This window comes from Roseococcus sp. GW821-FHT12F05 (assembly GCF_058806835.1).
In genome coordinates this window covers 330764-440373 of sequence record NZ_JBXAQB010000004.1, presented here as the reverse complement: position 1 = coordinate 440373, position 109610 = coordinate 330764, and the positions used below count along the sequence as shown (strand labels likewise).

The window sequence follows — 109610 nt, the reverse complement described above, 5'->3', positions numbered from 1 at the left end:
TCGATGCGGAAGGCCGGGTCGGGAGAGGCGAAATAGATGCCCTTCACGGGACCGTCGGCACCGCCGAGGCCGATGGATGCTTCGAAGCCTCCGGCCTGGCCAGAGACGAGGCAGTCCGCGAGGCGCGCGCGCGACAGCTCCCGGCCATCGGTTCCCATCGTCACGACGTCGATGCCCTCGAAGCCAGGGCCCTCGCAGGCACCGGAGAGGCGGGCGCTGCCCCCCCGGACGACGCCGGCCGAGAGGCGCAGGAGCGTCATGGCCTCAGGGCGCCTCGCCCCTCGCCTGCCGCGCCTCGATCTCCGTGATCGCTCGCGGCAGGTCGGCGACGGAATCCACCACGAGATGCGCGCCGGAAGCGAGAAGCTCTTGCGTCGCACGCTCGCGCAGCACGTCCCGCTCCACCGCCGAAGTCCGGCTCATCTCGTCCTCGGAGAGGCCGGCGATGTTGCCCGAGAGTGCGAAGCCAACGGCCCAGGCGCCAGCGTTGCGCGCCTCGCCGATGCCGGGCGGCGTGTCGTCGCACTTCACCACGTTGCTGGCCGGCCAGATGCCCATGGTCGCCATGGCCCACCACATCTGCAGCGGCGCGGGCCGGCCGGCGGGAAGGTCGCCGGCGCAGACCATCACCTCCGGGGAAAAGCCCTGCTGCGCGGCAAGCGGCGCGAGGCGCTCCATGATCGGCCGCGTGTAGCCGGTGGTGGAGCCGATGCGGATGCCGCGGCCGGCGCACCAGTCGAGCGTCTGTTTCGCGCCGGCGATGAGGGTGGAGTGCTCGGGCTTCTCGACGGCCGCGACGTTCAGCGGCTCGAAGATCTCGAAGACCGCGTCGATGTCGGCCTCGCCGAAATCATGGCCGTGGCGCGCACGCCAGGCGGCGTTGGTGTGCGGCGCCGTGCCGACGAGGCGGATGTGGTCGCGCTTGGCCATGCCCATGGGCCCACGCGCATCGTCGACGGTGATCGACACGCCGAGCCGCGAGAAGGCCTCCTGGAAGGCCGCCATGGGCGCACGGCTGCCGAAGTCGAGCACGGTGCCGGCCCAGTCGAAGATCACGGCGCGGATCATGTCGGCATCTCCAGACCCATGAGGTCAGCCAGGACTTCCTCGGCCAGCCCGAAGGCGGTGGACGCCCCGGTGCCCGAGGTGACGGAGACGAGGCGCACGCCGTCCAGCGGCGCCTCGAAGAAGGCGTCCTCGGCGGCCGAGGGATAGACGCCGATCCAGCGGTCGACGGTCGGCGGCGGCTTGCCCAGCACCTTCGCGAACTCGTCCAGGATGAGCGCGTCCACATGCTCCGGCTGGAAGGGGTCTGGCGTGTCGGCGTAGTGATGGCTGTCGCCGACGACGAGGCTGCCGTCCGCGCCCTGCACGACGATGAGGTGCACGCCATTCTCCAGCGCCTCCGGCTGCTCGTTCCGCAGTCGCTCGCGCAGCGCGGGCAGCGAGGGCGCGTCGTGATAGCCGCGGTAGCGGTGCAGGCCGAGGTCGCTCATGACGGGCGCGGGCAGGATCCAGCCGGGATCGGCGAGGCGCAGCATGTGCAGCTTGCAGAGCGTGGTGCCGCGCGCGGCGAAATGCTCCGGGAAGAGCGAGACGATGTCGGTGCCCGGGCAGACCACGATTCCAGGCGCGGTGAAGGTCGCGTGCGGCGTGACGACGCGGCCGCTCTCCACGGCAAGCGCCGCCACGCGCGGCAGCAGCGTGACGCCGTATCGCTCGGTAAGGAAATGGCGCAGCCGCGGCACGGCCTCGCGGCTCTCCACGCGAAGCTCGTGCGGCGAGTGCAGCGCGCCCAGCAGGTCGCGCGAGAGCGGCGCCGGAATGTCCCCTGGCCGTAGGATGCGGCAGCCCTCGCCCATCGGGCCGACCGCGAATTCCTCGATGACGGCGAGCGCCTCCGGACGACGCGCCGCCATCAGCAGCCCGCGTTGGAGCACCGGGATATGCGCCTCCTCGCAGACACCGGCCCAGACGTCGCGCGCGCGCCTTGCGCGGCGCCAGGTGTGCGGCGCCCCCTGCCCCGTCACCGTGACGAAGCCGAAGTTGCGGATCGACGCGCCGTTGGGCTGCGCATCGCGGTCGATCACCGCCACGCGATGCCCGGCGCGCGCGGCGGCCAGCGCATGCGCCAGCCCCACGATGCCATGGCCCACGACGAGAAGGTCGTAGGAGGTCTCCATCACACGCCGGGCGGACGCTTGGCGCGCGCGCCGTTCTCGCGCTCCAGCGCATGGCCGGCGGCGAGCACGAAGCCGTCCGTCCAGGGATGGCCCACGAGCTGCGCGGCCACCGGCAGCCCGCCCTCGCCGAATCCCGTGCAGACCGTCAGCGCGGGCCAGCCGGTGAGGTTGAACGGGATGGTGAAGTTGGGCTTTTCCAGGCTTGCCCATTTCGGCACCTCGCGGATCTTCGCGGCCTCGCCGGGCTGCGCCGCGGTGATCAGGAGGTCGAAGCCCGCGCTGGCAGCGAAGCTGCGCTCGATGAGCGAGCGGCGCTTGCGCTGCGCCTGGATATAGTCGCCGGCCGAGAGCAGCCCGCCCAGCGCGAGGCGGCCGCGCAGGAACTCGCCGTACTTCATGGGACGCTCGCGCATCCACTTCTCGTGGATCGCCCAGGCCTCGGCGGAGAGCGTCACCCAACCGGCCGCGTTGAACTCCTGCAGGCTCGGCAGCGTGACGTCGACCACCTCGGCGCCGAGCTTGCGAAAGATCGCGCAGCTTTCCTCGATGCCGCGGAGCGTGGCGTCGGAGACGCGGTGATCCACCTCATGGAAATGGTGGATGACGCCGATGCGGCGGCCGCGCATGTCCTGCTCGATCTCGAATTGCGGCGCGGGGCGATCGGCGCTGGCGGGATCGCTGGGGTCGTGGCCCGCCATCGCCTCCAGCAGGATGGCGCAATCCTCGCTGGTCCAGGCCAGCGGACCCGCATGGTCGAGCGACTGCGCGAGCGGCAGGATGCCGGTGCGCGAGCAGAGCCCGTAGGTCGGCTTGATGCCGGCGATGCCGCAGAGCGCCGCGGGCCCGCGGATGGAGCCGCCAGTGTCCGAGCCTGTACCGCCCAACGCCAGGCCGGCTGCGACCGCGGCTCCCGTTCCGGAGGAGGATCCAGCCGTGAAGCGCTCCGTGTCCCACGGATTGCGCGCCGGCGGCCAGGGCAGGTCGAAGCTCGGGCCCCCGAAGGCGAACTCGTGCGTCGCGAGCTTTCCCAGCAGCACGACGCCGGCGTCACGCCACTTCGCGACGGTGACGGCATCGGTGTCCGGGACGTGATCCTGCAACTGCGCGGAATGGCCCGTCGTGGGAATGCCGGCGGTCGAATAGATGTCCTTGTGGCCGATGGGGATGCCGTCGAGGCGCCCCTTCAGCGTGCCCGCCATCTGCCTCTCTTCGGCGGCCTTGGCATCCGCCATCGCGCGCTCCTCGGTGACGAGGATGAAGGCGTTGAGCTCGGCGTTGCGGGCGGCGATTCGGGCGAGGCACTCGCGCGTCAGCTCGACCGGCGAGATTTTCTTAGCCGCGATAAGGGATGCGGCCTCCGCAATGGTCGGGATCATGCCTCGCCTCCGGGAATGAAGATCAGCATGGGCTCGGCAGCAAGCGGCACCGGCGGGTCGCGCAACATCGCGAGCATCGTCATGAGCTTGGCGTGCGCGTGACGCAGATCCTCGGCCTCGGCGGGCGGCAGGGACACACCGGTTTGCGCGAGAAGCGTGGCGAAACTTTCGGGGGAAAGCGGTTCGGCCATGGAACGTCCTAAGCTGTTCGGGAAAAATAGTTTGCCATGCTTGCAGCCCATGCGAAGCGGAGGCTAGCTTCCCGACAACAAAATTTCACGGGGAGTTGAGTGCGGCCATGAAAGTCGGCGACGCCATTGCGGAGATCATGAAGCGGGAGGGGATCGAGGTCCTCACCGGCTATCCGGTGAACCACCTCATCGAGCATTGCGCGGCGATCGACATCCGCCCCGTGATGGTGCGGCAGGAGCGCATCGGCCTGCACATGGCGGACGCCATCAGCCGCGTGACTTCCGCGAAGAAGCTCGGCGCCTTCTGCATGCAGCACGGGCCGGGCGCTGAGAACGCCTATGGCGGCGTCGCGCAGTGCTTCGGCGAGAGCATCCCGGTGCTCGTGCTGCCGATGGGCTATCCGCGCCGCATCGCGCAGGTGCCGCCCAACTTCAACAGCACCGTGCAGATGCGCGGCATCACGAAGTCCGCCGAGGCGATCATGAGCGCGGCGGAGGTGCCGAACATCATGCGCCGCGCCTTCGCCCGCCTGCGCAACGGCCGCGGCGGCCCCGTCATCGTCGAGATCCCGACGGACATGTTCAACGAGGAGATGCCGGCGGACTGGAGCTACACGCCCGTCGTCGTCACGCGCTCCGGCCCCGACCCCGTCGACGTGAAGCGCGCGGCGGAGATGCTCGCCAAGGCGCGCCGTCCGGTGATCTATGCCGGCACCGGCGTGCATTGGGCGAAGGCATGGCCGCAGCTGAAGGAACTCGCGGAGCTGCTGGCCGCGGCCGTGACCTCGAGCCTCGGCGGCAAGTCCTCCTTCCCCGAGGACCACCCGCTCGCACTCGGCTCCGGCGGGCTCGCCATTCCGAAGCCGGTGCGCCACTTCCTCGACAATGCCGACGTGATCTTCGGCGTCGGCTGCTCCTTCACCGAGACGAACTTCGGCGTGAAGATGCCGAAAGGTCCCAAGATCATCCATTCGACGCTGGATCCGGATCACCTGGAGAAGGACCAGCGCTGCGACATCGGCCTCGTCGGCGACGCCGCGCTGGTGCTCGACGCGTTGCTCGCCGAGCTGAAGGGCATGATCAAGGAACCGCGCCCGCACAAGCCGGTGCAGGACGAGATCGAGACGATCCGCGCGACCTGGCTCGCCGAATGGGCGCCGAAGCGCGACAGCGACGCCGCGCCGCTCAACCCCTACCGCGTACTGCGTGACCTCTGGCGCACGGTGGACGTGGACAACACGATCATCACGCATGACGCGGGCTCGCCGCGCGACCAGCTCTCGCCCTTCTGGGTGTCGCGCACGCCGCTGTCCTATCTGGGCTGGGGCAAGACGACGCAGCTGGGCTACGGCCTCGGCCTTGCCATGGGCGCGAAGCTCGCCGCGCCGGACAAGCTCTGCATCAACGTCTGGGGCGATGCGGCCATCGGCTTCACGGGGATGGATTTCGAAACGGCGGTGCGCGAGCGCATCCCCATCATGTCCATCCTGCTGAACAACTTCTCCATGGCCATCGAGCTCAAGGTCATGCCGGTCAGCACGGAGAAGTACCGCAGCACCGACATCAGCGGCGACTATGCCGCCATGGCCCGCGCCTTCGGCGGCTACGGCGAGCGCGTGGAGAAGGTGGAGGACATCATCCCCGCCATCCGGCGCGGCATCGCCAAGACCAAGGAAGGCATCCCCGTTCTCCTGGAGTTCATCACCTCCAAGGAGACGCAGGTGTCGAGGCTCTGATGGCGACAGTCCAGATCAACAAGGTCCGCAAGGCTTTCGGCAGCACCGCGGTGCTGCACGGCGTCTCCGTCGACATCGAGGACGGCGAGTTCGTCGTGCTCGTCGGCCCCTCCGGCTGCGGCAAGTCCACACTGCTGCGCATGCTGGCCGGGCTCGAGAACATCACCGGCGGCGAGATCTCCATCGGTGGGCGCGTGGTGAACACCGTGCCGCCGAAGGATCGCGACATCGCGATGGTCTTCCAGAACTACGCGCTCTATCCGCACATGACCGTCTTCGACAACATGGCCTTCTCGATGAAGCTGGCCAAGGCGTCGAAGGAGGTCATGCAGGCCGAGGTCGGGCGCGCGGCGAAGATCCTCGGCCTGGAGATGCTGCTGGACCGCTATCCCCGCCAGCTCTCGGGTGGCCAGCGGCAGCGCGTCGCCATGGGTCGCGCCATCGTGCGCGACCCGCAGGTCTTCCTGTTCGACGAGCCGCTCTCGAACCTGGATGCGAAGCTGCGCGTGCAGATGCGCTCGGAGATCAAGGAGCTCCATCAACGCCTGCGCGTCACCACCGTCTACGTGACGCACGACCAGATCGAGGCCATGACCATGGCCGACAAGATCGTCGTGATGGAGCTCGGCCACATCCGCCAGGCCGGCCCGCCGCTGGAGCTCTACGACCGCCCCGCGAACGTCTTCGTCGCGGGCTTCATCGGCAGCCCCGCGATGAACCTGCTCGACGGCCGCATCGAGAACGGCGCCTTTCTCACGCCCGACGGCACGAGCTGGCCGCTGCCGCCAGTGCAGGAAGCGCGGCCCGGCCCCGCCATCTACGGCATCCGGCCCGAGCACTTCCGGCTCGCCGGCGACGGCATGCCCGCACGCGTCACGCTGGTCGAGCCGATGGGCAGCGAGACGCAGGTCATGATGCGCGTCGGCGACACCGCCGTGAACGGCGTCTTCCGCGAGCGCATCACGGCCAAGCCCGGCGACACCATGCCGGTGCTGCCCGCGGCCGCGCAGGCGCATCTCTTCGACAAGGGGACCGGGGAGCGCATGTAACCCGCCCACCGCTTTCATCCAGGGAGGACAAACAAGAAAATGGCATACCTCATCAAACGCCGTGACATCGCCGGGATCGGCGCCGCGACGGTGCTCGCCGGCGCCGCTTCCGCGCAGACCATCCCCACCCAGCCCGCCACGCCGCCGCGGCTGCCGATCGAGAACAGCGCCACGCTGCGCATGCTGCGCCCCGTGCGCTTCGTGCAGCCCGACGAGGAGGTTTTCCGCGCCAATTGCGCACGCTTCACCCAGAACACCGGCGTACAGGTGCGCGTGGACTTCGTGGGCTGGGAGGACATCAACCAGCAGACCGCCGTCACCGGCAACACGGGCGCCGGCCCCGACCTCATCATCGGCTTCGGCGACGCCCCGCACGTCTATGCCGACAAGCTGGTCGAGCTGACCGACGTCGCCGAGTACATCGGCACCAAGTACGGCGGCTGGAAGCGGCTGGCCCAGCGCTACGGCAAGCGGCACGGCACCAACAACTGGATCGGCCTGCCCTTCGGCGCCTCGGGCGGCCCGCTGGTCTGGCGGAAGTCGGCGCTGAACGAGGTGGGCTTCCAGGCGCCGCCGGACGACCACGCCAACTACCTCCGCCTCTGCCAGGCGCTGAAGCGCGCCAACAAGCCCGCGGGCTTCGCGCTCGGCAATGCCGTGGGCGACGGCAACGGCTTCGCCAACTGGCTCATCTGGTCCTTCGGCGGCAAGCTCGTGAACGAGGACGGCACGCCCGGCATCAACAGCCGCGAGACCATCGCCGCGCTGAACTACCTGAAGGAGCTCTACCCGACCTTCATCCCCGGCACGATCGCGTGGAACGACATCAGCAACAACCGCGCCTATTCGTCGAACGAGCTCTTCCTCACGGCGAACGGCGTGTCGCTCTACTTCTCGCTGAAGAACGATCCGGCGACGGCGCCCATCGCGGCCGACACCGAGCACACGCTGCTGCCGAAGGGGCTCGCCAGCACCTCACCGATGGCGGGGCTCACGCTCAACGCCATGGTGTTCAAGCACAGCCGCTACCCGAACGCGGCCAAGGCGCTGCTGCAGTTCCTGCTGGAGACGGAGCAGTACGACCCCTGGCTGCAGGCCAACCTGGGCTACTGGGCCCAGCCGCTCAACGCTTACGGCAACAGCGCCGTCTGGAGCAGCGACCCGAAGGTCTCGATCTTCCGCGACACGATGGATAGCGGCTTCTGGAACGGCTACGCGGGCCCGATCACCGAGGGCTCGGCGGCCGCCAACGCGGACTACGTCATGGTGCAGATGTGCGCCTCCGTCGCTTCCGGCCAGGCCACGCCGGAAGCCGCGGCGCGCGAAGCCGAACGCCGCGCGGCGCGGTTCTTCCGCCGGCGCTGATCCGACTTTTCATGCCTCCCGCGCGGCATGGCGCCGCGCGGGCACCGGAGCACCCGTCATGGACGCCACCACCCAACTGCATTGGTCCAAGATGCGCCAGGAGCCCGGCTGGCTCGTGCGCGTCATGGACAACAAGGCGGTGCTCATCATCGCCTGCCTGCTGCCGGCCCTCGGCCTGCTCGGCGTCTTCCTGACCTATCCGCTGGGGCTCGGCATCTACCTGGCCTTCACCGACACGACGATCGGCCGGAGCGGCTATTTCGTCGGCCTCGAGAATTTCGAGTTCCTCTTCACCGACCCGATCTTCTGGAACGCCGTCTTCTTCAGCGTCTTCTACACGACGCTCGCGACCATCGGAAAATTCGGGCTCGGCCTCTGGCTCGCGCTGCTGCTCAATCAGCACATGCCCTTCAAGTCGCTGCTGCGCGCCATCATCCTGCTGCCCTGGATCGTGCCGACCGTCCTCTCCGCCATCGCCTTCTGGTGGATCTACGATCCGCAGTTCTCGATCATCAGCTACGTCTTCGTGCAGGTGCTCGGCTGGCGCGAGACCAACATCAACTTCCTCGGCAGCGAATGGCCGGCGCGCTTCTCGCTCATCGCAGCCAACATCTGGCGCGGCATCCCCTTCGTCGCCATCTCCCTGCTCGCGGGGCTGCAGACCATCTCGCCCTCCCTCTACGAGGCCGCGCTGCTCGACGGTGCCTCCTCCTGGCAGCGCTTCCGCTTCATCACCTTCCCGATGCTGCTGCCCATCCTCGCCATCGTGATGACCTTCTCGATCATCTTCACCTTCACCGACTTCCAGCTCGTCTACGCCATCACCCGCGGCGGACCGGTGAACTCCACCCACCTGCTCGCCACCCTCGCCTTCCAGCGCGGCATCCCCGGCGGCCAGCTCGGCGAAGGCGCGGCCATCGCGGTCTCCATGATCCCCTTCCTGATCTTCGCGACGCTGTTCAGCTACTTCGCCCTCGCCCGCCGCAAGTGGCAGCAGGGAGAAGGCAATGACTGATGGCATGAGCCTTGCCGAGGTGGGGTGCGTGAGTGGGGAGGTGGGATGCGTGAGGGCTCTGCCCCCTCGCGCTCCCCCGCCAAGGGCCATTGAGCCCTTGGAACCCAATACTTATGGGAGTTTGGGAGAGGGCACGAAGCGACCGCCGGGCCCATCGGTTCCGCGCCGCCCTCTCCCAAACTCCCATGTGCCGGTTTCCAAAGGCCTCTCGGCCTTTGGTGGGGGTGCGGGGGCAAAGCCCCCCCGTTCCACCTTCCCCACTCGCGCGCCCCATTCAGCAAGGACCACGCCATGAGCAATGCTTCCACGGCTGCGCCGGAGACGATGCACTGGGACAGCCGCGCGCGGCGCATGGTGACCTTGTGGCTGCCGCTCTCCTGCTTCGTGCTGATCCTGCTGTTTCCGTTCTACTGGATGACGATCACGGCCTTCAAACCGGATGCGGAGCTCTACGACTTCGCCACGCACAATCCCTTCTGGATCACCTCGCCGACCCTGCAGCACATCCGCAAGCTGCTCTTCGAGACGGCCTATCCGCACTGGCTGATGACGACGATGCTCGTCTCCATCGGCGCGACGACGCTCTCGCTCTTCTCGAGCACGCTCGCGGCCTATGCGATCCAGCGGCTGCGGTTCACCGGCAGCCAGTATGTCGGCCTCGCGATCTATCTGGCCTATCTCGTGCCGCCCTCGATCCTGTTCATCCCGCTGGCGACGATGGTGGTGCAGCTAGGGCTCTTCGACTCGCCCTTCGCGCTGGTGCTGGTGTACCCGACCTTCCTCGTGCCCTTCTGCACCTGGCTGCTGATCGGCTACTTCAAATCCATTCCCTACGAGCTCGAGGAATGCGCGCTGATCGACGGCGCGACGCGCCTGCAGATCCTGCGGCGGATCACGCTGCCGCTGGCGGTGCCGGGGCTGATCAGCGCGGGCATCTTCTCCTTCACGCTGAGCTGGAACGAGTTCATCTACGCGCTCGCCTTCATCCAGAGCAGCGAGAACAAGACGGTGCCGGTCGCGATCCTGACCGAGCTCGTGACGGGCGACGTGTACCAGTGGGGCGCGCTGATGGCGGGCTCGCTGATGGGCTCGCTGCCGGTCGCGATCTTCTACTCCTTCTTCGTGGACTACTACGTGAGCAGCCTCACGGGCGCGGTGAAGGAGTGATGCTCACGGGTGCGGCGACGGTGTTCGTGGTCCAGGACATCGTCGCCAGCATCCATCACTACCGCTACGCGCTGGGCTTCGATGTTACCTTCGAGTACGGCAAGCCGATCTTCTATGCGGGGCTGTGCCGCGACGACGTGGAGCTGCATCTCATCGCCGCGAAGCAGACGAAGCGCGCGGCCGGACAGGGCGCCATCGCGATCTTCGTGGAGGATGTGGATACGCTGTACGGCGAGCTGAAGGCGCGCGGGGCGCGGGCGCCGAAGCCGCCGCAGGACTATCCCTACGGCATGCGGGACTTCAACGTCATCGATCCCGACGGGAACCAGCTCACCTTCGGCATGGGCACGGAGCCCGGCTGATCAGTCCGACAGCCGCTGGGCGATGGCGAGGTGGGCGGCGCCGTTGCGCCGCGTGCGCTCGGTGAGGGCGCCGTTGCAGGAATAATTGTCGAACAGCGTGCTGTCCGGATTGGTCACTTCCATCTTCGCGCGCACGCGGCAGACGAGGCGCTGGGTCGAGGCGGGGCTGCCGCCGTGCCAGCGCCGCAGCGCCTCCGACCAGCTGCCCGTCTCGGCGGCCCAGCGGGCCATGATGCCGCCGGCCCAGTCGGCCGAGCGCATGGGATCGAGCGGCCAGAAGGAGTTCCGCGCGTGGACGCGGGCGTTCACCTGCACGCAGCCGGCCATGATGCTCCGCCGCGGCGGCGCGCTGGCGTAGAGCGAGCGGGCCTGCTCCTCGGTCTGCGGGAAATAGGGGCGCCCTCCGATGGAGAGCGCATAGGCGTGCAGGCCGCTCTCGGCGAGCGCGATGGCGGTGAGCAGGCCGCGCGGCACGCCATGCACGTCCTCGGCGCGGCGCGTGGCCTCCAGGCAGGCTGCGCGGGGGTCCGTGGGGACGCCGGCGCGCATGTCAGGGCCGATGACCGGGATCAGCTCCTGCGGGGCGTCACGCATGCGGGTCGGCGCCTCGACCTGCGAGACGGAGGCGCGGGGATGGGTGCGGCTCGCGACGCGGGTGCGGGCCGTCGAGCCGCGGGCCGGGCGACTGGCCGCCTCGCGGCGCGGCTGCGGGGCGCTCGGCGCGGCGTGGGTCGGGTTGCGCGGGGCGCCCTGGGCACTGCGAGCCGTGGAGGTGCGATCGGCGGCCAGGGCAGCGGGCATGTTGAAGCCCATCGCGCCCATCAGGCAGGCCGCGAGGGTACCCAGGGCGAAAAGACGACGAAGGCTCCTCCGTCGGAGGGGCCGGCGCAGGCCGAGCGGTCTCGGTGCGCGTGGCGTGTGCCGGGGCGTCGGGAGGAGGTTTTCTCTCCCAGGCGGGCCAATCTCGGTCAACATGCAACACGCGGTAGCATGCCGTGAAGGCAAAGGGCAACCCTGCCCCCTCCGTAGGGTTCATGCCTCGGGCTAGATATGTCGCTCGACAGGGAGTGGGTGATGTTCACGCGCCGAAGCATGCTCACGGGTGCGGCGGGAATGTGGCCGTGCCTCGCATGGTCCCAGACGCAAACCTATGCGCCGACGCGCGCGGTCACGCTGGTGGCGCCCTTCACGCCGGGCGGCGCGGCCGACATCGCCGCGCGCACCTTCGCCGCGCATGCGGTGAAGCACATGGGCCCGGACCCGCAGACGATCCTGGTCGAGAACCGTGCGGGCGCGTCGGGGGCGATCGGCACGCAATATGTGGCGCGCGCGCGGCCGGACGGGCACACGCTGCTGCTCGCGCGCGTCGCGGCCTCGGCGATCCTGCCGGCGATCGACCCGCGCACGCCCTACCAGATCGGCGACTTCACCTGGCTCGGGCTGCTCGATCTCAATCCTTATGTGATCTGCGTGCGCGCGGATGCTCCATATGATGATCTGGCGTCACTGCTAACCGCCATCCGCACCGCGCCGGGGACGCTCAACTTCGCGACCAGCGGTCCCGCGACGATCCTCGATCTCGGCGTGCGCTACCTGCTGGCCTCGGCGGGCCTGCCGATCGACGCGGCGCAGGCCGTGCCCTATCGCGGCGGCGGCGAGGCGCTGGCCGCGCTGCTCGGCGGCCAGGCGCAGTTCGGTGGCAACAACCTCGGCGACATGATGGGCGCGATCCGCAACGGCCAGATCCGCGCGCTCGTCGTCACCGGCGACGAGCGCCTGCGCGCGCTGCCGGATGTGCCGACGGCGGCCGAGGTCGGCCTGCCCACGCTGTCGCAGATCGCGGGGTGGAACGCGCTCGCGGGCCCCGCGGGCATGTCGGCGGAGGCGGTGGAGTTCTGGGCACGCGTGGTGGCGGCGATCGGGCGCGATCCGGAATGGCTGGCGGCCACGGAGCGCATCGGCAGCGTGCCGCATGTGACGGACGGCGCTGCAGCGCGCGCCCATGTCGCGGCCCAGATCGAGCTGTACCGCGCGCTGGCCCGGCAGTTGAACCTGGGTTGATTCGCAAGCCTTTCCAGGCGCATGCCGATGCCGACCGACCGAGCGGTTGACTGTTCGGCTTGGCGCGGCGAGGCTGCCCCCGCCGCCTCATGAGATGGCGGCCCACTCATCCCGGGAGGATGCGATGATCGCCAGGAAAGGGCTGTGCCGCCCATGAAGAACCCCGCCTACATCGTGGGCGCTTTCGAGCACCCGACGCGCAAGGCCGAGGACAAGTCCACCGCGCAGCTGCACGCGGAGGTCGCCTACGGCGCGCTGCAGGATGCGGGCCTCTCCGCCTCCGACATCGACGGCTACTTCTGCGCGGGCGACGCCCCGGGCATGGGCGGCCTCTCCATGCTCGACTACATGGGCCTCACCAAGATCCGCCATTACGACACGACGGAAAGCGGCGGCTCCTCCTACGTCATCCATGTTGGCCATGCGGTCGAGGCGATCATCGCCGGCAAGTGCAACGTGGCGCTGATCACGCTCGCCGGCCGTCCGCGCGCCGAGGGCATGCAGACCGGCACCGCCGTGCGCAGCACGGGCGTGGGCGTCCCCGACGAGCCCTTCGAGCTCCCCTATGCGCGCACCATCGCGACGATGCACGCCAACGTCGCCTCGCGGCACATGTACGAGTTCGGCACGACGTCGGAGCAGCTGGCCTGGGTGAAGGTCGCGGCCTCCACGCACGCGCAGTACAACCCGCATGCGATGCTGCCCAAGGTCGTCACCGTCGAGGACGTCGTGAACTCGCCGATGGTGGCCGATCCGCTGCACCGGCTCGACTGCTGCGTCATCTCCGACGGCGGCGGCGCGCTGATCGTCGCGCGGCCCGAGATCGCCGCCACGCTGAAGCGCCCGAAGGTCGGCGTGAAGGGCTGGGGCGAGGCCTACAAGCACCAGACCGCCGGCGCGATCGACCTCACCTACTCCGCCGCGCGCTTCTCAGGCCCGATGGCCTTCGGCAAGGCGGGCGTGAAGCCGTCGGACATCAAGTACGCCTCGATCTACGACAGCTTCACCATCTCGGTGATCCTGCAGCTCGAGGATCTCGGCTTCTGCGAGAAGGGCAAGGCGGGCGCCTTCGTGCAGGATGGCGGGCTGATCTCCGGCGTGGGCAAGCTGCCCTTTAACACCGACGGCGGCGGGCTCTGCAACAACCACCCGGCCAATCGCGGCGGCATGACCAAGGTCATCGAGGCCGTGCGCCAGTCGCGCGGCGAGGCGCATCCGAAGGTGCAGGTCCCCAACCCCGACCTCGTGCTGGCCAACGGCAAGGGCGGCAGCCTCGGGACGCGGCATGGCTGCGGCACCGTCATCCTGGAGAGGGAGTGAACATCATGGCGACGCAAGCCTTCGACCGTACGCCCCAGGCCCCCGGCGAGACGCCGGACAACAAGCCCGTCCTTGACGGCTACAAGGCGGGGAAATTCCTGCTCGGCAAGTGCAAGGACACGGGCAAGCTCTTCCACTACCCGCGCCACATCTCGCCCTTCACGCTCTCCAGCAATGTGGAGTTCGTCGAGGCCAAAGGCACGGGCGAGATTTACAGCTACAGCGTGGCGCGCGGGAAGGAGCCCTTCTCGGTCGCCTATGTGAAGCTGGATGAGGGGCCTATCGTCCTCACCAACATCATCGAGTGCGACCTCGACAGCCTGAAGGTCGGGCTGAAGGTGAAGCTGAAGTTCAAGGACAGCGACGGCGGCGCCCCGGTGCCGATGTTCGTCCTGGCCTGATCCTTCCGAGCGCCCGGCGGCAGCCCGATGGGGCTGCCGCCGGGCTTTTTTGTGCCCGGAGCATGAATCCATGCATCCGACTATTTCTGGAGCGACGTCATGGCGCGTGCCGTCAACGAAGCCTATTTCCTCGACAGCCAGCTGCGCATGGAGGCCGAGGGCTACCAGCTCGGCCTCGACGGCAAGCCCGGGATGATCCCGGATCCCAATCCGGACCCGGCCAAGCGCAATCCGAAGGGGCTGTTCCACCGCAATGGCGGCCTGGTGGCGATGCGGCGCGTGGAGCTCGCGGAGGACAACCGCATGTTCCGCATCGCCAGCAGCAAGGACCTGAAGTACGGCGGTCTGCCGAACCTGCTGAACTCGCCCTGGTGGATGGAGGAGGACCGCATGCGCCTGCTGCTCGACCGCGCGCGCACGGCGGGCGTGCGGCTCAGCGAGATGGCGCGGCGGCAGCTCGCCCTGCCGATCGCGGATGGCTGGACGGATGCGGACATCATCGTCAGCGTGCATATCCGGCCGCGCCTCGTGATCGCCGCGCATGCCGGGCCCGGGCGCACGGCGGCCGCGGGCGACGACCTCCGCATCATCGCGCCCGAAGCCCCTCACCTCTTCATGGACCAGCTCTACGTACCCGGCCTCGGCAAGCCGGACGGCGATCGCGCCAAGGGCATGGCGAACGCGGGCGCCTGGTTCGATACTGGCACCGCGAAGAGCTTCGATCCGGCGGCGCAGGGCTTCAACCCGCGCTGAGAGATCGGCGGCGCTTCCCTTCGAAAGCGAGACCGAGATGAAGATTCCCGAACTGCCCTTTACCGTCACCGACTGGTCGCAGATGCCGCGCACCGAGCATCCCGGCGAGACGGGCATGGGCTATTGGCGCACGCTCAACATCGGCGATGTCCGCGTGCGGATGGTGGAGTACGGGCCGGGCTATCTGGCCGATCATTGGTGCGACCGCGGCCACATCATCTACGTGATCGAGGGCGAGTTGGATTCCGAGCTGAAGGACGGGCGGAAGAACAAGCTGACGGCAGGGATGAGCTACCAGGTCTCCGATTTCGGCGATTCCCCGCACCGTTCGTCGACGCAGACGGGCGTGAAGCTCTTCATCGTGGATTGATGGCCCAAGGGATGGCGCAGAACATCTACGACCGCGACGAGTTCTTCGCCGGCTACGCGCAGCTGCGGCGCTCGCAGGAGGGGCTGGCCGGCGCGCCGGAATGGCCGTCCCTGCGCGCGCTGCTGCCGGAACTGCACGAGGCGCGGGTGCTGGACCTGGGCTGCGGCTTCGGCTGGTTCTCCCGCTACGCGCGCGAGCGGGGCGCGGCGCAGGTTCTGGGGCTCGAGCTCTCGGAGAAGATGCTGGAGCGCGCGCTGTCGATGGGCTCGGATCCCGCGATCGAATACCGCCGCGCGGACCTGGAGACCGTGGAGCTTCCGGAGGCCGCGTTCGACCTCGCCTTCAGCTCGCTGGCGCTGCACTACATCGCCGATCTGGGCGCGCTGCTCGAAAAGGTCTCGCGCGCGCTGGTGCCGGGCGGATCGCTCGTGGTGTCGATGGAGCACCCGATCTTCATGGCGCCGTCGCGGCCTGGATGGGTGAGCGGCCATGTGTGGCCGATCGATGGCTATTGTCGCGAGGGCGAGCGCGTCACGGGCTGGTTCACGGATGGCGTGGTGAAGCAGCATCGCATGCTGGGGACGACGCTGAACCTGGTGATCGGCGCGGGCCTGCGGCTCACGCATGTCGAGGAGTGGAGCCCGACGCCGGCGCAGATCGCCGTCGAGCCGGCGCTGGAGAAGGAGCTCGAACGTCCGATGTTCGTGCTGATCGCCGCGCGCAAGGGGTGATGGCCCGGGACCGGCTTTCGATCTGCTGGATCCCTGCAGCTTCTCGGCTTCAGCTCATGAAGCTGAAATCCGCCCCGGATTTACTTTCAAGTCGCCTCGAACTCGGCGTAATTCTCCCTCAATAGAAAAATATCAAACGGGGGAAATACATCATGCTGAATGATCCTTCCTTTTACATCCTTGAAGGAACAGTCAAAAAACTGATCGCCTTCAGCGTGGCCGCCCGGTTCCTCCCCCTGGCCAACTCCATCCTCCGCGAGGACGACATCGTCTTCGACAAGAACCATCCCAAATCGGCGGGCCAGCTTGCCTCCTGGAAGGGCGCGACCTTCGGACATGTCCGGTCCGGCGGGACGCGCGTGCACCAGGGCTGGGACTTCTTCGCGATGAGCGGAACGCCCTGCTTCGCGGTCTCCGGCGGCATCGTCTCCAAGGTCTACACGTCGAAGGACTACGGCACCGTGCTCGTCATCCGCCTGCTGGGGCTGCGGAGCGCCTATTCGGAGATCTACGCGGCCTATGCGCATCTCGAGAGCGCGCTGGTCGTCGAGGGGCAGTGGGTGAAGGGCGGCGAGAAGGTGGCCCTGACCGGGCTGAGCGGGAATGCCGGCTCCTATCCCCGCTATCCGCATCTCCACTTCGAGTTCCGGACGATCCCGCGGCCCGGGCTCGGCCTCGCCGGCCGCGTCGACCCGAAGGAGATCTTCGGCGATCCGCAGAACTACCGCCCGGCCGGCTTCATCGAGGACTCGAAGATCGACGTGATCGCGCGGGCCGCCAAGACGGGGTGACCCGACGGGCGCGTCATTCCCCCTGGATGTTGCCGCGCCGGATCACCTCGCCCCACTTCTCGTTCTCGCTGCGCAGAAAGGCCCCGAATTCCTCGCGCGAGTTCCCGCCCGGCACCGCGCCCTGGTCATGCAGCACGCGCGCGATCTCCGGATCCCGTAGCGCGCCCGCGACGGCGCGGTGGAGCGCCACCAGGATCGGCTCCGGCACGCGGGCGGGGGCGACGAAGCCGTGCCAGTTGCTCGCATCCACGCTCGGCAGCCCGAGCTCCGCCATGGTCGGCACGTCGGGAATCCAGGAGAGGCGCTGCGCGGCGCCGACGGCCAGCGGCCGCAGCGTGCCGGCGCGGATATTGGGCAGCAGCACCGGCAGGTCGGCGAAGCCGAGCTGCACCTCGCCCTGGAGGATGGCCGTCGCGAGCAGGCCGCCGCTGCGATAGGAGATGTGCGTGAGGTCGATGCCGGCGGCCGCGCGAAGCTGCTCGGCGGCGAGGTGCGGCATGCTGCCGGGGCCGGTGCTGCCGAAGTTCAGGCGCCCCGGCTCCGCCTTGGCGGCCGCGATGAGCTCGGCCAGCGTGCGATAGGGCAGCGCCGCGGGCACGACGATCGGCTCGGGCACGGAGACGCCGAGGGTGATCGGCGAAAGGTCGCGCAGGGGATCGTAGGGCGTGCCGCGGCCGAGGCGCGGCGCGATGGCGAGGCCGCCCGCGCTGCCCAGGCCGAAGACATAGCCGTCCGGCGCGGCGCGCGCGACGACGTCCACGCCGGTGATGCCGCCGCCGCCGGCCCGGTTGTCCACCACGACCGGCTGGCCGAGCGTGGCGGTGAGGCGCGGCGACAGCACCCGCGCCACGATGTCGCTCGGGCCGCCGGCGGCGAAGGGCACGACCAGGCGGATGGGGCGTGTCGGCCAGGCCTCCTGCGCGGAGACCGCCGTCGCAAGGAGGGGGGCCGTCAGGCCGAGCAGGATCACAAGGGTGGCGCGCAGCTTCATGAATGTTCCTCCGCCGGCTTCAACGAGCCGATCGCTGGTGCGAGTATCGGACAGCGGCCGCGAGGCCGGAAGGGGGAACGCCCCGAGGGGAAAGCCATGAAGATCACGAAGGTCGAGAGCCACATCCACCGCAGCAGCTTCACCTACGGCGCGGGCGGGAACGGCGTCGGCGGCAACCTGCACCTGCGCGGCATGGACACGCTGCTGGTGCGCGTGGAGACCGAGGATGGCCGCCACGGCTGGGGCGAGGCCTTCGGCTTCAACCTCGTGGACACGACGCAGGACGCGCTGGACCGGCTGCTGGCCCCGGCCTGCATCGGGCAGGATGCGGAGGAGATTCCGGCGCTCGGGAAGATGCTGTCCAGGCGCTTCCACAACTTCGGCCGCAACGGGCCGGTGACCTTCGGCATCTCCGGCATCGACATCGCGCTGTGGGACCTGAAGGCGCAGCGCGCGGGACAGCCGCTGCATGCCCTACTCGGACCCGCCGCGCGCAAGCGCGTGCCGGCCTACGCCAGCCTGCTGCGCTACGGCGTCGCCGAGGATGTCGCGCGCAACGTGAAGGAAGCGGTGCGGCGCGGCTATCGCCACATCAAGCTGCACGAGGTGGACCTCGCCTGCATCCGCGCGGCGCGCGATGCCGCGCCGGCGGAGATCCCGCTGATGCTCGACATCAACTGCGTCTGGGACACGGTGGACCAGGCCGTCGCCTTCTGCCGCGCGGTGGAGGGCATGAACGTCCGCTGGGTCGAGGAGCCCACCTGGCCGCCCGAGGATTTCTCCGCTACCGCCGCCGTCCGCGAGGCCGCGAATTGCGGCATCTCGGCCGGCGAGAACGCCGGTGGCCCGCAGGACTTCCGGCATCTCTTCGACGCGCATGCGCTGGATGTCGCGCAGCCCTCCGTGACCAAGGTCGGCGGCATCAGCGCGATGATGGTGGTCGCTGCCATGGCGGAGGAGTCCGGCGTGGAACTCGTGCCGCACTGTCCCTATTTCGGGCCAGGGCTGCTGGCCTCGCTGCACTTTCTCGCGGCGTGCGAGGAGGAGCAGCCGATCGAGATCTACTTCGCCGACCTCGCCGCGCCGCCCTATGGCGACGCGCTGGAGGTGAAGGACGGCTTCATCACCGTGCCGGAGGGGCCGGGGCTGGGCCTTCAGCCAATGCCGGGCAGCCGGTAGAAGCTCGTCGCGGACTTCCAGAAGAGGTCCGCCTTCTCCTCCGCGCTGGCGCCGGACGCGATGCGCTTGAAGGCGTTCCAGCCGGCGGCGTAGCCATAGCCGCCCTTGTCCACGGGAAAATTGCTCTCGAACATGCAGCGGTCCGTGCCGAAGAGCTCGATGCAGCGCTCCATATAAGGCTTCCAGTGCCGCGCGAGGGTCTCGGAGGAGGGCGCCACCGGCTTCTCCTCCAGGCCGAAGCCCGGCAGCCGCATGCCAAGGCCGCCGACCTTCACCATCACGTTCGGGCAGGTCGCGAGCTCCTTCATCGCCTTCGACCACTCCTCAAAGACTTCCGCGCGCCGCCCCTCGAAGCGGCCGATGCCGAGCACGCCGCCACAATGGTCGAGCACGATCTGCGTGTCAGGAAAGGCCCGTGCCAGCGAGACGAGCCGCGGGATCTGCGGAAAATACAGCCAGGCGTCGTAGGAGAGGCCGAGCGGCGCGAGATGCGCGAAGCCCGCGCGGAATTCCGCGCTGTCCAGCATGTCCTCGGCGGGCTGGTAGGCGGGATTCATCAGGTGCGGATCGGGATCCCAGGTGGCGATGTGGCGGATGCCGCGGAAGCGGTCGCCGCCAGCGCGGATATGCGCTTCCAGCACCGCCTTCACCGCATCGCCCAGTCGCAGGTCGGCGAAGCCCACGATGCCCGCGCAGACGCGGATGTCGCCATAGATGCCGCTCGCGCACATCGCGGCGACGCCATTGGCGAACTCCGTCTCGCCGACCGGCTTCATCGCCTCCGGCCCGGCGGCGCGGTGCATGGCGCGGGCCTGCACCAGCACCGTCGCGCGCACGTCGTGGCCGGTGCGGATGTCGGCGAGGATGTCGTCCAGCAGGTAGCGCCAGCCCTCGCGATCCCAGAGGTGGTGATGCGGATCCACGATGAGCTGGCCGGGGTCGAGGATCTCCTCCCGGTTCGTGGCCAGCCAGTCCTCGCGGACGGGGATGTAGTGCTGATGCGTGGCGGTGCTCATGGACGCTCCAGGTGTTTTCTGAGTCGAAGGTTAGGCCCGTTGCCGGCCGCGGCGAAGCGGCCTATCGCTGAATGCGGACGGAAGCGTAAGGAATTCGCATGCGTGTCACGCGGCGACGAACGGCTGTGCTCGCGACGCTGCTCCCCATCGGCCTCGCGACCCCCGCGATCGCGCAGGGCCATTGGCCCGCGCGCCCCGTGCGCTTCCTGGTCCCCTTCCCGCCCGGCGGCAGCAACGATGCCCTCGCGCGGCCGCTCGCCGATGCGCTGGGCCGCATGCTGGGGCAGCCCTTCGTCATCGAGAACCGCGGCGGCGCCGGCAGCACCATCGGCACGGCGGAGCTCGTGCGCGCGCCGGCGGACGGCAGCACGGTGATGCTCACCTCCTCGACCTTCGCGACCTCGGCGGCGACGCAGCGCACGCCCTACGACGCCATCGGCGACATCGAGACGGTGGCGTTGGTCGCGACCTCGCCGCTCTGCATCCTGGCCTCGCCGGGCTTTACGCCGAACACGGCGGCGGAAGCGGTCGCCTATATCCGCGCGCATCCGGGCGAGGTGCATTACGGCTCCTCCGGACCAGGCAGCATCGGGCATCTGTCGGGCGCGCTCTTCGCGCTGCGCGCGGGGCGGCTCGACATGGTGCATGTGCCCTATCGCGGCACGGGCGCCGTGCTGAACGACATGGTGGCGGGCACCATCGCGCTCACCTTCACGACGGTGACGGCGGCCGCCGGGCTCATCGCCTCGGGCCGCATCAAGCTGATCGGCTGGACGATGGAGCAGGTGCCGGCAAGCGGCCCGCCGGCGCCGACCCCCGCGCAATCCGGCCTGCCGGACTACGAGGCCAGCATCTGGTGGGGCGTGCTGGCACGCCGCGGCCTCCCCGCGCCCATCGCCGCGCGGCTGCATGCCGCCGTGCAGGCGGCGCTCGGCGAGGGCCGTCTTGCCGCCAACATGGCGCAGGAGGGCGCGGAGCCTTCGCGCCTCTCGCAGGCCGACAGCGAAATATTCATCCAGGCCGACCTCGCGCGCTGGCGCGAGCTGGCCGTCAGCGAAAACATCCGGGTGGAGTGAGACCATGGGACCGAGATTCTCGGGAAAGATCGTGCTGATCACGGGCGCGGGCTCGGTGGGGCCCGGCTGGGGCAACGGCCGCGCCGCCGCCGTGGGCTTCGCGCGCGAGGGCGCCATCGTCATCGGCGCCGATCGCGAGCTGGGCCCGATGAACGAGACGGCCGAGCGCATCGGCGATTTCGGCGGCCAGTTCATCCCCGTCACCTGCAACGTCACCGACGGCGCGGCCGTGGCCGCGATGGTCGCCGAGGCGAAGGAACGCTTCGGCCGCATCGACATCCTCGTCAACAACGTCGGTGGCTCCGCGGCCGGCGGGCCGGTCGAGATGAGCGAGGAGGTGTGGGACGTGCAGATCGACACCAACCTCAAGAGCGTCTTCCTCACCTGCAAGCACGTGATCCCGATCATGGAGGCGCAGGGCGGCGGCGCGATCGTGAACATGGCCTCCACCTCCGGCATCCGCTTCACGGGCTCGGCGCAGGTGGCCTATGCGGCGTCCAAGGCGGCGGTGATCCAGTTCTCCAAGGTGGTTGCGGTGCAGTATGCGGCGCGCGGCATCCGCGTGAACACCGTGGTGCCGGGGCAGATGCACACGCCGATGGTGGAGGTGCGCCTCGCCGGCCAGCGCACCGGCGGCGACGTGGAGGCGCTGATCAAACAACGCGTCGCGCGCATTCCGATGGGCTGGGCGGGCGATGGGCGCGACACGGCGAATGCGGTGATGTTCCTCGCTTCCGACGAGGCGCGCTTCATCACGGGAACGGAGCTGGTGGTGGATGGCGGCATGTCCGTCCGCTGCGGGTGATGCGCCCCATGGCCGATACGTGACAGACACGACATAAACTTCCATTCCATGCGATAGAGCCGCGATCGCGGCTGGTCATGTTCCGCTCGCCCGCCGGGAAGGCCCCGGTAAGGAAAGCGAAGGGAATGCCCATGATCCGCAAGACTCTGATGGCCGCCGTGCTGCTCGCCGGAACCGCCGCCCTCGCCGCGCCGGCCCAGGCCGTGCTCAGCGGCAACGGCCCGGTGCTGCAGGGCATCAACCTGAACGGCATGCGCATGAATGGCCTGGAGCTCAACGGCCCCGTGCTCAATGGGCCCGTCCTGCAAGGCGTCGTCCTCAACGGCTCCGTTACCGAGGCGGCCCGGCCCGCGGCGATCGGCATCGTGCTGCCCTCCGGCGAGCATATCACCGACCGCTGAGGCGCCCGTCCGATGCTCCGCCTCCTGTTGCTGGCGCTACTGGCGTCGGGTCCCGCGCTCGGCCAGGTCCGGCTGCTCGGGCTGGCGGCCGAGGGCGGGGACTTCCGCGCGGAGCTCTCGGACGGCCGCGTCCTCCGCGGCGCCGACCTGGTCGGCGCCGTCCTGCAATTCGGCAGCGCCGAGATCCGCCTCGAGGCCGCCCGCCGCGACGAGGGCGTGCCCGGCGCGCGGCCTGACGCGCCCGTGGACGACGTCTGGCTCTTCCGCATGTCCGTCCGCGCGCCGGGCGGCGAATGGGGCGAGTTCTGCGGCGCCGACCCGCAGGGCGAGCATCTCGGCATGGTCTATCCCGGGGAGGATGGCACGCTGCGGCTGACCTGCTCGGGCGGCGCCATCGGCAAGTGCATCCGCTTCGGCTACCGGCCCTGGGCGCGAAGCGCCGGGGGCGTGCCGCTGGCCCCCTACCACGCCGCCTGCGTGAACCTGATCCGCGCCGCCTATGGCGGCCCGGACCGGGCCTGGACGCGCAACGGCATGCGCGTCGACGTCTACGACCATATCGGCATCCAGCATCCCGCCAACGAGCCGGACGCCGCCTTCGAGGCGGGATGGACGCCGGAGGGAGCGGTCTGCGTCGCGCATGTTCGCGTGCCCGAGAACGGCTCGCTCGCCGATGTCGCGGCCGCCGCCCCGTCGCTCGCCGGGCGCACGGGCGAGGGCTGCACGGAGGAGCGCGCGGTGACGCTCGGCGCGCTCGTCCTCAACCGCTCCGCGCCGCGGTGACGGAACAGTCCATATAAGGAATGAACGGGCGGGGCCTGTTCAACGAGACCGATCCATCCCAATCTGCGATAGCTTCGCAGCCGAGGGATTCCCGCATGACCCACCGACGCCTGGACGGCCGCGTCGCCATCGTCACCGGCGCCGGCTCGGTCGGTCCCGGCTGGGGCAACGGCCGCGCCACCGCGGTGCTCTTCGCGCGCGAGGGCGCGACCGTCATCGTCGCCGACCGCGACCTGGCCGCCGCCGAGGACACCGCTGTTCTCATCCGCGAGGAGGGCGGCGCCTGCCTTGTCGCCGAGCTCGACGTGCTGGACCTCGCCGCCACCGAGGCGCTGGCCGCGCGCTGCGAACAGAGCTACGGCGGCATCGACATCCTGCATTGCAATGTCGGCCAGGGCCTGCGCGGCGGGCCGCTGGAGATGAGCGTGGAGCAGTTCCGCGCGCAGCTCGACATCAACGTCACATCGGTGTTCATCGGCTGCAAGGCGGTGCTGCCGGCCATGCTCCGCCGCGGCAAGGGCGTGATCACCACCGTGGGCTCCATCGGCGGGCTGCGGCATCTCGGGCACGACCCTGTCGGCTACTCCGCCGGCAAGGCCGCGCTGGTGCAGTTCACGCGCCAGATCGCTGCGCAATACGGGCGCCAGGGCATCCGCGCCAACACCATCATCCCCGGCATGATCGACACGCCGCTGCTGCAGGAGCGCGTGGTGAAGTCCGGCCATCGCGGCGACCTCGCGGCGCTGCAGGAGGAGGCGCGCCAGCGCGTGCCGCTCGGCCATCGCGGCACCGCCTGGGACGTCGCCCACGCCGCGCTCTACCTCGCGTCCGACGACGCCGGCTACGTCACGGGAACCGAGCTGCTGGTCGATGGCGGCTTCATGACCCGCACCGTCTGATCGAAAGAATCCCCATGTCCAAGCCCCGCCTTCTGCTCATCCACGCCTTCAGCCTCGCCGAGGGCGCCGCCTATCACGTGCGGCCCTTCTCCGGCGAGAAGGAGAAGGTGCTGATGAACTACGACAAGCTTTCGCACCTGCTCGACACCGTGGAATGGGACCTGCATCCCGGCGCCCCCTCCACCCACGGCAACTGGCCCGTCGAGACGCGCGAGGAGTTCATGAGCGTCGGCTTCAACCGGCTGAAGATCGTCCGCGAGGCCTGCGAGAGCGGCAAGTACGATGCCATCGTCCTCCTCGGCGGCGGCGATCCCGGCTTCGACGAGGCGCGCGAGATCGGCGTGAAGCACGGCGTGGCCATTACCGCCTGCGCCCATGCGCAGATGGTCGCCGCCCTCTCGCTTGGGTCGAAGTTCTCCATCATCGACATCTCCGAGGCGCACAACATGCAGATGGCGGTGCTCGTCACGCGCTACGGCATGGCGAGCCGCTGCGCCTCCATCCGCAACATCGACTACCCCCTGCCCCGCCCGCCCTACACCCATCCCCACACCGTCTCCGGCGAGAAGGACAAGTGGGAGAAGGGCGAGACATCCGGCATGCTCGAGGAAGCCGTCGCCCACGCCGTCGAGGCCATCCAGGAGGACGGCGCGGAAGTCCTCATTATCGGCTGCTCCGGTGCCTACTGGCTCTGCGAGCCGCTGCGCGACCGGCTGGGGGAGATGGGGTGGAAGATCCCCGTGCTGGAAGGCTACCGCTGCGCGATCCAGGCGGCGCGGAACATGGCGGAACTGAAGGTCACGGCCAGTGCGCTTGCATTCCCGAGCGACAATCCGATCAAAATCCGCCGTAGAAAGCTCGTCGCAGCAGATTGAGAGGGCTTCGCCCCCTCAAACTCCCCCAGCAGGAAACTCAGTTTCCTGCACCTTCGATCACAGGGAACCACCATGAAGATCACGCGCCGCGCCATCCTGGGCACCACACTCGCCACGCCCGCCCTCGCGCAAAGCGACTGGCCCTCGCGCGTCATCCGCATCATCGTGCCGCGCGCCCCCGGCGGCGGCTCCGACATCACCGCACGCCTGCTCGCGCCCGGCGTCAGCGCGAAGCTCGGCCAGACCATCGTCGTCGAGAACCGGCCGGACGCCACCGCCATCGTCGGCGCCGAGCTCGTCGCGCAGTCGCGGCCCGACGGCTACACCATCTACGTCGCGGACAACTCCTTCTACTTCAACCCCTCCATCCAGCCGCGGCTGCCCTACGACACCATCCGCGACTTCTCCTGCGTCACCATGCTCGCCGACGCGCCCGTTGTGCTCCAGACCAAGGCCGACTACGCCGCGAAGACCCTGCCCGAGCTCATCGCCAAGGCGAAGGCCGAGCCCGGCCGCCTTGCCTACGCCTCCGGCGGCATCGGCGCCTCCACCCACTTCGCCGGCGTCCTCTTCGCGCTCCAGGCCGGCATCGACATCGTGCACGTGCCCTACCGCTCCTCCGGCCCGGCCATGACGGCGCTGCTCGGCGGCGAGGTGCAGATGAACTTCGGCGGCTTCGCCTCGGCCACGCAGCTCATCAACGCCGGCACGGTGCGCGGCCTCGCCAAGACGACCGAGGGCGGCATGGACTCCGTCCCGACCTTCGCCGCGGCCGGCCTCGATGGCGTGGACGTCGCGAGCGTCTGGGGCCTGCACATGGCCGCCGGCACGCCGCTCGCCATCCGCCGCCGCCTGCGCGACGCCTTCGCCGAGGTGATGGCCGAGCCCGCCATGGCGCGGCGCCTGGTGGAGATGGGCTACCGCACCATCGCCAGCACGCCCGAGGAACACGAGCGCCAGACCGCCGAGATCGTCAACAAGTGGATCGACATCAGCAAGCGGATCGACCTGAACAAGTAGATCAGTTGGCGGTCCCGAAGATCGGGTGGATCACGCGGTCACCCACGCGCAGGTTCAGCCGCTCCGCCGTGCCGCCCTGGATCTCGATGGTGGCCCGGACCGGGCCGCGGCTGTCGATCGTGGCGAGGCTCTGCGGCACCGCGCGCTCGTGGATGCGGTGGATGCGGCCGTCGGCCGCGACGAAGAGCATGTCGAGCGGGATGAGCGTGTTGCGCATCCACATGCTGCTCTCGCGCGGCGCGCCCCAGTCGAAGAGCATGGCATCGTCGGGCGCCATGCTGGTGCGGAACATCATCCCGACCATCTGCTCGTTCGGCCCGAGCGCCATCTCCGTGTGGAAGACGTGGCGCGTCCCGTCGCGGGTGACGACGACGAGGTCCTCGGTGCGCAGCTTCGGCTGCGGCTGGTTCACGCCGGGCTGCGCTTGAACCGCAGCCGGAGCCAGGAGGGTGCCGAGGAGGAGGAGGCGTCGCTTCATGGCGGCGATCATGCCACAGCTCCCAGGGCTTCGGGCAGGGTGCCCCGGATGAGATCGGCGACAGCTTTTCCGACCGGCCCCTCGCGCGGGGCGTCGGCCATGGTGGTGAACCAGTGCTCGGGCGGATTGCGGCCGGCGGCACGGTTGAAGGTGAGCCGGCGCAGCACCTCCTCGGCCTCCTGCGGCAGGCGGTCCGGGATATCAAGGCCGTTCATGACCGCCCAGTTCCGCGCCCAGCAGCGCGCGACCGTCCAGGGGTTGTAGCCCCCTCCCCCCAGCAGCAGGAATCGCGGCGCCGCCCGGCAGACGGCGCCGACGAAGCCCGCATGGGCGTTGTTGGAGAGGGAAAGCTTCGCCAGCGGATCCTCCTCCAGCGCGTCGGCGCCGCATTGCAGCATGATCGCCTCGGGGCGGAGGCGGTCGATCAGCGGGAGCACCACGCCCTCCAGCAGCGCCCGCATCTCCGTGTCGTTGAAGCCCTGCGGCACGGGCAGGTTCAGCGCGTGATCAGCCACATGCGCCCGGCCGGAGAAGGGCCAACGCCCAGCCTCGTGGATGGAGAGGGTGGTGACGCGAGGCTCGTCGGCGAAGGCGATCTCCACCCCGTCGCCGTGATGCGCGTCGATGTCGAGGTAGAGGATTCGCGTCAGCCCGGCATCGAGCCAGGTCAGCAGGCCCAGCACCGCGTCGTTCACGTAGCAGAAGCCGCTGGCTCGCGCCCGCTGGCCGTGATGCGTGCCGCCGCCGGGGACATGGATGATCCCCCCGTCATCGGTCGTGATCCGCGCCGCGAGCATCACCCCACCGGCGCTGGTGGCGGGTCGCCGGAACACCTCGCGATAGACCGGGTTGCCGTCGGCGCCGATGCGGTAGAGCTCGCGGTCCTCGGGCGCCACGGTTTGCGTGGCCTCGGCGCGGTGCAGGGCGGCGATATAGGCGGGGTCGTGGAAGCGGCAGAGCTCGTCCGGGCTTGCCATCGGGCTGTCGAGGTAGCGCGCGGGGTCGATCCAGCCCATGGCTCGGATCAGGTCCAGCGTGGTGGAGACGCGGGGGATGGCGAGCGGGTGCTTGGGCCCATAGGTGGAGCCCCGGTAGATCTCGGAACCGATCAGCAGGGGCTCGGGCAAGCGGCCTCCATGAACTAATTCACAGGCAGCAACCAAAGCGGCGCTGCGCACTTCTTCGCGATATGGAAATAAGCCACGTCTTCGCAAGAATAGCCCAGCGCTCCTCCTACGAATCGGGGCGCCCCTGGGCCTTCATGCTCGCCCTCGCCGTGGTCATCCTGTGGGCTGTGACCGGCCCACTCTTCGACTACAGCGACACCTGGCAGCTGGTGATCAACACCGGCACCACGGTGATCACCTTCCTGATGGTCTTCCTCATCCAGAACGCCCAGAACCGCGACACCCAGGCGATCCAGCTCAAGCTGGACGAGCTGATCCGCGCGACCGAGGGTGCCCACAACCGCCTGATGGCGCTGGAGAACCAGAGCGAGGAGACCCTCGCCGAGGTGAAGGCCGAGCTGGCCGACGCCTGCGACGAGGAGCCGCGCCGGCCGGAGCCGTCTCAGGCCCGCTGATCAGGCCCTTTGGGGCATCGCCGTCGGAATGATCGTCCGCACGAGGCTCGCATCCAGCTCCTCGTACTTGTGGTAGCCGATGGTCTCGTAGAGCTCGGCGCGGGTCTGCATGCGATCCACGGCGTTCTGGGCGCCGCCGTCCCTGGCGATCTGGCCGTAGAGCTGCTCCCAGGCCTTGGCCGCGACGCGCAGGTGCGAGACGGGCCAGATCACCATCGAGTAGCCGAAGGACTGGAACTCCTCCGCCGTCAGGAAGGGCGTGCGGCCGAACTCCGTCATGTTGGCGAGCAGCTTCACGCCGGGCATGCGCGCGGCGAATTCCTTGAACATCTCGGGCGTGTTCAGCGCCTCCGGGAAGATCGCGTCGGCGCCGGCCTCCATATAGGCCTTGCCGCGCGCCACGGCGCCCTCCATGCCCTCGCTGGCCGCCGCGTCGGTGCGGGCGATGATGTAGAGATGGCGCCGCGCCTTGCGGGCAGCCGCGACCTTGGCGCACATCTCGTCCACGCTCGCCAGCTTCTTGTCGTTGAGGTGGCCACACTTCTTGGGCAGCAGCTGGTCCTCCAGCTGCACCGCGGCGCCGCCCGCATCCTCGAAGGAGCGGACCATGTGCATGACGTTCAGCGCCTCGCCATAGCCCGTGTCACCGTCCACCAGCAGCGGCAGGTTGGTCGAGCGGGAGACCTGGCGGACGAAGAAGCAGACATCCTCGATGGTGATCATGCCGAGATCCGGCAGGCCCATCGTGGCGGACATGGCCGCGCCCGAGAGGTAGAGCGCCTCGAAGCCGTGCTTCTTGGCGACGAGGCCGGCGAGGCCAAGATGGGCGCCGGGCATCCGCAGAATCTCGGGGCGCTCGAGCAGGGCGCGGAAGCGCTCGCCGGCGGGGATGGTGGGGAGGTCGGCGCCGATCACGTAGGGCATGGGAAACTCCGGGGCATCAGGTGCGGGGACTGCGCGCCACGACCGCCCGGGCGTGGCCTATCGACCTCCATGTTTACGGCGTGGCGGCGGGATGGGAAAGGCCACGCGACCGGCCTGGTCGTCCGTCACCTGACGCTTGCGGTCAGGCTTCGGCTCAAGATGCGCGCCCGGCCGTTCGAGATGTGGAACTCGTAGGTGCCCGCTTGGTCCGCATCCAGGATGACGGCGGTCCGCGTCTGCAATTCCCGTTGTCCGCCGCCGGGCCACTCGATCCCGTCCCGGTCGTAGACGCGACCGTCTTCCCAGATCGAATGATGCGCCTCCGCGACAGCGTCGTTGACGTCGGTCACGTGCCGGCTATTGAGGAAAAAGACGACGTTCAGGCCGTTGCGTCCGGCTCTCAAGACGCATCGGAAGTGCATCGTCCCGCGCCCGGGCGTCGCGACGCAGTCGACACTGGTGCCGTCAGTCCTCTGAAAGACCTGCGCGGAGGGTCCTACGACGATCTGCGTCTCTTCCGCCTTCGCCGGCGTGGCCAGGAACAGGACCAGAATATTGGCCCAGACGGCCCAACGGAGACCGGCATGGCCGGGGGCACGGCGACGGGATGCTGCGGTCATATTGCTCGCTTTCTCGGCCGGGCGCGGCAACACTAGTTGTGTCCTTCTCGCAGGACAAGTCTTCACCGGGTTCAGCGGAAGAAGAGAAAGGTGCAGAGGACGAAGAGCGGGATCAGAATCATCATGGCCCAGGCGCAGTATCCGAAGAAGGAGGGCATGCGGAATCCGCTCTCCTCGACGATCGCCTTGACCATGAAGTTGGGCGCGTTGCCGATATAGGAGTTGGCGCCCATGAAGACCGAGCCGGCGGAAATGGCGGCCAGGGTAGCGGCCTCGGGGCCCATCAGATGCACGGCGTCGCCGCCGGCGAGGTTGAAGAAGACGAGGTAGGTCGGCGCGTTGTCGAGGAAGCTCGACAGCACGCCGGACATCCAGAAGAAGACCCAGGGGATCGTCTCGCCGGCGCCGTCGGTGGTGAGCGCCACCAGCGGCGCCGCGGAGCCGTCCGGCCCGGCCTTCAGGATCGCCAGCACCGGTGCCATGCAGACGAAGATGGCCGCGAAGAGCTTTGCGACCTCCGCCATGGCGCCCCAGGCGAAGCCGTTTTCCTCGCGCAGCGCGGCTGGTGTCATGCGGAGGGACACCACGGTGACCAGGACGAAGAGCGCGATTCCGGTAAGCCGCTCGATGCCGATGTGCTGGCCCAGCAGCACGATCTCGCCCGGCCGCCAGATGCCCTGCATGAGCACGCCGAAGACGACCACCGATATCAGGAAGATGTTGGAGCCACCCTCGATGCGCAGCTGCTCGCGGGGTGCGGTGTCGGGCTCGCGCGGCGCCTCGCGGGCGTAGAGGAGGCTGTCGAGCGTGTAGTAGAGGCCGAGCAGCACCGCCACGCAGAAGAGGAAGGGCGGGAAGAGGTGGACCGTCGGCCAGAAGAAGGACACGCCCTGGAGGAAGCCGAGATAGAGCGGCGGATCGCCGATCGGCGTCAGGCTGCCGCCGATATTGGCCACCAGGAAGATGAAGAAGACGAAGGTGTGCGTCTTGCGGCTGCGCTGCGCATTGGCGCGCAGCACGGGGCGGATCAGCAGCATGGAGGCGCCGGTCGTGCCCATCACGCTCGCCAGCAGCGTGCCGATGGCCAGCAGCACGGTGTTGGTCAGCGGCGTGCCGGTGAGCGTGCCGCGCAGCAGCACCCCGCCGCCCGTGGTGTAGAGGGCGGTGAGCAGCGCCAGGAAGGGCAGGTACTCCTGCAGCGCCACATGCGCGACCTCGTCCCCGGCCGCGCCGATCCCATGGGTCAGCGCGAAGGGCAACAGGAAGGCCAGGCCCCAGAAGGCGGCCACCTTGCCGTAATGGTGATGCCAGAGGGGCGGCGCCAGGATCGGCATCAGCGCGATGGAGAGCAGGATTCCGGCGAAGGGCAGGCCCCAGGCCAGGCCGAGCCCCGATCCGTCGAGGCCCTCGGCCGCCGCCGCGGGCCAGGCGAGGCAGGCCAGGAGCGAAACCAGGGCACCGCGCGAAAGGATCGTCCCCACCATCCCATGGCTTTTCCGGAATTCCGCCGCCCCGTCAACCGAGCGCCGGGGGGTTTGCAGGCGCGGGGTCCGACGCCTAATAACGGAGCATCTGGCGGAGTATCCTCATGGAAATGTCTGGCGAGCGGCTCATCGCCGCGCCGCGCGAGCAGGTCTGGCACGCGCTCAACGATCCCGAGGCCCTGAAGGCCGCGATTCCCGGCTGCGAGGCGCTCGACAAGGTCTCCGACACCGATCTGACGGCGCGCGTGGCCATCAAGATCGGCCCGATGGCGGCCAAGTTCTCGGCCAAGGTGAAGCTCGAGAACCTGAACCCGCCCGAGAGCTACACCATTTCCGGCGAGGGCAATGGCGGCGCCATGGGCTTCGCCAAGGGCGGCGCGGACGTGGCGCTCACAGCCACGAGCCCCACCGAGACGCTGCTGAAATACGAGGTGAAGGCCCAGGTCGGCGGCAAGATGGCGCAGCTCGGCGCGCGGCTGATCGACAGCACCGCCAAGCAGATGGCCGATCAGTTCTTCGACCGCTTCGCCGCGGCCCTGGCGCCCGCCCCCGCGGCGGCCGCCGCCGAGCCCGGCGCGCCCGCGGCCCGTGCCCCGGCCCCTGCGCCGGCCCCGGCCGCCATCTCGGTCTTCTCCCTCATCCCCACGGAGTATGCGGGCATGCCCATCATCGCCTGGCTCGGCTTCGGCGCCATGGCTGTGGTGCTGTATCTGCTGTTCCTGTCCTCGTGAGCGGCCTGCCGGCTGCCGCGGCGAAAGCCGCGCCAGCGGACGTCGCGGCCACCGCCGCGATGCTGGCCGCGGGCGGCTACGTGGCGGACACGGCGCTCGCGACCACGGTCCACCTGGCGCTGCGCATGGGCCGGCCGCTCTTCCTCGAGGGCGAGCCGGGCACCGGCAAGACCGAGATCGCCAAGGTGCTGGCGGCGCAGCTGCCGCGGCACCTCGTGCGGCTGCAATGCTATGACGGGATGGACCTCTCGGCCGCGGCCTATGAGTGGAACCACGCGCGGCAGCTGATGGCGATCCGGCTGGCCGAGGCCTCGGGCGCGGTGGCCGACATCGAAAGCTCCATCTACGACCGGCGCTACCTGGAGGCGCGGCCGCTGCTCCAGGCGCTGGAGGGCGAGCCGGCGGTGCTGCTCATCGACGAGCTGGACCGGGCCGATGAACCTTTCGAGGCGTTTCTTCTCGAGGTCCTGGCGGATTTCCAGATCACCGTGCCGGAGCTGGGCACGCTGAAGGCGGCCACGCCGCCGGTGGTGATCATCACCTCCAACCGTACGCGCGAGGTGCATGACGCCATCCGCCGGCGCTGCCTCTACCATTGGGTGGACTACCCCGACGCTAGCAGGGAGAAGGCCATCCTGGCCTTGCGGGCCCCGCATGTCGGCGCGCAGCTCTCCGCGCAGGTCGTGGCCTTCGTGCAGCGGCTGCGCACGGGCGACTACTTCAAGCTGCCGGGGGTCGCCGAGACCATCGACTGGGCCAATGCCCTGGCCGCGCTCGACGCGCGCGAGCTGGAGACGGGCGCGGTGGATGCCACGCTCGGCGTGCTGCTGAAGTACCAGGACGACATCGCCAAGCTGAAGGGCGAGGAGGCGGCGCGCCTGGTCGCGGAAGCCCGCGATGTCGCCCAGCGCGCGGAACCGCGCGACGCGGCGTGATCCCGCCGAAGGAGGCCCTCAGCGAGGCCGCGCAGCGCACCTTCGGCAGCCCGCTCCTGCCGCGCGACCGCCCCTCTGCCGAGGCCTTCGCCCCCAACCTGCTCGCCTTCATCCGTCTGCTGCGTCGCGTCGGGCTCCAGGTCGGGCCGGGTGACGCGCTGGCCGCGGCCGAGGCGCTGACCCTCACCGGCATCGAGACCCGCGCCACCGTCCGCGCCGCGCTCGCCGCCACGCTGCTGCGCAAGCGCGAGCAGGCGGAGCTCTTCGACGCCGCCTTCGCGCTCTTCTGGCGCGATCCCGAGAAGGGCGCGACCGAAGCCGCCTTCGCCATGCTGGAGGAGCAGAAGACTCCCCCGAAGCCCAAGGCCGGCGACCGTCGCATGGCCGAGGCCATGGCCGGCGACCGGCCCCGCCCGCCGGCCCCGCCGTCGGAGCAGCAGCCTCCCCAGCTCGACGCGGCCATGACCGTCTCCGAGCGCGAGCGCCTCCAGCAGATGGATTTCGAGGCGATGGGGGCCGTGGAGATCGCCCAGGCCAAGCAGGAGATCCGCCGCCTCGTCCTGCCGCTCGACGAGAGGCCGACGCGGCGCTTCCGCACCGACCCGCTGGGGCCGCGGGTGGACCTCAAGGCGACCATCCGTGCCGGCTCACGAAGCGGGGGGGAACTGGTGAAGATCCTGCGCCGGCGGCGGGTGGTGCGGCCGCCGCCGCTGGTGGCCATCTGCGACATCTCCGGCAGCATGGCGCGCTACGCGCAGGTGCTGCTGCACTTCCTCCACGCCGTCACCAACGACCGCGAGCGCGTGCACAGCTTCCTTTTCGGCACGCGGCTCTCCAACATCACGCGCCAGCTCAAGCACCGCGACCCCGAGATCGCCTTCGAGATGGTGGCGCATATGGTGCCGGACTGGTCGGGCGGCACGCGCATCGGCGAGGCGCTGGAGCGCTTCAACCAGGACTGGGCGCGGCGGGTGCTGGGCCAGGGCGCGGTGGTGCTGCTCATCACCGACGGGCTGGACCGCGAGGGCGGGCGCGGCCTCGCCGAGGCGACCGATCGCCTGAAACGCTCCTGCCGGAGACTGATCTGGCTGAACCCCCTGTTGCGCTATGCGGGGTTCCAACCCAAATCCCAGGGCATCCGCGCGATGCTGCCGCATGTGCACGAGTTCCGCCCCGTGCATAATCTGGCCAGCCTGCGACAATTGATCGACGCGCTGGGGGAAAGGACACGCCGATGAGCGAGGACATTCTGGGCACCGCCGCCGCCTGGGCCGCCGAGGGCGAGCAGGTCGCGCTGGCGACCGTGGTCGAGACCTGGGGCAGCAGCCCCCGCCCCGCCGGCTCCATGCTGGCCGTCACCGCCTCGGGGCGGATGGCCGGCTCGGTGTCGGGCGGCTGCATCGAGGGCGCGGTGGCCGACGTCGCGAAGCAGACCATGCAGGACGGCAAGCCGCAGCTGCTGGACTTCGGCATCAGCGACGAGCGCGCCTGGGAGGTCGGGCTGGCCTGCGGCGGCAAGCTGAAGGTCTTCGTGGAGAAGCTCGGTTGACGCCCGAGCATCTGGCGCGGCTGCGCAAGGCACAGGCGGCGCTGACGCCGATCGCGCTGCTGACCAAGCTGAGCGACGGCACGCAGTTTCTGTTCCCGGAAGACGCCGTGCCCGGCGCTCTGGCCGAGGCTGCGGAAAAGGTGCTGTTCGACGACAAGGCCGCCAACGTCACGCTGGACGGCGAGGCCTGGTTCATCCAGCCGCACAACCCGCCGCTGCGCATGATCGTGGTCGGCGCCGTGCATGTGGCGCAGACGCTAGCGCCCATGGCGGCCGAGTGCGGCTTCGCCGTCACCGTGGTGGATCCGCGGCGCGCCTTCGCCTCAGAGGAGCGCTTCAGCAACGTCACGCTCAACCACGAATGGCCTGACGAGGCGATGGAAGCCCTGGCGCCGGACACGCGCACGGCCGTCATCACCCTCACCCACGACCCGAAGCTGGACGACCCCGCGCTCGACGTCGCGCTGAAGAGCAAGGCCTTCTACATCGGCGCACTGGGCAGCCGGCGCACGCATGCGAAGCGCGCGGACCGGCTCAAGGCGCTCGGCCATGACGATGCCGATATCGCGCGCATCGCGGCCCCCATCGGCCTCGACATCGGCGCCATCACCGCGCCGGAGATCGCGCTCTCCATCCTGGGCCAGGTCGTCGCCCGCCGGCGCGGCAAGTGAATTTCGGGCCGACGCCGCTGGACGAGGCGGAGGGCGCGATCCTCGCGCATTCCATCCGCCTCAGGGAGCGCGCGTTGAAGAAGGGCACGGTGCTCGACCATGCCGCCATCGCCGCGCTGCGCGCCGAAGGCCACGCCCAGGTCATCGCCGCCCGGCTCGACCGCGACGACGTGCCCGAGGACGAGGCCGCCCGCCGCGTGGGCGAGGCGATGGAGACGCCGTTCGTCGCGCGCACGCGTGCCTCGACGGGCCGCGTGAACCTGATCGCGGAATCGTCAGGGCTGCTGGTGCTCGACGCGCCGACGATCGACCGGCTGAACGCGCTGGACGAGAGCCTCACCATCGCGACGCTGCCGAACTACAGCATGGTCCAGCCGAAGGAGATGCTGGCCACCATCAAGGTCATCCCCTTCGCCGTGCCCGGCACCGCGCTATCAGTGGCCGAGGCGCTGCTGAAGAAGCAGCGCGTGCTCTCCGTGCATCCCTTCCGCCCGCTCAAGGTCGGCCTCGTGCTGACGGAGCTCCAGGGCATGAAGGAGAGCGTGATGACGAGCGCGATCGAGATCACCGCCGCGCGCGTCGAGGCGCTGATGGGCGCGCTGCTCCCGGTCGAGCGCGCGCGCCACGAGGCCGCCGCGACCGCCGAGGCGCTGAAGCGCCTGCTGCGCCAGGGCGCGGAGATGCTGCTGATCATGGGCGCCTCGGCCACCATCGACCGGCGCGACGTGGGCCCCGCCGCCATCGTGCGCGCGGGCGGACGGATCGAGCATTTCGGGATGCCGGTGGATCCGGGCAACCTCATCTGCCTGGGCGCGGTCGGCGACGTTCCCGCCCTGGTGCTGCCGGGCTGCGCGCGCAGCCCCAAGGTGAACGGCTTCGACTGGGTGCTGCAGCGGCTCTTCGCCGGCGTGCCCGTGACCTCGCGCGACGTGATGGCGATGGGCGTGGGGGGCCTCCTCAAGGAGATCGAGACGCGCCCCCTGCCCCGCGCCAAGGCCCCCGCCACGCCGCCGCCCGTCCGCGTGCCGCGCCGGCCGCGGCAGGTCGCGGGCCTCGTCATGGCGGCCGGACGCTCCAGCCGGATGGCGCCGCTCAACAAGCTGCTGGTCACCGACGGCGAGGGCGTCGCCATGGTCGCGCGCGTCGCGGAAAAGGTGCTGGCGAGCGGCGTGAAGCCCGTGCTCGTCGTGACCGGCCACGACCGCGAGCGCGTGCAGGAAGCCCTGGCCGGCAAGCCTGTGATCTTCGTCCACGCCGAGGACTACGCCGAAGGCCTCTCCGCCAGTCTCAAGGCTGGGCTATCAGCGCTGCCGCCGGATGCCGAGGGCGTGCTGGTGGCGCTCGGCGACATGCCGCTGGTGGAGCCCGCTGTCATCGCGCGCCTCCTCGCCGGCTTCGACCCGGAGGAGGGCCGCGCCATCGTGCAGCCCACCTTCCGGGGCAAGCACGGCAATCCCATGGTCTGGGGCCGCGAGTTTTTCGCCGAGATGATGCAGCTCACCGGCGACATGGGTGCGCGGCAGCTTGTCGCGAAGCATGCGGACCGGCTGGTCGAGGTCGAGGTGCCCGACGACGGCGTGCTGCGCGACTTCGACACGGCCGAGGCGCTGAAATCCGCGCCGGGCTTCGGCTCCAAGGTGCCGGCGTGAGCGATTCGCGGGTCCCGCGCGACTGGACGATGCTCGAAAGCCCCGAGAACGCGCAGCACGACCGCTGCGTCGACATCTTCCAGCGCCCGGACGGCACCTACGGCTTCGAGGAGTTCCGCCGGGATGTCGAGGATCGCGGGCGCTGGACTCCCGTGAGCTACTTCCTGGGCCTCGTCTTCCCCACGCGGGAGGCGGCCCGGGAGGCCGCGCTCCAGGCCGTGCCGTGGCTCGCCGAGGTCAGCGCGTCTCGATCGTGACGTGGGCGAGCTCGTGCACGGGCACGAGCCTCCGGCGGATCGTCTCGGCATCGGCGTCGCCCGTCACGCTGACGATCGCCGCATGCGCGCCCGGCCCCACGCGCCAGATATGCAGGTCGGTGATGCTGATATCGCCGGGCGCCTCGACCTGCTCGCGCACCTCGGCCTCCAGATGCGGATCCGTGATGTCCAGCAGCACGCCCGCGGTGTCGCGGATCAGGCCGCGGGCCCAGAGCGCGATCACCACGGCGCCGACGATCCCCATCGCCGGATCGAGCCAGAGCCAGTCCAGGTAGCGCCCCGCCAGCAGCGCCACGATCGCCAGCACCGAGGTCAGTGCATCCGCCATCACATGCGCGAAGGCGGCACGGCGGTTGTTGTCGTGGTCGTGAGGATGATCGTGGTCGTGATGGTGGTGCCCATGACCTTCCGAGAGCAGCAGCGCGCTCGCGAGGTTCACGGCGAGGCCGATCACCGCCACCACCGTCGCCTCCAGGAAGGCCACCGGCCGCGGATCGAAGAGCCGGCCGAGCGATTCCACGCCGATGCCGAGCGCGATCACCGCCAGCACCAACGCCGAGGCGAAGCCCGCGAGGTCGCCCACCTTGCCGGTGCCGAAGGTGAAGCGCCGGTCCTCCGCGTGCCGCCGCGCGAAGGCGTAGGCGGCGGCGGCCACGGCCAGGGCGCCGGCATGCGTCGCCATGTGGAAGCCGTCGGCGAGCAGCGCCATCGAGTTGAAGACGTGGCCCGCGACGATCTCGGCGACCATCATCCCGGCGGTGAGGCCCACCACCCAGAGCGTGCGGCGGGCATTGGCGTCATGGCGCTCGCCCAGGAAGACGTGGCTGTGGCTCATTTCGCGTAGCGCCGAATGGCCGCGATCAGCTCCTCGGCGCCGGCCGCGCGCTCGGCCTGGGCGAGGCCGGGATGGGCCACGTGCTCGCGCACATGCTCCTCGATGAGCTGATCCATCAGCCCGTTGATGGCGCCGCGCGCGCCGGCGACCTGGTGCAGCACGGCGGAGCAGCCGGCGTCGCCGTCGATCGCGCGCTCGATCGCGGCGACCTGGCCGGCGATGCGCCGGATGCGGGCGAGGAGCTGGTCCTTCTGGGCAGAGAGATGGGACATGGGATACCCCCCTACCCTATTTTCGCTGCCGGCGAAAGCGGGTGCGAGGGGCTCTGTCCCTCGGTTGCCTCTCCTTCGGGGCCAACCCCCGCAGGGTTTGTGGCCCTGGACCCTCTCACTTTAAGTGATCGAAGATCCAAGAAACTGAGTTTCTTGGTGGGGGAGTTTGAGGGGGCAAAGCCCCCTCAAGGCTACCTCGCCGCGACCAGCACCGGCGCCGCGCGATAGCGAGCCGGGAAGAGGCGCCGCAGCTCCGCGATCTTCGGCAGGTCGTTGTAGACGATGTAGGGATGCGTCGGGTTCCGGGCCAGAAAGTCCTGGTGGTAGCCCTCGGCCGGGTAGAAGGGCCGGTCCGTCTCCAGCCGCGTCACGATCGCCGCCTCGAAGACCCGGGCCTGGTCGAGCTGCGCGATATAGGCCCGCGCCACCCGGGCCTGCTCCGGGTTCTGCGGGAAGATCGCCGAGCGGTATTGCGTGCCGACATCCGGCCCCTGCCTGTTCAGCTGCGTCGGGTCATGCGCCACCGAGAAGAAGACCTGCAGGATCCGCCCGTAGCTGATCACCCGCGGATCGAAGGTCACGCGCACCGCTTCCGCATGGCCCGTGTCACCGCGCGTCACGCGGTTGTAGCTCGCGGTGGAGGCCTCGCCGCCGGCATAGCCGGAGACGGCGCGCGAGACACCATCGAGGTGCTGGAACACGCCCTGCACGCCCCAGAAGCAGCCGCCGGCCAGCACCGCCGTCTCCGAGACGGCCATGGCCGGGGCCGAGTTCTCCTCCGCCGGCGCGGGGATCTCGCGGGTCTCGGCGCCGGGGCGGTTGGTGGCCCAGCCGGTGCCGACCGCGGCCAAGGTCAGCGCGCCACCTGGCAGCAGGAGAGAGCGTCGCCGCATCGCGGTCTTCGTCACATCGTCCATGGGCCTGACCCTTTCAGCGGGAGATGCATGCATAGGCCTGCGATATGGGGCCGCGGAAGGGAAACCCGAAGGGATCAGGCCTCCGTCTGGACCTTTGCCTTCAGGAAGGCCGCGAAGGCGTCCTTGTGGTCCGGATGCCAGCGCGACAGCGGCGGGCGGCCCTCGGTGATGTCCTGGGCGGCCCAGAGGATGCGGCGGTTGTCGATCTCGCGCGTCACCTCGTTGTCCGGGCAGAGGATGTAGAAGTCGCCGCGCTCCATGCCCTCGACCAGCATGTCCACCACCTGCACGGGCTCCCAGGCGCCTGGCGGCTTTTCCACCCGGCCGCGGCGGGTCATGCCGGTGAAGGTCGAGCCGGGGATGAGGAGATGCGCGGTGATGCGGTCGCCCGCCGCCTCGCGCAGGCTGTGGCCCAGCGCCTCGGTCAGCACCTTCACCCCGGCCTTGCTGACATTGTAGGCCGTGTCGCCCGGCGGGCAGGTGATGCCCTGCTTGGAGCCCGTGCTGATCATGGCGCAGCCGGTCCTCTGCTCCAGCATGGCGGGCGTGAAGACCTGCAGGCCGTTGATCACGCCCCAGAGGTTCACCTCCAGCACGCGGCGCCAGGCCTCGATGTTCTCCCAGGGGCCGCCGCCGGGCGCGGTGCCGGCATTGTTCATGAGGATCGCCACCTCGCCGAAGCGGGCATAGGCGGCGTCCTTCAGCGCCTGGACCTGGTCCAGCCGGCTCACATCGGTCGGCACCGTGATCACCGCGCCGTCGCCTTGCGTCGAAGCGGCCGCGACCCGCGAGGCCGCCGTCGCCAGCGCCCCCGCCGACAGGTCGGCCAGGACGAGGTTGAGACCCATCGCGGCGAAGCGCTCGGCGGCCGCGAGGCCGATGCCGCTGGCCGCCCCGGTAATCACGGCGGTGCGGCCGGGCTGCAAGGCGGGGTGCTGGGGCATGGGGCGGGTCCTCGAAGGGATGGTGGAGCAAGCGCTATATTTAAAATATTATAACGTATGTCCAGCGGCGGGCATTCGGCACCCGGAGGTCTCCCCATGCAAAATGGTCCGATGCCTCGCGAATGCCTCGGCTGCATGAACTTCGGCATCTCCGACCGCGGCAACCACGCCTGGGCGATCGGCGAGGCCGAGAGCCGGCCCGATGCCAGCCGGCGACCGGTTTCCGCCGTGCGAAGCATGGCCTAGCCTCGTGCGCCTCGGGCGCTCCGAGACAGCCTCCCCTTGCTGACGGAGAAGACACCTTGAGCTTTTCAAGCCTCTTCGCGCGCTTTGTCGCGCTGGTCGGCGGCACCGCACTGCGCCTGCGGCACCTGCGGGACGGCGACCCGACGCCGGCCTGGGGCGGCGCCCCCGTCATTCCCGAGGCCAAGCCGCAGGGCGCGATCCCGACGCTCAAGATGCCCACGGCCCAGGGCTGGAGCGAGGGGCAGACGCCTGTCGCCGCGCCCGGCCTCAAGGTCAACGCCTTCGCGCGCGGCCTGAAGCATCCCCGCTGGATCTACACGATGCCCAATGGCGACGTGCTGGTCTCCGAGGCGAACAGCGTTCCGCGCGCGGTCATGCGCAACGCCTTCGACTACGCGATGGTCAGCACCATGCGCCGGGCCCGCGCCGTCGGCGAAAGCGCGAACCGCATCACCCTGCTGCGCGACCGCGACGGGGATGGCGTCGCCGAGGTGCAGGACGTGTTCATGGAGGGGCTGAACCAGCCCTTCGGCATGGCCCTGCTCGGCGACAAATTCTATGTCGGCAACACCGACGGCGTCGTCGTCTTCCCCTACGAGCCGGGCGCGGACCGCATCACCGCGCCGGGCCGCAAGATCGTCGACTTCAAGCCCGGCGGCCACTGGACGCGCAGCCTGCTGCCCAGCCCGGACGGCAGGAAGCTCTATGCCGGTGTCGGCTCGCTCACCAACATCGCCGACGAGGGCATGGAGACGGAGGAAGGCCGTGCCGCCGTCTGGGAGCTCGACCTGGAAACGGGGGCCAACCGCATCTTCGCGGGTGGGCTGCGCAACGCGGTCGGGCTGGCCTGGGAGCCGCAGACGGGCGTGCTCTGGACCGTGGTGAACGAGCGGGACGGCCTCGGCGACGAGACGCCGCCCGACTATCTCACCTCCGTCCGCGACGGCGCCTTCTACGGCTGGCCCTATTGCTACTGGGACCGGGTGGTGGATGACCGCGTGCCACAGGATCCGGAGATGGTCGCGAAGGCGCTCACGCCGGACTACGCGCTCGGCGGCCATACCGCGTCGCTCGGCCTGTGCTGGGTGCCCGCCGGGACGCTCCCGGGATTTCCGGAGGGCATGGCGATCGGCCAGCACGGATCGTGGAACCGGAGCAAGCTCAGCGGCTACAAGCTCGCCTTCATTCCCTTCGAGAACGGCCGCCCCTCCGGCCCGGCGCGCGACATCCTGACAGGCTTCCTGGCGCCGGACGAGAAGGTCTCCTACGGGCGGCCGGTCGGCGTGACGCTGGGGCCGGACGGCTCGCTGCTGATGGCAGACGACGTGGGCGACGTGATCTGGCGCGTGACGGGCGCCTGACGGCGAGGGAGGCGGCTGCATCGAAGCTGCCGCCTCCAGGCGCGTCCTGCGGGATCCCGGCCGGAACAAGCGCCTCCCGAACGATCGGCCGCGCGCATCCTGCGCTGTCCCGGGCTTCATTCGGCTACAGGCCGGATGGCCCCTCCTACACGAAGGTATGCCCCCGACAGACGCGCGTTCAATGGCGCGTCGGGCGGCCGGCGCCGCATCCTCCGGGGCATGACGAGCGGCCCGTGCCGCCCGATCCCGCACCGAGGAGAACGCGATGCCACGTTCCAGCCTTCTGGCCACCGCCCTGATCGCGTTCGGCCTCCTCGGTGCCGGTGGCGCCGAGGCCCGGTCCTCGGCAACGCCGTCCCATGCGGTGTCCGCACAGGCGCGCGGCCAGCAGCACCCCGGCCGTGCAACGAGCCGCGAGGCGGCCCGCCGGCCAGACACCCGACGCGGCAATCCTGCACCGGAAAGCCGGCCCTGCCGCAGCGGCGCCACCGTGTCGATGTTCTATTCCACGGAGCGGGGGCGCACCGTCCGTCGCGCGAGCTGGAACACCCAGCCGGCGCTGCCCCTCGGCGTCCTGGGCCCGGCCTGCACGATGCGCGGGACCGTCACCTGGACCTGACAGGCGGCGCCCTGCCCTACTCCAGCTCGATGCCGGTCCGCTCCACGATGGCACGCGTCGCGTCCAGTTCCTGCCGGAAGAAGCGCGCCAGCTCCGCCGGCGAGGAGGCCTTCGGCTCGACGCCGAGATCCGCCAGCCGGGCGGCCAGCGCCGGCTCGCGCACGGCCGCGCCGATGGCCGCCGCCTGGCGCTCGGCGATGGCGGGCGGCAGCCCCGCCGGTCCGAACAGCCCGGCCCAGAAGGAGAAGTCGTAATCGGGCAGCCCGCTCTCGGCGAGCGTCGGCACATCGGGCAGCAGGGGCGAGCGGGTGCGGCCGAGCACCGCCATCGGCCGCGAGCGCCCCGCCTGCATATAGCCGCGCTGCGCCGCGATGCTGTCCACGAGCAGCGCGATCTCGCCGCTCAGCAGCGCCTGCGCCGCCGGGCCAGTGCCGCGATAGGCGACGTGCTCGATCTGCACGCCCGCCTGCAGGCGGAAGAGCTCGGCGGCCAGATGCGGCGCGGTGCGCGGGCCCGAGGAGCCGTAGTGGTAGCGCCCGGGATTGGCCTTCAGCAGCGCGATGAGCTCGCCGATGTTTCGGGCCGGCACCTGCGGATTGGCCACGATCAGCATGGGCATGACCGCCACCAGCGAGACGGGCGTGAAGGCCGCGACGGGGTCGTAGGGCAGGTTGCGCATGACGGTGGGGTTCACCACCGCGCTGGAGGAGGTGGACAGGAGCAGGCTGTAGCCGTCCGGCTCGGCCCGGGCCACCGCGGAGGAGCCGACCACGCCCGAGCCGCCGACGATGTTCTCGACGACGAAGGGCCGGCCCAGGCTCTCGCCCAGCCGCGCGGCGATGAGGCGGCCGACCACGTCGATGCCGCCGCCCGGCGGAAAGGGCACGACCCAGCGCACGGGCCGGGAGGGCCAGGGGTCCTGGGCCGGTGCGGCGGCGGCCGGCAGCAGCGCGGCGCCGGTCAGCGCGGCGCGGCGGGAGAGCATGTCAGCTCACCGCCAGCGCCATGACGCCCTGGCAGCCCGCCGGCAGCGGGACGTCCTGCCAGATGGCGCCGCCGTCGAGCGTGCCGAAGACCTGGCCCTTGCGCGCAGCGGCATAGACGACATCGGCGCTGCGCGGCGAGGGCACCACGGCCATCATCGTGCTGCGCGCCTGTGTCGGCGTGTCGAAGCGCGCCCAGCTGCGCCCGAGGTCGGGGCTGCGCCAGACGGTGCCGGTCTCGCCGTTCGCCGCGGTCGACATGGTCGCGTAGAGCATGTTCGGGTCGTGCGGGCTGACGCGGATGTCGCGGCCGTAGAAGATCGGCGTGCGCTTGCGCATCTCCAGGTCCTGCCAGTGCCCGCCGTGGTCGTCGCTGTGGAAGAGCCCCATGCGCAGCGCGAGAAAGGGCTTTTCCGGCTCGGCGGCGCTGATCGCGACGGCGTGCACGTCCAGCATGCCCTCCGAGGTGCTTTTGGTGAGGATGGCGCTCTTGAGGTGCGGCTGCTCGGAGAGACGGACGAGGTGGTCGCTGCAATCCTGCCAGCTCGCGCCGCCGTCGGTGCTGCGCATGACGCCGCGGACTTCCAGGGCCGCATACATCTCGTCCGGCTTCGCGGGGTTGAAGGCCATGCGCATCACGCGGTTGACGAAGCTGCCCATCTCCATGTGATCGGGCATGGCGGCGCTGGCGGAGCGGCGCCAGGTGCCGCCGCCGTCCTCGCTGGTGAAAAGGCCGAGCGGGGAGGTGCCGACGTAGAGCTTCTGCGGGTCCTTCGGATGCACGGCGATGGACCAGACCTGGAGGTCGCGGTGCGGGAAGTCGAGCCGGCGCCAGGTGGAGCCGGAATCAGTGCTGACGTAGGGGCCTTCCTGGGTGCCGGCGTAGATGCGGGCGGAATCATGCGGGTCGACGGTGAGGCAGGGCACGTGGCACTCGTCGGGCAGGCCCTGGGTCATGTGCTCCCACTGGTCGCTGCCGACGCCGAGGCGGAAGACCCCGCCGAGGCTGCCCGGCGGGGCGGTCATGGCGCCGCCGCCCGGCCATTTCACGACTCCCGCGAAGACATGTCCTTGAGACATTATACCCTCCCCGTGTTTGTTGAGGGTATCTAAGTCCCGCTTTGTCCCGGGGTCCAGGGGCTCAATGGCCCCTGGCGGGGTGAGTATGAGAGGGGCAGCGCCCCTCTCAAGAGCAGCGCGCGCAGGTCCCTTCGATCTCGACCGTCATCTTCTGCGGCGTGAAGCCGGCCTTTTCCGCGGCGTGCTCCAGCGCATGGGCGACGGCGTGGTCGGTCAGTTCGATGGTCGTGCCGCAGGTCTTGCAGATGAGGAACTGGTGCGGGTGCCCGTGCGTGCCGTGGTCGTGGCCGGCCTCGATGCAGGGCGTGAAGGCGTTGAGCCGCTCCAGCTTGTGGACCAGCCCCTGCTCCAGCAGGAAGTCCAGCGCACGGTACACGGTCGGCGGCGCGGCGGGGCCGCGGTCGTCGCGCAGCTTGTCGAGCAGCGCATAGGCGCCGACGGGCTGGCCGGCCTCCAGCACCAGGCGCATCACCTTGCGCCGCAGGGGCGTGAGCTGTGCGCCGCGCGCGGCGCATTGCTCGGCCGCGCGGTCGAGCGTCGCTTCCAGATCCATGGGGTTCTCACCGGGCATCATAGAACCCCATATAGTGTCTCGCCATGCCAGACACCCCCTCCCCTGTCCCCGTTACGTCAGCCGAGGCGCGCGCCGCCGTGCTGGCGGCCGTGCATTTCGACGCGAAGGGGCTCGTCCCGGCCATCGCCCAGCAGCACGACACGGGCGAGGTGCTGATGATGGCTTGGATGAGTGCTGAGTCGCTGACCGAAACGATGGAGACCGGGCGCGCCTGCTACTACAGCCGCAGCCGCGGCGGGCTGTGGCGCAAGGGCGAGAGCTCGGGCCAGATCCAGACGGTCGTGGACCTGCGGGTGGACTGCGACGGCGACACGCTGCTGCTGCTGGTCGACCAGAAGGGCGTCGCCTGCCATACGGGCCGGCGGAGCTGCTTCTTCCTCGCGCCGCGCGAAGACGGGCTGGTGGAGCTGACGGCGCCGCTGGTCAGCCCGGAAAGCCTCTACGGCGCATGAGCCAGATCGCCGTCACGCTGCTGACCGGCTTCCTCGGAGCCGGCAAGACCACCCTGCTGAACCGGCTGCTGAAGCAGCCGGCAATGGCGCAGACGGCCGTACTCATCAACGAGTTCGGCGAGATCGGGCTGGACCACCTGCTGGTGGAGCGGCTGGACGAGGACGCCGTGCTGCTGGCCGCGGGCTGCCTCTGCTGCACCATCCGCGGCGATCTGTCCCGCGCGCTGCGGGACCTTGCCGATCGGCCCCAAGATATCAGCCGCGTGGTGGTCGAGACCACGGGCCTCGCCGACCCCGCGCCGATCCTGCAGACGCTGATGTCCGACCCCTGGCTGCTGCGGCAGTACCGGCTGGACGGCGTGGTGACGCTGGTCGACGCCGTCAACGGCATGGCCACGCTGGACGCCCAGCCCGAGGCGCTGCGCCAGGCGGCCGTGGCGGACCGGATCGTGCTGACCAAGACCGACCTCGCCGCGCCCAAGGACGTGGCGGCGCTGCGCGACCGGCTCTCGGCGATCAATCCCATCGCGCCCGTCCTGACCGCGGTGGCGGGCGAGATCGACGCCGCCGCGCTGGTCGATGCCGGCCCCTTCTCCGCGGACGGCAAGCTTCCGGACATCGACGGCTGGATCGAGGCCGCGGGGCATCACCACCACCATCACCACCACGACGTGAACCGGCACGACGCGCGCATCCGCGCGACCTGCCTGCGCTTCACGGAGCCGCTGCCCTGGGAGGGGCTGGCCTCCTACCTGGAGATGCTCGCCGTCACCCAGGGCCAGCACGTGCTGCGCATGAAGGCCATCCTGAACCTGAAGGACCAGCCCGGCCCGGTGGTGATGCACGGTGTGCAGCACAGCTTCCACCCGCCGCAGCTGCTGGAATCCTGGCCGGAGGGCGACGACCGCTCCAGCCGCCTCGTCTTCATCCTCCGCGACCTGGATCCCCGCGTGGTGGAGGACGGGCTGCGCGCCTTCCTCGAGGCCGCGCACGCATGAGCCTGCGCCCATGAGCCTCGATATCGAGACCGTCACCGGGGAGGCCGCGCTGGCGCATGTGCCCGCGCTCGCGCATCTGCGCACCGTGGTCTTCGCCGAATGGCCCTACCTCTACCGCGGCGAGGCCGAGGACGAGGCGCGCTACCTGCGCCACTACACCGAGGACGAGGCCTCCGCGATCATCCTCGCATGGGACGGCGACACCATCGTCGGCGCCGCCACCGCCCAGCCCATGACGGCGACGCACGGCCCCGTGCGCACGGCCTTCGAGGCGGCGGGCCGCAACCCGGCCGACCACTGCTACTTCGGGGAATCCGTGCTGCTGAAGGCCTATCGTGGCCAGGGCGCCGGCGTCGCCTTTTTCGCCGCGCGCGAGGCACATGCGCGCAGCCTGGAGCTGCCCTTCGCCACCTTCTGCGCCGTGGTCCGCAACGGCAACGATCCCCGCAGACCCGCCGACTACACGCCGCTCGATGGCTTCTGGACAAAGCGCGGCTACACGCACCATCCGGAGCTCTCCTGCGTGTTCAACTGGCGCGAGGTCGGCGATACCAGCGAGACGCCGCACGCGCTCTCCTTCTGGATCAAGGCGCTTTGACCCCGCTGACGCTGGCCGTGCTGGCCTGGCCGGTGGAGCCGACGGCCGATGTCGCCGCCTATGCCGCGAAGCTGGACCATTGGGTGGGCGCGGCGAAGGCGGGCGGGGCCGATCTCGTCCTCATGCCCGAGTATGCCTGCGTCGAGCTGGGGGCCGCGCTGGCCGGCCGCGACGCGCCGGACGCGGCGACGGAGCTGCGGGCGATGGTGGCCGTGGCGGATGATATCCTCGCCGCCATGCGCGGGGCCGCGATACGGCATGGCGTCTGGCTCCAGCCCGGCACGCTGCCCATGCGCGAGGGCGATTCCGTCGTGAACCGCGCGCCACTCATCGCGCCGGACGGACGCATGGCGATGCAGGAGAAGTGCCGCATGACGCGCTTCGAGACCGAGCATTGGGGCGTCTCTTCCGGCGCCCCGCCCAAGGTCTTCGAGACGCCCTGGGGCACGATCGGCATCGCCGTCTGCTACGACGCCGAATTCCCTGACCTGGTGCGCGCGCAGGTCGAGGCCGGTGCCTGGCTGATCCTGGTCCCCACCTGCACGGACACCGACCATGGCTTCAACCGGGTCCGTATCGGCGCCCAGGCCCGCGCGATGGAGAACCAGTGCTTCGTGGCCGTCGCGCCCACGCTGGGGGGCTTCGAGGGCTCGGTGGCGCTGGATGAGAACCACGGCGCAGCCGGCGTCTACGGCCCGGTGGACCGCGGTTTTTCCGCTGACGGCGTCATCGCCGAGCTCGCCTACGACACGCCCGGCCTGCTCTTCGCCACGCTCGACCCCGCACGGCTCGAGGCCGTGCGCGCCGACGGCGCCGTGCGCAACCACCGCGACTGGCCTTCCGTGCCCGCACCGCGCAGCCCGCCGGCCGCCTTCGCGTGACGCTCATCTACATCGCCGCCGGCGAGGCCTCGGGCGACATCCTGGGCGCCCGGCTGATCGCCGCGCTCCGCGCCCGCGACGCCACGCTGGAATTCGCCGGCCTCGGCGGCGAGCGCATGGCCGAGCAGGGCTTTCGCTCGCTCTTCGACATCCGGCAGCTCGCGCTGATGGGGATCATGGAGGTGCTGCCCAGCCTGCGCCGCCTCTCGCAGCGCATGGACGAGGCGGTGGCCGACATCACCGCCCGCCGCCCGCGCCTCATCGTCACCATCGACAGTCCCGGCTTCACGCTGCGCCTCGCCGCACGGGTGAAGCCCCTGGGCATCCCGATCCTCCACTACGTCGCCCCGCAGGTCTGGGCCTGGCGCCCGGGGCGCGTGAAGAAGATCGCGAAGCGCGTGGACCGCATCCTCGCGCTGCTGCCCTTCGAGGCGCCCATCTTCGAGGCGGCCGGCATCCCCGTCGACTTCGTCGGCCATCCCATCCTGGAGAGCGAGGCCGCGCATGGCGACGCCTCGCGCGTTCCCTGGTCCGGCCGCTCCCTCGTCGTCATGCCCGGCAGCCGCCGCGGCGAGGTCTCGCGCATGCTGCCCCCCTTCGCCGAGACCGTGCGCCGCCTGCCCGAGGACATCCTGCCCGTCATCGGCCTCGCCGGCACGGTGGAGGAGATCGTCCGCCAGCAGGAATCCGCCTGGGGCCGCCCGATCCGGACCGTGCGCGCGCCCGGCGAGAAGGCCGACGCCTTCGCCGCCGCCCGCGCCGGGCTGATCAAATCCGGCACCTCCTCGCTGGAGGCGGCGGTCGCGGGCCTGCCGCACGTCATCGGCTACACCTTCAACCCCGTCTCCAACGCCATCATCCGGCGGCTGTTCCGGGTGAAGTACGCGAGCCTCGTGAACCTGCTGGCCGACGAGCTGGTGGTCCCCGAGCTCCTGCTGGAGAAATGCGAGCCGGACGGCCTCACCGCCGCGCTCCGGCCGCTGATCGAGGACGACGCGGCCGTGGCCCGCCAGCGCGAGGGCTTCGCCCGCGCCCTCGCCCGGCTCCATCCGGCAAAGGGCCTGCCCAGCGAGGCCGCGGCCGAGGCCGTCCTGCGGATGCTTTGACGCGGCTCCGCACGCAGCCCTAGCTTCACCCCATGCTCGAGCTGCGCGGGATCAAGAGAAGCTTCAGGATCGGCCCCACCGAGCGGACCGTGCTGCACGACCTGGACCTGGATCTCGCAGCGGGCGAGCTGGTCTCCATCATGGGCGGCTCGGGCTCGGGCAAGACGACCTTCATGAACATCGTGGGCCTGCTCGACAAACCCACCGCCGGCACCTACCGCATCCGCGGCGAGGACGTGCTGGCGGCCGGCGTCGACCAGCAGTCGGCGATGCGCAACAGGATGATCGGCTTCGTCTTCCAGTCCTTCTTCCTGATGCCGCGGCTCAATGCCTGGCGGAACGTGGCCCTGCCGCTGATGTACCGGGGCACGCCGGAAAGCGAGGCCCGGAAGCGCGCGGAGCACATGCTGACGCGCGTCGGCCTCGGCCAGCATCTCACGCACATGCCCAACATGCTCTCCGGCGGCCAGAAGCAGCGCGTGGCGATCGCCCGCGCCCTGGTGGGCGACCCCGCCGTCCTGCTCGCCGACGAGCCCACCGGCGCGCTGGACCCGGTCGTCAGCCGCGAGATCATGAGCCTCTTCGAGGAGGTGAACCGCGAGATGGGCGTGCTGGTGCTCATCATTACGCATGATCCTGGCGTGGCCGCACGCTGCCGCAGGCGCCTCGTCCTGACCCAGGGCCACCTCGCCGACCAGACCCACGCGCCCCTGCCCAAGGCGCATGCGGCGTGAACGCCACCGATTCACGCCTCCGCACATCCGCGCTCCGGCCATCGGAGGAGCATCGGCCTGCCGATTCACGCTTTCGTGCGGTCGCGTTCCGGCGATCGGAGGCGGCATGATCCGCCAGACCCTGATGGAGGCCGCGGGCAACCTGATGGCCGCCTGGCAGCGCAGCCTGCTCGCGCTGCTCGGCATCGTCGTCGGCGCCGGCGCGGTCATCTCCATGCTGCATGCCGGCGCCATGGCCCGGCAGGAGACCGTGCGCCAGTTCCGCCAGATGGGCACCGACACCCTCATCCTGCGCGCCGACAGCCCCAACGGCCTCGGCAACTTCCGGCTCGGCGACATCGAATCCGTCCCCACCATGGTGCCGACCGTGCGCGAGATCGCGCCCTTCATGATCGGCGGCGGTCCCGTCGCCTTCGAGGGGCAGAACCGCAACGCCGGCTTCCTCGGCGTGACCGACAGCTTCGACGACGTGGCCCGCCTGCCCATGGCGCAGGGCCGCTTCCTCTCCGCCTTCGACCGCTTCGAGCTGCACACGGTGCTGGGCTCCGACCTCGCGCAGCAGCTCTCGCAGCCCTTCTCGCCGATCCGCGTGGGCTCGCAGCTCCGCGTCGGGCGCTACGTCTTCACGGTGATCGGCATCGTCGAGCCGGTGCTGATGAACCCCATGCTGCCGGTGGACATCAACGGCACGCTCTTCCTCTCCCTGCCCAATGCGCGGCGCGTGATGGCGATCCCGCAGCTCTCCATGGCCGTGGCGCGGCTGGCCCCCGAGGCCGATCCCGAGATCGCCACGACGCAGCTTCAGCAGCATCTCGGCCCCGGGCTGCGCGATTCCACGCTGAACGTGATGTCGGCCCGCCAGCTCATTGCCGGCATGAACAGCCAGGTCCGGCTGGTGGCGCTGCTGCTGGGCGCGGTCGGCAGCATCGCCCTCGTGCTGGGCGGCGTCGGCGTCATGAACATCATGCTGATGTCGGTCTCCGAGCGGAAGCGCGAGATCGGCATCCGCCTCGCCATCGGCGCGCGCCGGCGCGACGTGCGGCGGCTCTTCCTCTCTGAGGCGCTGATCCTCTCGGTGCTGGGCGCGGTCCTCGGCGTGGCGCTGGGCTTCCTCGGCGGCTTCGGCTTCGCCTGGATGTCCGGCTGGCAGGTGAGCTTCTCGCCCATGGCGGCGCCGCTGGGCGCCGGCGTCTCGCTGGCCGTCGGCGTCTTCTTCGGCTTCTACCCGGCCGTCATGGCCGCGCGGCTGGATCCCATCGAGGCGTTGCGATCGGAGTGAAGGTCGTGGGGTCGGGCAGCGCGATCGGGGGGTCGCCGGTCAGCTCCATCACCGCGGGCAGCGGCGGCAGCGCCGCTTCCACCGGCACGTAGCTGGCGCCGCGGACGGGCTCGCCCAGGACACGCGGCGGCGCGCAGCCAGCCAGCGCCAGAAGCGCCGCCCCGGCCAGCCAGCCCCATCGCCCCGCGAGACACGCCATGGGTGCAGGAAACCACGAACCCCCGCGCCGGTCGAGGGCATGCGCCGATGCCACGGATCGGAACTGTCGATGGGACAAGGGCTTAGGGCAGCTTGCGGTGCCGTCCCCGAGGGTGAGATAGTGAGGATTGTCGAATTCCGGAGACAAAAGCATGGGAGGCTGGAGCGCGTCCTGCCTGCTGGCGGCAGCCATCGGGGCAGCTCTGGCCGCGCCCGGCGCCGTTGCGCAGCCGCGCGAGCGCGCTCCCCGCACCGCTGCGCCGCAGGCCTCGCGCCCCGTCCCAGCCCCCGCCGCCACGCGCAGCATGCCCGAGGGCAGCGTGCCGCTGACCCTGCCCGAGGCCGTCTTCCTCGCGATCCGCAGCAACCGCTCCATCCGCAGCCAGTATCTCCAACGCGTGGCCGACCGCTTCTCGCTGCGCGTCGCCGAGGCCCGCTTCGACCCGCAATACAACATCGGCGCCAGCGTGAACCGCACGAGGCTGAGCGGCGTCACCACCACCACCACGCTGCTCAACCCCACGGCGAGCATCCTGCTGCCGACGGGCGCGCAGTTCAGCTTCGGCTGGCAGGGCTCGCAGAGCAACATCCGCAACCAGCGTCCCGCCGCGATCGGCCAGGCCACCTTCCAGGTGATCCAGCCGCTGCTGGCGGGCGCGGGCATCGACTACAACATGGCGCCGACCCGCATCGCCCGGCTGCAGGAGATCGGCAGCCAGCTCCAGCTGAAATCGCTGGTGATCGACCAGATCAGCCAGACCATCCTCGCCTATCGCGCGCTGCTGCAGGCGCAGGAGCAGCTGCGCATCTCCGACGAGGCGCTGCGCCGCGCGCGCGAGCTCGCCAGCGTGAACGTGGCGCTGGCCGCCGCCGGCCGCATCGCGCAGGTCGAGCTGATCCAGGCCGAGACAAGCATCGCGCAGCAGGAGCTGGCCCTCGTCGGCGCGCGCAACGCGCAGCAGCAGGCGCGCCTCGCCCTGCTCACGCTCCTCGCGGTGAACCAGGCGCAGCAGATCTGGGCGGTGGAGCGGCCGGCCGCGGATTCCGCGCGCGTGCCCATGGAGCGCGCGCTGAACACGGCTGCCGACAACCAGCCCGACTACCTCCGGAGCATCCTTGGCATCGAGGTCTCGCGCATCAACCTCGACGTCGCGCGCAACCAGCGCCTCTGGGACCTCTCCCTGGTCGCGGGATCGGCCGCCGGCGGCACGCAGACCGCCGACATCGCCCGCACGCTGGAGCAGCTGAGCTCCGCGCGGAACGATTTCAACATCGGGCTGCGCCTGAACATCCCCCTCGGCCAGATCGCGCGCCAGCAGCCGGAGGTGCAGGCGACCGTCGCGCTGCGCCAGGCCGAAATCGCGCGCGACGCCGCGCGCGACCGGCTGCGCCAGCAGGTCGAGGACACCGTGCGCAACATCGACGCGCTGCGCCGCCAGGCCGAGCTCGCCAAGCGCGCACGTGAGCTCGCGGGCATGCAGCTTGAGATCGAGCTGGTGAAGCTCCAGGCCGGCCGCTCCTCCAACTTCCAGGTGGTCTCCTTCCAGGGCTTCCTGCAATCGGCCGAGAGCGCGGAGCTCGCGGCCGTCATCGCCTATTCCAATTCGCTCACGCAGCTCGACCAGGTGCTGGGGACCACGCTCGACACGTGGCGCATCTCGCTGAATGACTGAGTATCCATGACCCATCTGGGCAGCTTCACCTCGGGCCTCACCGCGGCGCCCGCCTTCGACGATCTGGCCCGCCTCGCCGCCATCGTCTGCGAGGCACCCATCGGCTACGTCGCCCTGCTCGACAGCACGCAGCAATGGATCCTCGGCGCCGAGGGCATGCAGGCCAGCGCACTCAACTGCCCGCGCGAGCACGCTTTCTGCGGCGAGACGCTCGCCCACGACGCGCTCACCGAGATCGAGGACCTCTCCCTCCATCCGCGCTTCAGGGACCACCCGCTGGTCGAGGGCGAGCCGGCGCTGCGCTTCTACGCCGGCATGCCGGTGCGGAGCGACCAGGGCGAGGCGCTGGGCACGATCTGCGTGCTGGATCGCGTGCCGCGCCGGCTGACCGCCGCGCAGCGCGACGGGCTCGCGCGGCTGGCGGCGCGCACGACGGCCGAGCTCGAGCTGCGCCGCCAGGGGACGGAGTTGCGCGCGGCGACCATGAAGCTCGCCGAGAGCGAGGCCACGCTGCGCGGGCTGAACGAGACGCTGGCCGCCGATTATCGGCGGGCGCTGGATTCCATGGCCGACGGCGTGCTCACCATCGGCCCCGGCGCCGGCATCATGACCGTGAACCCGGCGGCCGCGCGCATGCTGGATATCGACCCGCAGGAGGCGGTCGGCCGGAGCCTCGCGGTGGTGCTGCACCATCGCGAGGGGACCGACGAGTTCATCGACGCCGTGCTGGCGCCCATGCATGGCGAGAGCGGCCAGCGGCGCGCCGTCTCCTTCCCCGGCGACCGGCGGCTCTCCGTCGAGGCCACGCTCTGGCGCGTCCAGCAGGGGCCGGATGCGGGCAAGCCCGCGATCACGGCGGTGTTCTCCGACGTGACGGAGACCGAGCGCCTGCAGGCCGAGATCGCCGAGCAGTACAAGCGGCTGCAGGACGCCTATTTGAAGCTGGAGGAATCCGCGGTGCGCGCGGCGCGCACCAGCCGGCGCATCGCGCTGATGCGCACGGGCGCGATCGCCCTCGCCTTCCTCGCGGTCTTCGGCGTCGCGGCCTGGACCTGGCGCTCCTCGGGCAACGGGCCGGGATTCTCGCAGGAGATGCCGGGCGGCGTGCTCACCCTCACCGCCGCGGCGCAGCCGGTCAGCGCCCGCATCGCCGTGGTGGGCGTGCTGGAGCCCGGGGCCAATGTCAGCGTGGTCGCGCCCTTCGACGGCACGGTGCGCGAGCGGCTGTTCCGCTACGGCGGCGCCGTGACGCGCGGCGACGTGCTGCTGCGCATGGACCGCGGCGAGGTGGAGACGCGGCTGCGCGAGGCCCGCGCCGCCGAGATCCGCGCGCGGCAGAAAGTGGACGAGCTGAAGACCTGGGCGGACGGCTTCGAGGTGGCGCGCGCCCGCCGCACGCTGGCCGGCGCGGAGCTGGAGACTTCCAACCTGCGCTCGCGCGTCTCGCAGAGCGCCATGCTGCTCGGCCGCGGCATCATCCCCGCCGAGGAGCATCGTAACCTCCTGCAGCAGCAGCGGAACCAGGAGCTGCAGCTCCAGGCCGCGCAGCAGGACGTCGCGGCCACGCTCGCGCGCGGCGACGAGCTGAACCTGCGCACCGCCGAGCTCGAGCTCGCCAATGCCGAGACGAAGCTGCAGGAGGTCGAGGCCGACCTGCGCAATGCCGAGGTGCTGGCGCCGGTCTCGGGCGTGGTGCTCACACCGCCGGACCAGCCGGGCGCCGGCCAGCGGGCGCCGACGATCGAGGTGGGCAGCCGCGTCAGCCGCGGCCAGGCCATGTTCAGCCTCGGCGACCTCGCGAGCTTCCTGGTGCGCGGCCAGGTGGACGAGATCGACGTGAACTCGGTGCGGCCGGGCCAGGCGGTGACCGTCACGGGCGACGCCTTCGGGGGCGAGGTGCTGACCGGACGCGTGGCCTCGGTGGCGGCGCAGGCCAGCTCCGAGCAGGGCGGGATGGGGCGGGGCATGCCGAGCTTCGCCGTCTCCATCGCCATCACCGACCTCACCGAGGTGCAGCGCTCGCGGCTCGCGGTCGGCATGTCGGCGAGCCTGTCCATCATCACCCACCAGCGCGACGACGCGGTCGTGCTGCCGCCGCAGGCGGTGCGCGACGAGGACGGGACGCGGGTGGTGCGGGTGCGCGAGGGCGCGCGCATCGTGTCGCGGCCGGTGACGCTGGGGATCTCCACGCCGGAAGGGGTGGAGATCAGGTCGGGCGTCGAGCCGGGGGATGTCGTGGTGCTGCGCGAGTAGTTCCGGGGGTCCAGGGCCGGAAGTCTTGCCGCACGGCACACGTGGCGGGCGTGCCGCCGTCAGCTTCCCGGTCTTCCCGGGGATTCGCAAAAAACGACAACTCCCGCTGGCAAGGTGGACAGGACGCGTTCCCGGCCGAGCGGTGGGGATTCCTGCATGTCCCAGCAGACCTGCAGGAGGCTACCATGCCATTGATTTTCTTCCCTGAACACGCGGGAGCCGGCCCATGATCGGCACAGCTTCCGCCTTGCAGATGGGCTGCGCCCTCGGGGTCGCCACGATCCTGTCGGTCGGTCCCACCAATCTCACCGTCATGCGCGAAGGCCTGCTGCGCGGGCGCATCTGGCTCGTGGTCCTGCTGTTCAGCATGGTCAACATCGCCATGATGCTCGCGGCCCATCTGGTCTCGGACGTCGTGAAGCAGCTGGATCCGGACCTGCAGAGCCTCCTGTCGTGGATGGCCGTCGCGGTCATGCTCTACTTCGCCTACCAGTCGTTCCGGGCGGCCTCCCGATACAAGCCGCCGGTGACCGGCGAGGAGCACGGCGAGACCCGATGGGCCTGCGCCTGCCGGGTCCTGCCGGTCATGCTGCTCAACCCGCTGGCCTATCTGGAGCTCTTCTTCCTGCCGGTCGCCATCTTCCAGACCATCGGCGAGCCGCGGGCCGAGTTCGAATTCATGGCCGGCGTGGTCGTCGTCTCGTTCTTCGGCTTCTGCGCCTATGGCTTCGGCGGCCGCATCGTCAGCGACGTCATCCGCCGCGACGGCGCATTGCGCGTCTTCGACCGGACCTGCGGCGTCATCATGTCCGGCGTGGCCGCCGCGCTGGCAGTGAGCCTCGTCACCTCGACGTGACGGGGCTCACGCCCCGACGATCAATCCCGGAAGCTCGGATCGATCCGGTCTAGCTTCCGCAGCAGGCCCGGCCATTCCATCACGCCATAGGGGCGGCGGGTCTGCGGCTGGTAGTTCATGTAGGTTTCGTCCAGCACCTTCTGCGGCACCGGATGGATCGCCGCGTTGCAGGCCAGCGCGGCCAGCTGCGCGCGGCAGCTCAGCTCGAGGCGGTGCATGGCGTTGAAGGCCTCGGCAATGGTCTTGCCCACCGTCAGCAGGCCGTGGTTGCGCAGGATCAGCGCGTTGTTCTCGCCGAGGTCGCGGACCAGCCGCTCCTGCATCGACATGTCGAGCACCACGCCCTCGTATTCGTGGTAGCCGATCTTCAGGAAGCGCATCGCCGTCTGGTTCATCGGCAGCAGGCCGCATTCCAGCGAGGAGACGGCCATGCCGGGCCAGGTGTGCGTGTGGATCACGCAGTCGATCTCGTGGCTGTGCTCGTGGATCGCGCCGTGGATCACGAAGCCCGCGCGGTTCACGCCGTAATTCAGGTCGCCGAAATCGGGCTTGAGCAGGATGTTGCCCTTTACGTCGATCTTGATGAGCGAGGAGGCCGTGATCTCGTCGTAGCCCATGCCATAGGCGTTGATGAGGAAGGCGCCCTCCTCGCCCGGCACGCGGCAGGAGATATGGTTCGCCATCATGTCGCTCATGTCGTAGAGGGCGACGAGGCGGTAGCAGGCGGCGAGGTTCACGCGCGCCTGCCACTCGGCGGGCGTCACCTTGTCGCGCATCGAGGGGATGCTGAGCACGGGGCTTGGCGAGAGTTCGAGCATGATACGTCCTCCTTGGGTTGGGGCGAGCCTAGCGCGATCGTCGCCGGAACGAAACGGGATGATTCCTGTGCCGTTATCCATCCGACAGGCATAGGATGGCGGCATCGGGTGGATGCGCTTCCCGTGATTCAGTCCCCTTGGGGCCATCCTCCTGTCGCCGCGAGCGGCCTCGGCTCACTGGGCCGCGGAGGAAACGAACAATGGCACATACGGCATGGGCGGCGGATCGCGTCGCCGGGCATCCGCAGATCAACCGCATCGACGCGGGGGACCTCGCGCTCTCGCTGAAGCGCGGCTGGAACGACTTCCTGGCGGCGCCGACGCAGCTCTTCTTCCTCTGCCTCGTCTATCCGGTCTTCGGCTTCGTGGTCGGCCGGGCCGCGGCGGGGAACGCGCTGCTGCCGCTGGTCTGGCCGCTGCTGGCGGGCTTCGCGCTGGTCGGGCCGATCCTGGCGCTCGGCCTCTACGAGCTGAGCCGCCGGCGGGAGCTGGGCTTCGCCGTGACCTGGCGGGACATGTTCGGCGTGCTGCGGTCGCCGGCGATCTGGGGGATCTTCCTGCTCGGGCTCTCGCTGGTCGCGACCTTCGTGGTCTGGATCGGCGTGGCCCGCTGGCTCTACCACGCCTTCATGGGCCCCGAGGCGCCGCTGGCCTTCGGCGGCATGATGAGCGAGATCTTCCACACGCGGCAGGGCTGGATGCTGATCCTGGTTGGCAATCTCGTGGGCGCCTGCTTCGCGCTCTGGGTGCTGGCGGTGAGCGTGGTGTCCTTCCCGATGATGCTGGACCGCGACGTGACGCCCGGCCAGGCGGTGCAGACCTCGCTGGCGGCCTTCCGGGCCAATCCGGTGGTGCTGATGGGCTGGGGCGTGATCGTCGGCGTGCTGCTCTTCGCCGGCATGGCGCTGCTGGGCGTGGGACTCGCCGTAGCGCTGCCGGTACTGGGCCATGCGACGTGGCACCTTTACCGGCGGCTGGTGCTCTGAGCCGGAACACGGCGGCGTCAGCGGCCGGCAAGAGCTATGCGCCAGGAAGGTCCGGGCCACTGCCTTCGGTGCCGGCCCGATGCCGATCCTCCGGCGAAGCGGCTCCCCGGGCGGCCTGTGGCCGAATGACGGTCCTACCTAGCCCTGGCCGCCGGCTCGCGCCTCCGAGACGCATTCCCGGATCAGGTGGAGAATGAGTTCCCGGTCGGAACCCGGAAGCTGACGGGACAGGAGCTCGGTCAACTCGAGTTCCAGCTCGCCGAGGCTCGCATCGCGGTCGCCGCGCGTGGCTTCAAGCGACGCCAAGGCACCTCGGACAATGTGCTTGAGCTCACTTTGCGTCATACTCTTTCTGCATCCCGCGCTGCGATCCGCACCATGCTGCACCGCATCAAGTCAGCAAACCCCTTAGTTCGGCTCAATTTAATACGGCATGATAATTCAAATTATATTCATCATTATACGTTCGCCCGCCTGAGAGCGACTTTTATGCAACAGTTTTCGGGGCAATTCGGCCACGACTCTTCGCTCTTTTATATTAAAATTCATGGGAAATTATCGGATAAACTGTTGACAAACAACGATATTTTTCAGTTTCCTCTCGAAGTTCCGGCGTTCTATTGATGAGAATGCAACTTTTCCGAGAAAGACCAGCCGCCCGATTCGCTTGCGCTCGCGCCTCCGAATGGCTGCAATGCGGCCATCGCAATGCTTTCTAACATAGGTTTCCATATGGACGAATCTTCGCTCACGGACGGAGTATTCTCATCCCCCGCCGGCGAGCATCCCCTTCCGGACTGGGCGCCCTATGCCGTGCCTTCGGACGAGGCATGGCGCGAGCTGCAACGCCGGCGGAACATCATCCGCATCCTCCGGGAGCTCACCAACCTCGCGCGCGACGAGGGCTATTCCATCACGGCCGCGCTGCTTGCCGAGACCACCGCCCGCGCCCAGGCAACGCTGATCCGCAGCCATGCCGAGCGCGAGGAGCAGGAGGTCAGCCTCCAGGCCGGGGCGCTCCAGTCCCTTGAGGAACTGGCCGCAAAGAGCGGACCGACCCGGCGGCGCCGCGTGCAGATCAAGCCCTTCCAGCTGCGCGTCCCTCCCACCGAATAGAAGCACCCCCTGGCCTCAGGCCGGCTTCGGCCGCAGCGGCAGCACGAGCGTCGCCGCGGCCAGCCCCAGCAGGCCGCCCAGCGCCGTCTCCCAGACCCGCGCGGCCAGATGCGCGATGGAGTGCTCGCCCGCGGCCGCCAGGGTCACGATGAGCGTGAAGGCGAAGGCGCCGCTGGCGATGTCGTAGCGCTCCGGCGTCGCCATGGCGAAGATCACCATGGCCAGCGCGGCCGCCAGCCAGATCAGCAGCGGCGCATGGAAGGCGATGGGCAGGCAGGCGAGGCCCAGCGGCACGCCGACGAAGGTGCCCATCACCCGGTGCCGGACCCGGGTGATGGTGGCCGAGGCCGTGCTCGCCACGACATAGGTGCTGGCGGTGATCGCCCAGTAGGACTGCTCCAGCCCGAAGCGCCCGGTCAGGGCCACGATCGCCACGGCGGAGAGCGCGCCCTGCAGCCCCATCACCAGCTCCGGCGAGAGGCCGAGCCGTGGCGCGGCCACCGCCGAGGGCCGCGGCGGCGGCGGCACGGGGCGCTCGGCCGGGCCGCTCAGCATGCGGGGCACGACGGCGGCGAGCGCGGCGATCAGCCCGGCCGCGCCAATCATCGGCAGGTCGGCGGGGCCGAGCACGAGCCCATAGGCGAGGAGCTGCCCGATATAGGCCAGCGAGCCCATCCCGCCGCCGAGCGGCCCGAAGCGGCGCAGGTAGCCGACCAGGAAGGCGCCCACCACCAGCGCCGCCTCCGGCATCGTGGGCCCCAGCCTCGCGAGCAGCGGCGAAAGTCCTGCCGTGAAGGCGGCGCCGGCCGCCGCCGCGGCGGCAAGCAGCACGAGATCCCTCGCCGAATCCCGCCGCGTCACCCGTCCCTCGGAGACGCTGGCCCAGAGCGCGATGCCGCCGGCGAGCGGGGTCAGCGCGCCCGCCTGCGGGAAGTCGTCCGCGATCGCCGGCAGCGCGCCCAGCAGCGCGGCGATGCCGAAGGCGGTGACGAGGCGCAGGCCCTTCACCCGGCGGTGCGCGCCGGGGTCGATGCGGTCCAGCCAGACCGTCACCCTGTTCAGCAGCACGGGTGAGTGCCTTCAGGCCGCGCGCTTGAGGCTGAATTCCGCCCAGACCTCGGCCAGCGCGCCCATCAGCTGGTCGATGTCGGCGTCGCTGTGCATCGGCGAGGGCGTGAAGCGCAGCCGCTCGGTGCCGCGCGGCACGGTCGGGAAGTTGATCGGCTGCACGTAGACGCCGTGGCGCTCCAGCAGCAGGTCGCTGATGCGCTTGCAGAGCACGGGGTCGCAGACCATCACCGGCACGATGTGGCTGGGATTGGGCAGATGCGGGATGTGCAGCGCGTCCAGCCGCGCACGCACCGTGGCCACCCGCTCGTGCATGCGCTCGCGCTCGGCGGAGCTCCGCTTGAGGTGGCGGATGCTGGCCGTGGCGCCGGCGGCGATGGCCGGCGGCAGCGAGGTCGAGAAGATGAAGCCCGAGGCGAAGCTGCGCACGAAGTCGATCAGGTTGGCCGAGCCGGCGATATAGCCGCCGATCACCCCGAAGGCCTTGGCCAGCGTGCCCTCGATCACCGTCAGCCGATGCCGCACCCCGTCCCGCTCCGAGACGCCGCCGCCGCGCGGGCCGTAGAGGCCCACGGCATGCACCTCGTCCAGGTAGGTCATGGCGCCGAATTCATCCGCGAGGTCGCAGATCTCGGCGATGGGGGCGATGTCGCCGTCCATCGAATAGACGCTCTCGAAGGCGATGAGCTTCGGCACGCCGCGCGGCAGCGCCTCCAGCCGCGCGCGCAGGTCGGCGAGGTCGTTGTGCTTCCAGATCTCGCAGCGGGCCCGGCTGTGGCGGATGCCCTCGATCATCGAGGCGTGATTCAGCTCGTCGGAGAGCACCACGCAGCCCGGCAGCCGCCCGGCGATGGTCGTCAGCGTCGCCCAGTTGGACATGTAGCCGGAGTTGAAAAGGAGCGCCGCCTCCTTGCCGTGGAGGTCGGCCAGCTCGCGCTCCAGCAGCACATGCTCGTGATTCGTGCCGGCGATGTTGCGGGTGCCGCCCGATCCGGCGCCCGTCCGGTCCAGCGCCTCGTGCATGGCTGCCAGGACCTCCGGGTGCTGCCCCATGCCGAGATAGTCGTTGGAGCACCAGACCGTGACCTCTCCCGTGCCATCGGAATGGTGGTGTGTCGCGCGCGGAAAGGCGCCCGCCTGCCGCTCGAGGTCGGCGAAGACGCGGTATCGGCCCTCGCGGCGCAGGCCGTCGAGCTGGTTGCGGAAGAGGTTCTCGTAGTCCATGGCTGGCCTTTCCCGGGCCGAAGCCCGTCCGCTGCAAATCTAGCGGCCTTCGGACACGAAATCAGCCCCCGCGGCGTATGGTCGGAAATTCCGCGGCACGAATTGACAAGGATCAAGGCCGGATACACTCGCCTCCTGCACCCGTTGTGCTATGCAGCGCGCGAATTTTCCGGAGGCTCTCCATCCCGTGTTCGGATCTGGCACCCGAGGCCTGACGTCGGGGACATTCGGCGCATGAGGCATCCCGATCCGAGGCACGCGCCCTCGCGCGCCACGCGGCCCCACGCACCCGCCATCCCGATGCGGGTCGGCACCCGCGGCTCGCCACTGGCGCTGCTCCAGACGCGCATGTTTCTGGACCGCATCCGCGCGATCTGCCCCGTGCTGCGCGACCTCGATGCCTTCGAGGAGTGCGAGATCGCGACCTCGGGCGACCGGGCGCAGGAGAAGCGGCTGGCCGAGATCGGCGGCAAGGGCCTCTTCGCCAAGGAGATTCACGAGGCGCTGCTCGACGGCCGGGTGGACTTCGCCGTCCATTCGCTGAAGGACCTGGAGACGGAGCTGCCGGCCGGCATCGCGCTGGCCTGCACCCTCCGCCGCGAGGACGCCCGCGACGCCATCGTCCTGGGCGAGGCCTGCCGGCGCGGCGGCTTCTCCAGCCCAGCCTGGGACCTCTTCTCCGCCCTGCCCCAGGGCGCCCTGGTGGGGACGGCCTCGGTCCGCCGGCAGGCCCAGCTCCTGCACGCACGGCCGGACCTGCGCTGCGAGGTGATCCGCGGCAATGTCCAGACGCGCCTCTCCCGGGTCGCGAGCGGCGAGTTCGACGCGACGCTGCTGGCGCTGGCCGGGCTGAAGCGGCTCGGGCTCGAGGCGCATGCCGACGTGGTCCTGGACGAGGAGGAGATGGTGCCGGCGGCCTGCCAGGGCATCATCGGCGTGACGGTGCGGTCCGACGACGTGGCGCTGCACGAGCTGCTGACCGCCATCTGGGACCCGGCCTCCAAGGCGGTGAGCCTGGCGGAACGGGCGCTGCTATCAGCGCTGGACGGCTCCTGCCGGACGCCGATCGGCGCGCATGCCACGCTGCTGCCGGAAGGGCAGCTCCGGCTGACCGGGTTGATCGCGCGGAGCGACGGGAGCTTCCTGATCCGCCGGACGGTCGAGGGCGCCGCGGCGGACGCCACGCGGATCGGCCGGGCGCTGGGGGAGGAGCTCTTCGCGGAGACGCCGGCGGACGTCTTCGCCTGACGGCGCCGCCCCCTTCCAGACAGCTTGCGCCTGACGGCGCCGCAGGAAATCCTGGGCCATGGACCTCCTGCGCGCTCAATGGCCGGCCGTCGCCCCCTTCCGGGAGCTGAGCGTCTTCGAGGGCCGGAACGGCTTTCTTTTCATGGGCAACGACCGGAACGGCTTTCTCGAATGGCAGTTCGGGCGCTGCTGGACCGCGGAGGAGCGGAAGCTCGCGCGCGACCGCGTCGCCCGCCGCCAGCACCTGTCCCGCCGGCACGGCGCGGAGTTCCACTTCTTCATCATCCCGGAAAAGAGCGTCGCCTACCGGGAGTGCCTGCCGGAGGCCCTGTCGGAGCTCCTGCCGAATCCGGCGCGGCCGGTCCTGCAGATCCAGGGCCGCTACCTCCTGCCGGAGATTCTCGACGCCAAGCCCCTCAGCCAGACCCATGAGACGGGCGGGACCCATCTGACCCACTGGGGCGGCCACGTGGCCTATCGCGCGATCGCCCATTCCCTGGGGCTGGACCCGCTCCCGCTCGACGCCTTCGACCTCGTCGCGACGGCGGAGCGCGGGGACCTGGCCGGCAAGATCCGCGCGCAGCTTCCCGACCGTCACTGGACCTACCACCTCAGATCCCCCGCGGCCCGGCCGGCGCCGGTCCCGGCGGAGTGGCTGGCGCAGGTGACCCGGCCGATCTTCGTCTTCGAGGGGCCCGCGGCCGGGCCGCGCGCCGTGATCTTCCGGGATTCGATGAGCACCAGCTTCGTGGAGACGCTGGCCCAGCACTTCTCCCGCTCCGTCTTCCTCTGGCGCCGGGGGGAGTTCCTGCTGGACGTGATCGCCAGCGAGAGGCCCGACTTCGTGATCCACATCTCGACGGAACGCTTCGTCTCGGGCCTGTGCACGCAGCTGTCGCGGCAGAACCTGATCCCCGGCGCCCTGAGCGCGGCGGCAGCGGACTGACGCGCCCGCCCGGGCGTCAGAGGGCCGCGACGCGGCCCGGCCGGTGCACCTTCACCGCGCTCTGCTCGGCCAGGATTTCCCCGATCGTCTGCCGCAGCAGCCGGATGTCGCGGATGCGGCCGAAGCTGGGACGGTGGAACAGCGCCACGTCGCGCATGTGCTGGCCGCCCGCGATGCGGCGATAGGCCACCATGTCGTCCAGCAGCGCGCCCACCTGGACCGCGAGTTGCGGCATGAAGGAGACGCCCGAGCCCGCCGCGATCATCTGGCGCATGGTCTCCAGGCTCGCGGCCTGAAGCTCCGTCGCGCCCTCGCGCAGGCGGGAGGGGCAGAGCTGCAGCGCCTGCTCGCGCAGGCAATGGCCCTCGGTGAGCAGGATCAGCTCGGCGATGGGGATGTCCCCGGGATTGACCTGCTCGGTCTGGGCCAGCGGGTGGTCGCGCGGGACGGCCAGCGCCAGCTCCTCGCGGAAGAGCGGCAGCTCCGTGAGCTCGGCCTCGGCGACCGGGCTGGTGGCCAGCAGGGCATCGAGCTCCCCCTCCTCAAGCTGGCGGACCAGGACGCGGGTGTAGCCCTCGGTCAGCATCAGCTTGAGCTCGGGATAGCGCGAGCGCAGCGGTTTCAGCAGGAAGGGCACCAGGTACGGCCCGAGCGTGGAGATGACGCCGAGGCGCAGCGAACCGGTCAGCGGCTCGGCGCCGATCCGCACCACCTCGAAAAGGCGCCGCGCCTCGGCGATGATCCGCTTGGTCTGGGCGATGACCTCCTCGCCGCGCCGCGTGACGAGGACGCCGCGCGGGCTGCGCTCGAAGATCTCGACGCCTAGGAACTCCTCCAGCTTGCGGAGCTGGCCGGAGAGCGTCGGCTGGCTGACGCCGCAGGCCAGCGCAGCCCGGCCGAAATGCAGGTGCTCGGCCACGGCGGCGATGTATTCGAGGTCTCGAAGGCTCAATCCGGCGAGGTTCATCCCGGCACCCAATTCCGATTCTTGACGTGGAAGAAACGCCTGCGCACTCTGCGCCGCAAGGGGCATTCGGCGATCGCCCCGTGAGGCTTCGGCTCAAGCATCGCATCCCAACGGATTTGGATGCCCAGTCATGCCCTCACCCCATCTCATCACCCCCGCCCAGCTCGCGCGGCGCGTCGGCCTGGCGGATGCGCCGGCGCTGATCGACGTCCGCATCCCCGAGGATGCCGCGGCCGATCCGCGCTTCCTGCCCGGCAGCCGCCGTGCCGCACATGACGACGTGGCAGGTTGGGCCGAGGCCTGGCGCGGCCGCGAGGCGGTCGTCGTCTGCCGGAGGGGCCAGAAGCTCAGCCAGGGCGTCGCCGCCTGGCTGCGGCATCACGGCGCGGAGGCGGAGACGCTGGAAGGCGGCTTCGAGGCCTGGGCCGAGGCCGGCCTGCCGCTGGTCTCGCCCGCCCGGCTGCCGCCGCGCGACGCGAAGGGCCGCACGCTCTGGGTCACGCGGGCGCGGCCCAAGGTGGACCGCATCGCCTGTCCCTGGCTGATCCGGCGCTTCGTGGATCCGGAGGCGGTGTTCCTCTTCGTGTCGCCCTCCGAGGTCGTCGCGGTGGCCGAGCGCTTCGGCGCCACGCCCCTCGATGTGGAGGGCGTCTTCTGGTCGCATCGCGGCCCGCTCTGCACCTTCGACGTGATGCTGAAGGAGTTCGGCCTGAAGCTGCCCGCGCTGGATCACCTCGCCCGCATCGTGCGCGGCGCGGACACCGCCGAGCCCGGGCTGGCGCCGGAGGCAGCGGGGCTGCTCGCGGCCTCGCTCGGCCTGTCACGCATGCACCGCGACGACCTCGCGCAGCTCGAGGCCGGCATGACGCTCTACGACGCCTTCTTCCGCTGGTGCCGCGACGCGGTGCAGGAAACCCACAACTGGCCGGCAGGGCGCCCCGCATGAACCCGACCCTCCCCTCCTTTGCCGAGGCGCTGCGCGTCTGGGCCCGGATCGGCTGCCTCTCCTTCGGCGGGCCGGCGGCGCAGATCGCCATGATGCAGCGCGAGGTGGTGGATCGCCGGCACTGGGTCTCGGACGCGCGGTTCCTGCACGCCCTCAACTTCTGCATGCTGCTGCCGGGGCCGGAGGCGATGCAGCTCGCCACCTATCTCGGCTGGCTGATGCATGGGGTGCGCGGCGGGGTGGCGGCAGGGCTGCTCTTCATCCTGCCAGGCGCGCTGGTGATGCTGGCGCTGTCCGCGATCTCCGCGGCGTTCGGCGGCGTGCCCTTCGTGGCGGCGCTGTTCTTCGGGCTGAAATGCGCCGTGCTGGTCCTGGTGGTGGAGGCGCTGCTGCGGGTGGCGCGGCGGGCGCTGCGCGGCGCGCTTCCCTGGGCGCTCGCGGCCGCAGCCTTCCTGGCGCTCTTCGTCTTCGCGGTGCCCTTCCCGCTCGTGGTGCTGGGCGCGGGCGTCATCGGCCTCCTCGCGCCGGACGGCTTCGCGAAGGGCGGGCATGGCGCCGCCGGCTCGGGGCATGAATCCGCACTGGACGCCCTGCTCGCGGCCGATCCCGGGCGGATCGCCGCCATGTCGGGCGCGGCGCGGCGGGCGGGGCTGATCGCCGTCGCGCTCTGGCTCTGGCCGGTCGCGCTGCTGATGCCGGTGGGTGGCGTCTTCGCCGACATCGCCTGGTTCTTCTCGAAGATGGCCGTCGTCACCTTCGGCGGCGCCTATGCGGTGCTGGCCTATGTCACGCAGGAGGCGGTGGAGCACTACCGCTGGCTCACCGCGTCCGAGATGCTGGCCGGGCTCGGCCTCGCAGAGACGACGCCGGGGCCGCTGATCCTGGTGCTGCAGTTCGTGGGCTTTCTGGCCGGCCTTCGCGAGGGCGGCGGCTGGGCGGGCGCGGTCGCCGGCGCCGGGCTGACGCTCTGGGTGACCTTCCTGCCCTGCTTCGCCTGGATCTTTCTGGGCGCGCCCTATGTCGAGCGGCTGCACGACGTGGAGCGGCTGCGCGGCGCGCTGGCGGGCGTGACGGCGGCGGTGGTGGGCGTGATCGCGAACCTCGCGCTGTGGTTCGGGCTGCGCGTGCTCTTCGCGCGCATGGTGGACGGGCCCTTCGCGCTGCACTGGCCCGATCCGGCGAGCCTCCAGTGGCAGGCCCTGATCCTCGCGGTGCTGGCGGCTTTCGGCGTCTTCCGGCTGAAGCTCGGCGTGGTGCCGCTGCTGGCCCTCACGGCCCTTGCAGGCCTGGTGCTCACGCTCGCCGCGCCATAGGCGCGCTTACGCCCCCTTGGCCGTGATCGCCCGCCAGACCTGCCGCAGCCCCACCACCTGCTGCGCGAGCCAGCCGCCGCGCACATAGGCCGTAGGCGCGTCCGGATCGCCCGTGCGGGGGTAGTGGTCGCGCCGGAAGTCGGCCGTGCCGAAGATCCAGTCCCAGACCGGTAGCAGCACGCCGTAGTTCTTGCCCGAGTTCCCCACGCTCAGCACGCCGTGATGCAGCCGGTGGAAGCGCGGGCTGACCAGCAGCCGCTCGCCGACCTTGCCGAAGTCGAGGCGGACATTGGCGTGGCTCAGGCTCTCCGCCAGCCGCAGCACCAGCAGGATGACGGGGAACTGGCCCGGCGGCACGCCGATCGCCACCGCGATGATGCCGAACCAGGCGGCGGCGATGATGTCGTCCAGGATATGGTTCCGGTCGTCGGTCCAGAAGGTCATCTGGGTCTGGGCGTGATGGATCGAGTGCAGCGCCCACCACCAGGGAAACATGTGCTGCAGCCGGTGCCGCCAGTATTCCGCGAAGTCGAGGATGACGATGTAGCAGGCGAAGGCCGCGAGCGGCTGGTCGCGCAGCCAGGGGACGAGGTTCTCGAGCGTCGGCGGGATGAAGCCGCTGTCGGCGATCATCCCCTCGATGCGGGACGAGGCGGCGTAGAACAGGAAAAAGCCCAGCAGCGGCAGGATGCCGAGCCGCGACAGCAGCGTGTAGAGCACGTCCGTGCGCACCACCCGCTGGCTCTCCCAGCGCTCAACGGGGCGCCAATGCTCCAGCGGCAGGCAGACCAGCGCGACGACGATCACCTGGATCACGCCGAAGACGAAGAAATCCATCCACTGGAAGGCCTCGTCCGCCCAGTTCATCAGGCCGAGCTGGTACATCGCCGGCTGCAGCAGCACCTCGAAGAGCCAGCCGGTCAGGCGGTCGTAATGGTCCTGGATGAAATCGGTCATCTCTTCCCCTCGGGCGGGAGGGTGGCGAAGCAGAAACCCCGGTCGAGCAGGCCCGTCACCAGCGCCTCGAAGATAAGGCCGAAGGGCTCGCGGCGCGAGCGCACGCCCCAATGCATGACGAGAACCTCACCATCGCGGATCTGCGCGAGGTTGCGGCGCAGCAGCGCGGCGTTGGGGCTGGACGCGGAATCCAGCTCGTCGCCGAGGAAGCCGTGCGCGCTCCAGCCCTGGTGGCGCAGCCCGCAGGCCGCGGCCATGCGCAGCGCGCCAGGGGTGACGATGCCGCCGGGCGCGCGCCAGAGCGGCAGGATCCGCGCCTGGGGCGCCAGCGCGCGCAGGGCCTCGACCGGCCGGGCGAGCTCGGCGCAGAGGGTGGCCTGGTCCAGCACCTCCCGCCCCTCGCCCCGGTTGGAAACGTAGGAGGTCCGCCCCGGGCCAGCGTCGCCGCGAAAATACCAGTGCCGCCAGGTGTGGCTGGCGAAGGCATGACCCTCCGCCGCGCGGGCCTGCCAGAACGGCGCCCAGGAGGGATCGAGCGAGCGGTCGCCGCGGTGGGTCGGCTCCTGCGCCACGAAGAGGGTGGCACGGATGCCGTGCCGCGCCATGGCGGCGGCGATCGTCTCCGCCTCGCGCGCCCAGCCGGTGTCGATGGTGAGATAGAGCGTACCGGTGCAGGCGCGCGCCAAGCGCGGGCTCGCCGGCTGCGCGGCGGCCGACGCCGGCCATGCCAGCGCGGCGAGGCCGAGGGCGCGGCGCGTCGGCATCTCAGCGCCCCGTCTTAGCGCAGGGTGGCGCGGGCGGGGTAGCTGCCGGGCGTGCCGGCATTCACGCGGACCGCGACGTCGGTCGCGGCGGGCGCCACCGGCGTGGGCGCCGCTGCGGCCCGGGCGATCGCGCCGCCGCCCACCACGGGCTGCGTCATGGGCCGGCTGCCGCTGATGGCGCCCGGCGCGGCGAAGGCGAAGTCGGCGCCGAGACCCTGGCGCTGCGGCACCACGAAGATTCCATGCGGGCTGCGCCCCACGCGGACCTGCGCGTTCTCGCCCGTGCGTGGGTCGAAGGCGAGGATGCGGCCCGTCCAGCGCAGGGTCGCGAAGATGCGGCCCTCGGGGTCGAAGGCGAGGCAGTCCGGCCCGCCGGGGATGTCGAAGACGCGGCGGACCTCATAGGTCTCGGCGTCCACCTCGGCGATGCGGCTGTCCACGCGCGACGTGGCGTAGAGGGTGCGCCCGTCCGGCGCCGGGAAGGCCGTGTGCGCGCCGCGGCCGACCTGGAAGACCGGGCGGACCTCGCGCGTCGCGGGGTCCAGCGTCACGAAATCCTGCCGGCCCATCAGGCCGATCAGCAGCTTGCCGCGGTTCCAGATGATGCCGGCGGGCTCGGGCCCGACATCCTGCACCCAGGCCACGGCGCCGGAATACATGTCCACCGCCGAGACCTGGCCGGTGCCCTGGAGCGTCACATAGACCCAGCGGCTGTCGGGGCTGAAGGCGACATGGCTCGGCTTGTCGCGCTGGCGGAAGCGCTGGAGCAGCGTCAGCGAGGCGGCGTCGTAGATGTCGATCTGATCGCGCCGGAGGGAGGCCACCACGAGGAAGCGGCCGTTCGGGCTGTATTCCAGGTGGTAGGGGTTGCTGATCCGCTCGCGCCGGCGGATCTCGCCGGTCTGCGGATCGAGGAAGATCAGTTCGTTGGCAGCGCTGTCGCCCAGCACCAGCTCCCGGCCGTCCGGCGAGAGGACGATGTGGTGCGCCTCCCGCAGCAGCGGGATGCGGCGGACCTCCTGGAAGGTCGTGACGTCGACCACCGAGATGGAGGCGTCGCCAGAATTGAGGACGTAGACCGTGTCGGCCCGTGCCGACGCCGTGGCGATGCAAAGGAACAGCAAGGCGGCGCGCCACATGGCAGTCAGGGCCTTCACGGCAATTCGACGATTGCAATCAAACGCATAACTCCGGCGGTTTCAAGGCGATCGGCATGGAAATGTCCGATCCTGCTCCTGAACACACCAAGAATTGATAAAGTTGCAAGGCCAGGGACAGCCGGGCCGGTCCCCGGCCATGGGCCAATGGCCGGCCGGAGCCGGCCGCCGTCTCAGTACATGACCATGCCGCCGTCGGCGACCAGCGTGGCGCCATGGACGTAGGAGGCCTCCGGCGAGAGCAGCCAGGCGATGGCGGGCGCGATCTCCTCGGCGGTGCCGAGCCGGTTGAAGGAGGTCATGCCCTCCACCCTCGCGCGGATCGCCGGGTCGCCCAGCGGCCCGGCGGCGAAGGGCGTGTCGATCATGCCGGGCGCGATGGTGTTCACCGCGATCCCCTGCGGCCCGAGCACGCGGGCGGCATTCTTGGTCATCGCCAGCACCGCGCCCTTGCTGGTGGCATAGGCGACGGTGCCGGCCAGCCCGCCGCCGCGCAGCCCCGCGACACTGGCGACCGTGCAGATGCGGCCGCCCGCCTGCATCATCGCCGCCGCCTCGCGCAGGCAGAGGAAGGTGCCGATGACGTTGACGTCGTGGATGCGGCGGAAGATCTCGACCGTCGTCTCCGCGAAGGGCGCGGTGGTGTAGATGCCGGCGCAGGTGGCCAGGGCGTCGAGCCCGCCGAAGGCGGCCTTCACCTCGGCGAAGGCGCGTACGACCGCATCCTCATCCGACACGTCCACGGCGATGGCGGGATCATCGGGCCCGGCGACGGACTGCGCCGCCTCCAGGTTCCGGTCGAGGCACGCGACCCGGTGGCCGCGCGCCCGAAGCAGCCGCGCGGTGGCGGCGCCGATGCCGCTGCCGGCCCCGGTGATGGCGACGCGCATGCTCAGCGCCGCAGCCAGAAGATCTCCGCGGTGGCCGAATCCGACGGGTAGACGGTCACCGGGCGGTTGTTCTGCCACTGCACCACCATCGGCCCCGCCTCCTGGCGCAGTCCGTTCGCGTCGAACCGGATGCGCCGCCCCGGGAAGTACAGCGCGGCACCGTCGGTGATGTCGATGGTGCGGAGCGCCTCGGCCACCGCGCGGCGGTCGGCGCGGCCGGCCTTCTGCAGGGCGTCGCGCATGATCCACATGTCGCCGTAGGTCGCGATGCCGTTCTGGCCCATCCAGGGCTCGCCGGTCGCCTGCTTGAACTCCTCGATGATCGCGTCCTGGCCGCGCGAATCCCAGTTGCCGACCACGGTGGTGAAGCCCTCCATCTGCTCCGGCCGCAGGTTGCGCAGCAAGTCGGACTGCGCCATGGCGATGCCGCTGCCGATGGTCGGCACCCGGCCGCGGCCCAGGCCGAACTCGTTCATCTTCTCGATCAGCAGCTTCACGTCGGAGATCACGGTGATCGGCATGATCAGCAGGTCCGGCCGCGCCTGGCGCACCTTCTGGATCAGCGGCGTCGCGTCCGAGAGCGGGGGCGTGAAGGTCTCGTCCATCACGATGCGCAGGCCGAAGCGCGAGGCCGCCTCCTGCCGCACCGGCTCGACGAAGGAGACGGAGGAGGCGGTGTTGTCGGTCAGGATCGCCACCGTCTGCGGCCGCCGCCCCGTCGCCTGCTGGCCGAGGTTCATCATGATCGGCAGCGCCTCCTTGGCCTGGTCGCCCGCCTTGGCCGAGGTCTGGAAGACGTAGCGGAAGCCGCGGGTGGTGATCAGGTCGGAGTAGCTGAGCGTCAGCATCGGCAGCTCCGCCCGCTCCGTCACCTCGGTCGCCGAGAGGGTGAAGGAGGAGAGGTAGGCGCCGGAGCAGGCGACGAGGTCCGGGCTGTCGGCCACCATGCGCTGGGCGGCGTTCTTCGCCTTCTCTGTGGTGTCGCCGCAGTCGAAGGCCAGCAGCTCCAGCCGCGCGCCGCCGAGCGCGGGCACGCCGCCCTGCGCGTTGATGTGCCGCACGGCAAGCTCGGCGCCCATGCGCATGAGCTGGCCGAAGCGGGAGTAGATGCCGGAGAGCGGCACCAGCAGCCCCACCTTCACCGAGGAGGGCGCCGTCTGCGCCTGCGCCGCCCCGAGGCTGGCCGCCGTGAGCGTGGCGCCGGCCATCAGTTCCCGGCGCGTGGTCCTGAGAATGGTCATCGTTCTGTCTCCCGTTGTCTCGGCCCGGTTGATCCGGCGCCGGCTGAAATCTTGCTCACATGCCCAGATAGGCCTGGCGGACGCGGTCGTCGGCGCTGAGCACGGCATGGGTGCCCTCCAGCGCGATGCGCCCAGCCTCCAGTACATAGCCGCGATCGGCGAATTCGAGCGCCTCGGCGACACGCTGCTCCACCAGCAGGATGGTCATGCCGGCCTGCCGGTGGATCTCCACCAGACGCTCGAAGATGAACTCCGCCATCGCCGGCGAGAGGCCCATCGACGGCTCGTCCAGCATGAGCAGCTTGGGCGCCGAGGTCAGTCCGCGGGCCACCGCCACCATCTGCTGCTGCCCGCCGGAGAGCGTGCCCGCGAGCTGGCCGCGCCGCTCGGCCAGGATCGGGAACCACTCCAGCACCTGCGCCAGGTTGCGCGCCCAATCGCGCCGGCCGGCCGCGGTGCTGGCGCCCATCTCCAGATTCTCCATCACCGTGAGCGAGGGGAAGAGCTGGCGGCCCTCCGGCACATGCGCGATGCCGAGATGCGCGCGCTGCGCCGCCGGCACCTCGGCGAGGTCGGTGCCGCCGAAGCGGATGCGCCCGGCGCTGGGCCGCACGATACCGGAGATCGCCTTGAACAGCGTCGTCTTGCCCGCGCCGTTGGGCCCGACCACCGCGACGAACTCGCCCGCCTCCACGCGGAGGCCGACGCCCTTCAGCACGGGGGAGCCGCCATAGCCGGCATGCAGGTCCTCAATCTCGAGCACGGGCGCCCCACTTCGTTCCGAGATAGGCCTCGATCACCTTCGGGTTGCCGGTGATCTCGGCCGGCAGGCCCTCCGCCAGCACCGCGCCGTGGTCGAGCACCACGAAGCGGTCGACCAGCCGCACCATGGCATGCAGCGTGTGCTCGATGATGACGACCGTGGTGCCCTCCGCGGCGACGCGGCGGATGACGCCGAGCAGCCTTTCCACCTCCGGCGCGCCGAGCCCGGCGAAGGTCTCGTCCAGCAGCAGCAGGCGCGGGCGGCCGGCCAGGGCGCGGGCCAGCTCCGTCAGCCGGAGGTCGAGGTTGCTCAGCGTGCCCGCGAGCTCGTCGAGGCGGGCGCCGAGGCCGACGCGGTCGATCGCCGCCCGCGTCAGGGCGCGCGCTTGCTCGATGCCCTCGGCATGCGCCTGCGCGCCGCTCATGACGTTGTCGGCGACCGACATGCGGGCAAAGGGGCGCACCACCTGGAAGGTGCGGCCGACGCCCAGGCGGCAGAAGCGGTTGGGCTGCAGGTTGGTGACGTCGCGCCCGTCCAGCAGCACGCGGCCGGCATCGGGGCGGACGAAGCCGTTGAGCAGGTTGAACAGCGTCGTCTTGCCGGCGCCGTTCGGGCCGATCAGGCCGAGGATCTCGCCCTCGCGCACGTCGAAGCTGACATCCTGCACGGCGCGCACGCCGCCGAAGCTGCGCGACAGGCCCTCCACCCGCAGGATCACCGGCGCATCGGCCGGCGGCGGCACGTGAGGCGGCGAGGGCTCCTCGGGCGGGGCAACGGCTTCCATGACCGGGGCCTCGGCGGCACGCCGGCGGCGGCGGATATCGGCGATCTTCCAGTAGATGCCCTCCGGCGCCAGCAGGATCACGGTGATGATGGCGATGCCGAAGACCACGCCCTGGATGCCGGGGATAACAGCGCCGAACTGCGCGTGCAGCGTCTCCCCCAGCGGGATCAGGATGAGCGCGCCGATGACCGGCCCCCAGACCGTGCCGACGCCGCCGAACATCGCGACCGTCAGCGCCTGGGCCGAGATCAGCATGCCGAAGACCGCCTCGGGCGTGACCACCAGCAGGATCACCGCATGAAAGCCGCCGATGGTGCCGGCCAGCGCACCGCTCAAGGTGATGGTGATGAGCTTCAGCCGCCGCGTGTCGATGCCGATCGCCTCGGCCGCCGCCTCGTTCTGCTTGATGGCGGTCAGCGCCAACCCGTAGCGGGAGCGCTCGACCAGCCGCATCGCCACCATGGTGAGCAGCAGCAGGCCCAGGGCGAGGTAGATGTAGATTCGGTAATCGGCGAACTGGAGAAAGACCCAGCCGCGCTCGCGGATCAGCGGGAGCGAGACCTCCTGGTGGCCGAGCCAGAGGAAGATGTTCAGCAGCGCCAGGGGATAGGCGAGCATGGCCAGCGCGAAGTAATGCCCGCGCAGCCGGAAGGTCGGCAGGCCGATGAGCAGACCGGAAATCGCACCGACCAGCCCCGCCAGGGGGATGCCGAGCCAGGGCGTCAGGCCGAACTTCACGAAGCACAGCGCAACGGTATAGGCGCCGAGGCCGAAGAAGGCGGCGTGGCCGAAGGAGATCAGCCCCGTCATGCCGCTGAGCAGGTTCCAGGACAGGCCGAAGATCGCCCAGACCGGCACCAGCACCAGGGTCAGCTGGTGGTAGCTGTTGGAGACGAAGAGGCTCAGCACGGCGTAGCCCGCGCAGAAGACGAGGATCGGCCACAGCATGCGGGCCGGGGGGAGCGTGCGGAACATCGGGCCTAGGTCCTCTCCGCCGAGCGGCCGAGCAGGCCCTGCGGACGCAGGAAGACCACCAGCAGGAAGACCACGAAGATCGCCGTGTTCTGCAGCTGCGTGGGCAGCAGCAGGGCCGAGCACTGCTGGATCACCCCGATCAGCAACCCGCCCCAGAAGGCGCCGAGCGTCGAGCCCAGCCCGCCCAGCACCACGCCGGCATACATGATGATGACGTATTCCAGCCCGACATAGGGGGTGAAGCTGTAGCTCGAGGCCAGCAGCCCGCCCGCGATGGCGGTGACGCCGATGCCCAGGCCGAAGGTGATGCGGTGCGCGCCATCGACGTCGATGCCCACGTAGAGCGCCGCCTGCACGTTGTCCGCCGCCGCGCGCAGCGATTTGCCCAGCCGCGAGCGCGTGACGAAGGCGACCAGCGCCGCCACCACGGCGATGGCGATCAGCGCGCCGACGGCGCGCGCCTGGTTGATGAAGACCACCACGTCGCCGCCCGCGAATTCGAGCTCCCAGGCCGTCGAGGAGATGTCGCTGGGGATGGAGACCGGCGCGCTGCCGAAGAGGATCTGCCCGCCGCTCTGCAGGATCAGCGACAGGCCGAGCGTCAGGATCAGCTGAGCGTAATGGCCCTCGCCCTCCAGCCCTCCGATGCGCGTGCCGGTGACGCGGGACAGTAGGAAGCGCTGCGCGAGATAGCCGAGCAGGAAGAGCACCGGCCCGGCCAGCAGTGCCGCGACGAAGGGCCCGGCGCCGGCGCCGAAGATCGCCTGCAGCCCCAGCAGGGTGAAGAGATGCAGCGCCACGTACATGCCGAGCATCATGAAGTCGCCCTGGGCGAAGTTGATCACGCGCATGACGCCGAAGATCAGGCTCAGCCCGACGCACATCAGCCCGTAATGCGCGCCCAGCAGCAGCCCCGCATTGAGGGCCTGCAGGATGCCTTCCAACTGCATCATCGCCGCGAGCGTCCGACGAGCCACGATTCTTCCGGCGGGTGCGGCGCGACCTTCTCGGGTGCAATCCAATCGGACAATGACGTCTCCTCGCACCCTTGTTGCCGGGTTGCGGCCGCACCGTCGCAGCGGCGGTGGCGGGATGTCAACGATCTTCAGATTGTCCTACAGAATTAATAGGCCCCAGCGACCTAACCGAGCAGACACGAAGCCGCGGCGGGCTACTCCGCGGCCGTTCCGACGCGCGACTGACTGGCCGCGGCCTGCTCGTTGAGGATCCGCAGCGCGACCTCGGCGGCCTTCATCACGTGCTCGCGGCACGCCTTCCAGGCGCCCTCGCGGTCGCGGCGCTCGATCGCCTCGACGATGCGGCGGATCTCGACGACGGTCTGCGGCAGGCGGTTCGGGTCCGAGAGGGTCGTGGCGCGCAGCTGGGAATTGCGGTTCAGCAGCTGGTCCAGCATGCGCGCGACATAGGCGTTGCGGCAGCCGCGCAGCATCACGTCGTAGAAGCGCCGCTTCAGCCTCAGCACGGCCATGCGGTCGGTGGAGCCCGGCCTGACCGCGGCGATCTCCTCGAAGACCGTGCGGAGCTCGGCGATCTCCTCGATCGACGCACGCTCGGCGAAGCCCTGGCCGGCCAGGGCCTCCAGCACGGCGCGGACCTCGTAGACCTGCGTCGCCTCGGCGGCGGAGAGATAGGCGACGAAGGGCCCGCGATTCGGTACCACCGTGACCAGACCCTCGGCCTCCAGGAGCCGCACCGCCTCGCGGATCACGCCGCGGCTGACGCCGAACACCTCGCAGAGCAGCCGGTCCGACAGATGCTCGCCGGGCAGGAAGCGGCTGGTGATGATGGCCTCGCGCAAGCGCTCCTCGACCTGGCGCCGCACAGGCTGGGGCGTGACCCGAAGCGAAGGATTGTCCGGCATTCTTTCCTGTATTTCCGGTTAGGAGAGATTGTCTCCCCTATCACACAATCTGGCCTCCCGCGGGTAGGCCGTCCAGAAAAAGAGGCCGGCGACGCTCGTGCCGCCTCAGATTGACGGACAATCTGGCAGGGTAGTAGCGTCGCCCATACCCAAGGGAGGTACCCAGAATGTCCGACGCCACATTGTTCGCCAAAGGGCTCGAGGTCCGCCGCGCGGTCCTGGGCGCTGAGTATGTCGATGGCGGAATCGCCAAGGCCGACGATTTCATGATGGCCTTCCAGAACATCACCACCGAATGGTGCTGGGGCTATGCCTGGACCCGCCCCGGCCTGACGCATCGCGAGCGCTCGATGCTCAACCTCGCGATGCTGACGGCGCTGGGCCGCACGCCGGAGATCAAGCTGCACACCAGGGGCGCCCTGACCAACGGCCTGACGGTCGACGAGATCAAGGAGGTCCTGCTCCACGCCACCGTCTATTGCGGCATTCCCGCCGGGCTGGACGCCTTCAAGGCGGCGCATGAGGTCCTGGTGAAGGAGGGCGCGCTGGCCGGCGAGCCGGCCAGCAAGTGAGCGCCGCCGAGCTGCGCCGCATCGCCTTCATCGGCATCGGCAACATGGGCTGGCCGATGGCCGCCAATCTGGTCAAGGCCGGCTTCGACGTCGTGGTCTGCGACAGGCTGCCCGATCTCACCGCACGCTTCGCCACGGAGGTCGGCGGCGAGGCCGCCGCCGATGCGGCTGCGGCGGCGCGCGGCGCGGATGCCGTGGTCACGATCCTGCCGACCTCCAAGCATGTCGTGCAGGCGGTGGAGGCGATGGGCGACGCGCTGGCGTCCGGCATGCTGCTGATCGACATGACCTCAGGCGTGCCGACCACGACGCGCAACCTGGCCGAAAGCCTCGCCCCGCGCGGGGTGAAGGTGATCGACGCCCCCGTCTCCGGCGGCGTGCCGAAGGCGAAGACGGGCGAGCTGGCGATCATGCTGGGCGGCGATGCGGCGGAGGTGGCGCGGGCCGATGCGGTGCTGCGCGCCATGGGCACGGCGCTGACCCATGTGGGCGATGTCGGCGCGGGACAGGCGATGAAGGCGCTGAACAACCTGATGGGTGCGGCGGGCTTCCTGATCGGCGTGGAGGCGCTGCTGATCGGCCAGCGCTTCGGGCTGGATCCGGCGCAGATGGTCGATGTGCTGAACGCCTCGACGGGCATGAACAGCAGCACGCAGCGGAAGTTCAAGCAGTTCGTCCTGTCACGCCGTTTCGATGCCGGCTTCGGGCTGGAGCTGATGGCCAAGGACTGCTCGGTGGCGATGGAGGTCGCGCGCGACACCGCGACGCCGGCGCCCTTCGCGGCGCTGTGCCGGGAGATGTGGGTCAGCGCCGTCGCGATGCTCGGCCCCGGCCAGGACCACACGGCCATGGCGCAGTTCTCCGAGCGCCTGGTGGGCGAGACGCTGGGCGGCGGAAACCGGCCGGACTGAAAGGCTCGGGGGAGAATTCCTTCTCCCCCGACCTCCTACTTCTTCGGCGCGACATCCAGCCGCACGGCGATGCCCTCAAGCTCCGGGCTGACGGCGGGGTAGCGCTGCATCACGAGCGGATCGTGGCCCGGTATGATGTGGTCCTCGCTGTCCGCGGCGGCGCGCAGCCGGTCGAAGCCTTCCAGCATCTCGCCGATGTGGAAGGCGGTGGTGAAGGGCCGGCCGCTCTCCATGTTCTCGTAGAAATGCGTGACGTCCGAGGCGAGCACGACAGTGCCGCGCGCGGTCGCCACGGAGACGAACTGCAGCCCCGCCGAATGCCCGCCGGTCGGGTGCAGCCGGACGCCCGGCCAGGGCTCGACCACGCCCTCGTCGAAGATGACGCGCTCGGCGTAGTTCATGCGGATGATGCCGGTGACATCCTCCACCTCGAAGGAATGGCGCAGCTGCTTATGCCGCATGTAGTGGCCGCAGGCGTAGTGCAGTTCGGCCTCCCGCAGATGAAACTTCGCCCTCGGGAAGCGGTCGAAGTTGCCGACGTGGTCGTAGTGCAGGTGCGTCAGCACGACGTCCGTCACCTCGGCGGGATCGACGCCGAGCAGCGCCAGGCTCTCGACCGGGCAGCGCAGGTGCTCGCGGCCGCGCTTGGCAGCGACCGCGGCGGTGAAGCCGGTGTCGACGACGATCGTGCGCTCGTCGTTGCGGATCACCCAGACGAAGTAGTCCATGGGCATCGGCCCGTCATGCGGGTCGCCGCCGATGAAGTGCTGGTGGCGCCGCGCGTCCCGCCGGGCGTAGCGGAGGGCGAAGATCTCGTAGGTCATCCGGGTCACGCGCCCCGCTTCTCCAGAATCTCGGTCAGCACCGTCGCCGCCGTCATCGAGGCCGGCCAGCCGGAATAGAAGGCGAGGTGCGTGATCAGCCCGGCGATCTCCTCCACGGTCACGCCATTGTCCAGCGCGCGGCCGATATGGGTGTTGAGCTGCTCGGGGCGATAGGTCGCAACCAGGGCGGCCACAGTGATCAGGCTGCGGTCGCGCTTGGACAGGTCCTCGCGCTCCCAGATCTCGGCGTAGACGACGCGCTCGGTGAGCTCGACGAGGGCGGGAACGGTCTTGCGGACGCGGTCGCGCTGGGCGGATTGCGGGATCGGCTTGCTCATGGGTGGTTCCTCCGGTTGGAGGGTCGCGGCCGGTCCCGGCGACCGTGCCACAGGCTCCGGGCCGGCGCTGCGATGCCGCCGCTTCCCGCCTGATCCTGGCCGCTCGATCGGTCCTGCATGGTGCCTTCCGATGTTTCCGATCCGCGCGGCCTTCGCCGCGCCGACCAGCCGCTCCCCTGGGGGAAGCCTATGGCCCGGCGCCGGGCGCGGCAAGCTTCGTCGGATTGTTCTACAAAATTATTGCCGGCGGCCAGGCGTCGTGGTTGCCTGATACCGAACGGGCAGCCCACGCGGCCCGACGATCCAAGGGAAGGAAATCATCTCATGCGGGCAAGGCTCTGGCTCGGCTGTCTCCTGGCGTTCTGCGGCGGCGCCGCGACGGCGCAGGACTACCCCACGCGAACCGTCACCATGATCGTGCCCTCCGCGCCGGGCGGCACACTCGATGCGCTGGGGCGGCTGATGGCCCAGGCGATGAGCCCGGACCTCGGCCGCACCGTGGTGATCGAGAACGTCACCGGCGCCGGCAGCCTGGTCGGCATGCAGCGCCTCGTCCGCTCCGATCCGGAAGGCTATGTGATCGGCTTCGGCAATGTCGGCTCCATGGCGGCCAATGTCGCGACCACGCGGGACCTGGGCTTCGATCCCCGGACGGACCTGACGCCGATCAGCATCGTCGCCAACGTGCCCATGGTGCTCGCGGCCAGCCCGCGCTCCGGCCTGCGCGACCTCGCCAGCCTGGTGTCGCGGATCCGCGAGCGCGGCGAGGGCGTCACCTTCGGCACCGGGGGCGCCGGCACCACCGGCCATCTCGCCCCGGCCTTTCTGTTCACGCTCATCGGCGCGAAGGGCATGCTCGTGCCCTATCGCGGCGCCGGGCCGGCGATGAGCGACCTGGCGGCCGGCACGGTCGATGTGGTGATCGACCAGACCGTGACGATGATCCCGGCGCATCTGGGCCATACGGCGGTGGCGCTCGCCGTCACCGGCAGCGCCCGCGCCGCCCAGCTGCCGGACGTGCCGACCTTCGCGGAGGCCGGCGTGCCCGGCTTCGACATGGTGATCTGGAACGCCATCGCCGGGCCGAAGGGCATGCCGCCTGCAGTGACGCAGCGCCTCCTGCGCTCGATCGAGGCGGCGCTGGCCAGCCCCACCGTCGCCTCCCGCTTCGCCGATCTGGCGACCACGATGCCGCCGCCGGCGCAGCGCGGGCCGGAGGCGATGCAGCGGCAGATCGTCGCGGACGTGGACCGCTGGCAGCAGGTGGTGCGCAGCTCGGGAATGGCGCTCCAGTAGGGGGCTATTCCTTGGGCTCGAAGTCGAGCGCGGCGCCGTTGATGCAGTAGCGCAGCCCGGCCGGTCCCGGCCCGTCCGGGAAGACGTGGCCCTGGTGGCCGCCGCAGACGGCGCAATGCACCTCGACGCGCCGCATGCCGTGGCTGTCGTCCAGGCTCTCGCCGATCGCGCCCTCGACGGGCGCGGTGAAGGAGGGCCAGCCGCAGCCGCTGTCGAACTTCGCGTCGCTCTCGAAGAGCGGCGTGCCGCAGCCCTTACAGAGGAAGACCCCTTCCCGCTTCTCCCAGTTCAGCGGCGAGGTGCCCGGGCGCTCGGTGGCCTGATGGCGCAGCACGCGATAGGCGACCGGGTCGAGCTCGGCCTGCCACTCGGCGTCGCTGCGCCGGACGGGGAACTCCTCGTCCATGGCTCAGGCCCCCACGCGGCTGAGGCGCGAGGCGAAGCTCTTGCGGAACTTGCTCACCTTCGGCGCGATGACGGCACGGCAATAGCCGGACCAGGGGTTGCGGTTGAAGTAGTCCTGGTGCTCCGGCTCGGCGGTGTAGAAGGCGCCCGCGGGCGCGAGCTCGGTGACGAAGCGGCCGTTCCAGATGTTCAGGCCTTCGACCTCGGCGATGACCTGGCGGGCCGTCTCCATCTGCTCCGGCGTCTCCGTGAGGATGATCGAGCGGTATTGCGGGCCGACATCGGCGCCCTGGCGGTCCTTGGTGGTGGGGTCGTGCAGGGTGAAGAACATGCGCAGCAGGTCGGTATAGCTGACGACATCAGGGTCGAAGGCGATGCGGACCACCTCGGCATGGCCCGTCTGCTTGCCGCAGACCTGCTCGTAGGTGGGGTTGGGCAGGTGTCCGCCGGCATAGCCGGAGACGACGTCGGAAACGCCGGCGACGTCACGAAAGGCCGCGTCGAGGCACCAGAAGCACCCGCCGCCCAGGGTTGCGTGTTCCATCTCGGTTTCTTCTCCTTTGTTGGGCCAGGAGATGGGGTCCCCGCGCCGGCCGGAAAAGGCCCCAAGGGGGCTCCAGAGAGGGGCCCTTCCGGCCGCCGGTCAGGCGGCCTTGGAGACGGCTCCCATCTCGGCCCAGGCGGCGTCGAGGCCCTGGCCGAAGCGCGCGCACATCTCGCCGATCTCGGCCTCGGTGATGATGAGCGGCGGGGTGAAGGCGATGCGGTCGCCGATGGCGCGGACCACGAGGCCGGCCTCGCGGCACTTCTCCTGCACGAGGACGCCGACCTTCTGCGCCGGCGCGAAGGGCTCCTTCGTGGCCTTGTCGGCGACCAGCTCCACGCCGGCGATCAGCCCCACGCCTCTGACGTCGCCGACCAGCGGGTGGTCGCGGAACTTTTCCAGCCCGGCCAGGAACACCGGCGAGACCTTCTTCACATGCCCGATCATGTCGCGCTCGGCATAGATGTTCAGCGTCTCGATGCCGACCGCGCAGGCCACGGGATGGCCGCCATAGGTGTAGCCATGGCCGAAGCTGCCGTTCTTCTTCGAGCCGGCCAGCAGCGCCTCGTGGATCGGCTTGGAGATCAGCGTCGCCGAGAGCGGCTGGTAGGCGGCCGTCAGCTGCTTCGCGCAGACCAGCAGATCCGGCTTCATGCCGTAGGTGGTGCTGCCCCACATCTCGCCGGTGCGCCCGAAGCCGCAGATCACCTCGTCGGCGACCAGGAGGATGTCGTGCTTCTTCAGGATGGGCTGGATCAGATCGAAATAGCCCCGGGGCGGCGTGAGCGCGCCGCCGCCGCCCTGCACCGGCTCCGCGAAGAAGGCGGCGATGGTGTCGGCGCCCTCCTTCTCGATCAGGGCCTCCAGCTCGGCGGCCATGCGGGCGGAGAACTGCTCCTCCGTCTCGCCGGGCTCGCCGAAGCGGTAGTAGTTGGGGTTGCTGACCTTCAGGAAACGGTCGCCCAGCGGCAGGTCGAAATCCGCCTGCATGTGCGGCTGGCCCGAGAGCGACGCCGTCGCGATGGTGTTGCCGTGGTAGCCGCGCACGCGGGCGATGAGCTTCTTCTTGTTGGGACGGCCGATCAGGTTGTTGTAGTACCAGATCATCTTGATGGCGGCGTCGTTCGCCTCGGAGCCCGAGCACTGGAAGGCGACATGCGTCAGCCCCTCCGGCGCGAGGTCGACCAGCTTCTCGGCCAGGATCACGCCGGGCTCATGCCCCTTGGCGAAGAAGGTGTGGTAGTAGGGCAGCTGCAGCAGCTGCTTGTAGGCGGCATCCGCCAGCCGCTTCTCGGAGAAGCCGAGCGAGGTGCACCAGAGGCCGGCCATGGCCTCGATGTACTCGCGCCCCTCCGTGTCCCAGACCCGCACGCCCTCACCCTTGGCCATAAGGATGGCGCCCTGCTCGCCGTGCTCGGCGAGGTCGGTCTGCTGGTGGATGAAGTGCGCGATGTCGGCTTCGTGGAGGTTGTTCGGGCGCATGGAGGATCTCCGCGGGATGTCTGGCGGGAGCATCGCGCCAAGCACCCGCCGGACGCAACCTCAGACCGGGAACCAGCCCCCCTCTCCTTGCTCGAAGCGCGGCGTCTCGCAGACGCTCACCGCGGGAATGTCGGACGGCCATTCCGGCACCCAGCGCCGCGTCTGGATCATCGCCACGCAGAGCCCGACCGGCCGCAGCCCCGCCGCCGCGAGCAGGCCGAGCCCGGCCAGCGCGGAGCTGCCCGTCGAGACCACGTCGTCCACCAGCAGCACGCGCTTCCCTTCCAGCCGCGGCAACATGCGCGGGTCCAGCCAGACCCGGCGCTCGGCGGTGGTGGTGATGGAGCGCATCGGCACGCTCAGCGCAGCGTCGTACCAGAGCTTCTGCGAATAGCCGGCCGCGACCCAGTTGGGATGGCCCAGCCGCTCGGCCAGCAGTGGCGCGAAGACATGGCCGAGGGTGGGAAGGCCAAGGACGATCTCGGGTTCCAGCGCCCGTGCCGCGTCGGCCATCCAGCCGACGAGGGCGTGGATCACGGGGAAGCTGGCCTGGGTGGCGATCAGCCCGGCGACGCCGATCGGGCGGATCGGCATGTGCAGCCAGGACCCGTCGGGCATGCGGACGGGGTAGCGCTCGCCAAAGGGCGGCCCGGGATCGGGCTCGGCGTCGAAATGCTGCCAGGGGTCCTGCAAGATGGGATGGCTCCGGAGGAAGGATCGTCCGCCGTCACTGTCATGTCTGGGGACGGGAGCCAATCCGGAGGGTTGCGAGAGGGGCTCCGCCCCTTCTCGCGCTCTCCCCGCCAGGGACTCAGGTCCCTGGACCCTTCCGACCTCAGAAGGCGAAGCGCATCCGCGCCGTCCCGTTCGCCGCATAGCCGCTGCCGGAGAACTCGCCGTCCACCCGCGCCGTCAGCGTCGCCTGCGGGCTGATCCGCCAGTCCACGCCGGCCGAGACCAGCGCCACATGCTCGTCCGGCCGCGCCCCGTTGACCGTGAAGCCCGAGCCCGGCAGGCCCACGAAGCTGGCGCTCATCCGCGCGTCGCGCTGGAGGTAGGCACCCCAGCCCAGCCGCCCGAAGGCCGAGATCCGCGCGTTCACCACCGCATCGGCCCGCACGCCCAGCTCGATCCGCGAGTTGCCGGAGTTGCGGCCCTGCACCGCCAGCGCCGCCGGCGCCAGGCCCACGATCGTGGTCTCGGTGAAGTCCGGGCTGTCGAACCAGCTGCCCTGGAAGGCGATGCCAGGCGTCAGCGTCACGCCCGGCACCAGGCCCGTCACCCGGTAGCCCGCCTCGAGGCGCGTCGAGGCGCCGGAGGTCGTGTAGCGGCCGTTGATGGTGCCCAGGCCCATGAAGCCGGCCGAGCGGCGCGTCGTCACGTCGTTGCCGCCATAGGTCACGGCGCCCGCGAGGCGCAGCGCCCCGTAGCCGCCCGAGGCATAGACACCGCCCTGGATCTGCGCCGTCTCGGCCCGGCCGAGGCCGCCGCCCAGGCTGACCTGCGTGCCGGCGCCGGCCAGCGCGAAGCCGGCCAGCCAGTCCGCGTTCAGGCGCATGTCGGCGCCGACAGCAACGCCGCCGCCGCCGGTCGTTGCCGAATGACTCCCGACATTGGCCTCGCCGCCCCAGCGCGAGCCGCCACCGAAGCCGGCCGCCCAGACCGAGTACTTGCCCGTCGGAATGCCGTTGGCGCCATCGCCCTGGCCGAGGCGCCCCCCTTCAAGACGCCACGGGTCCAGCATCGTGGCCAGGACCTGGCCGCTGGTCTCGACCTGCGAGCGCATCCCCGCCACGTGGAGCTCGCCGGAAAGCTGGCTCAGCCCCTGCGGCAGCGAGCCGACCGGCAGGTTGTAGAGCGGGAAGAAGGCGGAGACGTCGGCATTGGAACCGGAGACGGCTCGGTCGAAGGCGGCGGCCATCGCGAGCTGGTTTCCACCCGCGCCGACGCGGTCGGCGATCGGTGCGAGCGCGTTGGGCTGCAGCGTCAGCGCCAGCCCGTTCCCGGTCTGGGCAAAGAAGCTGTTCACGCCCGCACCGAACGCGCCCTGGGTGTTGATGGCGGCGAAGCTGCCGGTGACGTTGCCGGCCTGCAGGAAGCTGTAGGTCTGGTTGAAGCCGAAGCCGTTGCCCACGGCGACCAGCCGCAGGGTGCCGCCCAGCGCCGCCGTGCCGCTGACGACGATACGGTCGGAGGTCGTGCCCTGGACCTCCATCACCGTGGTCGAGCCGCTCTGCAGCGTCAGGTTGCCGGCCACGTTGATGGTGCCCGGCGAATTGCCCGGCGAGAGCGTGCCGCCGCTGCCGATCACGGTGGAGGGCAGCGTGCCCGTGCCGCCGACCAGGCCGCCCGCGCCGACCGTCAGGCCGGAGGAGGCGGCGATGGAGCCGTTCACGATCAGCGAGCCGCCGCTCACCTGGGTCGTGCCCGTGTAGCTACTGGTGCCGCCGAGCGTCATGGTGCCGCCGGTCACGGCGAAGGAGCCGCCCGCGCCCGAGATCGCGCCGGAGAAGCTGCCGCCCGAGGTGACCGTCAGCCCCTTGGCGCCGAGCGCGACGCTGCCCGCACCGTTCAGCGTGGGCAGCGAAAGGCCCGCGGCATTCATCCCCGAGGCGTCGAAGGTGCCGCCCTGCGCCACGCTCAGCCCGCCCGTGCCGATCGAGCCGGCGCCCGAGAGGCGCAGCGCGCCGGCATTCACCGCCGTGCCGCCCGTGTAGGTATTGGCCGAAGTCAGCGTGGTGCTGCCCGTGCCGATCTGCTGCAGCGCGCCGCTGCCGGAGATGGCGGCGCCCACCTCCAGCGCGGCGTCAGAGCGGCTGAAGGCCAGCACGCCGTTGTTGACGATGCTCGCCGAGACGATGGCGCCGCTGGTCCCGCCATTGCCCACCTGCACCGTGCCGGACTGGATGGTCGCCGTGCCGAAGCCGGTATAGGCGCCGGCCACCACGAAGCGGCCCGTCGAGCCCAGCGCGAAGGTGAGCGTGTTGCTCCCCGTCCCCGCGGTCACGTTGCCCGAGATGCTGCCGCCCTGGATGGTGAGCTGGTTGCTGCCGTTGCCGAAGAGGATCGCCGTCGCGCCGCCGGTCGAGATGGTGCCCGAGGTCGTCAGCACGTTGTTGCCGTTGCCGAAGGACACGGCCGGGCCGGCGCCGCTGGTCGTGATCGTGCCCGTGTTGGTCACGGTGTTCGGGCCGTTGCCGAGGAAGCCCAGTGCCGCCTCGCTGCCCGCGCCCGAGATGGTGCCGGAGTTGGTCACGATATTGGCGAAGTCGCCCGTCACCAGGATGGCCGCGCCCGCCAGGCCCCGGATGGTGCCGGCATTGATGATGGTGATGGCGCCGTAGGGCGAGCCCAGCGCGCCGTCGTCAATCAGGATGCCGCGCGAGGCGCCCGAGATCAGCGCGCCCGCAGCGTTCTCGACCAGCCCGCCGCCCATGGCGATGCCCTCGGAGCCGTTGGGCTGCCCGCCCGAATCCACGCCGCCCGCGCCGGTGCCCTGGATGGTGCCGAAGTTGCGGACCGTGCCGATCAGGTCGAAGTCCACGCCGTCGCCGTCGCCGTTGACCTGCGCGTTGCCGTTGGAATCGAAGATGTTGCCCACGCCGGCATAGGCGCCGGTGATGGTGCCGTAGTTCGTCACCGTGCCGTTGCCGTCCGAGCCGATGCCCGAGCCGTTGCGGCCGAGGATCACGCCGCCCGCCTGGTTCACCACCATCACGTCGTCGTCGGCCGTGATGCCGTGCCGGGCGCCCGAGATCAGGCCGCCCGCGAGGTTGTTGATCGTGGTCCCCGTGCGGCCGCCCATGTCGATGCCGTCGGAGGTGCCGTTGTCGCCGCCCGAGGTGTTGGCGCCGTAGCTGCGGATCGTGCCGGCATTGTTCAGCACCATATTCTGGCCGAGGCGGACCGCGTCGTCCGTCATGGCCTCGATCACGCCGCCGGCGCGGTTGTTCACCGTGAAGCTGTTGCCCGTGCCTGCGGCGACGCCGCGCAGGTCGAGCGCCTGGCCGAGCGCGATCACGCCCGTCCCGCCCGACTGGATCAGGCCGGAATTGTTGATGGTGACCGTGCTGCCCGTGAGATCCGTGTTGATGCGGACCGTGTCGTTGGCCGTGGAGCGGATGGTCGCGCCGGCATTGTTGTCCAGCGTGAGATTGCGCGGCGTGGTAGCGCCGCCACTCGAATCGATGGCGCGGCCGGTGCCAGTCTGCTCGATGAGGCCGGAATTGCCGATGACCACGGCCGTCGAGCTGTTGTTCCAGTTGATGGCCTGCCCGCTGCCGACGCTGAGCGTGCCGCCCGCCTCGACCGTGCCGGTCTGCGTGCCGTTCAGCGTGTGGCCGGAATTGTCGGTGGTGCCGGTGGTGACGGTGAAGGTCTGCGCCATGGCAGGCGCGACGAGGCTGGCGGGAAGAATGGCGGCCGAGGCCAGCAGAGTCCGGCGAAAATCCAAGGTGCAGCTCCCGTGCATGACGGGGCGCGAAGCTCAATCCGCGCCCGTAATGGCGCGGACCATGTGAGAAGTCTCAGGATTGCAATAGGTTCGGTTTGATGACAGTTGAAACCGGCACCGGGGAACGGAAGGCGCTGTGGCTTTCCGGTCCTACTCCGCTGCCGTCGCGGGCGCCGCTGTGTCGCCGTGCTTCGCGCCCCGCTTCGGCTCGTGCTTCATCTCGCCCATGGCCTTCTGCACATGGGCGGAGAAGACGTATTCGGCCGGGCGCTGCTTCGTCAGGTCGATCTCCTCGGCCATCGGGCCTTCCGTGCGCGGACCGCGCAACTGGGCGGCGACCGCCTTCCAGGGCTTGGTGATGGCATCGATCGCCGCAGTCGCCTCGAAGCCGGAATGGACCATGCAGTCGGCGCATTTCTCGTAGTTGCCGACGCCGTACTTGTCCCAGTCCGTGTCCTCCATCAGCTCCTTGAAGGTCTTCGCGTAGCCCTCGCCGAGCAGGTAGCAGGGGCGCTGCCAGCCGAAGATGTTGCGCGTCGGGTTGCCCCAGGGCGTGCAATGGTACTTCTGGTTGCCGGCGAGGAAGTCCAGGAAGAGCGGCGAATTGCCCATCCGCCACTTCGTCTTGCCTTTGTTCCGCGAGAACACGTCGCGGAACAGGTCCTTGGTCGCCTGGCGGTTGAGGAAATGCTTCTGGTCCGGCGCGCGCTCGTAGGAATAGCCGGGGCTGAGCATGATGTTGTCCACGCCCAGCGCCGTCACGTCGTCGAAGAACTTGGCCGTGCGCTCGGCATGGGCGTTGTTGAACAGCGTGCAGTTGATGGCGGTGCGGAAGCCCAGCGCCTTCACCTTCTTCAGCGCGGCCACGGCGCGGTCGTAGACGCCCTCTTGGCTCACGGCCCAGTCGTGCTGCGCCTTGTCGCCATCCAGGTGGATGTCCCAGATGAAGCGCGGATGCGGCTTGTAGGCCTCCATGCGCTTCTCGAGCAGCAGCGCATTGGTGCAGAGGATGACGATGCGGCCCTGCTTCAGCAGGCCCTCGACGATCTGCGGCATCTCCTTATGGAGCAGCGGCTCGCCGCCGGCGATCGCCACCACGGGCGCGCCGCACTCCTCGGCGGCGGCCAGGCTGTCCTCGACGGAGAGGCGCTTGTTCAGGATCGCGTCAGGATAGTCGATCTTGCCGCAACCGGCACAGGCCAGGTTGCACTTGAACAGCGGCTCCAGCATCAGCACCAGCGGGAAGCGCTTGCGCCCGGCGAGCTTCTGCCGGACCACATAGGCCGCGACCTTCGCCTGCTGCGCGAGAGGAATACCCATACCGAATCCGCTCCGGATCTCAAGAAGAGGGGGTCTTTAGCACGCCGCATGCTGCAATGCGAATGCCACGAGCCCCCGGTCCGATGCATGTTGGATCAGCGGCTTGCGCGGCAAGCCCTCCCCGGTCGGCCGGGGAGGACGAGGCGGTCAGGAGCGCAGGCACTCCCCCACCACGCGGATCGCCGCGGCGGAGCCGTTCAGCGGGAAGCTAAGCGACATCTCCCCGGCCATAATGGCGAGGCCCTGCCCGAAGCCCAGGGCCTCCAGCGAGCCGGTGTCCGTGCCCTCCTCGATGAAGCGAGCGGAGCGCGGCGGAATGGCGGTGGCCCTGGCCGTCTGTGTCCCGTTCTCGTCATCCACCCAGTAGCGGACCTCGAAGCTGGCGCCGAGCCGGTCGAGCGAGGCGCCTGATGTCATGAAGGTGACCGCGAGGGCACGCCCCGGCGCAGCCTCGATGCGCAGCATGCTGCCGTTGGAATAGGTGCGCTCCAGCTCGCAGCGCACGAGGCGGCCGTTTCCGGCATCCTGGTAGCGCGCGACGATCCACTCACCGACCCTTCGATCCCATTGCCGCAGGACGCTGTTGCCCGTCGGCGTGGCGGCGGGCGGCCCCGCGGCGGCGGGCTTGGCGTCCGGCGCCTGGGGCTGGCCTTGCGCGATGGCCGGCAGGAAAAAGGCGCTGGCCAGCAGCGGCAGCGCAAGCAGGCGGATCATGGATGCGTCACTCCTTGGGCGCCATCCGGCGGCGCGGGTTGCGGATCCTCCTGGATCGGGAGGGCGTGAGGAGAAGGAGGATCAGCCGCGGCGGGCCGGCCTCTGGCCGGGCTCCCAGGCACAGACGCGGCCCACCCGGTTGCGCCAGCAGGCGCCGTCGCGGCGGACGTCGCCGATCACCCAGGCTTCCGGCGAGGCGGGCGTGGTGTCCTCGTAGAAGGCGCGGCCGGCCCGGGAGCCAGGGTCGACCATGACCTTCGCCGAGCGCGGGCCCAGCGTGACCGTGAAGTCGCCCCCCGCCTCGGCGGTGAAGTCGCAGATTCCGTCGATGTAGCTCCGCCCCTCCATCACGACGAGGCAGTCTGCCGGCCGGCCGCAGCAGGAAGGGACAGCAGCATGGCAGCTCCGAGGACGGGAAGCGTCGTGCGCATGTGCCCCGCCTCAACGCCAGCCGCTGGCGCGGTTGGTGCAGTTTTCGATGGCCATCAGGACATCCTGGACCGAGGCGCCCAGATTCCATTGGAAACGGGTCTGTCCCCGGTAGACCATCAGCGGGCCGCGGAACCCCATCATGGCCTCGACGACACGGGGGGATAGCTCGGTCCAGGCCCGGTCTCCCCGGGTGGTGCCCACCATGTCGAAGCTGCCACCGCTGGGCGCCGTCACGGTGAGATCGATCGGCACGGACACCGCCGCGTTCACGCCCGGGATGCTCAGGGTGTATTTGCGTCCCGCCTCGAAGGCGATCCGCAGCATGTTCCGGTTGCCGTCGAAGAAGCTCGCGGCGCAGCGGTTGAAGCGGTTATTCTCAAAGATGCGCACCACGGTCCCGGAGCCGACGCGGCCGGCGTCTTCCTGACGATACTGCGCGGCGGCAGGCTGGGCGATTGTGACCGCGAGAAGCACCGCCAGAGCGGCTGGGACAAGACGGCCGGCGGCCAATCCATTCCATGTCATAATTTGAACTATCCTCCTTCTACGATATGGATCACATTTTTTATACAGCTATTCCATCGTGGCAATGTCGGGGCCGAGGAATGTCCGAGTCACGGCGTCGCGGGCCGCCATGGCGCCGCAGACGCTTGCCCCCATATGCGAGGGCGGATAACCAGACGCCGCCTTTCCCGGAGTCCTCGCCTTGAGCACCGCCCAAGCCAGCCAAGTCGACGCGGCCACCATCGCCGCGGCCGATCACCGGGCCCGCCACTGGCAGAGCCCCGAGCCGGGCCGCATCGTCATTGGCTCCGAGGCGCACAAGCACGCCATCTGCCGGATGTTCGAGGACACCTTCAACCCGTACAAACCCTCGGTCATCCCCTGGCCGAAGCTGGAGCAGGCGACGCAGGACCGCATCACCTCGCTGCCGATCTGGGACATCGCGGTGCAGACCGAGGGCAAGGCCCGGCTGCGCATGGCCGCCTATGCCGCGACCCTGACCGACCCCGAGATGCGCGACACCATCGCGCGCAACGGCTGGGAGGAGAACCGGCACAAGGAGGTGCTCTCCAAGCTGGTCGAGGCCTATGGCATCCCGCTGGCCCCCGAGCCGGAATATGTCGAGCCGAAGGACCCGGAATGGGCCTATCTCGTCACCGGTTTTTCCGAGTGCGTGGACAGCTTCTTCGCCTTCGGTCTGTTCGAGATGGCCCGCCGCTCCGAGCTCTTCCCGGAGGAGCTGGTCGAGACCTTCGAGCCGGTGATCCAGGAGGAGTGCCGGCACATCCTGCTCTTCGCCAACTGGCTGGCCTGGCACCGCAAGAACATGGCCTGGTGGCGCCGCCCCTGGTTCGAGATGCGCGTCTGGGCGGTCTGGGTCTTCCTGGGCTACGAGCGGATCGGCATGGCCAAGACGGTCGACGGCGCCGGCAACGAGCAGAAGCAGGACAACAACTTCACGGTGAACGGCTCCAAGGCGCTGGTGGAGGAAGAGATCTCTCTGCCCCAGATCATGGACCTCTGCCTGGAGGAGAACGACCGCCGCTTCTCCGGCTACGACACCCGCCTGCTGCGCCCGACCACCATGCCCTCGCTCGTGCGATTTGCGAGAAAATTCATGCGCACGCCGCGCCCCAAGGCCGCCTGACCCTCAAGGAATTCCGTTCATGAGCCGCATGGTCGCCGGGTCGGAAGAGCACAAGAACCTCTTCTGCCAGCAATTCATCGACACGCACCTCACCTTCGACCCCGAGGAGCTGCCCTGGCCGGAGCTCAACGAGGTGGAGCTCCAGCGCCTGCGCGCCGTGCCCTTCTGGCAGGAGGTCTACCACACCGAGCGCCGGGCCGGCGCGATCGTCCAGGCCTTCCTGCCGCAGATCGAGGACCCCGTCGTCCGCGAGGCCGCGCGCATCCAGGGCGTGGAGGAGACGCGGCACGCCAAGCTCATCCGCGTGCTCATCGACAAGTACCAGCTGAACGCCACCGAGCAGCCGCTGGAGACCTTCCCCGACGATCTGGAGAAGGCCTTCATCGATTTCGGCTTCGGCGAGTGCCTCGACGCCTTCCTCGGCTTCGGCGCCTTCAAGACAGCCCGCGAGTCCGAGTTCCTGCCGGAAGCCATGTTCGAGATCTTCGACGTGCTGATGGACGAGGAGACGCGCCACATCGTCTTCTTCATCAACTACATGGCCTGGCGCGAGAAGCAGCGCGGCCTCATCGCCCCGCTGCGCGCCATGAAGTCGGCCCTCTTCTACGGCCGCGCGGTGCGGCGGCTGAAGGGCATGGTCGGACGTGGCCAGGAGATGAATGACGGCAAGGACTTCAACGTCACGCAGGCTGGCGTGTTTCTCGATGGGTTCAGCTTCACGAAGTTCGTCGAGGACTGCTACCGCGAGAACAGCCGCCGCATGGCCATCTTCGACCCCGACCTGATGCAGCCCACCCTGCTGCCGACCATGGCCGGCCTCGCGCTGCGCGGCCTCAGGCTCTGGGACCTCGGCGCCCGCCAGCTCCGCCGCAAGCCGGCCTGAGGCGCGCGCCATGCCCGAAGCGATCGCAGGGCTGCTGGCCGCCTTCGACCTCGCCGCCCATGCGGCGCTGTTCGGCTGTCTGGCCTTCCTCGCCGTCGTGGCGACGCCGCTCGCGCGCCGGCTGCCCGGCGAGCAGTCGCTGGCGCTGACGGCGCGCACGCAGTCCGCCACCCGGCTCTTCGCCCTGGTGACGATCGCCTTCGCCCTGGTCGAGGCGGGGCTGATCGGTTTCGTCGTCGGCGCCATCCCGCCCCTCTTCACACTGGCGCCCGCGATCTCGGGACTGATCATCTTCGCGGCTGTGCCCCGCACGGGCCCCTCGCCGATCCGCGCGACGGCCCTGGTGCTCCTGGCCGCCGCCGCGATGGTCCTGGCCTTCGCCCGCCACGCCGCGCCCTGGTTCGGCCCGCGCGAGACGGCGGGCCTGCTGGCCGAGGCCGGGCTGGGCCTCTGCCTCGGCGCGCTGCCGATCCTGTGGATGGCGCTGCGGGCGCCCTGGCCGGCCTCCGTCGACCAGCTCGTGGGCATGCGGCACCTGGGGCTCGCCCTGCCGGGCCTCGCGTTGCTGCTGGCCGCGGGCTCGGTGGCCTGGCCGCACCGGGCGATCTTCTGCACCCCCGAGACCTTCCCTGTCGCGGCGCTGACTGCTGTGCTCGCCGTGCTCGCGCTGCTGGCGCTGGCCGCGCGCAGCGTGCTGCTGGCGCTGGGCTCGCGGGCGGGCGCGCCTTCGGGCTGGCTGCCGCGGCTGCGCGTGACGGTCGAGATCGAGATGCTGCTGGGCCTCGCGCTGACCGCCGCCACCGTCTCGCTGATGGTGGCGCAGCCGGGCCCCGGCGGCCCGCCATCGCTCTGGCCGGTGCTCGCCTTGCGCGGCCCGGGCCTACAGGCCGCCATGGGCGCGCTGATCCTGCTGATGGCGCTGCTCGCGCTGGTGCCCTGGCCGCGCTGGCGCCGCTTCACGCGCTTCGGGCCGATCCTGCTCCTGCCCCTGGCCTTCCTGCTGCTGGTCGAGCCCGATGGCGGCCTGCGCGATGCCCTTGCGGTCCTGGTGCTGATCGCAGGACTCGGCGAGGCCTGGCGCCTGCTGGGCGGCGAGCGCGGCCGGCTGGAACTGGCGCCACCGCTCCTTGCGCTGCTCGGCGTCATGCTCGTGTTGGCCGCGCCGCCCTCCCCCGGCGCGGTGGCGCCGCTCCTGCTGGCGCTGGGCGCCATCATCGCACGCTGGAAGTCGCTGCGGCTGCCCTCCGACTGGGAGCGGCACGCCGCCGGGACCGGCTACGCCCTCTGCCTCGGCGCCTTCGGCCTGCTGCTGATCCTCACCCATGGCGGCGGCTGATCCGGCTGCCTTCCTCGGCCGGATCGTCGTCGCGCTGGTGCGTGTCTCGATCCGGCGGCCCTGGACGGTGCTGGCGATGCTGGCGCTGGTCTCGGGCGGTGCGCTCTGGCTGACGGCTACGCGTTTCGTCCTCGATTCCGACGTGACGAAGCTCTTCTCGCCCGACCTGCCCTGGCGCGTGGCCGAGCGCACCATCGAGCGCGCCTTCCCCCAGCGGCTCGACCTCATCGTCATCGTGCTGGACGGGCCCGACGCCGCGACCTCCGACCGCGCGGCCGGCGCGCTGGCCACGGCGCTGCAGGCCAAGCCCGAGCTCTTCCGTAGCGTGCGCCAGCCCAATGGCGGCCCCTTCTGGGCCAGCCACGGGCTGCTCTACCTCGACCGCGCCGAGGTGCAGTCGGTGACGGAGAAGCTGGTGGATGCGCAGGGCCTGCTCGGCCCGCTCGCCGAGGATCCGAGCCTGCGCGGCCTCGGGCGCCTCCTGGGCCTGATCGCCGAGGGCATCCGCACCGGCGAGGCCAAGCCCGACCAGATCGCGGCCCCGCTCAATGCCTTCGCCAATGCCGCCGAGGCCGCCAGCCCAATGGAAGGGGGGGGCCGCGTCGCCGCCCCCGACTGGGGCGTGATGATGACGGGCCGCCCCGCCCGCCCGCTGGAGCTGCGGCGGCTGATCCTGGTGCAGCCGGCGCTGAACTACGAGCAGCTTTCCGCCGGCGCGGCCGCGACGGAGGTCATCCGCTCGGAGGCTCTGAGGCTGGGCATCGACGCGGCGCACGGGCTGCGCATCCACCTCACCGGCACGGTGCCGATGGCGGACGAGGAGTTCGCCACGGTCTCCGAGGGCGCGGTGGAGAACGCCGTGCTCTCCTTCGTGCTGGTGGCGATCCTGCTCTGGATGGCGCTGCACAGCTGGAAGCTGATCTGGCCGCTGCTGGTGCTGGTCGTCGCGGGGCTGATCTGGACGGCTGGCTGGGGCATCCTCGCCGTCGGCAGCTTCAACCCGCTCTCCATCGCCTTCGCCGTGCTCTTCATCGGCATCGGCGTCGATTTCGGCATCCAGTATGCCGTGCAGTACCGCGCCGAGCGCGTCCATCTGCCCGCCCTGCGGCCGGCGCTGGAGATGGCCGCCCGCACGGCCGGCCCCGGCATGACGCTGGCCGCGCTCGCCGTCACCTTCAGCTTCCTGGCCTTCCTGCCCACGGCCTATCGCGGCGTGGCCGAGCTCGGCCTGATCGCCGGCGGGGGCATGGTGATCGGCTGGTTCCTCGCGATGACCCTGCTGCCGGCGCTGATGGTGCTGGCCCGCCCCGACGGCGAGGCCCGCGAGGTGGGCTATCCCATGCTCCGGCCGCTCGACGAGTGGCTGTCGCGCCACGCCAGGGCGGTCGGCCTCGGCGTGGTCGTGCTGAGCCTCGCCTGCCTCGCCTCGCTGTACTGGCTGCGCTTCGACACCAACCCGATCAACCTGCGCGACCCCAACTCGGAATCCGTCGCCACCTGGCGGGACCTCGCGCGCGACCCGGACACCGACCCGAACATCCTGGAGGTGCTGGCGCCCGACCTGCCGGCCGCGGAGGCCCTGGCGAGGCGGCTCGCCGCCCTGCCCGAGGTGGCGAGGGCCATGACGCTCGCCGACTTCATCCCCGCGGACCAGGACGCCAAGCTCGCGCTCATCGAGGATGCGGCGATGCTGCTCGGCCCGGCGCTGGCCGCCGAGCCCCTGCCGCCGCCCGACGACGCGGCGGTGGTGGCCGCGCTGCGCAAGGCGGCCGGCGAGCTCGCGCCGCTGCGCGGCGACGGGCCGGTGTACCGCGACACCGCGCGCCTCGCGGCGGCGCTGACCGCGCTGGCCGACGGCCCCGTCGCCAACCGCGACACCTTCGCCCGCGCCACCCTGCCCGGCCTCGCCCACCTCATCGGCCAGGTGCGCGCCATCCTGGCCGCCAACCGCGTGACGCTGGAGAGCCTGCCGCCGGACCTCGTCGCCGACTGGCTCACCCCCGACGGCCGCGCCCGCGTGGAGCTCGCCCCCGCCCCCACCACGCGCGACGAGACCCTGTTGCTGCGCCGCTTCGCCCGCGCCGTGCAGGCCGTGGCACCGGACGCGACGGGCCTCGCCGTCTCGACCCAGGCCTCGTCGGCCACCATCCAGGCCGCCTTCCTCGAATCCGGCGCGCTCGGCGTGGTCTTCGTCTTCGCGCTGCTGTGGCTGATGCTGCGCTCGGTGAAGCTGTCGCTGCTGGCCCTCGCGCCGCTGGCGCTGGCCGGGCTGATGACGCTGGCGCATTGCGCGCTCTTCGGGCCGGACCTGAACCTCGCCAACATCATCGCCATGCCGCTGCTCTTCGGCATGGGGGTGGCGTACGACATCTACTTCGTCGCCGCCTGGCAGCAGGGGCGGCGCGACCTGCTGGCCTCGCCGCTCAACCGCGCCGTGATCTACTCGGCCGTGACCAATGCGGCGGCCTTCGGCGCGCTGGCCATCTCGCCGCATCCGGGCACGGCCAGCATGGGCGTGGTGCTCTCAGTGAGCCTCGTCTATTCGCTGGCCTGCGTGATGCTGGTGCTGCCGCCGCTGCTCAAGCTCTTCGCGCCGGGCAAGGATTGAGGCAGCATCCTCCGAAATCCGGAGGAAACGACATGACCACCCGCCGCCTCGTCCTGGCCGCTCCCGCTGTGCTGGCCGCCACGCGCGTCTCGGCGCAAACTTGGCAGCCCGACCGCGCCATCACCATGATCGTCGCCTTCGCGGCCGGCGGCGGCACGGACGTCGCGGCCCGCACCCTCGGGCGCTTCATGGAGCGCGAGCTCGGCCAGTCCATCGTGATTCAGAACCGGGCCGGCGCCGGCGGCGAGATCGGCTGGTCCGAGCTGGCCCGCTCGCGGCCGGACGGGCTGACCATCGGCTTCATCAACACGCCCAACATCGTCACCATCCCGATCGAGCGGCAGGCCCGCTACAAGCTCGACGACTTCGCGCCCATCGCGAATGTCGTGGACGATCCCGGCGGGTTCTGGGTGCTGCCGGACAGCCCCTGGAAGAACCTGCAGGATCTCGCGACGGCCGCGCGCGCCGCGCCGGGGACCATCGCCTACGGCACCACCGGTGTCGGCTCGGACGACCACCTCGCCACCCTCGCCTTCGAGCGCGCCACGGGCACGCAGTTCCTGCATGTGCCCTTCAACGGCGCGGCGCAGGTGAAGAACGCGCTGCTGGGACGGCAGATCCAGCTCGGCGCCATGAACATGGGCGAGGGCGTGGGCGACTTCCGCCAGGGGCAGATCCGCCCGCTCGGCCAGATGGCGACGGCGCGCTGGGTCAACACCTCGGACGTGCCGACCTTCCGCGAGCAGGGCTTCGACGTGGTGGACGGCTCGCTGCGCGGCATCGCCGCCCCCGCCGGCACGCCGCAGCCCGTGCTGCAGCGGCTGGCCTCGGTCGTGAAGTCGGTGATGGAGCATCCGGAGTTCGTGGCGCTGGCCAACCAGCAGCAGCTGCCGCTGCGCTTCCTCGACCCGGACCAGCACCGCGCGGTGCTGATGGGCATGAACGAAACCTATACGAGGATGTGGCGGCAGCATCCCTGGCGGGATTGAAGCCCTTTCCTGCCGGGTCCTTCGCAACGGGCTCATGCCCAGGCTAGTTTCTGCCTTCACGACCACGGGAAGACCGAATGCGAAGGGCCCTCATCACCGGCATCACGGGCCAGGACGGCGCGTATCTGTCGCAGTTCCTGCTCGGCAAAGGCTATGAGGTCCACGGCCTGCTCCGGCGCTCCGCCTCCTCCGAGATGGTGGGGGAGCGCCTGCGCTGGCTCGGCATCGCCGACGGCGTCCGGATGGTGGACGGCAACGTCACCGACCTCTCCAGCCTGATCCGCGTGGTGCAGGAGGTGCGGCCGGACGAGGTCTACAACCTGGCCGCCCAGTCCTTCGTGAAGGCCTCCTGGAACCAGCCGCTGCTGACCGGCAACGTCACGGGGATGGGCGCGCACAACATGCTGGAGGCGGTGCGCATCGCCGCCCCGGCCGCGCGCTTCTATCAGGCCTCCTCCTCGGAGATGTTCGGCAAGGTCCAGGCTGTCAGGCAGAACGAGGCCACGCCCTTCTATCCGCGCAGCCCCTATGCGGTCGCCAAGCTCTACGCCCATTGGACGACCATCAACTACCGCGAGAGCTTCGGCCTGCACGCCTCCAGCGGCATCCTGTTCAACCATGAGAGCCCGCTGCGCGGCATCGAGTTCGTGACCCGCAAGGTCACCGACGGCGCCGCGCGCATCAAGCTGGGCCTCGCGACCGAGCTGCCGATGGGCAATCTCGATGCCGCGCGCGACTGGGGCCATGCGCGCGACTACGTGCGCGCCATGTGGCTCATGCTGCAGCAGGAGACGCCCGGCGACTACGTGGTCGCGACCGGGCGGGCGACGAGCGTTCGCGACATGTGCCGCTTCGCCTTCGCCCATGTCGGGCTGGACTACGAGGAGTTCGTGAAGGTGGACCCGCGCTTCCTGCGGCCGGCCGAGGTGGACGTCCTGCTCGGCGACGCGACCAGGGCCAGCGAGACGTTGGGCTGGGAGCCCACCGTGACACTCGAGGAGATGATCGCCGAGATGGTGGAGGCCGACCTGGAGCGCCACCGCGCCCGGGCGCGCTGACCGCATGCGCCGGATCCTCGTCACCGGCGCCTCCGGCTTCGTCGGCCGGCACCTGCGCGGCGCGCTCCGCGCCGCCTTCCCCGAGGCGCGGCTCCTGGCCACATCGAGCGGGGAGAGGGTGAACGGCTGGGACGAGCTCCTCCCGCTCGACCTGCTGGACCCCTCCTCCTGCGCGGCGGCGGTCGAGCGGGCGGCTCCCGACGCGGTGGTGCATCTCGCCGCCCTGGCCGCCGTGGGCGAGAGCTTCCGCGACCCGTCGCGCACCTGGCGGGTGAACCTGCTCGGCACGCTGGCCCTGGCCGATGCGGTGCGGGAGCGCGCCGGCGGCGCCCTCTTCGTCCACGCCTCCTCCGCCGAGGTCTACGGCCTCTCCTTCCGGGCCGGGACGGCGCTGGCGGAGGACGCGCTGCTGCAGCCGACCAACCCCTATGCCGCCTCCAAGGCCGCGGCCGACCTGGCCCTCGGCGAGATGGCGCTGCGCGGCCTCCGCGCCGTCCGCATGCGGCCCTTCAACCACACCGGCGCCGGACAAACCGAAGCCTTCGTGGTCGCCGCCTTCGCCCGACAGGCGGCGCTGATCGCGGCAGGCCGGCAGGATCCGGTGCTGCGGGTCGGGGCGCTGGATCGCTGGCGGGACTTCCTCGACGTCGCCGATGTCTGCGCCGGCTACGTCGCCGCACTGCGGGCGGCGGATCGGCTGGAGCCGGGCACGGTCTTCAACCTCGCCTCGGGCCAGCCCCGGCGAGTCGGCGACATCCTGGCGGAGCTGCTGCGGCTGGCCGGCGTCGCCCCTGAGATCGAGGCCGAAGAGGCGCGCCTGCGCCCGACCGACGTGCTGTCCACCCAGGGCGACGCCTCGGCCGCGCGGCGCGTGCTCGGCTGGGCGCCGGCCGTGCCCTGGGAGCGGACGCTCACGGCGGTGCTGGACGACTGGAAGGCGCGGATCGGCTGAGGTCAGGCCCCGCGAAGACGGGTCCAGGCCGCTTCGGCGTCGCGGCGAAGCAGGTACACCGCGATCCCCGTCACGGTCGCGATCTGCCCGGGCGTGTAGACCACCGAATAGATCAGCGTCACCAGCAGCAGGTAGCCCACGAAATCCTGCAGGGCGAGGCGCAGCGGCGTCGGCGAGGCGCCGGCCGCGCGCGCCGTCTCGCGCAGCCCGACCAGGTAGATCGCCAGGATCGGCAGCGAGCCCAGCACCCCGTACTCGCCCAGCACGCCCAGCCAGCCCAGGTCGGACATGAAGAAGAAGCTGGAGCGGAAGATCTCCTTCATGTTCACGTCGCTGTAGTCCGTCGCGCTGCCGATGCCGAAGATCCAGCGCCAGGGGCTCTCGCCGAGATAGCGCGTCAGCAGCGCCGCCGAATGCTGGCGCACCTCCAGCGAGCCGCCCAGGCCCGCCTGCACCGGCGATTCGCGGATGCCCAGCACGATCGGCAGCAGCAGCGCGAGCAGCGAGGCGCCACCGAGCGCGAGGCTCCAGAACAGCAGCGGATAGCGCTGCCGCAGCCGCCCCGTGGCGCCCCAGAGCACCATCACGACGACGGCCGCGATCGCGGTGCGCTGCTTGTAGATCGTCAGCATGAGGACGAGCGCCAGCAGGACGAGGGCCGGCTGCCAGATGCCGGGCCGCGCGGAGAAATGCCGCGCCAGCCAGAACAGGCCGAGCACGCCGAAGGCGAGCGGCAGCATGATCCGCGGCCCGCGCTCGTAGTCCCAGAGGAAGAGCGAGGTGAGCTGCGAGTCCGTGACATAGGAGGTCGCCGGCATGACGATCCAGAGGAACCAGAGGATGGCGAAGTTCAGGGCCGCCAGCGTGAGGAAGGCCCGGTTCAGCACGGCCTCGTCGGGCCGGAGCAGGACGAGCGCCCCCACCGCCACGAAGTAGAAGGTGAAGGACCAGACCTTGAGCGTGGTCCCCAGCGCCTCGACCAGGTTGTTCTCCAGCTGCAGCATCGACAGCACCGGCGCCACCAGCAGCACGTAGAACAGCACGAGCAGGTAGAGCGGCACGTGCGGCGGCCGCACCAGCAGCCCGTAGAGCGCCAGCGGCAGCAGCAGGATCGGCGAGGCCTTGGCCAGCGCCCAGAGCGGCCGCACGTCCAGCAGGTACTGGAAGACCTGCATCAGAACGGGCAGCAGCGCGAGCAGCGCCAGCAGGACCAGCCCGTTTCCGGACCTCGCGGCCGCCCGGCCGGGCGCGCGCAGCGGGACCGCCGAGCGGATCGCCGACCGGGGGCGCGCATAGGGGATCAGCGCATCATCGGCCACGGCGCCAGGCCCTCCAGGCCAGCAGCAGGATGGGCGAGGATTCGATGGCGTAGCGCCGCCACAGCCGGCGCGGTTCGCTCCCCAGCCGGAACAGCCATTCGAGGCCGGTCGCGCGCATCCAGCCCGGCGCCCGCGGCACCTCGCCCACGGCGAAGCGCAGCGAGGAGCCGACGGTGAGGCCCGTGCCGGTGATGTCCCCCTCCTGCTTCAGCCGCAGCGCCAGCGCCTCGGAGCGCGGCACGCCGGTCGCGATGAAGACGAAGCGCGCGGGATGCTCGCGCACGAAGCGGATGCACTCGGCCACGGCCTCGGGCTTGTTGATGTAGCCCATCGGCGGGTCGTGCAGGTGGATGTTCCGCACGGGGTAGCGCGTGCGCAGCTCGTCCGGCAGGTCGGGCGAGCCGCCGATGATGGTGATGTGGTCCTCGGCGGTGATGTACTTCTCCAGCAGCAGCACCGTCATGTCGCTGCCGGCCGCGAGCGGGAAGTCCCGGCCGCCGACGAGCCGCGCGAGGAAGCGCGGCACCTGCCCGTCCGTCAGCCGGAGCCAGGCCTGCTCGTAGGCGGTGCGCAGCGGATGGCCCGGCTCGGCGATCAGCACGAGGCACTGGGCATTGGCCGTCAGCATGTATTCGAAGGGCGCATCGGCCGGCCGGGAGGCCAGCAGCTCCGTCGCCGCCTCGAGCCCCATCGGCGAGAGGCCGATGATGCCCAGCATGTCCTGGTCCGGCAGGGGGGCGCTAGTGCTCATCAGAAGCCGGTCCCGGTGGGGAAGCTCTGGATCGAGTAGTTGAAGGCCCGGTTGAAGGGCAGCGTGCGGTTGATCGTCTGGTCGACCCAGAGCGCCACCTCCGCGATGCGGCTGCGCGGCACGAAGACGATGTCGCCGGGATAGAGCGGCACGTCGTCGTTGGCGGCAGCCGCCTGGGCGAAGCCCTGGAGGTCCACCGTGCGCAGCATCGGCCGGTTCTGCGGGTCGCGGCGGATGAGCACCACCTCGTTCATCCGCGCCTCCGGCTCGAAGCCGCCGGCGAGCAGCACCGCCTCCATCACCCCGCGCCGCCCGCTGAGCGGGAAGGCGCCGGAGCGCTTCACCATGCCGCCCACGAAGATCTGGCTGGCCGCCGCGTCCTCGAAGGTCACGGAGACCTCGGGCTGGGTGAGCACGCGGCGCGAGGCCGCGGTGATCGCGGCCTCCGCCTCGGCCGCGGTCATGCCTCCCACCTGGACGCGCCCGGCTGCCCGCAGCGCGATCGAGCCGTCGGGACCCACCAGCACGGTCTCGTTCAGCTCCGGCGTCATGCGGAAGCGCACGTTCAGCTTGTCGTTGGGTCCGATGCGGTAGAGCGGCAGCGCGTCCGTCCAGGGCGCGAAGCCCTCGGGCCTCTCGTTGGAGACGCTGATGGCCTGGCCGGTGCAGCCGGCCAGGATCGGCAGAAGCAGGAGGGCGCCGCGACGCCTCATATCCAGATCAGCTCCCTTGTGGCGCCGGTGTAGAACAGGCCGAAGAAGCGCCCTCCCCCGGACTGCACCCGGTCGATCATCTCGTTCGCCGCCTCGGCCCGCGTGACGTCCTGGCGCACCACCAGGATGTTGCCGTCCACGATCACGGCGAGCCGGCGGCGGGCGTAGCTCTCCATCTCGTCGGGCCCGATGACGAGCACGAGGTCGAAGGCTTGGCACAGCCGGTCCGCCAGCCGGGTCACGTTTGTCTCCAGCGCATGCGGCCGGGCCAGGTCGGAATCGCGGGCCTGATAGGCGATCCAGAGGCGCGGCACCATGGTCTCGTGCGCCAGGATGCCCTCGTCCGAGGGCGTGGGCGGCTGGTCCGGCGCGCCCAGCTCGACGAAGTGCCGCCTTCCGTCGCCGTCCAGGTCGATCAGCAGCACGCGCTTGGCATGGGTGCGCGCGAGCTCGACGGCCAGGGCGCGGGTCAGCCGGTCCCGGTCGTCGGTCGGGCCGGTGCCGAGGAACTGCAGGATCTGCACGCGCGCGCGCTGCCCCGCATCGAGCAGCTGCGCCGCGAGCCCCGCGATGGGTGCCGCGGCGGTGCCGGTCTGGGCCGGCCAGCGGCCCGCCGGCAGCACGCCCAGCGCCGGCAGGCCGGTGCCGCGCTCGGCCTCGGCCGGATGCAGCCAAGTGCGCCGCAGGAAGGTGAGGATCAGCACCGCCGTCGCGGCCATGCCGAGCCCGCCGATCACGCCGGCCGCCAGGAAGTTCAGCGTAAGGTCCCGCCCGTTCGCCGAGGCGAAGGGCCGCTGCGCCAGGCTGACCGCGGCGCCGCGGCCGAGCCGCGCCTCCTCGCTCAGCCGGGCCGAGGCCTCGCGCGCGCTGAACTGCCGGTAGTTCGTCTCCAGCGCCTCGCGCCGGCGCTCGAGCTGGCGCAGGTCGCGCTGGACGCCGAGGAGGAGGAGGTTGCGCTGCTGCGCCTCCTCGAGCTGGCGGCGCACCTCGCGCTCCTGGCCGGTGATCGTGTCCGCATCGACCCGTGCGGTGAGCAGCCGGGTGGTCAGCAGCTCCAGCGCGGGGTTGCGCACCTCGCGCTGCGTCTGGAAGTTGCCGCCGCGGTTGTCGCGCACCTGCAGGCGGGCGCGCGCGATCTGGCCGTCCAGCTCGACCATCATCGGCGCGTCGGGCTGGTACTGCGCCGCCATGCGCTGGCGGTCCTGCAGCAGCCGCGCCAGCGTGTTCCGGGCCTCGTCGTTGGGCGCGAGGTTGGTCTGCTCCACCGCGGCCACGATCCGCCCGGGCTGGGCCGCGAGCGCGGTCTGCGCGGCGAGCACCGCGGCCTGCGCCGCCTCTCGCTGCTCGCGCAGCCGGTCGAGGCGCTGCTGGGTCTGGTCCAGACGCTGGCTCGCCAGCACCACCTCCTGCCCGATGTCGAGCACGCCGGCGCGCGACTTCAGCGCGGTGATCTCGTTCTCCACCTCGCTCAGCTCGTGCCCCTGCCGGGTCACCTCGGCGGAGAGCACGGTGGCGGCCGGATTGGCGAAGACCTCGTTGCGCAGCTCGAAATAGGAGGTGAGCACCGCCTCCAGCAGCACGAGCGCCGTGGCCCGGTCCGGATGCAGGACGAAGAGGCGCACGACGTTGCTGTTGGCCTGGGCCTCGCTCAGCAGGGTGGTGCGCAGCCGGTCGGCCGCGCGGGACTGCCGGCGCTCCTCCGAGAGCGGCGGGAGCAGCCCGAAGAACCGCCGGCTGCCGAGCGAGGGATAGATGCGCTCCGGCAGCAGGCGCGCGAAGACGCGGCGCACCACCGCCTCGCTCGTCATCAGGTCGATTTCCGACTGGACGAGCTTCTGCACCTCGCTCTGCTGCAGCTGCTGGCCCGCGCCCGAGATCTCGTTGGTGCTGGCCGTCTCGCGGTTGGCGGAGACGACGAGCAGGGTCTCCGCGGTGTAGCGCGCGGGCACCACGACCGCGACGACGAGGGACAGCAGGACCGGGGCCAGGAAGGCGGCGACCAGCCATTTCCAGCGATGCTGCGCCGTGGCCAGGAGGCTGCGCACCAGCGCCCAGCCCTCGAACGACATCTCCCGCAGCCCGCCGGACACGGCCGGCGGCACGATCGGCGCGAGTCCGCCCGACCGGAAATCTCCATCCGCTGCCAGATCATCCCGGCTCATTCGCTGTCCTTAGCTGCGCCAGGCGATGCCGACGGGCGGAAGATGCCCTGTCGCACGGCGCAGATCAAACGAGGGCGGGGCTGGCCGGCAGATCGATGCCCGCCTCCCTCAGCCGCGCGCGCATGGCCCCATCGGCGCCTTCCGGGAGGAACAGGAAATCGTTGAGGTATCCGCCGGTCTTGCCGCCGGCCAGCGCCGCCGGGGACTGGTCGCGCGCCGCATCGAAATCCTCGGCGGGGCGCAGTGTGCCGGCGGCGACCAGGTAGCCGCGGAAGCCCCTCGCCCGGAGCCAGGCGACGGTGGCCTCCGGGCCGCCGGGGCGATGCCGCTCCTCGATCTCGATCAGCAGGGCCGGCCGGTCGCGCCGCAGCAGATCCTGGGCGCCGGCGAGCACCGCCGCCTCGTGCCCCTCGACATCGATCTTGACCAGCCCGACCGGGCCGAGGCCGAGCGAGTCCAGCCGCGCCAGCCGCACCGTCACGCGCTCGCCGGGCAGTTCGCGCACCGCATTGGCCGCCTCGATGGTCGAGAGCGCGGAGGAGGCGTGGGGGATGTGCAGCTCCGCCTCGCCCTCCGCGTCGGAGAGGGCGATCTCATGCACCTGGGCGTCCAGGCTCCGGCGCAGGAAGGCCGCCTTCTCGGGGATCGGCTCGAAGACGTGGAGCTCCCGGACGCGCGAGGCCATGGCGGCGGCGGTGAGCCCCCAGGAACCGCCGATGTCGAGGCCCAGCCGCTCCGGGTCGGCCAGGGCCCGGATCACGGATAGGTTGAAGCCCGTTTCGGCATCCCGCCGCGCCGCCAGCCGCCAGGCAAGCTCGGGGCTCGCGCGGAAGACCGCTCGCTTGACCATCAGCGAAAGCCCGCTCATACCGACCCCTGTTCGAGAATTGCCCGCCAGTTAGCTACGCCCCGCTCCGGACGGCAAGCGCCAAAAGGCCGCTCAACCGAGGATGCGCCTCGCCCGCATGACCCAACCACCCGCAACCGCCCAGGCTGGACGCCGGCCCCTGCGCGCCCTGGTCCTTCGCCTCGGCTTCGGCCTGGGCACCCGCGGGCTCGAGATGGCGGGCAAGATGGTCCTCTACGTCCTGGTCGCGCGGCAGCTCAGCATGGGGGAGGCTGGTCTCTACTTTACCGTGCTCGCCTGGTCGACGATGGGCGGCACGCTCGGCCGGCTGGGGCTGGAGCGCGCGGCGATGGCGCTCATCCCCGCCGAGCTCGCGCTGCAGGATGGGGCGGCGGCGCTCCGGGTGCTGCGCCGGGTGATGGCGGGCGGGGTGCTCGGCGGGACGGTCATGGGCGTGGCCACGGCCCTCCTCGGCCCCCTCGTCGCGGTCTCGGTGATGGACCAGCCGGCACTGGCCCCGGTCATGGCCATGGCCGGGCTGCTGCTCCTGGGCGAGACGCTCTCCATGACGGTCGCGGGCATCCTGGTCGGGCTGCACCGCAACGTCGCCTCGCAGCTCGTGGGGGCCTCGCTCTGGCCGACGCTGGCCCTGGCCGGGCTGCTGCTCTGGCAGGGGGCCGCGCTGCAGGAGGCCCTGCTGGTCACGGTGCTGTCGCGCTTCGCGACCACGGCGCTCGGCATCCTGCTGATCTGGCGGTCGCGCCGGATCTTCGCCGTCGCCCGCGTGCTGGAGGCGCCGCCGATGCCGGGGCTGCTGCGCGTGGCGCTGCCGCTGCTGGGCGTCGAGCTGGTGCAGGTGGCGCTGATCACGACGCCGACGCTCATCCTCGCCGCCCTCGCCCCGCCCGAGGCGGTGGCCGCCTTCAGCATGGCCATGCGGATCTCGGTGCTGACCTGGGTCGTGCTGATCAGCGTCGCGACCATCGCCGCCCCGCGCATCGCCGAGCAGTACCGCCGACAGGAATGGGACCGGCTGCGCCAGACGCAGCGGATGGCGCGCTGGGCCTCGGCCGGCCTCGCGCTGCCCGCGCTGGCGGTGATGGGCTTCGCGGCGCCCTGGCTGCTCGACCTGCTGGGCCCGGGCTTCCACGCGGCCACGACGGCGCTGCGCATCCTCTGCCTCGGGCAGACGGTGAACGCCCTCTTCGCCTGCCGCGACACGCTGCTGGCCAATACCGGCCATGGCGACGACCTGCTGCGGACCAACATGGTGCAGTTCGCGCTCGCCGCGCTGCTGGCGGCGACGGCCGTGCCGCTCTTCGGCGCCGAGGGGGCGGCTGCCATGGCCGCGATCAGCACGGCCTTCGGCGCGCTGGCCACGAGCTGGATGGCCCGCCGGCGTATCCCGCAGGCCTTCTGACCGGGAGCTCCGGGGGAGCTGCGTCCCCGGCGGCCCCTGTCACGACATCTTCAGCCGGACCAGATCGCCGCGCCGGCGCGCGGTTGCGCGCCCTCGGGATGGATCGCCACCAGGTTGCCGTGGCCCTCCGGCTGCGCGTCGACCGGCACGAGGCGCCGGGCCCGCAGCTGCGCGATCCGGTAGCCGGCTGCCACCAGCATCTGGAAGGCGTCGGCCTGGGCGTCCGGAAGGTGGATCTGGCTCGCATTGATCTCGAAGATCACCATCGGCCGGAACCGCGCGATGCTCTCCGTGCCGCCCTTCAGCACCTGCGGCTCCAGCCCCTCCACGTCCATCTTGATGAGGTCGATCGCCGTGAGCCCCTCCTCCCGGACCACGGCATCGAGCGTGCGGGTGACCACCTCCTCGCTCGCGATCTCGCCCTCCTGGGGCACCAGGGAGAAGGCCTGCGGGTCGTCGCCCAGGGGCACGCGGAAGAGCTGGGCGCGCCCCTCCTCCCCGGCCAGCGCGACGGGCAGCAGCTTCACCTGGGGGAAGTCGTTCAGCGCGAGGTTGCCGCGCAGCACCGCCAGCACCTGCGACCCCGGCTCGATCGCCACCACCCGGCCGCCGCGGCCGACGATGCTGGCCCCGCGCAGGGTGTAGAGGCCGATATTGGCGCCGATGTCGAGCATCGTCGCGCCCGGGCCGACGAGCTGGTCGAGGATGCCCAGCTCCTCCTCGACACGGTCGCGAAACAGATAGGCCGTCAGGGTCGTGTAGCGGAAGTCGGCCGGAAGGCGCAGGCGCTCGCCCGCCCCGGTCAGGGAGATGACCGGCGGCACGCCCCGCAGCACGTTCCAGGCCAGCCCTGCGCTCCGGAGGACCACCATGCCCGGCTTCGCCTGGAATCCCGGGTGATTCCAGAGCTTGCCCAGCTTCGCCTGGAAGGATCGCGCCATCATCTGCCCTTTGCTGCCGCAGCCAGCGCTGCCACTACCCGTCAAGAGAAAGTTGTCGTACGCCGCCTCAAAATCATGAACAATCCATCTTCGTGAGGGGTGTTGCTGCTTCTGAGGCAATTTTGTATAGACGAGGAGCGCTATCCCGTAAATGCTGGCAGGGCGAGGAGGTCGACATCCCCGCGGAGCTTCGAACCGTCCCCCCGCCAGAGCAACGCAGCATGCCGCCTTCGCCCCCCGAGCCGTCTGCAGGCCCGCGGGCGGGCAGCGTTGCGCCCGTCGTCGCCTTCAGCCAGATCGCGGCCACGATCGACCTCATCTGCCTCCTGATGGCCGGATGGCTCTGGCTCGGCGCGCCGCGGGTGGAGGCCTCCTTCACGCCGCTGGAGGCCCGGCTGATCGCCGGCGGGCTGGCCGGCATCGGCTGGCTCACCATGCTGCGCCTCGCGCCGACGCGGCTCGGGCGGCTGCTCGACATGCCCTGGGCGGTGGCGGACGCGTTGCTCGTGCCCCTCTTCGTGGGCGGCACCATCGCCTTCGTGGTCCTGCCGCTGGCGGGGCCGCAATACGCCTCCGCCATGCTGCTCTGGCCGGTGGCCGCGGTCACGCTCCTGCTGCCCTTCCGCATCTTCATCTCCGGCATCGCCCGGCGCGGCGTCCGGGCCGGCTGGCTGCGCCGGCGCATCGCCATCGTCGGTGCCACCGAGATGTCGGGCATGCTCATCGACCGGCTGCACGGCAGGGAAAACCCGGAGACGCCTGATATCATCGGCATCTTCGACGACCGCGACGCCACGCGGCGCCCGCCGGAGGTGTCCGGCGTGCCGGTCCGGAGCGACATCGCCGGCCTCTGCGCGCTCGCCGGCGAGGAGCGGCTGGACCTCATCGTCATCGCCCTGCCGCTCAGCCGCGCCATCGACATCCTCCGCTCCGTGCAGCAGGTGCAGTGGCTGACGGCCGAGGTCGTGGTGCTGCTGGACGGCGCGAACCAGGCACCGCAGGGCACCAGCCGCTCGGCCATCGCGGGCCAGCCGGTGTTGGAGCTGGTGCGCCAGCCGATGGCGCCGGGGGCGATCGTCGCCAAGGCGGTGATCGACTACATCCTCGCCTCGATCGCGCTGGTGCTGGTCTCGCCGATCCTGCTGATCGCGATGCTCGCCATCCGGCTGGAGGGGCCGGGCCCGATCCTGTTCCGCCAGCCGCGCATCGGACGCAGCGGCAAGATCTTCCAGATCCTGAAGCTGCGCACCCTCCGCTACGACCCGACCGACATGGGCACGCGCGGCGTGCTCTCGCGCGATTCCCGCATCACCCGGGTCGGGCGCATCCTGCGGCCCACCTGCATCGACGAGCTGCCGCAGCTCATCAACGTGCTGAAGGGCGACATGAGCATGGTCGGCCCGCGGCCGCACGTGGCGCACATGCTGGTCTCGGGCGTGCCGATCGAGGAGGTGGCGCCGGGCTACGGCGCGCGGCACCGCATGAAGCCCGGCATCACCGGCTGGGCCCAGGTGAACGGCCTCTCCGGCACCATGACCGACACGGCCTTCGCGCGCGAGGTGACGGCGCACGACCTCGCCTATCTCAGCGAGTGGTCCATCTGGCTGGACCTGCGCATCCTGGCGCGCACCGCCGTGGTCTCGCTCTTCGGCCGCAAGGCCTTCGAGGCGCAGAGCCACGAGTGGCGGGGGCTGTAGCCCCGATCTCCGTAGCCCCCGTCTCCGTCGCGTCTGTCGCGCCGGCGCCTGTCGTTGCGATTGTCCAATTGTCATGACAGGGAATGTATCATTAACCTGAGCGGCGAGACGCACGTTGTCGCCACCGCACATTTCCGTCGCGCAGGGGGATCGCCGCCATGCCGCTCTGGGTGATCGACGGGGCCGTCACGGCCTGCACCTTCAGCCCTACGCCGAGCACGCTGAAGGTCCTGCCGCATCGCGGCCAGTTCCACACAATGAAGCCGATGGCGACCATCATGGACCACCAGCCCATGGTGAACATCCAGCCCTTCGGCATGTGCATGAGCCCCTCCAACCCGCAGGTGGCGGCGGCGACCTCGGCGGCGATGGGCGTGCTGACGCCGCAGCCCTGCCAGCCCATGACCATGTCGCCCTGGACGCCCGGCAGCCCGACCCGACAGATCACCAAGGAGATCGCGCTGCACGACGTCTCGGTCTGCCAGTGCATGTGGGGCGGCACGGTGAGCATCGTCTTCGCCGGCCAGGCCGTGCAGCATGTGCCCTGACACCGGCGACACCGGGCCCGCCGCATGGCGCTGAGGAACGCCAAGCGGCACCTCAGCGTCGACACCCCCCTCGGCCAGGCCAAGGGCGAGGACGACGACGATCCCCTGCTGCTGCTGCGCGTCTCCGGCGCCGAGGGCATCTCGATGCCCTATGCCTTCGAGCTCACCATGCTCGGCAGCAAGACCAGCGACATCAAGCCGGAGCAGCTGGTGGGCCGTCCCGCGAAGTTCGGCATCCGCAAGACCAAGGTCACCAACACCGTCCAGGAGGAGGGCTTCAACGAGCGCTTCGGCGTCTTCGAGACCTTCGAGCACCTGAGCACGCTGCGGGGGCGGCGCATCTACCGCGCCCGCCTCGTCCCCGCCTTCCGCATGACCGCCTACGAGCTGCGCTACCGCGTCTTCGAGGACCGCGACCTCATCTCCATCCTGCGCGAGGTCTTCGAGCCCTTCCCGCTCATCGACTTCCGCACGACGCTGCTCGCGGACATGCCGCCGGCGCGCATCCCCTACTGCGTGCAGTACAACGAGACGACCTTTGCCTTCGTCCACCGGCTGCTCGACCGCTTCGGCGTCGCCTACCGTTTCGAGCACGGGGCGGACAGCAGCCGCCCCGGCTCGACTCCGTCCCGCGAGCGGATGGTGCTCTCCTTCCGCCGGCACAATCCCAACGGCGTGGACGACACGATGACGGTCGTGGGCGACGACGGATCGGCCGGCGAT

The 109610-nt window shown here is 70.4% G+C and carries 114 protein-coding genes (2 of these 114 running past the window's edge); 63 read left to right on the top strand and 51 right to left on the bottom strand.

What is annotated here, in order from left to right:
- The 5 genes in view from AC1ROY_RS14055 to AC1ROY_RS14035 are tightly spaced (at most 4 nt apart) and all read right to left on the bottom strand, a layout consistent with a single transcriptional unit that may run on beyond the window.
- Positions 1-260: the 5' portion of a hypothetical protein gene (locus AC1ROY_RS14055; RefSeq protein WP_493149454.1), read on the bottom strand. 796 nt of this gene lie to the left of the window's left edge; 260 of the gene's 1056 nt are visible here — the first part of the coding sequence; the start codon lies at positions 258-260; the stop codon falls past the left edge of the window.
- A gap of 4 nt (positions 261-264) precedes the next feature.
- Positions 265-1068 carry a phosphonoacetaldehyde hydrolase gene (gene phnX / locus AC1ROY_RS14050; protein WP_493149453.1) on the bottom strand — a complete coding sequence of 268 codons (804 nt, stop codon included), beginning with the start codon at positions 1066-1068 and terminating at the stop codon, positions 265-267.
- Positions 1065-2183 (bottom strand): TIGR03364 family FAD-dependent oxidoreductase, encoded by a 1119-nt coding sequence (locus tag AC1ROY_RS14045; protein ID WP_493149452.1) that lies wholly within the window; start codon positions 2181-2183, stop codon positions 1065-1067. The genes phnX and AC1ROY_RS14045 overlap by 4 nt, the downstream gene beginning before the upstream one ends.
- Positions 2183-3559 carry an amidase gene (locus AC1ROY_RS14040; protein WP_493149451.1) on the bottom strand — a complete coding sequence of 459 codons (1377 nt, stop codon included), beginning with the start codon at positions 3557-3559 and terminating at the stop codon, positions 2183-2185. Before AC1ROY_RS14040 ends, AC1ROY_RS14045 begins: the two co-directional genes overlap by 1 nt.
- The gene (locus tag AC1ROY_RS14035) at positions 3556-3750 is read right to left on the bottom strand and encodes a hypothetical protein (RefSeq protein ID WP_493149450.1); all 195 of its coding nucleotides are present in this window, start codon (positions 3748-3750) and stop codon (positions 3556-3558) included. The genes AC1ROY_RS14040 and AC1ROY_RS14035 overlap by 4 nt, the downstream gene beginning before the upstream one ends.
- Positions 3751-3845: 95 nt before the next feature.
- Here AC1ROY_RS14035 and AC1ROY_RS14030 point away from each other — a divergent pair, with 95 nt between their 5' ends.
- From AC1ROY_RS14030 to AC1ROY_RS14005, 6 genes are all read left to right on the top strand, one after another.
- Positions 3846-5486 (top strand): thiamine pyrophosphate-requiring protein, encoded by a 1641-nt coding sequence (locus AC1ROY_RS14030; RefSeq protein WP_493149449.1) that lies wholly within the window; start codon positions 3846-3848, stop codon positions 5484-5486.
- On the top strand, positions 5486-6535 hold the full coding sequence (locus tag AC1ROY_RS14025; RefSeq protein WP_493149448.1) for an ABC transporter ATP-binding protein: 1050 nt from the start codon (positions 5486-5488) through the stop codon (positions 6533-6535). The genes AC1ROY_RS14030 and AC1ROY_RS14025 overlap by 1 nt, the downstream gene beginning before the upstream one ends.
- A 39-nt stretch (positions 6536-6574) precedes the next feature.
- Positions 6575-7900 (top strand): ABC transporter substrate-binding protein, encoded by a 1326-nt coding sequence (locus AC1ROY_RS14020; RefSeq protein WP_493149447.1) that lies wholly within the window; start codon positions 6575-6577, stop codon positions 7898-7900.
- 58 nt (positions 7901-7958) lie between these two features.
- Entirely contained in the window at positions 7959-8915 is a 957-nt protein-coding gene (locus AC1ROY_RS14015; protein WP_493149446.1) for a carbohydrate ABC transporter permease, read from the top strand.
- Positions 8916-9206: 291 nt separating this feature from the next.
- Positions 9207-10082 carry a carbohydrate ABC transporter permease gene (locus AC1ROY_RS14010; RefSeq protein WP_493149445.1) on the top strand — a complete coding sequence of 292 codons (876 nt, stop codon included), beginning with the start codon at positions 9207-9209 and terminating at the stop codon, positions 10080-10082.
- A complete protein-coding gene (locus AC1ROY_RS14005) occupies positions 10082-10444 on the top strand; it encodes a bleomycin resistance protein (protein WP_493149444.1) in 363 nt (120 codons plus the stop codon). Before AC1ROY_RS14010 ends, AC1ROY_RS14005 begins: the two co-directional genes overlap by 1 nt.
- Here the strand turns inward: AC1ROY_RS14005 and AC1ROY_RS14000 are convergent, their stop codons facing one another.
- Positions 10445-11245, bottom strand: a complete 801-nt coding sequence (locus AC1ROY_RS14000; protein ID WP_493149443.1) for a hypothetical protein — start codon at positions 11243-11245, stop codon at positions 10445-10447. It lies immediately after the preceding gene.
- Positions 11246-11518: 273 nt separating this feature from the next.
- Between AC1ROY_RS14000 and AC1ROY_RS13995 the strand changes: the two genes are divergently transcribed.
- The 7 genes from AC1ROY_RS13995 to AC1ROY_RS13965 all read left to right on the top strand — a co-directional run bounded on the left by AC1ROY_RS13995 (position 11519) and on the right by AC1ROY_RS13965 (position 16871).
- Positions 11519-12505, top strand: a complete 987-nt coding sequence (locus AC1ROY_RS13995) for a Bug family tripartite tricarboxylate transporter substrate binding protein (protein WP_493149442.1) — start codon at positions 11519-11521, stop codon at positions 12503-12505.
- A 153-nt stretch (positions 12506-12658) separates the two neighbouring features.
- A complete protein-coding gene (locus AC1ROY_RS13990; RefSeq protein ID WP_493149441.1) occupies positions 12659-13825 on the top strand; it encodes a thiolase family protein in 1167 nt (388 codons plus the stop codon).
- Between the two features lie 5 nt (positions 13826-13830).
- The gene (locus AC1ROY_RS13985) at positions 13831-14226 is read left to right on the top strand and encodes a Zn-ribbon domain-containing OB-fold protein (RefSeq protein ID WP_493149440.1); all 396 of its coding nucleotides are present in this window, start codon (positions 13831-13833) and stop codon (positions 14224-14226) included.
- Between the two features lie 99 nt (positions 14227-14325).
- Positions 14326-14979: a hypothetical protein gene (locus AC1ROY_RS13980; RefSeq protein ID WP_493149439.1), complete on the top strand. Its 654-nt coding sequence runs from the start codon at positions 14326-14328 to the stop codon at positions 14977-14979.
- A gap of 37 nt (positions 14980-15016) precedes the next feature.
- Complete coding sequence (locus AC1ROY_RS13975; RefSeq protein WP_493149438.1) at positions 15017-15349, top strand: DHCW motif cupin fold protein; 333 nt, start codon at positions 15017-15019, stop codon at positions 15347-15349.
- Positions 15350-15360: 11 nt separating this feature from the next.
- Entirely contained in the window at positions 15361-16080 is a 720-nt protein-coding gene (locus AC1ROY_RS13970) for a class I SAM-dependent methyltransferase (RefSeq protein ID WP_493149437.1), read from the top strand.
- A gap of 215 nt (positions 16081-16295) precedes the next feature.
- Complete coding sequence (locus tag AC1ROY_RS13965) at positions 16296-16871, top strand: M23 family metallopeptidase (protein ID WP_493149436.1); 576 nt, start codon at positions 16296-16298, stop codon at positions 16869-16871.
- A gap of 13 nt (positions 16872-16884) precedes the next feature.
- Here AC1ROY_RS13965 and AC1ROY_RS13960 read toward each other — a convergent pair whose 3' ends face one another.
- Positions 16885-17862 (bottom strand): Bug family tripartite tricarboxylate transporter substrate binding protein, encoded by a 978-nt coding sequence (locus AC1ROY_RS13960; protein ID WP_493149435.1) that lies wholly within the window; start codon positions 17860-17862, stop codon positions 16885-16887.
- Between the two features lie 96 nt (positions 17863-17958).
- Here AC1ROY_RS13960 and AC1ROY_RS13955 point away from each other — a divergent pair, with 96 nt between their 5' ends.
- Positions 17959-19041 (top strand): mandelate racemase/muconate lactonizing enzyme family protein, encoded by a 1083-nt coding sequence (locus AC1ROY_RS13955; RefSeq protein ID WP_493149434.1) that lies wholly within the window; start codon positions 17959-17961, stop codon positions 19039-19041.
- On the opposite strand, the gene AC1ROY_RS13950 is transcribed toward AC1ROY_RS13955, so the two are convergent.
- A complete protein-coding gene (locus AC1ROY_RS13950; RefSeq protein ID WP_493149433.1) occupies positions 19017-20057 on the bottom strand; it encodes an amidohydrolase family protein in 1041 nt (346 codons plus the stop codon). The two genes, AC1ROY_RS13955 and AC1ROY_RS13950, sit on opposite strands and share 25 nt — an antisense overlap.
- A gap of 98 nt (positions 20058-20155) precedes the next feature.
- Here AC1ROY_RS13950 and AC1ROY_RS13945 point away from each other — a divergent pair, with 98 nt between their 5' ends.
- The 7 genes from AC1ROY_RS13945 (at position 20156) to AC1ROY_RS13915 (ending at position 25916) form a co-directional block, all read left to right on the top strand.
- Positions 20156-21133 carry a Bug family tripartite tricarboxylate transporter substrate binding protein gene (locus AC1ROY_RS13945; RefSeq protein WP_493149432.1) on the top strand — a complete coding sequence of 326 codons (978 nt, stop codon included), beginning with the start codon at positions 20156-20158 and terminating at the stop codon, positions 21131-21133.
- Positions 21134-21137: 4 nt separating this feature from the next.
- On the top strand, positions 21138-21938 hold the full coding sequence (locus AC1ROY_RS13940; protein WP_493149431.1) for an SDR family NAD(P)-dependent oxidoreductase: 801 nt from the start codon (positions 21138-21140) through the stop codon (positions 21936-21938).
- 131 nt (positions 21939-22069) lie between these two features.
- Positions 22070-22339, top strand: coding sequence for a hypothetical protein (locus AC1ROY_RS13935; RefSeq protein ID WP_493149430.1), 270 nt, complete (start codon positions 22070-22072; stop codon positions 22337-22339).
- 12 nt (positions 22340-22351) lie between these two features.
- Positions 22352-23122, top strand: coding sequence for an ADYC domain-containing protein (locus AC1ROY_RS13930; protein WP_493149429.1), 771 nt, complete (start codon positions 22352-22354; stop codon positions 23120-23122).
- Positions 23123-23217: 95 nt separating this feature from the next.
- Complete coding sequence (locus AC1ROY_RS13925; RefSeq protein ID WP_493149428.1) at positions 23218-24021, top strand: SDR family NAD(P)-dependent oxidoreductase; 804 nt, start codon at positions 23218-23220, stop codon at positions 24019-24021.
- A 14-nt stretch (positions 24022-24035) separates the two neighbouring features.
- Entirely contained in the window at positions 24036-24896 is an 861-nt protein-coding gene (locus tag AC1ROY_RS13920) for an aspartate/glutamate racemase family protein (protein WP_493149427.1), read from the top strand.
- A 72-nt stretch (positions 24897-24968) separates the two neighbouring features.
- Positions 24969-25916 (top strand): Bug family tripartite tricarboxylate transporter substrate binding protein, encoded by a 948-nt coding sequence (locus AC1ROY_RS13915; RefSeq protein ID WP_493149426.1) that lies wholly within the window; start codon positions 24969-24971, stop codon positions 25914-25916.
- Between the two features lies 1 nt (position 25917).
- On the opposite strand, the gene AC1ROY_RS13910 is transcribed toward AC1ROY_RS13915, so the two are convergent.
- Entirely contained in the window at positions 25918-26394 is a 477-nt protein-coding gene (locus AC1ROY_RS13910; RefSeq protein WP_493149425.1) for a DUF192 domain-containing protein, read from the bottom strand.
- An 8-nt stretch (positions 26395-26402) separates the two neighbouring features.
- Positions 26403-27521 carry an acetoin utilization protein AcuC gene (locus AC1ROY_RS13905; protein ID WP_493149424.1) on the bottom strand — a complete coding sequence of 373 codons (1119 nt, stop codon included), beginning with the start codon at positions 27519-27521 and terminating at the stop codon, positions 26403-26405.
- A 62-nt stretch (positions 27522-27583) separates the two neighbouring features.
- Here AC1ROY_RS13905 and AC1ROY_RS13900 point away from each other — a divergent pair, with 62 nt between their 5' ends.
- Positions 27584-27976 (top strand): low affinity iron permease family protein, encoded by a 393-nt coding sequence (locus tag AC1ROY_RS13900; protein ID WP_493149423.1) that lies wholly within the window; start codon positions 27584-27586, stop codon positions 27974-27976.
- Here AC1ROY_RS13900 and prpB read toward each other — a convergent pair whose 3' ends face one another.
- The 3 genes from prpB to AC1ROY_RS13885 form a co-directional block, all read right to left on the bottom strand.
- Positions 27977-28900, bottom strand: a complete 924-nt coding sequence (prpB, locus tag AC1ROY_RS13895) for a methylisocitrate lyase (protein ID WP_493149422.1) — start codon at positions 28898-28900, stop codon at positions 27977-27979. It abuts the gene before it with no gap.
- Positions 28901-29025: 125 nt separating this feature from the next.
- The gene (locus AC1ROY_RS13890; RefSeq protein WP_493149421.1) at positions 29026-29520 is read right to left on the bottom strand and encodes a hypothetical protein; all 495 of its coding nucleotides are present in this window, start codon (positions 29518-29520) and stop codon (positions 29026-29028) included.
- Between the two features lie 71 nt (positions 29521-29591).
- Positions 29592-31004 (bottom strand): sodium:proton antiporter, encoded by a 1413-nt coding sequence (locus AC1ROY_RS13885; RefSeq protein WP_493149420.1) that lies wholly within the window; start codon positions 31002-31004, stop codon positions 29592-29594.
- Between the two features lie 104 nt (positions 31005-31108).
- Between AC1ROY_RS13885 and AC1ROY_RS13880 the strand changes: the two genes are divergently transcribed.
- From AC1ROY_RS13880 to AC1ROY_RS13850, 7 genes are read left to right on the top strand one after another with little or no spacing between them, the layout of a single operon-like run.
- Positions 31109-31735, top strand: coding sequence for an SRPBCC family protein (locus AC1ROY_RS13880; protein ID WP_493149419.1), 627 nt, complete (start codon positions 31109-31111; stop codon positions 31733-31735).
- Positions 31732-32670, top strand: coding sequence for an AAA family ATPase (locus AC1ROY_RS13875; protein WP_493149418.1), 939 nt, complete (start codon positions 31732-31734; stop codon positions 32668-32670). The genes AC1ROY_RS13880 and AC1ROY_RS13875 overlap by 4 nt, the downstream gene beginning before the upstream one ends.
- Positions 32667-33908 carry a vWA domain-containing protein gene (locus tag AC1ROY_RS13870; RefSeq protein ID WP_493149417.1) on the top strand — a complete coding sequence of 414 codons (1242 nt, stop codon included), beginning with the start codon at positions 32667-32669 and terminating at the stop codon, positions 33906-33908. Before AC1ROY_RS13875 ends, AC1ROY_RS13870 begins: the two co-directional genes overlap by 4 nt.
- Positions 33905-34219, top strand: a complete 315-nt coding sequence (locus tag AC1ROY_RS13865; protein WP_493149416.1) for an XdhC family protein — start codon at positions 33905-33907, stop codon at positions 34217-34219. Before AC1ROY_RS13870 ends, AC1ROY_RS13865 begins: the two co-directional genes overlap by 4 nt.
- Entirely contained in the window at positions 34216-34890 is a 675-nt protein-coding gene (locus AC1ROY_RS13860; protein WP_493149415.1) for an XdhC family protein, read from the top strand. The genes AC1ROY_RS13865 and AC1ROY_RS13860 overlap by 4 nt, the downstream gene beginning before the upstream one ends.
- Entirely contained in the window at positions 34887-36539 is a 1653-nt protein-coding gene (locus AC1ROY_RS13855; protein WP_493149414.1) for an NTP transferase domain-containing protein, read from the top strand. Before AC1ROY_RS13860 ends, AC1ROY_RS13855 begins: the two co-directional genes overlap by 4 nt.
- Positions 36536-36796 (top strand): hypothetical protein, encoded by a 261-nt coding sequence (locus AC1ROY_RS13850; RefSeq protein ID WP_493149413.1) that lies wholly within the window; start codon positions 36536-36538, stop codon positions 36794-36796. Before AC1ROY_RS13855 ends, AC1ROY_RS13850 begins: the two co-directional genes overlap by 4 nt.
- Here AC1ROY_RS13850 and dmeF read toward each other — a convergent pair.
- From dmeF to AC1ROY_RS13830, 4 genes are all read right to left on the bottom strand, one after another.
- A complete protein-coding gene (gene dmeF / locus AC1ROY_RS13845) occupies positions 36777-37652 on the bottom strand; it encodes a CDF family Co(II)/Ni(II) efflux transporter DmeF (RefSeq protein WP_493149412.1) in 876 nt (291 codons plus the stop codon). The genes AC1ROY_RS13850 and dmeF overlap by 20 nt on opposite strands.
- A complete protein-coding gene (locus tag AC1ROY_RS13840) occupies positions 37649-37924 on the bottom strand; it encodes a metal/formaldehyde-sensitive transcriptional repressor (RefSeq protein ID WP_493149411.1) in 276 nt (91 codons plus the stop codon). Before AC1ROY_RS13840 ends, dmeF begins: the two co-directional genes overlap by 4 nt.
- A gap of 191 nt (positions 37925-38115) precedes the next feature.
- The gene (gene msrA, locus AC1ROY_RS13835) at positions 38116-38841 is read right to left on the bottom strand and encodes a peptide-methionine (S)-S-oxide reductase MsrA (RefSeq protein ID WP_493149410.1); all 726 of its coding nucleotides are present in this window, start codon (positions 38839-38841) and stop codon (positions 38116-38118) included.
- 74 nt (positions 38842-38915) lie between these two features.
- Positions 38916-39785 carry an SDR family NAD(P)-dependent oxidoreductase gene (locus tag AC1ROY_RS13830; protein WP_493149409.1) on the bottom strand — a complete coding sequence of 290 codons (870 nt, stop codon included), beginning with the start codon at positions 39783-39785 and terminating at the stop codon, positions 38916-38918.
- A gap of 96 nt (positions 39786-39881) precedes the next feature.
- Between AC1ROY_RS13830 and AC1ROY_RS13825 the strand changes: the two genes are divergently transcribed.
- The 3 genes from AC1ROY_RS13825 (at position 39882) to AC1ROY_RS13815 (ending at position 42011) form a co-directional block, all read left to right on the top strand.
- Positions 39882-40031 carry a hypothetical protein gene (locus tag AC1ROY_RS13825; protein ID WP_493149408.1) on the top strand — a complete coding sequence of 50 codons (150 nt, stop codon included), beginning with the start codon at positions 39882-39884 and terminating at the stop codon, positions 40029-40031.
- Positions 40032-40087: 56 nt separating this feature from the next.
- A complete protein-coding gene (locus tag AC1ROY_RS13820; RefSeq protein ID WP_493149407.1) occupies positions 40088-41392 on the top strand; it encodes a PQQ-dependent sugar dehydrogenase in 1305 nt (434 codons plus the stop codon).
- Positions 41393-41657: 265 nt separating this feature from the next.
- Positions 41658-42011 (top strand): hypothetical protein, encoded by a 354-nt coding sequence (locus tag AC1ROY_RS13815; RefSeq protein WP_493149406.1) that lies wholly within the window; start codon positions 41658-41660, stop codon positions 42009-42011.
- A 16-nt stretch (positions 42012-42027) separates the two neighbouring features.
- On the opposite strand, the gene AC1ROY_RS13810 is transcribed toward AC1ROY_RS13815, so the two are convergent.
- From AC1ROY_RS13810 to AC1ROY_RS13800, 3 genes are all read right to left on the bottom strand, one after another.
- Positions 42028-42996 (bottom strand): Bug family tripartite tricarboxylate transporter substrate binding protein, encoded by a 969-nt coding sequence (locus tag AC1ROY_RS13810; RefSeq protein ID WP_493149405.1) that lies wholly within the window; start codon positions 42994-42996, stop codon positions 42028-42030.
- Between the two features lies 1 nt (position 42997).
- Positions 42998-44074, bottom strand: coding sequence for a WD40/YVTN/BNR-like repeat-containing protein (locus tag AC1ROY_RS13805; RefSeq protein ID WP_493149404.1), 1077 nt, complete (start codon positions 44072-44074; stop codon positions 42998-43000).
- Between the two features lie 106 nt (positions 44075-44180).
- Positions 44181-44627: a Fur family transcriptional regulator gene (locus AC1ROY_RS13800; protein WP_493149403.1), complete on the bottom strand. Its 447-nt coding sequence runs from the start codon at positions 44625-44627 to the stop codon at positions 44181-44183.
- A gap of 44 nt (positions 44628-44671) precedes the next feature.
- Here AC1ROY_RS13800 and hisI point away from each other — a divergent pair, with 44 nt between their 5' ends.
- From hisI to AC1ROY_RS13765, 7 genes are all read left to right on the top strand, one after another.
- Positions 44672-45100, top strand: a complete 429-nt coding sequence (gene hisI, locus AC1ROY_RS13795; RefSeq protein WP_493149402.1) for a phosphoribosyl-AMP cyclohydrolase — start codon at positions 44672-44674, stop codon at positions 45098-45100.
- Positions 45097-46098: a CobW family GTP-binding protein gene (locus tag AC1ROY_RS13790; RefSeq protein ID WP_493149401.1), complete on the top strand. Its 1002-nt coding sequence runs from the start codon at positions 45097-45099 to the stop codon at positions 46096-46098. Before hisI ends, AC1ROY_RS13790 begins: the two co-directional genes overlap by 4 nt.
- Positions 46099-46108: 10 nt before the next feature.
- A complete protein-coding gene (locus AC1ROY_RS13785) occupies positions 46109-46696 on the top strand; it encodes a GNAT family N-acetyltransferase (protein WP_493149400.1) in 588 nt (195 codons plus the stop codon).
- On the top strand, positions 46693-47577 hold the full coding sequence (locus AC1ROY_RS13780; RefSeq protein WP_493149399.1) for a carbon-nitrogen hydrolase family protein: 885 nt from the start codon (positions 46693-46695) through the stop codon (positions 47575-47577). The genes AC1ROY_RS13785 and AC1ROY_RS13780 overlap by 4 nt, the downstream gene beginning before the upstream one ends.
- Positions 47574-48683, top strand: coding sequence for a lipid-A-disaccharide synthase (gene lpxB, locus AC1ROY_RS13775; RefSeq protein WP_493149398.1), 1110 nt, complete (start codon positions 47574-47576; stop codon positions 48681-48683). Before AC1ROY_RS13780 ends, lpxB begins: the two co-directional genes overlap by 4 nt.
- Positions 48684-48715: 32 nt before the next feature.
- Positions 48716-49417, top strand: a complete 702-nt coding sequence (locus AC1ROY_RS13770) for an ABC transporter ATP-binding protein (RefSeq protein WP_493149397.1) — start codon at positions 48716-48718, stop codon at positions 49415-49417.
- Positions 49418-49523: 106 nt separating this feature from the next.
- Positions 49524-50696: an ABC transporter permease gene (locus AC1ROY_RS13765; protein ID WP_493149396.1), complete on the top strand. Its 1173-nt coding sequence runs from the start codon at positions 49524-49526 to the stop codon at positions 50694-50696.
- On the opposite strand, the gene AC1ROY_RS13760 is transcribed toward AC1ROY_RS13765, so the two are convergent.
- Entirely contained in the window at positions 50650-50895 is a 246-nt protein-coding gene (locus AC1ROY_RS13760) for a hypothetical protein (protein WP_493149395.1), read from the bottom strand. The two genes, AC1ROY_RS13765 and AC1ROY_RS13760, sit on opposite strands and share 47 nt — an antisense overlap.
- A gap of 151 nt (positions 50896-51046) precedes the next feature.
- Between AC1ROY_RS13760 and AC1ROY_RS13755 the strand changes: the two genes are divergently transcribed.
- The 3 genes from AC1ROY_RS13755 (at position 51047) to AC1ROY_RS13745 (ending at position 55676) form a co-directional block, all read left to right on the top strand.
- Positions 51047-52567, top strand: a complete 1521-nt coding sequence (locus AC1ROY_RS13755; RefSeq protein ID WP_493149394.1) for a TolC family protein — start codon at positions 51047-51049, stop codon at positions 52565-52567.
- A gap of 6 nt (positions 52568-52573) precedes the next feature.
- The gene (locus tag AC1ROY_RS13750) at positions 52574-54820 is read left to right on the top strand and encodes a GAF domain-containing protein (protein ID WP_493149393.1); all 2247 of its coding nucleotides are present in this window, start codon (positions 52574-52576) and stop codon (positions 54818-54820) included.
- Positions 54821-55046: 226 nt separating this feature from the next.
- Entirely contained in the window at positions 55047-55676 is a 630-nt protein-coding gene (locus AC1ROY_RS13745; protein WP_493149392.1) for a LysE/ArgO family amino acid transporter, read from the top strand.
- 20 nt (positions 55677-55696) lie between these two features.
- Here the strand turns inward: AC1ROY_RS13745 and AC1ROY_RS13740 are convergent, their stop codons facing one another.
- On the bottom strand, positions 55697-56494 hold the full coding sequence (locus AC1ROY_RS13740) for a class II aldolase/adducin family protein (RefSeq protein WP_493149391.1): 798 nt from the start codon (positions 56492-56494) through the stop codon (positions 55697-55699).
- Positions 56495-56694: 200 nt separating this feature from the next.
- Here AC1ROY_RS13740 and AC1ROY_RS13735 point away from each other — a divergent pair, with 200 nt between their 5' ends.
- The 3 genes from AC1ROY_RS13735 to AC1ROY_RS13725 all read left to right on the top strand — a co-directional run bounded on the left by AC1ROY_RS13735 (position 56695) and on the right by AC1ROY_RS13725 (position 58596).
- Positions 56695-57480: a DUF2189 domain-containing protein gene (locus AC1ROY_RS13735; protein WP_493149390.1), complete on the top strand. Its 786-nt coding sequence runs from the start codon at positions 56695-56697 to the stop codon at positions 57478-57480.
- A gap of 186 nt (positions 57481-57666) precedes the next feature.
- Positions 57667-58104, top strand: coding sequence for a hypothetical protein (locus AC1ROY_RS13730; RefSeq protein WP_493149389.1), 438 nt, complete (start codon positions 57667-57669; stop codon positions 58102-58104).
- Between the two features lie 108 nt (positions 58105-58212).
- Positions 58213-58596: a hypothetical protein gene (locus AC1ROY_RS13725; protein WP_493149388.1), complete on the top strand. Its 384-nt coding sequence runs from the start codon at positions 58213-58215 to the stop codon at positions 58594-58596.
- A gap of 15 nt (positions 58597-58611) precedes the next feature.
- Here the strand turns inward: AC1ROY_RS13725 and AC1ROY_RS13720 are convergent, their stop codons facing one another.
- Positions 58612-59664 (bottom strand): FUSC family protein, encoded by a 1053-nt coding sequence (locus AC1ROY_RS13720; protein ID WP_493149387.1) that lies wholly within the window; start codon positions 59662-59664, stop codon positions 58612-58614.
- A gap of 12 nt (positions 59665-59676) precedes the next feature.
- On the bottom strand, positions 59677-60888 hold the full coding sequence (gene hemA / locus AC1ROY_RS13715) for a 5-aminolevulinate synthase (RefSeq protein ID WP_493149386.1): 1212 nt from the start codon (positions 60886-60888) through the stop codon (positions 59677-59679).
- Positions 60889-61122: 234 nt separating this feature from the next.
- Between hemA and hemC the strand changes: the two genes are divergently transcribed.
- Both hemC and AC1ROY_RS13705 read left to right on the top strand, forming a co-directional pair.
- Entirely contained in the window at positions 61123-62136 is a 1014-nt protein-coding gene (hemC, locus tag AC1ROY_RS13710) for a hydroxymethylbilane synthase (RefSeq protein ID WP_493149385.1), read from the top strand.
- Between the two features lie 58 nt (positions 62137-62194).
- Positions 62195-63082 carry an alginate O-acetyltransferase AlgX-related protein gene (locus tag AC1ROY_RS13705; protein ID WP_493149384.1) on the top strand — a complete coding sequence of 296 codons (888 nt, stop codon included), beginning with the start codon at positions 62195-62197 and terminating at the stop codon, positions 63080-63082.
- A 16-nt stretch (positions 63083-63098) separates the two neighbouring features.
- Here the strand turns inward: AC1ROY_RS13705 and AC1ROY_RS13700 are convergent, their stop codons facing one another.
- Positions 63099-64034 (bottom strand): LysR substrate-binding domain-containing protein, encoded by a 936-nt coding sequence (locus AC1ROY_RS13700; protein ID WP_493149383.1) that lies wholly within the window; start codon positions 64032-64034, stop codon positions 63099-63101.
- Between the two features lie 145 nt (positions 64035-64179).
- On the opposite strand from AC1ROY_RS13700, the gene AC1ROY_RS13695 reads away from it, so the two are divergent.
- Together AC1ROY_RS13695 and chrA are read left to right on the top strand one after the other, a co-directional pair.
- A complete protein-coding gene (locus AC1ROY_RS13695; protein WP_493149382.1) occupies positions 64180-64995 on the top strand; it encodes a chromate resistance protein ChrB domain-containing protein in 816 nt (271 codons plus the stop codon).
- Positions 64992-66308, top strand: coding sequence for a chromate efflux transporter (gene chrA, locus AC1ROY_RS13690; RefSeq protein WP_493149381.1), 1317 nt, complete (start codon positions 64992-64994; stop codon positions 66306-66308). The genes AC1ROY_RS13695 and chrA overlap by 4 nt, the downstream gene beginning before the upstream one ends.
- 6 nt (positions 66309-66314) lie before the next feature.
- On the opposite strand, the gene AC1ROY_RS13685 is transcribed toward chrA, so the two are convergent.
- The 9 genes from AC1ROY_RS13685 to AC1ROY_RS13645 all read right to left on the bottom strand — a co-directional run bounded on the left by AC1ROY_RS13685 (position 66315) and on the right by AC1ROY_RS13645 (position 75721).
- The gene (locus AC1ROY_RS13685) at positions 66315-67265 is read right to left on the bottom strand and encodes a sterol desaturase family protein (RefSeq protein WP_493149380.1); all 951 of its coding nucleotides are present in this window, start codon (positions 67263-67265) and stop codon (positions 66315-66317) included.
- Positions 67262-68029, bottom strand: coding sequence for a polysaccharide deacetylase family protein (locus AC1ROY_RS13680; protein WP_493149379.1), 768 nt, complete (start codon positions 68027-68029; stop codon positions 67262-67264). Before AC1ROY_RS13680 ends, AC1ROY_RS13685 begins: the two co-directional genes overlap by 4 nt.
- 14 nt (positions 68030-68043) lie before the next feature.
- Entirely contained in the window at positions 68044-69186 is a 1143-nt protein-coding gene (locus AC1ROY_RS13675; protein WP_493149378.1) for a YncE family protein, read from the bottom strand.
- Positions 69187-69359: 173 nt separating this feature from the next.
- A complete protein-coding gene (locus AC1ROY_RS13670) occupies positions 69360-70076 on the bottom strand; it encodes an SDR family NAD(P)-dependent oxidoreductase (RefSeq protein ID WP_493149377.1) in 717 nt (238 codons plus the stop codon).
- Between the two features lie 2 nt (positions 70077-70078).
- Positions 70079-71317, bottom strand: a complete 1239-nt coding sequence (locus AC1ROY_RS13665; RefSeq protein WP_493149376.1) for an ABC transporter substrate-binding protein — start codon at positions 71315-71317, stop codon at positions 70079-70081.
- Positions 71318-71372: 55 nt separating this feature from the next.
- Positions 71373-72080 carry an ABC transporter ATP-binding protein gene (locus AC1ROY_RS13660; protein WP_493149375.1) on the bottom strand — a complete coding sequence of 236 codons (708 nt, stop codon included), beginning with the start codon at positions 72078-72080 and terminating at the stop codon, positions 71373-71375.
- Positions 72067-73839: a branched-chain amino acid ABC transporter ATP-binding protein/permease gene (locus tag AC1ROY_RS13655; protein ID WP_493149374.1), complete on the bottom strand. Its 1773-nt coding sequence runs from the start codon at positions 73837-73839 to the stop codon at positions 72067-72069. The genes AC1ROY_RS13660 and AC1ROY_RS13655 overlap by 14 nt, the downstream gene beginning before the upstream one ends.
- A 5-nt stretch (positions 73840-73844) precedes the next feature.
- Positions 73845-74816: a branched-chain amino acid ABC transporter permease gene (locus AC1ROY_RS13650; RefSeq protein WP_493149373.1), complete on the bottom strand. Its 972-nt coding sequence runs from the start codon at positions 74814-74816 to the stop codon at positions 73845-73847.
- A 194-nt stretch (positions 74817-75010) separates the two neighbouring features.
- On the bottom strand, positions 75011-75721 hold the full coding sequence (locus AC1ROY_RS13645; RefSeq protein WP_493149372.1) for a GntR family transcriptional regulator: 711 nt from the start codon (positions 75719-75721) through the stop codon (positions 75011-75013).
- Between the two features lie 167 nt (positions 75722-75888).
- Between AC1ROY_RS13645 and AC1ROY_RS13640 the strand changes: the two genes are divergently transcribed.
- Both AC1ROY_RS13640 and AC1ROY_RS13635 read left to right on the top strand, forming a co-directional pair.
- Entirely contained in the window at positions 75889-76293 is a 405-nt protein-coding gene (locus AC1ROY_RS13640; protein WP_493149371.1) for a carboxymuconolactone decarboxylase family protein, read from the top strand.
- Entirely contained in the window at positions 76290-77204 is a 915-nt protein-coding gene (locus AC1ROY_RS13635) for an NAD(P)-dependent oxidoreductase (protein ID WP_493149370.1), read from the top strand. The genes AC1ROY_RS13640 and AC1ROY_RS13635 overlap by 4 nt, the downstream gene beginning before the upstream one ends.
- A 35-nt stretch (positions 77205-77239) precedes the next feature.
- On the opposite strand, the gene AC1ROY_RS13630 is transcribed toward AC1ROY_RS13635, so the two are convergent.
- Positions 77240-78028: an N-acyl homoserine lactonase family protein gene (locus tag AC1ROY_RS13630; RefSeq protein ID WP_493149468.1), complete on the bottom strand. Its 789-nt coding sequence runs from the start codon at positions 78026-78028 to the stop codon at positions 77240-77242.
- A 5-nt stretch (positions 78029-78033) separates the two neighbouring features.
- Positions 78034-78366 (bottom strand): carboxymuconolactone decarboxylase family protein, encoded by a 333-nt coding sequence (locus AC1ROY_RS13625; RefSeq protein ID WP_493149369.1) that lies wholly within the window; start codon positions 78364-78366, stop codon positions 78034-78036.
- A 324-nt stretch (positions 78367-78690) separates the two neighbouring features.
- Here AC1ROY_RS13625 and AC1ROY_RS13620 point away from each other — a divergent pair, with 324 nt between their 5' ends.
- Positions 78691-79662: a Bug family tripartite tricarboxylate transporter substrate binding protein gene (locus AC1ROY_RS13620; protein ID WP_493149368.1), complete on the top strand. Its 972-nt coding sequence runs from the start codon at positions 78691-78693 to the stop codon at positions 79660-79662.
- Between the two features lie 4 nt (positions 79663-79666).
- Here AC1ROY_RS13620 and msrB read toward each other — a convergent pair whose 3' ends face one another.
- The 9 genes from msrB to AC1ROY_RS13575 form a co-directional block, all read right to left on the bottom strand.
- Positions 79667-80068 (bottom strand): peptide-methionine (R)-S-oxide reductase MsrB, encoded by a 402-nt coding sequence (gene msrB / locus AC1ROY_RS13615; RefSeq protein WP_493149367.1) that lies wholly within the window; start codon positions 80066-80068, stop codon positions 79667-79669.
- 3 nt (positions 80069-80071) lie between these two features.
- On the bottom strand, positions 80072-80611 hold the full coding sequence (msrA, locus tag AC1ROY_RS13610) for a peptide-methionine (S)-S-oxide reductase MsrA (protein ID WP_493149366.1): 540 nt from the start codon (positions 80609-80611) through the stop codon (positions 80072-80074).
- A gap of 99 nt (positions 80612-80710) precedes the next feature.
- Positions 80711-82093 (bottom strand): aminotransferase, encoded by a 1383-nt coding sequence (locus tag AC1ROY_RS13605; protein WP_493149365.1) that lies wholly within the window; start codon positions 82091-82093, stop codon positions 80711-80713.
- 60 nt (positions 82094-82153) lie between these two features.
- Positions 82154-82786: a phosphoribosyltransferase gene (locus AC1ROY_RS13600; protein ID WP_493149364.1), complete on the bottom strand. Its 633-nt coding sequence runs from the start codon at positions 82784-82786 to the stop codon at positions 82154-82156.
- Between the two features lie 142 nt (positions 82787-82928).
- Complete coding sequence (locus AC1ROY_RS13595; protein ID WP_493149363.1) at positions 82929-86546, bottom strand: autotransporter outer membrane beta-barrel domain-containing protein; 3618 nt, start codon at positions 86544-86546, stop codon at positions 82929-82931.
- A 150-nt stretch (positions 86547-86696) separates the two neighbouring features.
- The gene (gene hpnH, locus AC1ROY_RS13590) at positions 86697-87866 is read right to left on the bottom strand and encodes an adenosyl-hopene transferase HpnH (protein ID WP_493149362.1); all 1170 of its coding nucleotides are present in this window, start codon (positions 87864-87866) and stop codon (positions 86697-86699) included.
- Positions 87867-88013: 147 nt separating this feature from the next.
- Complete coding sequence (locus AC1ROY_RS13585) at positions 88014-88580, bottom strand: hypothetical protein (RefSeq protein WP_493149361.1); 567 nt, start codon at positions 88578-88580, stop codon at positions 88014-88016.
- An 81-nt stretch (positions 88581-88661) separates the two neighbouring features.
- Positions 88662-88931, bottom strand: a complete 270-nt coding sequence (locus tag AC1ROY_RS13580) for a hypothetical protein (RefSeq protein WP_493149360.1) — start codon at positions 88929-88931, stop codon at positions 88662-88664.
- A gap of 90 nt (positions 88932-89021) precedes the next feature.
- Positions 89022-89522, bottom strand: coding sequence for a hypothetical protein (locus AC1ROY_RS13575; protein WP_493149359.1), 501 nt, complete (start codon positions 89520-89522; stop codon positions 89022-89024).
- Positions 89523-89718: 196 nt separating this feature from the next.
- Between AC1ROY_RS13575 and AC1ROY_RS13570 the strand changes: the two genes are divergently transcribed.
- From AC1ROY_RS13570 to AC1ROY_RS13540, 7 genes are all read left to right on the top strand, one after another.
- Positions 89719-90663, top strand: coding sequence for a ferritin-like domain-containing protein (locus AC1ROY_RS13570; RefSeq protein ID WP_493149358.1), 945 nt, complete (start codon positions 89719-89721; stop codon positions 90661-90663).
- 19 nt (positions 90664-90682) lie between these two features.
- Positions 90683-91546, top strand: a complete 864-nt coding sequence (locus AC1ROY_RS13565) for a hypothetical protein (RefSeq protein WP_493149357.1) — start codon at positions 90683-90685, stop codon at positions 91544-91546.
- A 10-nt stretch (positions 91547-91556) separates the two neighbouring features.
- Complete coding sequence (locus tag AC1ROY_RS13560) at positions 91557-92882, top strand: hypothetical protein (protein ID WP_493149356.1); 1326 nt, start codon at positions 91557-91559, stop codon at positions 92880-92882.
- A complete protein-coding gene (locus AC1ROY_RS13555) occupies positions 92869-95490 on the top strand; it encodes an MMPL family transporter (protein ID WP_493149355.1) in 2622 nt (873 codons plus the stop codon). The genes AC1ROY_RS13560 and AC1ROY_RS13555 overlap by 14 nt, the downstream gene beginning before the upstream one ends.
- 32 nt (positions 95491-95522) lie before the next feature.
- Positions 95523-96479 carry a tripartite tricarboxylate transporter substrate binding protein gene (locus tag AC1ROY_RS13550; RefSeq protein WP_493149354.1) on the top strand — a complete coding sequence of 319 codons (957 nt, stop codon included), beginning with the start codon at positions 95523-95525 and terminating at the stop codon, positions 96477-96479.
- A 77-nt stretch (positions 96480-96556) separates the two neighbouring features.
- Positions 96557-97537, top strand: coding sequence for a GDP-mannose 4,6-dehydratase (gene gmd / locus AC1ROY_RS13545; protein ID WP_493149353.1), 981 nt, complete (start codon positions 96557-96559; stop codon positions 97535-97537).
- 4 nt (positions 97538-97541) lie between these two features.
- Complete coding sequence (locus AC1ROY_RS13540) at positions 97542-98489, top strand: GDP-mannose 4,6-dehydratase (protein WP_493149352.1); 948 nt, start codon at positions 97542-97544, stop codon at positions 98487-98489.
- Positions 98490-98491: 2 nt separating this feature from the next.
- On the opposite strand, the gene AC1ROY_RS13535 is transcribed toward AC1ROY_RS13540, so the two are convergent.
- The 5 genes from AC1ROY_RS13535 to AC1ROY_RS13515 all read right to left on the bottom strand — a co-directional run bounded on the left by AC1ROY_RS13535 (position 98492) and on the right by AC1ROY_RS13515 (position 104284).
- Complete coding sequence (locus tag AC1ROY_RS13535; protein WP_493149351.1) at positions 98492-99808, bottom strand: hypothetical protein; 1317 nt, start codon at positions 99806-99808, stop codon at positions 98492-98494.
- A complete protein-coding gene (locus tag AC1ROY_RS13530; protein WP_493149350.1) occupies positions 99798-100559 on the bottom strand; it encodes a WecB/TagA/CpsF family glycosyltransferase in 762 nt (253 codons plus the stop codon). Before AC1ROY_RS13530 ends, AC1ROY_RS13535 begins: the two co-directional genes overlap by 11 nt.
- Positions 100559-101272: a polysaccharide biosynthesis/export family protein gene (locus AC1ROY_RS13525; protein WP_493149349.1), complete on the bottom strand. Its 714-nt coding sequence runs from the start codon at positions 101270-101272 to the stop codon at positions 100559-100561. The genes AC1ROY_RS13530 and AC1ROY_RS13525 overlap by 1 nt, the downstream gene beginning before the upstream one ends.
- Positions 101269-103434: a GumC family protein gene (locus AC1ROY_RS13520; protein WP_493149348.1), complete on the bottom strand. Its 2166-nt coding sequence runs from the start codon at positions 103432-103434 to the stop codon at positions 101269-101271. Before AC1ROY_RS13520 ends, AC1ROY_RS13525 begins: the two co-directional genes overlap by 4 nt.
- 64 nt (positions 103435-103498) lie before the next feature.
- Entirely contained in the window at positions 103499-104284 is a 786-nt protein-coding gene (locus AC1ROY_RS13515; RefSeq protein ID WP_493149347.1) for an FkbM family methyltransferase, read from the bottom strand.
- Between the two features lie 115 nt (positions 104285-104399).
- Between AC1ROY_RS13515 and AC1ROY_RS13510 the strand changes: the two genes are divergently transcribed.
- Complete coding sequence (locus AC1ROY_RS13510) at positions 104400-105701, top strand: lipopolysaccharide biosynthesis protein (protein ID WP_493149346.1); 1302 nt, start codon at positions 104400-104402, stop codon at positions 105699-105701.
- 50 nt (positions 105702-105751) lie between these two features.
- Here AC1ROY_RS13510 and AC1ROY_RS13505 read toward each other — a convergent pair whose 3' ends face one another.
- A complete protein-coding gene (locus AC1ROY_RS13505) occupies positions 105752-106645 on the bottom strand; it encodes an FkbM family methyltransferase (RefSeq protein WP_493149345.1) in 894 nt (297 codons plus the stop codon).
- A gap of 218 nt (positions 106646-106863) precedes the next feature.
- Between AC1ROY_RS13505 and AC1ROY_RS13500 the strand changes: the two genes are divergently transcribed.
- From AC1ROY_RS13500 to AC1ROY_RS13490, 3 genes are all read left to right on the top strand, one after another.
- Complete coding sequence (locus AC1ROY_RS13500; protein WP_493149344.1) at positions 106864-108339, top strand: exopolysaccharide biosynthesis polyprenyl glycosylphosphotransferase; 1476 nt, start codon at positions 106864-106866, stop codon at positions 108337-108339.
- A gap of 158 nt (positions 108340-108497) precedes the next feature.
- A complete protein-coding gene (locus tag AC1ROY_RS13495) occupies positions 108498-108887 on the top strand; it encodes a DUF4280 domain-containing protein (RefSeq protein ID WP_493149343.1) in 390 nt (129 codons plus the stop codon).
- Positions 108888-108911: 24 nt separating this feature from the next.
- A protein-coding gene (locus AC1ROY_RS13490; protein WP_493149342.1) for a type VI secretion system Vgr family protein crosses the window boundary here: on the top strand, positions 108912-109610 show its start. 2454 nt of this gene lie beyond the right edge of the window; the window shows 699 of its 3153 coding nt (coding positions 1-699); it begins with the start codon at positions 108912-108914; its stop codon lies off the right edge, out of view.

Excerpts from the sequence above, each read along its gene's own strand:
- chrA (WP_493149381.1), top strand. The coding sequence starts at position 64,992 with ATGAACCCGACCCTCCCCTCCTTTGCCGAGGCGCTGCGCGTCTGGGCC.
- AC1ROY_RS13510 (WP_493149346.1), top strand. The coding sequence starts at position 104,400 with ATGACCCAACCACCCGCAACCGCCCAGGCTGGACGCCGGCCCCTGCGC.
- AC1ROY_RS13945 (WP_493149432.1), top strand. The coding sequence starts at position 20,156 with ATGCGTGTCACGCGGCGACGAACGGCTGTGCTCGCGACGCTGCTCCCC.
- AC1ROY_RS13970 (WP_493149437.1), top strand. The coding sequence starts at position 15,361 with ATGGCGCAGAACATCTACGACCGCGACGAGTTCTTCGCCGGCTACGCG.
- AC1ROY_RS13540 (WP_493149352.1), top strand. The coding sequence starts at position 97,542 with ATGCGCCGGATCCTCGTCACCGGCGCCTCCGGCTTCGTCGGCCGGCAC.
- AC1ROY_RS13645 (WP_493149372.1), bottom strand. The coding sequence starts at position 75,721 with ATGCCGGACAATCCTTCGCTTCGGGTCACGCCCCAGCCTGTGCGGCGC.
- AC1ROY_RS13755 (WP_493149394.1), top strand. The coding sequence starts at position 51,047 with ATGGGAGGCTGGAGCGCGTCCTGCCTGCTGGCGGCAGCCATCGGGGCA.
- AC1ROY_RS13550 (WP_493149354.1), top strand. The coding sequence starts at position 95,523 with ATGACCACCCGCCGCCTCGTCCTGGCCGCTCCCGCTGTGCTGGCCGCC.
- AC1ROY_RS13670 (WP_493149377.1), bottom strand. The coding sequence starts at position 70,076 with ATGCGCGTCGCCATCACCGGGGCCGGCAGCGGCATCGGCGCCGCCACC.
- AC1ROY_RS13585 (WP_493149361.1), bottom strand. The coding sequence starts at position 88,580 with ATGATCCGCCTGCTTGCGCTGCCGCTGCTGGCCAGCGCCTTTTTCCTG.
- hisI (WP_493149402.1), top strand. The coding sequence starts at position 44,672 with ATGCCAGACACCCCCTCCCCTGTCCCCGTTACGTCAGCCGAGGCGCGC.
- AC1ROY_RS14000 (WP_493149443.1), bottom strand. The coding sequence starts at position 11,245 with ATGCCCGCTGCCCTGGCCGCCGATCGCACCTCCACGGCTCGCAGTGCC.
- hemA (WP_493149386.1), bottom strand. The coding sequence starts at position 60,888 with ATGGACTACGAGAACCTCTTCCGCAACCAGCTCGACGGCCTGCGCCGC.
- AC1ROY_RS13815 (WP_493149406.1), top strand. The coding sequence starts at position 41,658 with ATGCCACGTTCCAGCCTTCTGGCCACCGCCCTGATCGCGTTCGGCCTC.
- AC1ROY_RS13750 (WP_493149393.1), top strand. The coding sequence starts at position 52,574 with ATGACCCATCTGGGCAGCTTCACCTCGGGCCTCACCGCGGCGCCCGCC.
- AC1ROY_RS13800 (WP_493149403.1), bottom strand. The coding sequence starts at position 44,627 with ATGGATCTGGAAGCGACGCTCGACCGCGCGGCCGAGCAATGCGCCGCG.
- AC1ROY_RS13980 (WP_493149439.1), top strand. The coding sequence starts at position 14,326 with ATGGCGCGTGCCGTCAACGAAGCCTATTTCCTCGACAGCCAGCTGCGC.
- AC1ROY_RS13605 (WP_493149365.1), bottom strand. The coding sequence starts at position 82,093 with ATGCGCCCGAACAACCTCCACGAAGCCGACATCGCGCACTTCATCCAC.
- AC1ROY_RS14010 (WP_493149445.1), top strand. The coding sequence starts at position 9,207 with ATGAGCAATGCTTCCACGGCTGCGCCGGAGACGATGCACTGGGACAGC.
- AC1ROY_RS13995 (WP_493149442.1), top strand. The coding sequence starts at position 11,519 with ATGTTCACGCGCCGAAGCATGCTCACGGGTGCGGCGGGAATGTGGCCG.
- AC1ROY_RS13505 (WP_493149345.1), bottom strand. The coding sequence starts at position 106,645 with ATGATGGCGCGATCCTTCCAGGCGAAGCTGGGCAAGCTCTGGAATCAC.
- AC1ROY_RS13620 (WP_493149368.1), top strand. The coding sequence starts at position 78,691 with ATGCGGGCAAGGCTCTGGCTCGGCTGTCTCCTGGCGTTCTGCGGCGGC.
- AC1ROY_RS13765 (WP_493149396.1), top strand. The coding sequence starts at position 49,524 with ATGATCCGCCAGACCCTGATGGAGGCCGCGGGCAACCTGATGGCCGCC.
- prpB (WP_493149422.1), bottom strand. The coding sequence starts at position 28,900 with ATGCCCTACGTGATCGGCGCCGACCTCCCCACCATCCCCGCCGGCGAG.
- AC1ROY_RS13560 (WP_493149356.1), top strand. The coding sequence starts at position 91,557 with ATGCCCGAAGCGATCGCAGGGCTGCTGGCCGCCTTCGACCTCGCCGCC.
- AC1ROY_RS13735 (WP_493149390.1), top strand. The coding sequence starts at position 56,695 with ATGGCACATACGGCATGGGCGGCGGATCGCGTCGCCGGGCATCCGCAG.
- AC1ROY_RS13885 (WP_493149420.1), bottom strand. The coding sequence starts at position 31,004 with ATGGTGGGGACGATCCTTTCGCGCGGTGCCCTGGTTTCGCTCCTGGCC.
- AC1ROY_RS13955 (WP_493149434.1), top strand. The coding sequence starts at position 17,959 with ATGAAGATCACGAAGGTCGAGAGCCACATCCACCGCAGCAGCTTCACC.
- AC1ROY_RS13920 (WP_493149427.1), top strand. The coding sequence starts at position 24,036 with ATGTCCAAGCCCCGCCTTCTGCTCATCCACGCCTTCAGCCTCGCCGAG.
- msrA (WP_493149366.1), bottom strand. The coding sequence starts at position 80,611 with ATGGAACACGCAACCCTGGGCGGCGGGTGCTTCTGGTGCCTCGACGCG.
- AC1ROY_RS13825 (WP_493149408.1), top strand. The coding sequence starts at position 39,882 with ATGCAAAATGGTCCGATGCCTCGCGAATGCCTCGGCTGCATGAACTTC.
- AC1ROY_RS13740 (WP_493149391.1), bottom strand. The coding sequence starts at position 56,494 with ATGCTCGAACTCTCGCCAAGCCCCGTGCTCAGCATCCCCTCGATGCGC.
- AC1ROY_RS13495 (WP_493149343.1), top strand. The coding sequence starts at position 108,498 with ATGCCGCTCTGGGTGATCGACGGGGCCGTCACGGCCTGCACCTTCAGC.
- AC1ROY_RS13520 (WP_493149348.1), bottom strand. The coding sequence starts at position 103,434 with ATGAGCCGGGATGATCTGGCAGCGGATGGAGATTTCCGGTCGGGCGGA.
- AC1ROY_RS13865 (WP_493149416.1), top strand. The coding sequence starts at position 33,905 with ATGAGCGAGGACATTCTGGGCACCGCCGCCGCCTGGGCCGCCGAGGGC.
- AC1ROY_RS14035 (WP_493149450.1), bottom strand. The coding sequence starts at position 3,750 with ATGGCCGAACCGCTTTCCCCCGAAAGTTTCGCCACGCTTCTCGCGCAA.
- AC1ROY_RS13940 (WP_493149431.1), top strand. The coding sequence starts at position 21,138 with ATGGGACCGAGATTCTCGGGAAAGATCGTGCTGATCACGGGCGCGGGC.
- hpnH (WP_493149362.1), bottom strand. The coding sequence starts at position 87,866 with ATGGGTATTCCTCTCGCGCAGCAGGCGAAGGTCGCGGCCTATGTGGTC.
- AC1ROY_RS13890 (WP_493149421.1), bottom strand. The coding sequence starts at position 29,520 with ATGACCGCAGCATCCCGTCGCCGTGCCCCCGGCCATGCCGGTCTCCGT.
- AC1ROY_RS13705 (WP_493149384.1), top strand. The coding sequence starts at position 62,195 with ATGGACCTCCTGCGCGCTCAATGGCCGGCCGTCGCCCCCTTCCGGGAG.
- AC1ROY_RS13805 (WP_493149404.1), bottom strand. The coding sequence starts at position 44,074 with ATGTCTCAAGGACATGTCTTCGCGGGAGTCGTGAAATGGCCGGGCGGC.
- AC1ROY_RS13630 (WP_493149468.1), bottom strand. The coding sequence starts at position 78,028 with ATGACCTACGAGATCTTCGCCCTCCGCTACGCCCGGCGGGACGCGCGG.
- AC1ROY_RS13925 (WP_493149428.1), top strand. The coding sequence starts at position 23,218 with ATGACCCACCGACGCCTGGACGGCCGCGTCGCCATCGTCACCGGCGCC.
- AC1ROY_RS13655 (WP_493149374.1), bottom strand. The coding sequence starts at position 73,839 with ATGTTCCGCACGCTCCCCCCGGCCCGCATGCTGTGGCCGATCCTCGTC.
- AC1ROY_RS13990 (WP_493149441.1), top strand. The coding sequence starts at position 12,659 with ATGAAGAACCCCGCCTACATCGTGGGCGCTTTCGAGCACCCGACGCGC.
- AC1ROY_RS13665 (WP_493149376.1), bottom strand. The coding sequence starts at position 71,317 with ATGACCATTCTCAGGACCACGCGCCGGGAACTGATGGCCGGCGCCACG.
- AC1ROY_RS13770 (WP_493149397.1), top strand. The coding sequence starts at position 48,716 with ATGCTCGAGCTGCGCGGGATCAAGAGAAGCTTCAGGATCGGCCCCACC.
- AC1ROY_RS13725 (WP_493149388.1), top strand. The coding sequence starts at position 58,213 with ATGGACGAATCTTCGCTCACGGACGGAGTATTCTCATCCCCCGCCGGC.
- AC1ROY_RS13695 (WP_493149382.1), top strand. The coding sequence starts at position 64,180 with ATGCCCTCACCCCATCTCATCACCCCCGCCCAGCTCGCGCGGCGCGTC.
- msrA (WP_493149410.1), bottom strand. The coding sequence starts at position 38,841 with ATGGACGATGTGACGAAGACCGCGATGCGGCGACGCTCTCTCCTGCTG.
- AC1ROY_RS13790 (WP_493149401.1), top strand. The coding sequence starts at position 45,097 with ATGAGCCAGATCGCCGTCACGCTGCTGACCGGCTTCCTCGGAGCCGGC.
- AC1ROY_RS13565 (WP_493149357.1), top strand. The coding sequence starts at position 90,683 with ATGAGCCGCATGGTCGCCGGGTCGGAAGAGCACAAGAACCTCTTCTGC.
- AC1ROY_RS13515 (WP_493149347.1), bottom strand. The coding sequence starts at position 104,284 with ATGGTCAAGCGAGCGGTCTTCCGCGCGAGCCCCGAGCTTGCCTGGCGG.
- AC1ROY_RS13745 (WP_493149392.1), top strand. The coding sequence starts at position 55,047 with ATGATCGGCACAGCTTCCGCCTTGCAGATGGGCTGCGCCCTCGGGGTC.
- AC1ROY_RS13785 (WP_493149400.1), top strand. The coding sequence starts at position 46,109 with ATGAGCCTCGATATCGAGACCGTCACCGGGGAGGCCGCGCTGGCGCAT.
- AC1ROY_RS13950 (WP_493149433.1), bottom strand. The coding sequence starts at position 20,057 with ATGAGCACCGCCACGCATCAGCACTACATCCCCGTCCGCGAGGACTGG.
- AC1ROY_RS13910 (WP_493149425.1), bottom strand. The coding sequence starts at position 26,394 with ATGAAGCGACGCCTCCTCCTCCTCGGCACCCTCCTGGCTCCGGCTGCG.
- msrB (WP_493149367.1), bottom strand. The coding sequence starts at position 80,068 with ATGGACGAGGAGTTCCCCGTCCGGCGCAGCGACGCCGAGTGGCAGGCC.
- gmd (WP_493149353.1), top strand. The coding sequence starts at position 96,557 with ATGCGAAGGGCCCTCATCACCGGCATCACGGGCCAGGACGGCGCGTAT.
- AC1ROY_RS14040 (WP_493149451.1), bottom strand. The coding sequence starts at position 3,559 with ATGATCCCGACCATTGCGGAGGCCGCATCCCTTATCGCGGCTAAGAAA.
- AC1ROY_RS13760 (WP_493149395.1), bottom strand. The coding sequence starts at position 50,895 with ATGGCGTGTCTCGCGGGGCGATGGGGCTGGCTGGCCGGGGCGGCGCTT.
- AC1ROY_RS13525 (WP_493149349.1), bottom strand. The coding sequence starts at position 101,272 with ATGAGGCGTCGCGGCGCCCTCCTGCTTCTGCCGATCCTGGCCGGCTGC.
- AC1ROY_RS13640 (WP_493149371.1), top strand. The coding sequence starts at position 75,889 with ATGTCCGACGCCACATTGTTCGCCAAAGGGCTCGAGGTCCGCCGCGCG.
- AC1ROY_RS13900 (WP_493149423.1), top strand. The coding sequence starts at position 27,584 with ATGGAAATAAGCCACGTCTTCGCAAGAATAGCCCAGCGCTCCTCCTAC.
- AC1ROY_RS13625 (WP_493149369.1), bottom strand. The coding sequence starts at position 78,366 with ATGAGCAAGCCGATCCCGCAATCCGCCCAGCGCGACCGCGTCCGCAAG.
- AC1ROY_RS13680 (WP_493149379.1), bottom strand. The coding sequence starts at position 68,029 with ATGCCGACGCGCCGCGCCCTCGGCCTCGCCGCGCTGGCATGGCCGGCG.
- AC1ROY_RS14045 (WP_493149452.1), bottom strand. The coding sequence starts at position 2,183 with ATGGAGACCTCCTACGACCTTCTCGTCGTGGGCCATGGCATCGTGGGG.
- phnX (WP_493149453.1), bottom strand. The coding sequence starts at position 1,068 with ATGATCCGCGCCGTGATCTTCGACTGGGCCGGCACCGTGCTCGACTTC.
- AC1ROY_RS14005 (WP_493149444.1), top strand. The coding sequence starts at position 10,082 with ATGCTCACGGGTGCGGCGACGGTGTTCGTGGTCCAGGACATCGTCGCC.
- AC1ROY_RS14020 (WP_493149447.1), top strand. The coding sequence starts at position 6,575 with ATGGCATACCTCATCAAACGCCGTGACATCGCCGGGATCGGCGCCGCG.
- AC1ROY_RS13915 (WP_493149426.1), top strand. The coding sequence starts at position 24,969 with ATGAAGATCACGCGCCGCGCCATCCTGGGCACCACACTCGCCACGCCC.
- AC1ROY_RS13500 (WP_493149344.1), top strand. The coding sequence starts at position 106,864 with ATGCCGCCTTCGCCCCCCGAGCCGTCTGCAGGCCCGCGGGCGGGCAGC.
- AC1ROY_RS13960 (WP_493149435.1), bottom strand. The coding sequence starts at position 17,862 with ATGAAGCTGCGCGCCACCCTTGTGATCCTGCTCGGCCTGACGGCCCCC.
- AC1ROY_RS13935 (WP_493149430.1), top strand. The coding sequence starts at position 22,070 with ATGATCCGCAAGACTCTGATGGCCGCCGTGCTGCTCGCCGGAACCGCC.
- AC1ROY_RS13985 (WP_493149440.1), top strand. The coding sequence starts at position 13,831 with ATGGCGACGCAAGCCTTCGACCGTACGCCCCAGGCCCCCGGCGAGACG.
- AC1ROY_RS13930 (WP_493149429.1), top strand. The coding sequence starts at position 22,352 with ATGCTCCGCCTCCTGTTGCTGGCGCTACTGGCGTCGGGTCCCGCGCTC.
- AC1ROY_RS14025 (WP_493149448.1), top strand. The coding sequence starts at position 5,486 with ATGGCGACAGTCCAGATCAACAAGGTCCGCAAGGCTTTCGGCAGCACC.
- AC1ROY_RS13840 (WP_493149411.1), bottom strand. The coding sequence starts at position 37,924 with ATGTCCCATCTCTCTGCCCAGAAGGACCAGCTCCTCGCCCGCATCCGG.
- AC1ROY_RS13975 (WP_493149438.1), top strand. The coding sequence starts at position 15,017 with ATGAAGATTCCCGAACTGCCCTTTACCGTCACCGACTGGTCGCAGATG.
- AC1ROY_RS14015 (WP_493149446.1), top strand. The coding sequence starts at position 7,959 with ATGGACGCCACCACCCAACTGCATTGGTCCAAGATGCGCCAGGAGCCC.
- AC1ROY_RS13530 (WP_493149350.1), bottom strand. The coding sequence starts at position 100,559 with ATGAGCACTAGCGCCCCCCTGCCGGACCAGGACATGCTGGGCATCATC.
- AC1ROY_RS13880 (WP_493149419.1), top strand. The coding sequence starts at position 31,109 with ATGGAAATGTCTGGCGAGCGGCTCATCGCCGCGCCGCGCGAGCAGGTC.
- AC1ROY_RS13810 (WP_493149405.1), bottom strand. The coding sequence starts at position 42,996 with ATGCTCTCCCGCCGCGCCGCGCTGACCGGCGCCGCGCTGCTGCCGGCC.
- AC1ROY_RS13830 (WP_493149409.1), bottom strand. The coding sequence starts at position 39,785 with ATGCCCCAGCACCCCGCCTTGCAGCCCGGCCGCACCGCCGTGATTACC.
- AC1ROY_RS13555 (WP_493149355.1), top strand. The coding sequence starts at position 92,869 with ATGGCGGCGGCTGATCCGGCTGCCTTCCTCGGCCGGATCGTCGTCGCG.
- AC1ROY_RS13685 (WP_493149380.1), bottom strand. The coding sequence starts at position 67,265 with ATGACCGATTTCATCCAGGACCATTACGACCGCCTGACCGGCTGGCTC.
- hemC (WP_493149385.1), top strand. The coding sequence starts at position 61,123 with ATGAGGCATCCCGATCCGAGGCACGCGCCCTCGCGCGCCACGCGGCCC.
- dmeF (WP_493149412.1), bottom strand. The coding sequence starts at position 37,652 with ATGAGCCACAGCCACGTCTTCCTGGGCGAGCGCCATGACGCCAATGCC.